The organism is Allosphingosinicella vermicomposti (assembly GCF_003012815.1).
Classification (GTDB): Bacteria; Pseudomonadota; Alphaproteobacteria; order Sphingomonadales; family Sphingomonadaceae; genus Allosphingosinicella; species Allosphingosinicella vermicomposti.
In genome coordinates this window covers 1014625-1127844 of record NZ_PXYJ01000001.1, presented here as the reverse complement: position 1 = coordinate 1127844, position 113220 = coordinate 1014625, and the positions used below count along the sequence as shown (strand labels likewise).

Sequence of the window (113220 nt, the reverse complement as noted above, 5' to 3'; positions counted from 1 at the left end):
GCGGCGGTTGGCGGCGTGGATAATGAAGCACTTACGCCGCGCCCTTGTGATCGCGACATAGGCAAGGCGCCGTTCTTCCTCCAGGCTGTTGAGCCCGCCCTCGTCGAGCGCACGCTGAGAGGGGAAGACGCCCTCTTCCCAGCCGGGGAGGAATACGGTGCCGAATTCCAGCCCCTTGGCCGCGTGGATGGTCATGATGGTGACCTTGTCCTGATCCCCCGCCGCGTCATTCTCCATGACCAGGCTGACATGTTCGAGGAACGCGCCCAAAGTCTCATATTCTTCCATGGCGCGGGTCAGTTCGGAAAGGTTTTCGAGGCGGCCCGCGCTTTCGGCCGAGCGTTCGGCCTGGAGCATGGCGGTGTAGCCGGACTCATCGAGGATGAGGCGGGCGAGCTCAGCATGAGGCAGTTCGTTTAGACGCGAGCGCCAGCGGGCGAAATCGCCGACGAGGTTGCCAAGTGCGCGGCGAGCCTGCGGCGTCAGCTCGTCCGTGTCGAGCATCTGCGCGGCGGCGGAGAGCAAGGGCGTTCCGGCAGCGCGGGCGAAGCTGTGGATCTTCGCCACGGCCTTGTCGCCGAGGCCGCGCTTGGGCGTATTGACGATGCGTTCGAAGGCGAGGTCGTCGGCAGGCTGCGCAATGATGCGGAGATAGGCGAGGGCGTCGCGAATTTCGGCGCGCTCGTAGAAGCGGAAGCCACCGACGATGCGATAAGGCAGCCCGATCGCTATGAAGCGGTCTTCGAACTCGCGGGTTTGGAACTGGGCGCGGACGAGGATGGCGACATCGTCCAACCGCTCGCCCTTGCGCTGGAGGGTTTCAATCTCCTCGCCGATGCGGCGGGCTTCCTCCGGTCCGTCCCAGACGCCGATCACCTCCACCTTTTCGCCGGCGTCAAACTCAGTCCAAAGGGTCTTGCCGAGACGCGAGCTGTTCTGGGCGATCACGCCGGACGCGGCGCCGAGAATGTGCGGTGTCGATCGGTAATTTTGTTCGAGGCGGATTACCTTGGCACCTGGAAAGTCGCGTTCGAAGCGGAGGATGTTGGCGACTTCCGCGCCGCGCCAGGAGTAGATGGACTGATCGTCGTCGCCGACGCAGCAGATGTTCTTGCGCTCCTGCGCGAGCAGGCGGAGCCAGAGATATTGGGACTGGTTGGTGTCCTGATATTCGTCGACGAGGATATATTTGAAACGTTGCTGGTAGTTTTCAAGAACATCGCGATGCTTCTTGAAAATGGTCAGCATGTGGAGGAGGAGATCGCCAAAGTCGCAGGCGTTCAGCGTCCGCAACCGCGCCTGATATTGGCCGTAGAGTTCCGCGCCGCGTCCGTTGGCATAAGCCTCGCTTTCGCCCGCATCGATTTCCTCCGGCGTCCAGCCCCGGTTCTTCCAGCGGTCGATAAGGCCCGCCAGCTGCCGCGCGGGCCAGCGTTTCTCGTCGAGATCGGCGGCTGCGATAAGCTGTTTCAGGAGCCGAAGCTGGTCGTCGGTGTCGAGGATGGTGAAGCTCGATTGCAGACCGACAAGCTCGGCATGGCGGCGCAGCATCTTGGCGGCGACGGAGTGGAAGGTGCCGAGCCAGGGCATGCCCTCCACTGCATCGCCGACGATACGGCCGACGCGCTCCCGCATTTCCCGCGCCGCCTTGTTGGTGAAGGTGACGGCGAGGATTTCCGAAGGCCAGGCGCGCCGCGTGGCAATGAGGTGGGCGAGGCGCGCGGTGAGCGCCGCCGTCTTCCCCGTGCCCGCGCCGGCGAGGACCAGCACCGGGCCTTCCGTTGTCAGCACGGCGTCGCGCTGCGGTTCGTTAAGGCCTTGGATATAGCCGGGTTCACGGGTCGTCTGAAGATCGGTCACGGGTGAACAGTTAGGGAACGGGACAAGGGAACTCAACTGCTAACTCCCTCTCCCATTTGGCGAGAGGGCGGGGCCCGCCGCGAAGCGGTGGGAGGGTGAGGGCGAGCCTTCCGGCATCGATCACCCTCACCCTCACCCCAACCCTCTCCCAATGGGAGAGGGAGCTAGGCGCGGCGGAGCAGATGGATATGCGCCTTTCCGAAGCGACGCTCGGTTTCCAGCGTGAAGGCTTCGGGAACGGCGAGGCCTTCGCCTCCCGTCTCGACACTGACCCAGCCGCCGGGTGCAACCCAAGCGGGATCGGCGATGCGGGCGAGAGCCATGTCGGCCAGACCCTTGCCATAAGGGGGGTCAAGGAAGACGAGGTCGCGCGGCTGCGATGGCGGCGCGATATGCTCGACGCCCTGCTGTCGCACATCGGCGCGTTCGCGGGCGCCGAAGCGATCGATATTGGAACGCAGCGTTTCGAGGGCGCTTCGATCATTTTCGACGAACAGGCAATGACGGGCGCCGCGCGAGATGGCTTCGAGGCCTAGGGCGCCTGTACCCGCGAAAAGATCAGCGACAGCGAGGCCTTCGAAGCTGCCGATGCGGCTTGCGAGCATCGAGAAGAGCCCTTCGCGAGCGCGGTCGCTGGTCGGGCGCGTGCCGCGCCCTTCCAGGTCGGCCAGCGGACGGCCACGCCAATCGCCTGAAATGATTCTCATTTTCGGCCGCGACCCCCGCGTGGCGGCGCGCCGGGCCGGTTAGGACGGTCGGGATGCGCTGGGCGCGCACTGCCCGGCTTCGCCGGAGGGCCTTCGGACGAGCGCGGACGGCTGCCGGGCCTGCCAGGATCGGCTTTGGGCGCACGGCGCTCGCCAGCGGGGCTTCGTGCCGGGCGAAGGACGGACGGGCCCGTCGGACGGGGCGGCCTTGACCGCGCCGCGCGTTCGCCGGTGGCGGGCGCACTCGTCTTGCCCTCGCTCATGCTTTTCTTGAACGCAACGAGGTCATGTTGGCGGATTTCGTCGACCATGCCCACGGGCAGGTCGTCGAGATGGAAGGGGCCATAAGAAGTGCGGATCAAACGCGAGACCTGAAGGCCGAGATATTCGAGGACGCGCCGCACTTCGCGGTTCTTGCCTTCGGTCAGCTTCATCTCGACCCAGCCGTTGCGGCCGGTGCGGCGTTCGAGGTTCGCGTCGATCGCGCCATAGCGAATACCCTCGATTTCCACACCGTGAATCAGTTCTTCCAGTTGCTCCTGGCTGACGTCGCCAAACACGCGGGCGCGATAGGTGCGCTCGACGCCGGTGGAAGGCAGTTCGAGCTGCCGCTTCAGCTCGCCGTCCGTGGTGAGCAGAAGCAGACCTTCGGTATTCATGTCGAGGCGGCCGACCGGCATCAGGCGCGGCAGGCCCTTCGGCAGCCGATCATAGATGGTCGCACGCCCCTTCGGATCGCGGGCCGCCGTCAAAACACCGGTCGGCTTGTGGAAGCGGAACAGACGGGCGGGGGCGGGGGCTTGCACCGGCTGGCCGTCCACCGTGACGCCGTGAAGCGAGGTGAGAAGGGTGGCGGGCTTCTCAACCGCGACGCCATTGATGGCGATGCGCCGCTCCTCGATCATCCGCTCGATGTCGCGGCGGGAGGCGACCCCTGCGCGCGCGAGCAATTTGGCGATGCGTTGCGGCTCCTTGGGGGAACGCGAATTGGACAAGGCAGCCTCCGTAGGGCGAAATCTATTTGCGCCCAGACGATTGCCGCCATGGACACCGGTGCCCCTTCGCTCGTTACGCGAACAGATCGACCGCTATTCTAAGTTGGTGCCCATATAATGCTGTTCGGAAAACGCGAAAGAACAATATGTCGGATCCTGGTGGTGGAGGACGAACCTTTGGTCGCCTTCGACAACGAATACCGGCTTGCCGATGCAGGTTATGAGGTGGTCGCAACGGTCGACAATCTCGTGGACGCGGAGCGTGTGATTGAGGCCGAGGCGCTTGACTTGGTCTTGAGCGATATCCGCCTGTCCGGCGAGGGTGATGGGACGGATGTAGCCCGTGCGGCCGCGGCGAAGAGCGTGCCCGTGCTGTTCGTAACGGGCAATTGCCCGGTTGAGGCACAAAGCCTCGCCGTCGGCTGCCTCGTTAAACCCTATACCGATAAGGAATTGAAGGCCGCGCTAGAGGCGCTCGACCGGAAGCTTGCTGGCGAGCCGGTGAAGAAGGTGCCTGCAGGCCTGAGTTTGTACGACGCCTCCTGATTGCATAACGGAATAGGGCTAGCCGGAACGCTTAACCACGTTACAACCACCGGCATGAATGAAGCCGTCGCTGAAGCGCCTTTGGGTTGGCGCAGCCGCTTGCCGGAAGGCATCCGTCCCTATGTCGAAAAGGCGCCGATCGCGGCATTCTTCGTAGGCGTGTCATCCGGTTTTCCCTTCGCGATGATCGGTGCGACGCTGACAACGCGGCTGGCGCAGGAAGGAATCACCAAATCAACGGTGACCGCCTTCACGCTCGCCTTCCTGGTCTACAATTTCAAATTCCTCTGGGCGTGGATCATCGACGGGGTACGCATCCCTGTATTGCACCGGCTCGGCCAGCGCGTGTCATGGCTGCTGGTTGCGGGCGTCATGGTGATGGCGGCGGTCACAAATCTCGCCTTTCAGGATCCTTCCGCGAACATCTTCCAGACGGCGGTGGCGGCGATCTTGGTCGGCTTTGCAGGTGCCACCTTCGACATTGTGATCGACGCTTACCGGATCGAACTGCTTGAGCCGCGCCAACTTGGCGTGGGCTCCGGCATGTCGCAATATGGCTGGCGGATCGGCTCGGTTTCGGCGGGCGCGCTGGCTTTGGTGCTCGCGGCACGCGTAGGGTGGGAAGCTGCCTATCTCGCCTGCGCGGCCTTCGCTCTACCCGCCATGCTCACCGGCCTGATCGTGGGTGAGCCGAAGCGGCACCGGGAGCCCGCCCCAAAGGGGGAGGGGCGAACACTGGCGGCGATCGTCGGCCCGTTCGCGGAATTCTTCCAGCGGAAGGGTGCGCTCATCGTCCTGCTCTTCATCTTGCTGCACAAGATCGGCGACACGCTGGGGCAGCTCGTGCTGCGCCTGCTGCTCAACGACATGGGCTATACGAATGACGAGATCGCGGCCTGGGACGTGGGCGTCGGCTTCTGGGCCTATCTCATCGGTATTTTCGTCGGTGGCTGGCTCTACGCGCAGATCGGGATGAAAAGATCGGTGCTGATCGCCCTCGTGCTGATGGGCGTCTCCAACGCCTCCTATGCGATCCTCGCCGGAGCGGGGCATTCGAATATGGGTCTCGCCTTCACGCAGGGCTTTGAGAATTTCGCCAGCGGCATCGGCGGAGTTGTCGTCGTCGCTTATTTCTCGGCGCTGACCGACCTGCGTTTCACCGCCTCGCAATATGCGCTGATCTCAGCCGCGGCCAGCATCGTCGGGCGCGTGCTGACCGGAACGACGGCGGGCGCGATGGTTGAGGGGATCGGCTACGTCAATTTCTACTGGCTGACGACCGTGGCAGCCGTGCCCGGCATCTTGCTCTTCTGGTGGATGATGCGCAGCGGCCTTGTCGATGCCTCTGTCGGCACGGCGGGCAAAGTTGGCGAAGGTGATGCGCGCAATGGTGAGCAAAAAGATCGATAAGCCCTTACCCAACCGCCGCTAGTCCTGAGCCTGTCGAAGGGCGGTTCCAGCTCGCCCCGGGCTTCGACAAGCTCAGCCCTAGCGGGTATTTAGGCCGGCACCTCATCATTCGCCTTGAGGACTGTGCCGGCGAGATACAACGAACCCATGATTAGGACCGGAGCAGTACCACCTTCCAAGCCGATGCGGGCAAGGGCACTTGCGACGTCGTTTGCAGGGCTGGCCCCAAAGCCCGCTTCGATGGCCGCCGCCGCCAGCGCTTCGGGCGCATGATATTCGTGGCCGGGGACGGGCACCGTATGGAAAGTCACACCCTGTCCCTCGAATGCCTCCAGCACGCCTGTCGCATCCTTGTTCGCAAGGAGGCCGAGGACAATGCGGAGCGGTTGGCCTTGGAAATGATCGGCGATGACGCGAGCGGCCGCGGGGTTGTGGCCGCCGTCGAGCCAGAGTTCCGTTCCCGCGGGCAGCAGCTCGTGTAGGGGGCCGGGGCTTAAACGCTGAAGGCGCGCTGGCCACTGCGCGCCCGACATGGCGGCTTCCAGAGCCTCGGGCGGGATGGCGAGGCGATCCTGATGCCGGACCATGGCGATGGCGAGCGCTGCGTTCATCGCCTGATGCGTCCCGGCAAGGTGCGGGAGCGGGAGATCGAGGGCGCCCCATTCATCGCGGTATGCGAGGCGCTCGCCGCGTACCTCGGCGTCCCAGGCGCCGCCGCGCTGTAGCCACGCCGCGCCTGCTTTCGCGGCGACCTCACGGATTGGTTCGGCGACATGGGGTGAATAAAGCTGGGTGACCAACGGAACGCCCACTTTGGCGATGCCCGCCTTTTCCGCTGCCACCTGCTCGATGCGATCGCCGAGGAATGCTTGATGGTCCAGGCCGAGCTGGGTGATGCCGCAGGCAGTGGGGGCGGGGAGGACGTTGGTGGCGTCGAGGCGGCCGCCCAATCCCACTTCCACGATGCAGGCGTCGGCAGGCGTGCGGGAGAAGGCAAGGAAGGCGGCGGCGGTCGTCACTTCGAAGAAGCTGGGCGCGATACCCTCCGCGACCGACAGAACCTCGTCGAGCAAATCGGCGAGGTCCGCATCCTCGATTAGCGTTCCGGCAAGGCGGATGCGTTCGTTGAAGCGGACGAGGTGGGGGCTGGTGAAGACATGGACCTTGAGGCCCGCCGCCTCCATCGCCGCGCGGAGGAAGGCGCAGGTCGATCCTTTACCGTTGGTGCCCGCGACATGGAAGACGGGAGGCAGGCTCCGCTCCGGATTGCCGAGGCGGGAGAGGAGGGCGGAGATGCGCTCTAGGCCCAGCACGTCCGCGCCCGGGGACAGGAGGGTGAGGCGGTTGAGCTGGGCCTGGACGCGCGGATCGTCGGAGGTGGCGAAATCTGGCATTATTCGTCACCCTGAACTTGTTTCAGGATCCATTTCAATCTTCCGCGCCCTGGTCGAAAATGGATGCTGAAACAAGTTCAGCATGACGAAACGATCACGCCGCCGCTTTCTGCGGCGTCAGATACGCCACCAGCTTCGCCAGCCGTTCGCGCAGATCCTTACGGTGCACCACCATGTCGACCATACCGTGGTCGAGCAGATATTCGGCGCGTTGGAAGCCTTCGGGAAGCTTTTCGCGGATCGTGGATTCGATCACGCGCTGGCCCGCAAAGCCGATAAGGGCGCCGGGCTCCGAAATCTGGACGTCGCCGAGCATCGCGTAGGAAGCGGTAACGCCGCCCGTCGTCGGATCGGTGAGGACGACGATATAGGGCAGACCCGCTTCCTTCAGTTCCGCGATAGCGACGGTGGTCTTGGGCATCTGCATGAGGGACAGGATGCCCTCCTGCATGCGCGCGCCGCCCGCTGCGGTGAAGATGATATAGGGGCAGCGCGCTTCGATCGCCGCGCGGGCACCCGTGACGAAGGCGGCGCCGACGCCCATGCCCATCGATCCGCCCATGAAGGCGAAATCCTGGACGCCGATCACGGCCCTCTCGCCCTCGATCGTCCCGCTGGCGTTGATGAGCGCGTCCTGCTCGCCCGTGCTTTGGCGGGCGGCCTTGATGCGGTCCGTATATTTCTTGCTGTCGCGGAATTTCAGCGGGTCTTCGCGCACCTGCGGCTGCGGCAGGGTCGAATAGCCCGGATCGAAAATCTGCTCGAAGCGCGCACGCGGGCCGATGCGGCCGTGATGGTCGCATTTCGGACAGACGGAGAGATTCTCCTGATATTCCTTGGTGAACACCATCGTCCCGCATTCGCGGCATTTGTGCCAGAGATTGTCCGGCGTCTCGCGCTTGGGGAGGAACGGGATGGATTGGCGGACGCGGTTGAGCCAGCTCATGCGGGTTCTCCTTCTGGCGCGCCGGATAGGGGGGACAGGGGCGGTTTGTCCAGCACTTGAACGAAAGAGGGCCGGATCGACCGGCCCTCTCGCATCAGAAATTACTCGCGATTGCGCTGGGGAGGCGGGACGGTGATCTTCACGACTTCGCCGGAACGGCCCGGAAAGTTGGTGAACATCGCTTCGACGAGGTTCGGCACCAAGGTCTGAAGCTCGTCGGTCCGCGAACGCGCCCGGGCCGTGCCTTCGAACAGTGGCTCATTATTGGCCGTCCGTTTGATGTCCATGTCGAGGAAGCTCTCATAGACTGTGTAGCTATAGACTTCCCGGTCGAACGGATCGCCCCAGAACGGGTCGTGCCAGCCATAATAAAAGGGGCTGCGATAGCGATGGCCGAAGTAACCGAAGCGCGAATAATAAGGGCGGCCCCAGTCATATCCATAATCGAAGCCTGTCCCGACGCCCGGACGGGTGGCGATCTTCTCACGGCCCCGGTCGACGCCATAATCCAGCTCGACTACGAAAGTCGCGGCCTGCGGGGAGGCGGCTTCCGTATAGCCCTGATCGAGCAGGTTGCGACGGACGAGGCCCGCATATTGCGAGAATTCCAGGCTGCCATTCTTGTCGGGATCTGCCGCCTGTACCACGAAACTTTCACCCTGCGGCGCGGGCATCGCCTGAAAGCGTGAAACCTGAGCGGGAAAGCCGGTCGCGCAACCGCCGAGCGTCAGAAACGCTGCGGATGCGGCGACCAGAAGTAGTTTCTTATTGAAGGACATAGGGCGCCTCTTGAACTCTAACTGGCTGTTGCGGCACGACTTTTGCACCGATTTGGCTTAACTGATGCTGAAGATAGTGCCTTGTCGCACACATTGCACGTTTGATCGGCGTGAAGGAAATGTTGTGCTCCGGCGAAGGCCGGAGCCCAGTCGTTCCGCCGGCGCTGCTGGGCTCCGGCCTTCGCCGGAGCACAATGAGGTTCAGCGCGGCAGCCCTACCGCCTTATATGCAGCCTCAAGGGTCGGGGCGGACAGCAGCCGAGCCTTCTCGGCGCCCTTCACCAGAATCCGGTCGATTTCCGCCGGATCTGCGCGCAGCGTTTCGAACCGGTCGCGGATTGGTCGGAGCGTCTCGACCGCAAGGTCGGCAAGGCAGGGCTTGAACGCGCCGAAGCCCTGGCCCGCAAATTCGCCCAGCACGTCCTCTGGCGCGCGATCGGCAAGGACGGCGAAAATGGTGACGAGGTTCTTCGCTTCCGCGCGGCCTTCAAGCCCCTCCATCGTCTCGGGCAAGGGCTCCGGATCGGTCTTCGCCTTCTTGAACTTTTGCGCGATCGTGTCGCTGTCGTCGGTGAGGTTGATCCGGCTCATGTCGGACGGGTCGGATTTGGACATCTTCGCGCTGCCGTCACGCAGCGACATGATCCGCGCGCCCGCCTTGCCGATCAGCGGCTCGGGCACCGTGAAGACTTCGACACCGTAATCGGTATTGAACTTGGTTGCGATGTCGCGGGTGAGTTCCAGATGCTGCTTCTGGTCTTCGCCAACCGGGACGTGCGTCGCCTGATACAGCAGGATGTCGGCGGCCTGGAGGACGGGATAGGCATAAAGGCCGACGCTCGCATTTTCGCGATTCTTGCCGGACTTTTCCTTGAACTGCGTCATGCGATTGAGCCAGCCCATGCGTGCCGTGCAGTTGAGAAGCCACGCCATTTCGGCATGGGCGGGGACGCGCGCCTGATTGAACAGCACCGTCTTGCCGGGATCGATGCCGCAGGCGATGAGCGTCGCCGCCGCCTCGCGGATCGTGCGGGCGAGCGTCGCTGGATCGTTATAGACGGTGATGGCGTGCAGATCGGCGAGGAAAATCAGGCATTCCTGCTCGTGTTGAAGCTCCGTCCAGCGTTTGATCGCACCCAGATAGTTGCCGAGATGGGGCTCGCCCGTGGGCTGGATGCCGGACAGGATACGCATTTAGCTGACTTTCTTGCGCTTCAGAAGGGTAAGGATGTCGTCGCGGTTCATCGCGCCGATAGTCCAGGCGACGGCAAAATAGACGATGCCGCCCACGCCGACGAGCGCCATGACACCGAACAGGCGCTCGATGACCGATCCGTCGAAGAAACCGGCGAGCAAGGTGCGCGCGCCCCAGAGTGCCGCGCCCATGGCGAGGCCCGCCGCGAACTGTCGCGCGATCCGGCCCCAGAGCCAGCCCTCGATCCGGAAATGCCCCCGGCGGCGCAGGATGACGTAGAGGAGGACGCAGTTGATCCACGAGCAGAGCGCGATGGCTGCGGCGAGGCCGTAGATTCCGAAGGGCGGAATCAAGGCGAAGTTGAGCGCGATATTGGCGGCAAGGACCACCACGGCCGTCTTGACCGGTGTCTTGGTGTCGTTGCGTGCATAGAAGCCCGGGGTGATGACCTTCACCAGCACATAAGCGGGAAGTCCCATGACGATGATCGCCAGCACGTTACCGGTGATCGCGGCGTCTTCAGCCGTGAAGCGTCCGCCCTGGAACATCGCCGCGACCAGCGGGCCCGCCACGACGGCGAGGGCGAGGGCCGCGGGGATGCAGAGGAGCATGGAAAGCTCCACCGCTTGCCCCTGCACGCGCGCGGCCTCGTCCGGCTCTCCCTTCGCGATGAAGCGGCTGATCTGCGGCAGGATCGCCGTGCCGAGCGCGGTGCCGATCACGGAAAGGGGCAGCTGATTGAGGCGATCCGAATAATTCAAATAGGACATCGATCCTTCGGGAAGCCGCGTCGCGAAGAATGTGTCGATCAATTGGCTGATCTGATAGACGCCCGCGCCCAGCGTCGCCGGGATCACCACGACAAAGAACTGCTTCACGCTCGGCGTGATTTCGGGCTTGCGGAGGCGCAGTGATACGCCCGCCTTACGCGCGCTGTTCCAGACCAGAACGAGCTGCATGACGCCCCCGATCGTGACGCCGATGGCGAGCGCCAGCGCCGTCTTCTCGCCGCCGACGGGCACAAGGATGAGCGCGGCCAGCATCGCGATATTGAGAAGCGCGGGCGCGAACGCCGCCGCAGCGAACTTCGTCAACGAATTCAAGACGCCCGAAAAGAGCGAGACGAGGCTGATCAGCAGTAGGTAAGGGAAGGTGATCCGGGTCAGAAAAACGGTCAGGTCGAATTTCCCGGGTTCGTCGGCATAGCCCGACGCGATCGCCCAGACGAAGGCCGGCATGATGAGTTCGAAGATGACGGTGAAAACGAAGAGGGTGGGCAGGAAAACCGCCAACACCTCTTCGGAGAATTTCTTCGCTTCCTCAAGGCCGCCCGGGCCATGGTAGCGCTGGCTGAACAGGGGCACGAAGCCCGCCGAGAAGGCGCCCTCCCCGAACAGGCGGCGGAAGGTGTTGGGGAGGCGGAATGCGACCAGGAAGGCGTCGGCCGCGCCGCTAGCCCCCATGATACGGGACATCAGCATCTCGCGCGCGAAGCCGAACACGCGGCTGACCATGGTGAGGCCGCCAATCGTACCGATCGCCTTATGGAGGTTCATGCCCGTCCGCCTCTCAAACTACGTCATTCCCGCGAAAGCGGGTATCCAGCCACTATCGGCACCATCCACCTGTCTGGAGTCCCGCCCGCGCGAGAATGGCGGTAAGGGTTAAGCCTGCCCCGTAATCTCCGGAGCCTGACCCGCTCCGCCCGCAGCCTGGGCCTGCGCCGCCTGCTGCATGTAGAGGGCACCGAAATCGATCGGATCGAGCATCAGCGGCGGGAAAGCGCCATTCTGCACCGATTCAGCGACGATCTGACGCGCGAAGGGGAAGAGAAGGCGCGGCGCTTCGGCGAGCAGGAAGGGCTGGAGCTGCTCTTCCGGAATGTTGCGCAGGCCAAAGAGACCGGCATAGAGCAGGTCGACCGCAAAGGCGGTGCCATTGTCGTGCTTTGCAACGACGTCGATCTTGAGGCCGACTTCATAAACGTCGTCGCCGAGCTTCTGTGAGCCGATGTTGAATTGCACGTCGATCTGCGGCTGGCCCTGCCACTGATAAACGGCCGGTGCGTTCGGATTTTCGAAGGACAGATCCTTCACATATTGGGAAAGGATCGCGATGGCGGGCGAGGTGTCGCTGCCATTCACTGCCTGCTCGTTCGCATCGGTCGCGCCTAGTTCTTCGGACATGCTGAGTACCTTGAAAATGTGTCTGATGACGGTCGGCAAAACTATGCCGCCGGTCCGATGGCGCGGGTAGCAGGAGCGCGGGGGAGGCGCAACATGCGTGGGGGATTTGAAACCGGGCCGCTTCCCGCCTATGTTGAGCACTGAATTAAGGACGGAGTGTGCTTTCGTGACTGTCGAGATCGTGTTGCTGGCGATGGTCGCCCTTTTCGCGGGGCTGCGCCTTTATGCCGTCCTCGGCCGCCGCACGGGGCATGAGCAGCAACCCGTCCTTCGCCCGATGCCGACGACCGATGCCGGAAAGCCGCTGACGGATGTATCGTCCGAGCCCGCTCTGGCTGCCGGGCATGTTTACGAAAAGAGCGCCGAAGCGGGCGTTCGCGCCCTGATCGCCGCCGACCCGTCCTTCGACACCGGTCGCTTTCTTGAAGGCGCGCAGGCCGCCTATCGCATGATCCTCGACGCCTTCTGGAAAGGTGATCGGGTCGAGCTTGGCGAATTGGTTGCCGGGGAAGCGAAAGACGTTTTTGCGGGCGCAATTGCCGATCGCGAGGCCGAAGGCGTCACGCTCGACAACCGTCTGATCGCGATCGAGAAGGCCATGATCGAATCCGTCGAGCTGGAAGGCCGCACCGCTTTCGTCGCAGTTCGTTTCGACGCGGATATCGCGGCCGTCACGCGCGACCGGGACGGCAATGTCATCGCCGGCTCGCTGAGCGATGCCGTCGAAACTCACGACATCTGGACGTTCCAGCGCGACCTTTCGAGTCGCGACCCAAATTGGATGCTCGTCGAAACCGACGCAGCCTGATCGTCGCCATTACGAGGAACATGGCGACGCGGCGGCTTGTCTCTAGACTCGATGCTTGATGGACTGCTTCGCTCGTAAGGACGGGTGTTCCCTTCACCTCTTGCCGCGCTATGAAGCGAGGATGATGCGTTTTTGTTCAAGGCTGGCGCTTGCCGCCTCTATTGCGGTTATTGCCGCCTGCGTTCCGGCACCGAAGCCGAAGGTGCCGCCTGCGCCTCCGCCTCCCGAAAATGCAGTCGCGGTCGGCGTCACGGCCGGCCCGGCGATCACTATACAGCCGAGTGACGCACAACGCCTCTACAATGCCTTCATCGCCAGCTGCCCGGCGATGCTGAAACGGGCCGACACGAGCGGGCTGACACGCCCGGAAGATTGGCAGGCACTTTGCCAGCCGCTTGATTTCGAAAGTCCTGAAGGCGTTGTCGAATTTTTCCACTCCGGGTTCCAGCTCGTCCAAGTCGGCGACGGCAGCGCCTTTGCAACCGGCTATTACGAACCCCAGATTTCCGGATCGCGTGTGAAGGCGGCCGGGTTTGAGGTTCCGGTCTACGCCAAGCCTGCAGATCTCCTCGCCGCCAACCCTGCGACCGGGGAAAAAGGACGGGGACGGGTGGATAAAGGGGGCAATTATGTTCTCTATCACGACCGCGCTGCGATCGAGGATGGAGCGTTGGCCGGCAAGGGCTTGGAGATCGCCTGGGCGGCCGACCCGATCGATCTTTTCTTCCTTCAAATCCAGGGTTCCGGCCAATTGCTGCTGCCGGACGGCGGGGTCATGCGGATCGGCTATGCCGATCAGAATGGCCGCGAATATGTCGCGATCGGCAAGCTTCTGAAGGAACGCGGGCTGATCACCGGGGCAGTATCGATGCAGGCGATCACCGATTGGCTTCGCGCCAACCCGGAGCAGGGCAGGGCCCTGATGCGGGAGAATAAGAGCTATGTCTTCTTCCGCGAACTGACCGGCCCGGGGCCGCTAGGCGCGATGGGCGTCGCGGTGACCCCGAAACGCAGTGTTGCCGCCGACCCTCGTTTCATACCCTTGGGCGCCCCGGTGCTCCTCGATCTCGATTACGATCAGGCGGATGGCTTTTGGGTAGCGCAGGATACGGGCGGCGCGATCAAGGGGGCAAACCGCTTCGACACCTTCTGGGGCGCGGGGCAGGGCGCAGCCGCGATATCGGGCGGCCTGCAAGCACGGGGCAGGGCCTATGTGATGTTGCCGAACGCTGCGGTGGCGCGCCTGCTGGCCGGACGCAATGCCGCGCAAACTCAGCGCTGAAGAACGGCTTTTGTGGGATAAGGTGGTCGCGAGCGTGCGGCCGCTCCATGAGGCGTATGCGAAGCCTTTGGATGCCGTGGTAGCGCCGGCCGTTCCAGCCAAACCGGTTGCAGCCAAGGGACGGCGTCCGTCCCCCCGGCTACCCGCCGCTTCGCCGTCCCCGCCGCCGTCCGCAGGTCCGGGAACGACGCTGGATGCCAGCTGGGACAAGAAGCTTGCCCGCGGGCTCGTCTCGCCGGATATGATCGTCGACCTTCATGGTCATAATCTCGCGACAGCTTATGCCGTGCTCGACAGCCGGCTGGACGATGCCATCCATAAGGGTGACCGGTTGATCCTCCTTGTCACCGGAAAGCCGCCCAAGGGCGAGCGTTGGCCCGTCGCGCGCGGCGCCATTCGCGCGGCAGTGGGCGATTGGCTGCACGCGTCCCGCCACGCGTCGGCAATCGCGGCGGTGCGCGGTGCCCATCAGCGGCACGGCGGAACGGGGGCGCTCTACATCATCTTGCGTCGGCGCAAATAAGTGTCCGGAATCTGAACAGAATCCCGATTCAGCAAAAGATTATTAACCCGTTAGCCTTATCCGTTGCCGAAACGGTCCGCTTTGTCCTAGAGGAGCGCTGGGGATTGGGGCTTAACGTGGCAAATTATTGGGACAAAGTCGGCTGGCTTAGCAGTCGCGTGATTTCGTGGTGCGCGGGTATTTCGTCGTTCATTTTGACGTTGTGCGGTTTTGTCGTGCTGCGCAATTTGGACGAACAAATCGCGGCATCCATCGGTATTGGCCTTTTTGCCTTGCTGGTCGTCTGGGTGGCTGCGGAAAAGCCAAATAGCGGTCACGCACGTGCCGTGTCGGCGCTGATCGATCGGTTGCTTGCCGTTGAAAGCGGCGACCTTTCTTCTCCTGCGCCACCAATTTTGCGCTCTGAAATGCCGCGCCTTGCCATGGCGGTGGACGGCCTGTTCGAACAGGTGCGCTCGAATATCGACCAGGTGCAGCGTATCGCGATGTTCGATCCGGTGACACAATTGCCTAACCGGCTTCACTTCAAGCGTGAGGCTGACCGCATCCTGAAGCTTCAGGCGGGCGAGCCGGCGGCATTGCTTTTCATCGATCTCGATCGCTTCAAGGAAGTTAACGACACGCTTGGTCACGCCCATGGCGACGAGGTGTTGATCCGCGTGGCGGAGCGTCTTCGCGAAGTGGTTGGTGAGCTGGCAGCCAGCGAAAACCACTGGCAACCGCTTCTCGCGCGATTGGCGGGCGATGAATTCACCATGCTGCTCCCGGCGAAAAGCCAGGCACAGGCCGATGAAGCGGCCCGCAAGGTGCGCGATCGCCTGTCCGAACGCTTCGAACATATGGGGCAGAAAATCACGATGGGGGCGTCTGTTGGGATCGCCCTCCACCCCGTACACGGCATCGAGCTCACCGATCTCATGAAGGCCGCCGATATGGCGATGTATCATGCCAAGGCCTTGGGCGGCGGTGAGGTGTTTACATTCAATGCCGACTTGGCCGCCGCGTTCGAGCAGAAATCGCGGACCGAGCGCGCGCTGCGGGAGGCCGTGGCACAGGGCCAGTTCAACCTGGTCTACCAACCGCAGATATGCGCGCGGACCGGCGGCGTTGTGGCAGTCGAGGCGCTGCTACGCTGGAACCATCCGACCGACGGTGTGCGGATGCCCGATAGCTTCATTCCAGTCGCCGAAGATACCAAGCTGATCGTCGCGGTCGGCGAATGGGTTGTCGAAGCGGCCATGGATACCGTCAAGGCGTGGCAGGCCGACGGCCTTGACCATCGGCTTACGATCAATGTCAGTCCGTCGCAGATCGAACGCTCGGATTTCTTCGAACATTTCCGTGAATGCCTGGATCGCTCCGGCGTGCCGCCGCATATGCTGGAACTTGAACTCACGGAAACCATGGTCCTGCAATGTGACGACCTGATCGTCGCGGAATTGAACGCGTTGCGGGCGCTCGGTGTCGCGATCACGCTCGACGACTTTGGCGCGGGCTATTCCAACTTGTCGCGCATGAAGGACGTGCCGCTCGACCGCGTGAAGCTCGACCGGAGCCTTATCCACGACGTCGATACGTCCGAAAATGCGCGGACGATCGTCAGCGCCATCATTCACCTCTGCCATGGCCTTGGCTGCGAAGTTGTCGCCGAAGGTGTGGAGAGGCGTGAGCAGCTCGCCGTCCTTCGTATGATCGGCTGCGACACGATCCAGGGCTATGCCTTCGCCTATCCGATGCCGGAGGCTGAAATGCGGGCGTGGGTTGGGCAGCCTCGGCACGAACGCCTCGCGCTGATCGCCTGATCCGTGCATTTAATTCCGTCGTGAATCTGTCGAAGGACGGTTCCAGCTCACCCCGGGTTCGACGGGCTCAGCCTTAGCGATCGGCTAGCTGAGCGCCGCCAATATGATCCGCTCGTAAATTGCGGTGAGCACGGTCAAATCTTCGACGGCAACAGCTTCGTCCAGCTTATGCATCGTAGCGTTGGGGAGGCCGAATTCCACCACCGGGCAGAGCTTCGAGAGGAAACGCGCATCGGACGTGCCGCCGCCGGTTGACAGGGCGGCTTCGACACCCGTTTCAACACGGATCGCGTCCGCGACGATGCTCGACAAAAGCCCCGGCGTCGTCAGGAAAGCCTCGCCCGAAATTTTAGCCTCGACCTTTGCGCCCGGAGCAACGCTTTCGGCTACCGTTCGCACTCGTTCGACGAGATCGGCGCCCATATGCAAATCGTTGAACCGGATATTGAGCCGCGCCTGGGCAGTACCGGGAATGACGTTGCAGGCCGTTGAGCCGCCGGACACTTCGGTGATTTCGAGGTTTGATGGCTGGAACCAATCACTGCCCTCGTCGAGCGGCATGGCGCCCAATGCCTGGATGAGCGCGCCAAGCCTGGTGATCGGATTGTCGGCAAGGTGAGGGTAGGCGACATGCCCCTGCGTGCCCGGCAGATCGATCCAGATATTGACCGATCCCCGCCGCCCGATCTTCACCGTGTCGCCGAGGCGATGTTCGGATGTCGGCTCGCCGACCAGGATCATGTCCGGTCGGATATTCCGCGCCGCCATCCAGTCCATCAGCGCGACCGTGCCGTAGACGGCGGGCCCTTCCTCGTCGCCGGTGATGATGAGGCTCAATGTGCCTTGGTGCCCTGCGGTCCGCTCGCAAGCGGCGATGAAAGCGGCAATGGCGCCTTTCATGTCCACCGCGCCGCGCCCATAGAGGAGATCGCCCCTGACCTCGGCCTCGAACGGGTTGGAGGACCAGCCCGTGCCTGCCGGGACGACGTCGACATGCCCGGCAAAGGCGAAATGCGGGCCGCCCGATCCGCGCGTTGCGAACAGATTTTCGACCGGGCCGTCCGGCGCCTCGCCAACCGTGAAACGGTGAACGTCGAACCCGATGGCGCGCAACTCCGCTTCCAGCACGTCCAGCACGCCGGCTTCCAACGGCGTAACGCTCGGGCAGGCGATGAGGCGGCGGGTGAGGTCGATAGGATCGATTGCGGCGGTCATTGCGCTCGCGTAGCAAGCAAGGCGCGCCCTGCCCAGCGGAGACTGACATGCCGAAGATCGATCTCGACGCCATCGAAGCGACCAACCGCACGACCTATCCGATGCCGTTCGCGGCGGAGATGGGCGGGCGCTGGTTCCGGCGGCTCGGCCCACCTTCGGGCTTGACTGATTTCGGGGCGAGCCATGTGAGGTTGGAGCCGGGCGCGATTTCCAGCCAGCGCCATTGGCATGACGAGATTGACGAATTCCTCGTCATGACGTCGGGCGAGGCGGTGCTGGTGGAGGAGGGGGCTGAAACCGTGCTTCGCCCCGGCGATTGCGCGGCGTTCCCCAAAGGCGTCGCCAACGGCCATCATCTCGTCAACCGCGCGGGCGAGGATTGCACTTTCGTCGTGATGGGAACACCGGACCGTGGGCACTGCCACTATCCGGATGTGGATCTGGAATGGGACTCAGAGGCTAAGACTTACCGGCATAAGGATGGAGCGCCTTACTGACTGATCCCCATCGCCGCCCCGGCTGAGCATGTCGAGCCGCAGGCCAACCCCATTACAACTGGGACCGTCCTTCGACAGGCTCAGGACTAGCGGTGTTGGGTATCATTACGCCGATTGTTCGTAATGCTCGATCACCCAAGGCTCGTCCTGAGCCGCTGAAATCCATTCCTGCATCCAGGGGTGGCTGAGGATCGCCTCCATATAATTAGCGGCGAAGGGCGGCACTTGGATTGAATAGGTGACGAAACGGGTGACCACCGGCGCGAACATGATGTCGACCGCGCCGAATTCGCCGAACAGATAAGGGCCGCCGCTGCCCCAGCGCGCACGGGCCTGCGCCCAAAGCTGGAGGATACGTGAGACCTCCTGCCGAACGGGTTCGGACAGCGTCCTGGCCGGGAATTGCTTGCGCACATTCATCCCGCATTCGTTGCGCAGATGCTGATAGCTTGAATGCATTTCGGCCGTCATCGACCGCGCCATGCCCCGCGCTGCATCGTCATCAGGCCAGTAACGCGCCTTGTCGGTTTTGTCCGCGAGCCATTCGATAATGGCGAGCGAATCCCAAATCACTGCCGTATCGTCCCACAGGATCGGCACCTTGCCGCCCGATGGTGCGAATTCGTTGCCCTTGGTGCGTTTGTCCCATTCGTCGTCGAACATGGGGACGGTAATTTCCTCGAACGGTAGACCGGACTGCTTCACCGCCAGCCAGCCGCGCAGGGACCAGGAGGAATAGGCCTTGTTGCCGATGATGAGCTTGAGCAACTGATCCTCCTTAACGTCTCACCACCACCACAGCTCTCCCACTGCTGCGGGGGCTGAGGCTGTCGAAGCCCATGTATATCGTTCGGCCTTAACCGTCCTTTGACAGGCTCAGGACGAGCGGGAATGGGGTCAACTTACTGCTTCAACCACTGCCTTGCGTAACTGGTCGATCCCCAGCCCGGTTTCGCTGGATGTGGGAATAATTTCCGGATGGGCCGCAGGGCGCTTGCGCGCTTCCTCCTCGGTCGCGGCGGTGACTGCGGCGAGTTCGGACGCCTTGATCTTGTCCGCCTTGGTGAGGACGAGGTGATAACTCACCGCAGCCTCATCCAGCATCTTCATGATTTCGCGGTCGATTTCCTTAATGCCATGGCGCGCGTCGATCAGCACCATTGCGCGCTTCAGCACTGCGCGGCCGCGCAGATAATCGTTGACCAGGTATCGCCACTTGCGGACGATATCCTTGGGCGCCTTGGCAAAGCCATAACCCGGCATGTCGACGAGGCGCAGGCGCAGCGGCTCACCGACGTCGAAGAAATTCAGCTCCTGCGTCCGCCCCGGCGTGTTCGACGTGCGGGCAAGGCCGTTGCGGTTGGTAAGCTTGTTGATGAGTGATGATTTGCCGACGTTCGAACGGCCCGCAAAAGCCACTTCGAGCACATCGGCGTCCGGCAGGAATTGAAGGCCCGGCGCGGATTTCAGAAACGTGATCGGCCCGGAAAACAGCTTTCGGGCGATCTCGTCGAGATTGGAGTCTTCCGCTTCACTCATCACCCACCTCCGTCACCCCGACGAAAGCCGGGGTGTTATGACGTGAAAGCGCCTTCGTCGTCCCGAGACCCCGGCTTTCGCCGGGGTGACGTGAGGAGAGGAGACGGAGGAGGCGGATGGACATCACGCGTCCACCGCCGCCTTCATGCCGGGATGGCGGCTGTAGAGCCACTTTTGCTGCAGGATGGTGAGGACGTTATTCGTCACCCAGTAAAGCTGCAGGCCAGCCGCGAAGGGCGCCATGATGAAGATGAAGGCCCACGGCATGATCGAGAAGACCTGCTTCTGCACCGGATCGGTGGGGGCCGGATTCAATTTGAACTGCAGCCAGCTCGTGAAGCCCACCAGGATCGGCAGGATGCCGATGGCGATGATCGACGGAGGCGTGAAGGGTAGCAGGCCGAACAGGTTGACCGGGGTCAGTGGATCGGGTGCCGACAAATCCTTGATCCACAGCACGAAGGGCTGGTGACGCATTTCGACCGACAGCAGCAGCACTTTGTAGAGAGCGTAGAAGATCGGGATCTGGATCACGATCGGAAGGCAGCCCGCCATCGGGTTCACCTTCTCGGCTTGATACAGCTTCAGGATTTCCTGCTGCATCTTCGCCTTGTCATCCTTGTAGCGTTCCTGAAGCGCCTTCATTTTGGGCTGGACGACGCGCATCGCGGCCATGGACGCGAACTGCTTCTGCGCGATCGGGAACATGATGAGGCGGACGAGGAGGGTGAGGCCCATGATCGCGAAGCCGAAATTGCCGATCATTTCGAAGAGCCAGTGGAGCACGGAATAGATCGGCCGCTCGAACCAATAGAACCAGCCCCAGTCGATCGCCTTGTCGAACTGGCGAATGCCGAGATCCTTCTCGTAGCGGTCGAGCAAAGCGACTTCCTTGGCGCCCGCGAACAGGCGGCTTTGGTAGGAGACAGCCTTACCCGGGGCAACGATACCCGGCGCGGTTGTGAGATCCGCCTGATAACTATTGTTGGTCCCCGCGCGGAATGCCGCCTCGACCCCGGCATCCTGCGCGGGAACGAGGGCGGTCAGCCAATATTTGTCGGTGAAGCCGAGCCAGCCGCCATTCGACGTGAAGCGCTGATCGCCATCTTCACGCAAGGTGCTGAAATCGACATCGTAATTGGCCTTGCCGCCGAACACGCCGATTGGGCCGGTGTGGATCGTCCAGCTGTCCGGATCCTTCGATTCGCCGACGCGGCTGATCAGGCTGTAGGGCTTGACGGCGACTGCACCGCCGCCGCGATTGGCGACATTCTGCTGGACGTCGAACATATAGCCGTCATCCACCGACAGGCGGATCTGGAAGACCTGACCCTGCGGATTGGACCAGCTGAGCGTGAGAGGCGTTCCGGGCGCGAGACGATCGCTACTCGCCGTCCAGACGGTCTCCGGGCCGGGGAGGGCGACGCCTTCGCCGGTCCAGCCGAAACTTGCGAAATTGGCATCCGGCGCGCCGGCGGGCGACAGGATACGGATCGGCGCCGAATCGGTCACCAAATGCTCGCCATGCGTGACGAGGACGAGATCGTCGATCCGCGCGCCCTTCAAGTTGATCGAGCCCTGCAGGCGCGGCGTTTCGACGCGAACACGCGGGGTTTCGCGAAGGACAAGATCGCGGTTGCGGATCGCGGCAGCAGTACCCGCTGACGGCGCCGTTTGGGTTGCAGGCACCTGCTTTCCATCAACGACCTTCGTCGAAGGCTCGTTCGCCGTCGGGAAATATTGCTCGGCGACGAAGCTCCAGCCGAACAGGATCAGGGCCGACAGGATGACGGCGAAAATCAGGTTGCGTTGCTCGTTCACTTAAGCGTCCTTCGTCGGTACCGGATCGTAGCCCGAGCCCCCCCAGGGATGGCAGCGGGATATGCGTTTGACGGCCAGCCAACCGCCTTTCAGCGCTCCATAGCGCTCAAAAGCGGTAATTGCATAGGCCGAGCAGCTCGGCGAATAGCGGCAGGTGGGCGGAAGAATGAGGGAAGGGCCCCTCTGCCAGCCCTTGGCGAGGAGGATGAGGAGGCGGGCTATCATGCTCTCTTCGCACCAATCTCTGTATCAACCCTAACCCCCGCTAGGGCTGAGCCTGTCGAGCCGCAGGCGGCCGCAGGCCTACCCCGTTCCAGCTGGTTCCGTCCTTCGACAGGCTCAGGATTAGCGGTTTTGATTTTTTTTAGAGCTTTGAGAAGTTCGGATCGAAGCGCGGAGAAATCACGCTCGATTCCCCCCGCGCGCCCGATCAGCACATGGTCCGCGCCCGCGAATCCCTGTTCCGGCAGTACATCCCGCGCAAGCGCGCGAAAGCGCCGCTTCATCCGGTTGCGGATAACGGCGTTGCCGATCTTCTTCGTGACGGTAATGCCAAGGCGCATGGCGGAGCCGCCATCTTCCCTCGGCCGGACGAGCAAGACGAAGCCGGGCATCGGGGCGCGAAGGCCCCGATTGGCGGCAAGGAAATCGGAACGACGCGAAAGCGTCGTCAGCTTAGGTTGGCTCAGGCCGACAGCGTCTTGCGGCCGCGCGCGCGGCGAGCGGCCAGAACCTTGCGGCCGCCGACAGTCGCCTTGCGGGCGCGGAAGCCGTGACGCCGCTTGCGGACCAGATTGCTCGGCTGGAAGGTGCGCTTCATCGCTCATCCTCAAATAAATCTAATGAAAAGGGCCGCGCAGGGCGGCCTCGTTGGGGGTCCGATAGGGAAAGGCTCGGTTCAAGTCAATCGTCTAGAGTAGGGGCAGAGTGAGGATTCTTGCGAAGCGCCTCCCGACGCCGTGCGCTTGAGCGGCGCAGCCCCCAATCCGTCCAGCGGCCCTTGTTCGGATGCGCGCGTTTAAACTGCACATATCTACGCTTGGCCCATTCGCTATATTTAAGCGTCAGCGCGAGCCCGGCGGCGAAGACGATGATACCGCCCGGGCCCGGTAATATCCCGACTACCGGCGCCGCGATCATCAGGATGATGCCAAGGATGAACAGGCCGGTGCGTATCGCAGGAACCTGTCCCAAAGCCCGCCATCTTTCGCGCAATGTCATGACGGCGATTTGGGAAGGCTCTGGCGGGCTTGCAAGTCACCACCCGAATGTCCGGGGGCGTGAAGTACAAAAATAGAACTCGACACCTTTGGCGCCTCCATCCAAAATGGCGCCAAAATGGGGGAGGGTTGATGGTCGCGCATGTCGCCACGGTGGCGTTTTTGGGGCTTGAGGCGCGGGCTGTCGAGGTGCAGGTGCAGGTTGCGGCCGGGCTTCCCGCATTCGTGGTCGTCGGCCTTCCCGATAAAGCGGTGGCTGAAAGCCGGGAACGCGTACGCGCAACCCTTGCCGCGATCGGCCTTGCCCTGCCGCCCAAGCGCATCACGGTGAACCTGTCGCCCGCCGACCTTCCGAAGGAAGGATCGCATTACGATCTTCCCATCGCGCTCGGGCTTCTCGCCGCAATGGGCGCGGTCGATGCGGAAACGATCGCGGGCTATGCCGTCGTGGGCGAGCTCGGTCTGGATGGACGGCTGACGCCATCGCCGGGCGTCCTCCTTGCGGCCATCCACGCCTCGTCGCGCGGTCTTGGTCTTATTTGTCCGGCACAGCAGGGACCGGAGGCAGCATGGGCTGGCGATATCGAAGTCATCGCGCCGCCAGATCTCCTGTCCCTCATCAATCACTTCAAGGGCAATGCCATCCTCTCTCCGCCGCAAGCGGGCGAGATGGAGCCGATGGGCAAGGGGCCCGACCTTGCTCAGGTGAAGGGCCAGGAAACCGCCAAGCGCGCGCTGGAAATCGCGGCGGCAGGCGGCCATAATCTCCTGATGAGCGGCCCGCCGGGGGCAGGCAAATCGCTCATGGCGGCCTGCCTGCCGGGCATCCTGCCCGAACTGACGCCGTCGGAGGCGCTGGAAGTGTCGATGGTGGCGAGCGTCGCCGGATCGCTGCTTGACGGGCGACTGATGCGCGAGCGGCCCTTCCGCGCCCCGCATCATTCAGCCTCGATGGCGGCCTTGGTTGGCGGCGGGTTGAAGGTGAAGCCCGGAGAGGTCAGCCTCGCGCACCTTGGGGTACTATTTCTCGACGAATTGCCCGAATTTCAACGTGCAGTGCTCGATTCCCTTCGTCAGCCATTGGAAACCGGAACGGTCAGCGTTGCACGGGCCAATGCCCACGTTACCTTCCCGGCACGGGTTCAGCTCGTCGCCGCCATGAACCCATGCCGGTGCGGCCATCTTGGCGATCCCGCCTTGGCATGTTCCCGCGCGCCCAAATGCGCGCTCGACTATCAGGCGAAGGTGTCCGGCCCGCTTCTCGACCGCATCGACCTGCATGTCGAAGTTCAGGCGGTAACCGCCGCCGATCTCGTCCTCCCACCCCCTGCCGAGGGATCGACCGAAGTCGCTGCCCGCGTCCGCGCAGCCCGCAATATCCAGACGGTGCGCTTCGAAGGGCAAGGCATCCGCACCAATGCCGAGGCCGATGGGGAATTGCTCGACGCTATCGCCACCCCTGATGACGCCGGTCGCAAACTTTTGGCACAGGCCGCCGAAGCGATGCGGCTCAGCGCACGCGGTTACCACAGGGTGCTGCGCGTCGCGCGGACCATCGCCGATCTTGCGAGTAGCGAGACCGTCAGCCGCATCCACGTCGCCGAAGCATTGAGCTACCGGCGGCAGGCGCCGCGAAACTGACTATTTCTCCCGCGGCGAATCGAGGTCGTTGCCAGCGCTGACTATGTGCCCCGACCGGCGCGCCTGCACTGCTTCGAGCAAGGTCCGCGCGGCATTGCGCACCTCCTCCTGATCGCCTTGTCTTTGTCCAGCGCCTCATGGCGCGTCGCATAGGGCTCCCAATAGCCGATATAGCGATCGCGTTCGGCCGGAACGCCTGCGGGAACAAGGTGCATGAAGCGCAGCCAGTCGACCAAGCTTCTGCGCACATTTTCAGCACCTTCGACATCGCCATACACGACGACCGAGAACAGCCGACCCTTTCGATGGCGCGGATAAGGCCAACCCGCCAATTCGAGCACCTTCGCCTTTTTCGCGTCCTTGCCGTGGGTCGAACTGGGGTCGGGATTGCCAGTGGCTCAGCTGGATCCTCATATTCATGTTGAGCCCGCGCGATCGCCGCTTCCGCTGCGATCCAATCCAGGCGAGATCGTAATCGGGATCGGCACGGCCAGCACCGACTTTTCCGCATGCGGCGCCTTGCGGTGATTGGAATAGCCCTGCCAAACGGCTTCGGTCACCGCATCGAGTGCCGTTTGAATGCCGTCAAAAGCTGGGTCGACATATTGTGATTGGAAGCGGGCTTTGACCTCCGTTTCATCCAATTAGACCCCGGGCATCCCCTTGCGCGGTTCCGGTGCGGCCCTGTCCATCCACGCATCTCCGATCGTTTCCGGAAGGTAACGGAACAGCGCACGTCGTTCCCCGCTTGCGGCGGCGCAACTTCGCGGCTAGGCACGGCGCTGCGTTGCCCCTGTGGCGGAATTGGTAGACGCGCTCGACTCAAAATCGAGTTCCGCAAGGAGTGCCCGTTCGACTCGGGCCAGGGGCACCACTTTCCCTATTGCAGGATATATCCGAAATAGATGGTGGCGGTGCTGCCCGGCGCCATCGTGCCTTTCAGGCTGAAACGGATATTGGTGACGGCGGGGTCCACACCATTCGCATCCGGCACCGGTGAATAGGTCCATGTCGCGCCACTGTCGTTCGAGAAGGATACGTCGTCGCCCGTATCGGACGGCCCGCCATAGTTGAGGGAAAGTGCGGACGGCGTCGTGCCGTCGAGCAAACGGATCGGCGTATCTCCCCCCGGCAGCGCACCGAGGAACAAACTCAAGCCAGGCGGCGTCGCGTCGTATACGATCACACTATCCGGGTTCACTGTGCCGCCAAAATTCGCGAGCGTGATCCGATAGGCAAAGAGCGCACCTGGAATCGCCGTCGGATTGCTCTCCCCATGGAGCGGGTCGCGCTCCACTTGTCCCGCCTTCACAATCGTCATCGGCGGGAAGATTCGCAAGACCGCAACGGCCGGATCGAGATTGGATACACCGTTCGGCAGCCCATAGCTCGCCGTCAGCGCGCCGGCTTCAATCTCATTTTTCTTTTCTCCCGCAGCGGGCGAGGCAACGGCGGCGGAATAGGTGCAACTCCCGCCCGCAGGGATGGACGCATCGGACACGGACAGGCTGTTCCCCCCAGGCGCAGCGCCTAAATTCCCGGTCGCACAACTATTGGTCGCGGCGGGTGAGGGAGCGTTGGTCAGCCCCGCCGGATAGCTGTCGGTGAAAGCGGCGCTGGTGAGCGGGAGCGTGGGGTTGTTGTTTCGAACCTCAACGCGGAGGCGCACGGGAACGCCCGGCGTCGTTTCGGCGCGATCGAAGCTTTTGAGGATCGTCGGCGTACATTCACCACCGCTCGAGGTGCCGGGGATTTCGGCGCCGTCGATCGTGATCGCTCGTCCTGCACTGCCGCTCGTCGCGCCATAAGATGCGCCGAATCTTGGCGGCGTATTTTGTGTGGTTCCGGGGTTTCCGCCAGAAATAGAGGCGATGATTGGAATGGATGCCGCAATGAACCCGCCACCGCCGCCGCCGCCCGGACCATGGGCCGTTCCGCCGCCCGTATTGCTGCCCCCTTCACCGCCCCTTGCAGATACGGAAAGCGTGGCGCCGTCTATCTGGCGGACAGCTGAGATGACCACCGTTCCGCCCGCTCCGCCGCCGCCGCTCGCGTCGTTTAGCGCCGAACTGTCCGCTCGCGCGCCATCGGCATCGATCGTGCCGCTGCCCGCAATCTCGCCTGCCCGGATGAGGATGAGGCCGCCGCCTGCCGCGCCGCTGGACGACAGCCCGCCGGGAAGATCGCCCGTCGAATCATTATTGGAGCCTGCGCCGCCACCACCACCCATGACGATTCTGTCCGCTCCTGCTTCGGCCACGCGCGCGCCCGGATGGCCGCCGGATTGGGAAGGATTATCCTGATCGTTATTGCACCCGCTTTCGACCACGCTGCACCAGGCGTGCCCGCCCTGGCCGCCTTCGCCGCCATTCCCGCCACCGCCGCCGCCGCTATTTTCAAAGTTGAAATAGGGAAAGCCGTCCGTGCCGCCGCCGCCCGCATTGCCCGGCGCGCCCCGGCCCGATCCGCCGCCGGGATAGCCTTCCGCGCGATTTTCGACGACGTCATTTCCTTGACGCAGGAACCAAGGCGCTCCGGCTATACCTTCGCCTTTCTGGCCGTGCATGCCGGCCCAGAACGTTCTGGCGAAATCTGTTTTTGATCCGTCTCCGCCGCCGCCAAGGTTGCGGCCGGCTCCGCCACGAAAGCCAAGACCTGCAACACTAATTCTTCCGCCGGAGAATGTAAGCCTTCTGGCCACATCGATCGCAACGATGCCGCCCGCACCGCCATCCCAAGGAGCGGCGGTCACGGTGCCCGAAACCTGCGCCGTGTCATATTGCGGTACGCGAACGACCTGAAAGCTTTGGCGATAGCTCGCGTCGCTATATGGGGCGTTGACATAGCTGTTGAGAAGCCCGCCGCCCGTCGCTCCCACGATCGTCACGGTGCCGCCGAACAAGCCCACGTCACTCGCGGCCCGCACGAATTCGTAGCGGCCAGCCTGATTGATCGCCGTGTATCCGTTGCCATAGCCGCCCGATGTGCCACTGCCATAGCGGTCGTCATTGGCCGACGAGAATTCGGCGTCCTGCATCTGGATGACCAGAAGGAGATCGCCCTCGCGAATATCCTGTGGCGCACCGCGCGCATAACTGAGCGGGATGCTCGTCGCGCCTGCGGAAACAGATGCTTCTCCCGCAAAATAGGTATTGACGACGCCGCTGAGGGACACACTGCCGTCACGAGCAGGAATGGCGCACCAATTCGCCGCCACCGGTTGAGCTCCGAGCGCAAAGGCTATGCAGGCTGCCAGGAAGCGCCGGATCATCGGCTACTTTTATCCCCCCAAAAGACTTTGGCGTTCATCATAACGCGACGGCGGGAAATAAATAGGGGGAAGGCGGCGATCACCGGGAAAGGCCGAGACCTTGCAAAGTCGCCTGGTCAAACTTCAGGCGAATGGTCACATAGGGGCCAGCCCGGGTGTAGCGATCGTCGCTGAAATCGCGGTCATAAAAGCCGACCAGATTGTATCCCAGAGACAGCCAGCCGTTTTCGAACGGGCTAATGCCGATATTGGGACCGGCGGAATAGCTGTATGCTCGGCCGCCAATGCCGCCGCGAACGCTGCCCGACAGGCCAAGATCGATCTTGTCGCTGATATCGTAACGTGCATCGAGGCCGATCACATTGCTCCAGCCGCCGATATCATCCGCGCCGAAGCGATCGGAGACATAGCGCGAACTCCAATAGAGCGAGAATTCGCTGCGGCTCAGCCAATCGTCTGCCAGACCGTTCGGTGACCAGTTTAACGACAAGTGATTGATGATCCGCCGCGAACGCGCATCGCCGATGATGCTGAGCGGGGTGCCAAGCGGACCCGGGATGCCTGCTAGTGCGCCCGTCACTTCATCGAAACGCAGCTCAAGCTTGTCGAGGAAGGCGATTTCGCTGTCTGCCGGGCGGTGCGCCCAGGACAATTGCAGGTTGGCTGTCGTGGTTTCGGTGCCGCCTTCCGCCTTTGCCTTGAACATGGAAAGGGCGCCACCCACCGCGCGGCCTTCACCGATCTGGCGAAGCGCAGCGGCGGTGAAGCCGTAGCGATTGTCATTTTCGCCATCACGATATTCGGCGCGGCCGGTGACGCTCCACACATCGGCGCGATAGGTCGCGCCGCCGGTGATGGCCATGAAGTCTTCGGTCAACGCGCCGCCGCCGATGAACCCGCCGCTCGTTACTGGATGTTCGGGGTTGAGCACATCGGCCGGGTCGATACCGCGCAGCGTCTTGTTGCCGTCGATCGAAAAATCGATCGACCAATGTTCGTCAAGCACGAAGGATTGCGACAGGCCATAAGCCGCGAAGCTGCGGGGGCCATATTCGGCGATGTCCTGAAGGTTTCCAGTGATTGCGATGCGGCCACCCGCCCAGGGCTTCACGTCGAAACCGGCGCGGAGAGTGCGGGCGTCGATCTTGTCGCCATCGGCGATTTCGTAGGCACCGATCAGCTGGATGTCGTTCGACAGCGCGTAACGGGCGCCGAAGCGGTGCTGGGCCGGGAAGTCAATGCTCTCATTCTTGCCGCCGATCGGCAGTTCGGTCTGCGCATCCAATTCCAGCTTATTGTCGAACAGCCGCTTGGTAGCGCCGAACTGGAGAAGCTGCGACTGATTGGTGCGTCCATCACGCGTGCGATCGTCTGCGAAGACCAAGCCGGCCCGGGCTGAAAGATCGCCCGCGCGATATTCGAGGAGCGTGCGGCCAGCGATGCGGCGCGCATCGCTGGCCAGATAATCTTCATGCCAGCCGCTTGCGGTCAATGACAGGGCATCAGTGATCCGCGCCCGGGCGTCGATGCCGATCTTGCGCGTGCCATTTTCAGAAGCGTTGAGTTGTCCGAGCCCGAAGCCGCCTTCCTGCTCCCGGGCATAAGCCAAGACATCGATGCGCGAGCCATGATGCTCGGCCTCTACGAGCCAGGCGGTGGCGGAGCCGCCATCGCCGGTGGCCCCATCCTTTGCCTTGCTGTCCGAAACGGCGATCTCGGCACGGATTTCGGTGGCGGCATTGGGGCGATAGCGAATGTCGGCGCCGCCGAGCATGGATTCGCTCTGTCCATCCTCGTCGCGGATCGCAGTGGCGGACACTTGCAGCTTCTGGTCGGCAGTGCGGACCGAGACGCGGCCGCCCGCATTGATTTCGCGTCCGCCGATGCCGTCGACTTCATAATCGGCGACGATGAATTGCGGATCAAGGTTTGGCGAGCGGCTGAGGATCGGCTCCTTGAAGCGAAGGATGCCCGCCTGATAGTCGATATCGTAGTCGATGTGGCGGGTCAGGAGCTTGGTCGAAACGATCCGGTCTGAACGTTCACGGTCGCGCACCTCGATCGACACACGCTCGCTATTTGCGAGAATGTCGCGGGCGCCAAGCGCGTAAGGCCCGGTGAGGCCGTTGCCCTGGATTTCGTCGCGGCGGTGGCGGGTCGGCGTATCGGCGGCAAAGGCGGTCGCGGACATTTGCTCGGAGCGATATTCCGCCTTCACGCCATTCAATGAGCGGACGTAGCGGGCGAGCTCGGGCTCATCGATGCCGGTTTCATAGTCGCCGAACAAAGCGTAGAATTGTGGACGCTCGAGCTTCAAATAGAGTCTCCGGACGGAGGCGGCGTCGTAACGGCGCTCGGAGCGGTCGGCATAGACGGTATAATAAGCCGTTGGATCGATGATACCGCCGAGGCGCCCTTCATCTTCCTTCTTGTCCGTGTCGTAGGCCAGCGTCATCAGCCATTTGCCGCTGATCTTGCCCTTGGCATAGAGGGCGAGGCGGCCGTCGGTCAGGACATCATTGTCCTTGCCGTCGCCCAGATCTTCCATGCGATCCTTCAATTTGTTGAAGCCGACGGTACCGGCGGCGAGGCCGACGACGGTCCAGGGGCGCTCGCCCGGCGAGAGCCAGGCTTCAACGCGCTGCTCGCGCTCGGTGTCGCCGTCGCGGAAGTTGAAGCGAAGGCTGAGGCTTCCCGAAGCGGTGGTGGGTTCGAGCTCGATATAGGCGATGCCTTCATCGCCGATCACGCGCCACACGGGTTGCCCACGCTCGAGACCGGCGAGCTGCCGGGCCTGCTGAGCGTCCGCCTCGATCGCCGGATAATAAGGCGCGGGCACTTCGAAGTCGCCGACAAGGCCATGGTGGACCGGGCGGCCCTGACGGTCGGTGAGGCGAAGCGCGATGACCGGACGTGTGACGCCGTCGGCGACCAGCACCGATTTGTCGCGCAGGAGCTGTGCGCTCATCGGGCTTGCTGCGAAATGGACGTCGCGCTTCAGCGTTTCAACCAGGGTGCCGTTGGCATCGCGGACTTCGGCGGTAAGCTTTGTCGCGATGGCCTTGGTCTGGATCGGAATGCCGCGCCACAGGCTGACCGCAACCGTGCCGTCCCCGCTCTTCTGCGTGCCGTCAAAGGCGACCTTATCGACCGGCTTGCCGTCATTGAACAAGGTTACTGTCTGGCCAGTTGCATGCTTGATTGCCACCCGGACGACGGGCGCGCGGGGATTGTGATCGGCTTCCGGAAAGATCCATTCGATGCCCGGAGTGCGCCCCGTCAGCCAATCGCGCTCCGCGCCTGCTGCGGCGGCGTCGGTCATCGCGGCCGGGCGGGCAGGGGCGGCCTCGGCAGCTTCGGCACGGGGGGTGTTGGATTTGGCCGCATGGAAATCGACGCGCTTCAGCGATCCGCCCTGACCTTCGACGAAGCGGGAAAAAGCGCGGCCTGCCGAACGGCTGTTTTGCGCGCAGTCAACGGCGGCGTGGGAGGAGGGGAGGGTGAGATCGTCCATCTGGACGACGTGGAGGCCCGGCGTCACGCCTTCGAAATGATAGCGACCATCCTCGTCGGTGACCGAGTAGCTTCCGTCTTCCAGCATGACACGCACGCCTGGAATACCGGCGGCCTTTTCCGGATCGATCGAGCAATCGCCATCAATCACACGGCCGATGATCGTCATCTTGTCGGCAATCGTGTCGCGGGTGATGCGCACGGTTGCGTCGGCGGCGTTGCTGGTGTTGCCGAGCGCGTCGACAGCGCTGGCGCGATTGACGCTGTCACCGGCTTTGGCATCCGGGCGCACTTCGAGGGCGTAGGTGATCGTGGCCGAAGCGTTGGCCGCGACCGGCGGAACCTTGAGGATCAGGGTTCGGCCGCTTGCGGCCACATCGGCGCCAATTTCCTCTCCGTTCAGCCGGATGGTATCGCTCCGCAGTCGCATCTCAGGAGGAATGAGATCGGTTACGGTGATTTCGGCGGTCGACCGGGTTGGGTCCGGATTGCGAACCACGAGCCGGTACTGGACCAGATCGCCCGCCCCCGCCACGCCACTCGACGCGATCTTGGTGAGCTGCATCTGCCCGCCCGGCCGATCGAGGGGAATATCCACGCGAACGGGTGCGGGATCGTCTAGGAGGATGTCGCCGCCATAGGAGCCGGCGACAATCTCGAACGGATGACCGTCCGGGCGCAGCAGGCTAGCCATATCGGCAGCGGTGCGCGCCGACGGACCGGAATATGGCGCGGGCGGTTCGAAGACGAGGCGATAGGTGCCCGGCCGCATCAGGGGGAAACGATATTCGCCCTCGGGAAATTCGTAGATTTGGCCGCCCTCATCGACGACGCGCTGACCGGACACGACAACTGATGGATAGCGGGATACACCATCGTCGCCGAACACGTCGGCCACCTGACCCGTGACGGCATCGAAGATGGTGATGGTAACGCCATCGATCGGCGCGCCGTCCGCGCTGTCGAAAACGATGCCATAAGGGTCGATCAGCACGTTTAACTGAGCGTCGGCAAAGGGCGCCTGGCCAGCGGACGTCGCGGCGGTTGCCGGAGCGACGGAGCCCGGATGCAAAGACATGCGGCAATCGCCGTGAACCGCCGCGGGTGGGGTCGCGCGGGTGGCGATTGCGCCCATGAAGAAGCCGGTATTCGCCCCGGTTTCGATCAGGGTGACCTCTTCGCGGTCGCCATCCATCTCGAAGGTGATCGTCACTGTGTCGGCGGCGGAAAAGTTGCGGTTGGCGTCAGGACGTTCGACGCCTAGGAGAAGCGGTTCGCCGGGCCGGATTTGTTTCGTTTCAACGACCGGCGCGGCATCGCCCGGGATGTCGGACCACAGGCCTTCGAAACGGAACGGGACGTCGCCGCCCGATCCCTTGCAGCTTGCGCCTTCAAGAGAAACCGGGCTGCTGCCCGCACCGTCGCCGCGAGCAAGGCGATAGGTCTTGAGGTTGTTCTGCGGCTCTTCGATGCGGACGGTAAGATCAACGCGGTTCGACCATTGGCGCACGAGCGTATCGCCAACATCCCATTCCAGCGACGCGATGTTGGTGACGATACGCGAATATCCACCATTCGCATCCGCATAAGCGGGCGCGAACGCCGCGAGAAGCGCAAGGAGGGTAATCCAGATGAACCCTGAGAGGTGGAATGGCCGCCGCATGAGGCGCTGGTCGGGGCGGGAGCGGCGAACCGCTCCCGCCCCAACAGGCTCAGTTCACCGTGACACGGAAGAGGAGGTTGCGTGCCTCGCCCGCCGCTACGTTGGCGATCGTTCCACTGACCGTTCCATTCGCGAACGTGCCGCTGCCAGCGCCTTCGTTGCACGTCGAGCCAGTCATCGTGCCGTTGGTCTTGATGCCATAAGAGGTTTGATAGGCGGTCTGAGCGGGCAGAATATCGCTGATGGCAATATCGGTGGCGGTCGCGGCGCCTGCGCCGTTGGCGACAACGATGCAATATTCGACGATCGCGCCCGGGATCATCTTTGGATTGGTCGTATTGTTGACCGGATCGCTGATCACACGGCTCGCCTTGGTCACGGTCAGCGTGGCGGCGCTGACGGTGTAATCGTCGCCCGCGAAATGGGCGCCGTCGCGCGCGGTGTTGCCATTGGCGTTGGTGTCGGCGAACACGGTGTCGACGCCGTTCGTATTCGCACCCGTGGTTTGCGTGATGGCGGCACCCTGCGTGTTCGCGGCGCCGGCCTCACGGGCCGTGGCGGTCAGGCGCACACCGGCAACGTCGCCATTCACGCGGGTATTCGGAACGTCCGCCACGACGAATATGCGCCGGCTGGCGTCGGCAGCGATTTCGTCGAGGTAAGTGATAACCTGATCCGTACCGCTGTCGAACGTACCGTTATTGTTCGTATCGGCGAAAATGCGAACGTTGGTCACATCGAAATTATCTGTGCCGCCATGCGCAGCCGTGCCGCCCGCAAGCTGCGAGGCGGCGAGTGCGAAATCGAGCGGCGCGTTCGAATTGTTGGTGACGGTAAAGGTCGTGACAGCATTGGTCACGCCGGGTGCCACGCTCGTCGTCGTCGTGCCTTCTTCGGTAACCGTGAGATTGACTTTGCGGTCGACGGTGAACGTGTTCGTCGCGGTCACCGCATTTTGCTGCACGGTGTCCACTTTGTAGTTGAGGGTCACCGTGTTGGTAACCTGCGCGCCCGCGCTCGTGCCTTCGGCATAAGCAGGCGTAGCAGCGATCGCGAGGCCGCCGATGAAGCTGGCCGCGGTCAGAAGCTTCGTCTTGAAAATCATAATCTTCCCGTTCTCTGTTATCGTTGAGCGGCGCCATTCCCCACCCGCAGGCGCCAGAGCGGGACTTCAGATATTCAATCGGTACGCGGTCATTTGACCGTACCACGGAAGGTCAGTTTGCCCTGCGCCCCAGCCGGAATGGCCTGCGCGAACGTCCAGCGGACATGGGTTACATCGCTTGCCTGCGCCGCCCGCTCGACGCCGTCCGTCCCGGCGACTTTCAGGCTGGCGAGAGGGCCCCAAGTCTTTCCCCCGTCAACGGACACGACAGAACCGTCGCTTTCGCCGCCCGCATAGGAGACGGCGGCCGGCATTGGATTGGTGACGACGAAATCGTCCGCAGGCTTCGAACCGGTATTCTTGTAGTTCAATTCAAAGACGAGCTTTTCGCCCGGCGTCACGACCTTCGGTTCCTGAAGCGCTGTCTGTTCCTTGCCGTCCGGTCCTGTCACGATGCGTTCGACAAAGACCTGGCTTTCCAGCTGCACATTGTTCGCGAAGGCGCTGGCCGGCAGGAGCGCGGCCAAAAGAGCTAATGCATATTTCATGTCGGAAATCCTCAATCGATCGTCACGCGGAACGCCACCGTGCGGGTCGTTCCAGCACTGACGTTGCCGAGCGAAACGGCGATGGCGCCGGCCGAGAAGCGGCCCGCATCGGCATCGGCCGCATCGGTAAGTGCTACGCCGTCGAGCGTGATGCTGTTGGTCTGATAGGTCGTGCCGTCCGGAATGACGTCGCCGACGCGCAAGTTGGTCAGGCTGCCCGAGCCGCTGACCGTCGCAGCAATGCTGTAGGTGATGATCGATCCGGGCACCTGGGTCGCGCCGCCGAACGGATCGATCACACTCGCCGACTTGACGAGAGCCGCGGTCGCCTGGCTGATCACGAAGCGGCCGTCGTCGGTTGCCGTCGCGGTGGTCGCCCCGACAACGGCATTGCCGCCGCCCTGGCCTTGGCCTGCAAAGGTCGTGCCCGGCGTTCCGGATCCGGTGAGGGTGGTCGCCGTCAGGTCGACAATGCCGCGCTGTCCATCGGTTGCGCTGCCCGGAATGGTCGCGAGAACGAAGACGCGAATGGTCGCGTCGGGCGCCAGCACCGGATCGTTCGAACCCGGCACATAGACCGTGTCCACACCCGCGTCATAAACGCCGTTGTCATTCGTATCGAGCACGATCGAGGTGATCGTCGGGTTGAAATCGTCGCCGCCGACATTACCGTCCGCCGCCAGGCTGAACGCCTCGCTACCATTGCCCGAATTGGTGACCGTGTAGCGAAGCACGCGGTTCGTGACGGCAGGCGTTGCCGAAACATCGCCGGAATCCGCCGATGCGACCGTGACGTTCAGCAGTTCATCGACGCGCAGGGAAACGGTGTTTGATTCAATCGTCGTTTCACCCTGCGGCGTATCGTAAGACGCCGTTGCCTTGTTATCGATCAGCGTGCCGGCGACTGTGCCCTGGGCAAAGACAGGCGACGCGGCAAACAGGCTGGCAATGATGGTGCCCGCGGCCAGGATATGCTTCAAGGCTGGGCGCGACGAAATTGCCGCCCGGTCGTTTGTCATGTGCATCAGATTGGCCCCCCACGAGCCGTTGTTGATGTTGTAGGTCCGCTCTGTAGGAAAAACATGGTTAAGATCAAACGAAATCGCCCCCGAAAACTAATTTATGTGGTTAATGTCCAACAAAGAGACACTGAGCACTAACCAATGTTTTTGAATGGGATAACGAAAGATATAGGTTGGCCATGACCGAAAGATATGTCCCGGAGCGGGACGATTGCGAATCGCGAACCACCGGGCCTCAAGAGGCGCCGGAAACGGCACATGCGCGGGACCGCTTGTTGGCCGCGCTAACGCTGATCGCGGGCATCGGCCTTGCCATTGCTTTTCCCTTTGCGCTGCGAGCGGGAGCGGAATTTTTCCTGCCGGTCACCGCGGCGCTGGTCATCGCGATTGCGCTTGTGCCGATCCTCGAGTGGCTGGAGCGGCATCGCCTGCCGTCAGCGCTGGCGGCCTTCACCTGCATCCTGCTGCTGATCGCTGTTGCCAATATCGTGGTTGCGGCCATCGTTCTTCCGGCGACCGAGTGGGTGCGATTGCTGCCCGAAAGGATCGGCCGTATCCAGCAGACGCTGGCCCCATTGCTCGAAGTCTATCAGAGCCTGGAGCGGTTCATCGACGATGTCGTGAAGGAATTCGGCCGCGAAGCGCCTGCCGCGCCCCCGACGGTGACCGTGGAAACGCCGAACTCGCTGCTCGATCTGATCGCCACATCGGCGCCGTTCGCGATTATTCAGATGTTCTTTGCGATCCTTGTCATCTTCTTCTTCCTGCGCGGATGGACGCGCATGCGGAAGCGGACGATTACCACGCGGACGAGTTTTGACGGCGCGATGACCACGGCCCGCGCCATCCAGCAGGTCGTGGATTCTACCTCCACCTACTTGGGCACCATCACCGTGGTGAATATCGCCATGGGCCTGGTCGTCGCACTCGTTCTTTATCTGCTCGACATGCCGACGCCGCTGATGTGGGGCGGTATCATCGCGGTGCTGAACTACATTCCCTATCTTGGCCCGATCGCATCGGCCGCGCTGCTTGCCCTGGGCGGCCTGATGACCTTTGCCGATCCTTGGTATGCGCTGCTTCCAGCGCTGAGCTTTGCCGTCATCCATCTGATCGAGGCGAACGTTATCACGCCTTCGGTGGTGGGGCGGCGGCTGACGATCAATCCGCTGCTCATCCTGATCGCCTTAAGCTTCTGGGCGTGGGTGTGGGGGACGACCGGCGCGTTGCTGGCCGTGCCTTTGCTCATCATCATGAAGACGGTGCTGGATGCGGCGGGGAAGCCCGATATTGCCGGTTTCCTCTTCGAGGAAGGGACGCTGACGGGGCACCACGCGGAAGATAATCCACAGCAAAGTTGAAAAAGGGCGCTTTTGGGTTGTTGACAGTCCGGAGTGCGCCGCTTAGTGCGCCCTCCACCACACCACGCGGGTGTAGCTCAGTTGGTTAGAGCGCCGGCCTGTCACGCCGGAGGTCGCGGGTTCGAGCCCCGTCACTCGCGCCATTTTCCTTGGATTTTAGATCGGGAAATGGCGCGCATCGCGTTTGGATGTTTTCTACACTCCTTCCACCGTTAGTCCTGAGCGTGTCGAAGGACGTTCGCGCGCGCTGGAGCGGGCTTCGACAGGCTCAGCCCTAGCGGGAAATAGGGCTACTCTTTCGGCAGCCGCCAGCGCCCTGTTTCCGACCAAAGCAAAAGCGGCTTCAGGGGCAGGATCCAGATAATTCCCGCAACCAGATAATAAATGATGTGAACGACATCCGGCATGCCGTCGAGCAAATCGGCGACGCTCGCGACGATCACCGCCCACACTGCGATCAGGGCCAGGATCATGAAGATGCCCGCGGGTTTGCGCCAGGAAGGGTTCATTGCGTCATGATCCATTGTGTGGGGGTTGCGATAGCGTCCAGCGGAATGTCCCACGGGTCAGCCGGAATCAATGCATCGCTGAGCTGAATATCCCAGCATATTCCGATCGTGCGGACTGGCCCGCTTTGCCGCAAATGGGAGAGGGCGCGGTCATAATGGCCCTTGCCGTGGCCGATGCGCGTGCCCCTGCGGTCGATGAGGACGAGCGGGACGAAGACGAGGTTCGGCAGCGCGACCGGGGCGTCCGCGCTCGGCTGGAGCACGCCCCAAGGCCCGACCTCCGTCGCGGGATTTTCGCGGAAGATCATGCGGGCATCCCGGTCTTCGAACCAGGGAAGGGCAGTGATGCGGCCATGATCCCGTAGCGCTTCAAGCAAGGGTAGTGGGCTGATTTCGTCCCGCATTGGATGGTAGCCCGCAATGACCTCGGCACTATTGAATTCATTCTCAATCCCCATCCCCGCTAGCCCTGAGCTTGTCGAAGGGCGTTCCAGCCTGCTTGACCGGGCTTCGACAGGTTCAGCCCTGACGGTGCGTGTGGTGAGGAAATCGGTAAGATGCTCGGCCAATTGCGCTTCCAGCCGGTTGCGCATCTCGGCCCCGAGCGAGCGTGCATAATCGCGGCGCCGTTTCAGGGCCTCTTCGCGCATCTGCGCCTTGGAAGGGGGGTGTGACGGGACCGCCATGGCCGTTTGCTGGAATATCCTCTGACGCCTCAACGTCAGGTGGGGGCCATATACGTCGGGCCAGGGCCCGGGCAGGGACAGCCCCCGAGGATGTCTTTATCGCCTCAGGGATGTTCTCAAAAGCTCGTACCGGGCAGTACCCGTCGATCTCAATCTAGGCGCTCGCGCGCTCTTCCTCAAGCCTTGCCGCAAGGCTTTCCATCCGTTCGGCAAGTTGCTCGAGCGCATTGGCGATGGCTGGGTCGGGTTCGACGCGGCCAGGTGGCGGCGGGGCGGGCGGCATTTTGCCTGCGCGAAGCTCCTTGATTTCGTCGGCAAGAAGCAGCGCGGCGAACAGCAATTGCCGTGCCTCGGGCAGGGTGCCGAGTGCGGCGGCGGCTTCCTGAGCCTTCTGGTCGACAAGCGCGCCAACCATGCGGAAATGTTCTTCCTGACCGTCGCGGCAGGCGATGTGATATTTGCGGGAGGCGATCTGGATTTCGACGCTTGCCATGGTTTTCAGGCCTCCTGTCCGGCAAGCAGCCGGTCGATCTGGCTCACCGCCTGCTCGACGCGTCCCCGCAAGGTCTGGTGTGCGGTGCGGAGACGGGCGAGCTCCTCATTATCGAATTCGGACGCGGGCAGCCGCGTCGAGGCCGTTTCGATCCGGCTCAATGCGTTTTCGATCCTCGCGAGTGCGACGGAAGTCCGTTCATCCTGCATGGTAGCCGAGATAGCATGAGATGGCGCGGCTGCAAGGGCTGCTCCCGCGAAAGCGGGGCCAAGGTTGACGCCCGCGCCCCCGCCCTTAAAGGAGCCGGAAACGCGCGTAACGAGTCTCCCATTGCTCAGCCGGGCCAAGCCCAAGGAAGCCGAATGTCCGCCGAACCGAAATTGCTGGCCAATGCCATCCGCGCACTTTCCATGGACGCGGTGGAGGCCGCCAATTCGGGCCATCCCGGTATGCCGATGGGTATGGCGGACGTCGCGACGGTGCTGTTCACCGAATATCTGAAATATGATCCGGCCGATCCCAAGTGGCACGACCGTGACCGCTTCGTGCTGTCGGCGGGCCATGGATCGATGCTGATCTACGCGCTTCTCCATCTCACCGGCTACGAACGGCCGACGATGGAGGATATCCGCAACTTCCGGAAGCTCGGCAGCCCCTGCGCCGGGCATCCGGAAAACTTCCTGCTCGATGGCGTCGAGGCGACGACCGGCCCGCTTGGCCAGGGTTTCGCAATGGCGGTCGGTATGGCGGTGGCCGAACGGCATTTGAACGCGGTATTCGGCGACGATCTCGTCGACCACCATACCTGGGTAATCGCCGGCGACGGCTGCCTGATGGAAGGCATCAATCACGAAGCCGTGGGCCTTGCCGGACATCTGAAGCTCGGCCGCCTCAACGTCCTGTGGGACGACAATCGCATCACCATCGACGGCGCGACCGATCTTTCGACTTCCGAAGACATTCTCGCCCGCTATGCCGCGAGCGGCTGGCACACGGTTGCCTGCGAAGGTCATGACTATGACAGCATCCGCAAGGCGCTTGCCGAAGCCAAGGCCGATCCGCGCCCCTCGCTCGTCGCCTGCCGGACGATTATCGGCTATGGCGCACCGAACAAGCAGGGCACGTCCGCGACGCACGGCGCGGCGCTGGGCAAGGACGAAGTCGCTGCCGCCCGCCTGCAGCTCGTCTGGGACAGCGAGCCGTTCGATCTTCCCCAGCCGATCATCGATGCCTGGCGTGAAGCAGGCCGCCGCAGCCAGAAGGTGCATGAGGATTGGCGCGTCCGCCTCGCCGCCCATCCGGAGCGCGTCGAGTTCGTGCGCCGCATGGAAGGGCGCCTGCCCGAAGGCTTATCACTCCGCGATCATGTCGCGGGTCTGATCGCCAATCCGCAGAAGGTGGCGAGCCGCAAGGCTTCGGAACTGGCGCTGGGCGCGATCAACGATCTGCTGCCGGAAACGATCGGTGGATCGGCAGACCTGACCGGTTCCAACAATACCAAAACAAAGGCGCAGAAGCCTTTGACGGCGGACGATTATTCCGGCCGCTACATCTATTACGGTATCCGCGAATTCGGCATGGCCGCCGCGATGAACGGCATGGCGCTGCATGGCGGCGTCATCCCTTATGGGGGCACCTTCCTCGTCTTCGCGGACTATTGCCGCCCGGCCATCCGCCTGTCGGCGTTGCAGGAAGTGCGTGCAGTCTATGTGATGACGCATGACAGCATCGGCCTTGGCGAGGACGGCCCTACCCACCAGCCGGTGGAGCATGTCATGAGCCTGCGCATGATCCCGAACCTCGATGTCTTCCGGCCCGCCGATGCGGTCGAAACCGCCGAATGCTGGGAGCTTGCCTTGAAGCGCAAGAACGGTCCTTCGCTCCTCGCACTCAGCCGTCAAAACCTCCCGCAATTGCGCGATAATGCAGGAGAAAACCTCTCGGCGAAGGGCGCGTACCGCCTCCGCGCCGCAAAGGCCGCCCGCAAGGTCATTCTTATGGCAACGGGCTCCGAAGTCGAAACCGCCGTGGCAGTTGCCGACGCACTTGAAGGCCAAGGTATCGGCGCCGATGTCGTGTCCATGCCTTGCTGGACACTGTTCGATGCGCAGGACGCCGCTTACCGCGCCGACATTCTGCCTGACGCGCAGCCGGAGGAGATCCTTCGCGTGTCGATCGAGGCTGGAACGACGCTCGGGTGGGAACGCTATACGATGGTGAGCGGCCTCCGCATCGGCCTCGACCGCTTCGGCGCGTCGGCCCCGGCGGAGGACCTGTTCGAGCGCTTCGGCTTCACTGCCGAGGCCATCGTGCCGCAGATTTTGGAAAAACTAAACAACCGCTAGGGCTGAGCCTGTCGAAGCCCGGAACCAGCTGGAACCGTCCTTCGACAAGCTCAGGACTAGCGAGGCAAAAAACGGAGAGTGGGAATGACCAGAGTTGCAATCAACGGTTTTGGGCGGATTGGCCGTCTTGTGGCGCGGGCAATCCTGGAGCGTCCCGATTGCGGCCTCGAACTGGTCGCGATCAACGATCTCGCCGACGCCAAGTCGAACGCGATGCTGTTCAAGCGCGACAGCGTCCATGGTCCCTATCCGGGCGACGTGAAGGCCGACGGCAACGACATCGTCATTGATGGCAAGCGCATCAAGGTGACCGCCGAACGCGATCCGGCGAACCTGCCGCATGCCGAAAACAATATCGACATCGCGCTCGAATGCACCGGCTTCTTCACCGACCGTGCGGGCGGCGAGAAGCATCTGCAAGCCGGTGCCAAGCGCGTGCTCATTTCGGCCCCGGCCAAGGGCGCGGACCTGACCGTCGTTTATGGCGTCAATCACGACAAGCTGACTGCGGAGCACAGGATCGTTTCCAACGCGTCCTGCACGACCAATTGCCTTGCGCCGGTCGCCAAGGTGCTGAACGACGTGATCGGTATCGAGCGCGGCCTGATGACGACGATCCACGCTTACACGAACGATCAGAAAATCCTCGACCAGATCCACCCCGATATGCGCCGCGCCCGCGCCGCCGGCATGTCGATCATCCCGACCACGACGGGCGCCGCCCGCGCCGTAGGCGAGGTGCTTCCCGAATTGAAGGGTAAGCTCGATGGTTCGGCCGTCCGCGTTCCTACGCCGAACGTCAGCCTCGTCGACCTCACCTTCACGCCGAAGCGCGACACCACGCTTGAGGAAGTGAACGGGGCGCTGAAGGCGGCTTCGGAAAGTGGCCCGCTGAAAGGCGTTCTCGCTTATACCGACGAGCCGCTGGTTTCGATCGACCTCAACCACAATCCGGCGTCGTCGACAGTCGACAGCCTCGAAACCGCCGTGCTGGAAGGCAAACTCGTCCGCGTCGTTTCCTGGTACGACAATGAATGGGGCTTCTCGAACCGCATGGTCGACACGGCCGGCGCGATCGCGAAGCTGATCTGATCCTGTCCAGCGCCTCTCATTTCGTTCGTCCCGAGCGAAGTCGAGGGGCGCTGGCACGGCCTTATGACGCACGCCCCTCGACTTCGCTCGGGACGAACGGGAATTGATGATGGCAGCTTTTAAAACCCTCGACGATCTGGGCGACGTCCGCGGCAAGCGCGCGCTTGTTCGCGTCGATCTCAATGTGCCGATGGCAGACGGTTCGGTCACCGACGACACCCGAATTCGTGCCACGCTCCCGACCGTCACCGAATTGGCGGACCGCGGCGCCATCGTACTCATGCTTGCGCATTTCGGGCGTCCGAAGGGCGTGCAGCGGCCTGACATGTCGCTTTCGCTCGTGACGCGGGCTTATGGGCAGGTGCTTGGCAGGCCGGTGCGGTTCGTGGAGGATTGCCAGGGGCAGGGTGCCAAGGACGCCATCGCCACGATGAATCCGGGCGACATCGCAATCCTCGAAAATACGCGCTTTCATGCAGGTGAGGAGAAGAACGACCCAGCGCTCGCCGCTGCGATGGCGGAGCTTGGCGACTTCTATGTGAACGACGCCTTCTCCGCAGCCCATCGCGCGCATGCGTCGACGGAGGGGCTGGCGCATCTGCTTTCCGCTTATGCGGGCCGCGCGATGGAAAAGGAATTGAGGGCGCTGGAAGCCGCCCTTGGCAACCCCGAACGCCCGGTCGCGGCAGTTGTCGGCGGCGCCAAGGTCTCGACCAAATTGGACGTGCTACAGAACCTTGTCACCAAGGTCGATCACCTGATTATCGGCGGCGGCATGGCCAATACCTTCCTCGCCGCGCGCGGGGTCGATGTCGGCAAGTCGCTGTGCGAACATGATCTGAAGGAGACCGCGCTCCGCATCCTCGACACCGCCGATCATGCGGGCTGCACCGTGCACCTGCCGTATGACGTGGTTGTCGCCAAGGAATTCGCGCCCAATCCGGCCTCGCTCCGCACCGTCAACGTCCACGAAGTCGCGGCGGACGAGATGATCCTGGACATCGGCCCGGCTGCCGTCGAGGCCTTGGCCGATGCGCTCAAGACCTGCCGCACTTTGGTGTGGAACGGCCCCTTGGGCGCCTTCGAAATCCCGCCCTTCGACGAAGCCACCGTGGCGCTCGCCAGGACGGCAGCGGCGCTGACAGTCAGCGGTTCGCTTGTTTCCGTCGCGGGCGGCGGCGATACTGTGGCGGCCCTCAACCATGCAGGCGTGGCGGACGATTTCACCTTCGTTTCGACGGCGGGCGGCGCCTTCCTCGAATGGATGGAAGGCAAGGAGCTGCCGGGCGTCAAAGCCTTGGAACAACAATGATCACCATCCAGGCGATCGATCACGTCGTATTGCGCGTGACCGATCTCGACACCATGGTGCGGTTCTACATCGACATTCTGGGCGCGCGCTGGGAAAAGAAGCAAGAGGCACTCGGCCTCTATCAATTGCGCGTCGGCACGGCCCTCATCGACCTCGTACCTGTCGATGGAAAAATCGGAGCGATGGGAGGCGCGGCACCGGGCCGGGAGGGCCGCAATGTCGATCACATCTGCTTTCGCGTCCTCCCTTGGGACGGCGCGGCCATTGTCGAGGAACTGAGGACGCACGGCATCGAAAGCGAAATCGTCTCCCGCTACGGCGCGGAAGGGGACGGCCCATCCATCTATCTGGCCGATCCGGAAGGAAACGGCCTTGAGCTCAAGGGACCGCCATGGGCGCCGGTTCCAGAATCCAAAGGCGCGCAAGACGCCGCATAATCGAGAGGATAGCCATGCAGGATCAGGACATGATGACGAAGATCGCCAGCGGCAAAGGCTTCATCGCCGCTTTGGACCAGAGCGGCGGATCGACGCCCAAGGCGCTGAAGGGTTATGGAATTGAGGAAGACGCGTGGTCGAATGACGATGAAATGTTCGGCCTCATCCATCAGATGCGCAGCCGGATCATCAGCTCGCCCGCCTTCACCGGCGACAAGGTGATTGGCGCGATCCTCTTTGAAAAGACCATGGATGGGCAGGTGAACGGTAAGGCGACGCCTCAGGCGCTGATCGACAAGGGCGTCGTGCCGTTCATCAAGATCGACAAGGGTCTCGAAGACGAGGCGAACGGCGTTCAATTGATGAAGCCGATGCCGGGTCTCGACACGCTCCTTGCGCGGGCCAAGAGCCTTGGCGTGTTCGGCACCAAGGAACGCTCCGTCATCAATCTCGCCAATCGCGAGGGCATTGCCGCTGTGGTGGCGCAGCAGTTCGATGTCGCGCGCCAGGTGCTCGCGGCGGGCCTCGTTCCGATCATCGAGCCGGAAGTGAATATCAAGAGCGCGGAGCGGGCGGAAGCGGACGCGATCCTGCTTGAAGAAATCACCAAGGCCCTCGATGCCCTTCCGGGCGATGACAAGGTGATGCTGAAGCTCTCCATTCCCGCCGAGCCGAACCTCTTCAAGCCGCTCGTCGATCATCCCCGCGTCCTGCGCGTCGTGGCGCTTTCCGGCGGCTTTTCCCGCAGCGAAGCCTGCGCCGAGCTTGCCAAGAATGAAGGCATGATCGCCAGCTTCTCCCGCGCTTTGCTGTCGGACCTGCGCCACCAGATGAGCGATGCGGATTTCGACGCGGCGCTGGGCGAGGCCATTGATGAAATCAATCAGGCTTCGACCGTAAAGGCCGCCTAAACACGTCATTCCGGCGAAAGCCGGAATCTCGTGACGAAAGAGGTGTCTTTCTGTCCTGAGACCCCGGCTTTCGCCGGGGTGACGGGCGGAGAGGGAGGGGAATGTGGAGGAGCGGCATGCCACTCGTCTTCTCTTATTATCGGAGCCAGGCACCCATGCTCTGGGTGTTCCTGGTGCTGGCGAGCATCGAATTGTTCGCCGTGCATCTGCTCGTTTCGCTTTGGAGCGCGAAGGCCGCCTGGATCCTTTCGGGGTTAAGCCTTCTGACAATCGCCTGGATCCTGCATTTGATCCGGTCGCTCCGGCTTCGCCCGGTCGAGGCTGGACCTGACGCTGTCCTTCTTCGGCTCGGCAATCTGTCCGAAGTCCGGCTGATGCCGTCCAACGTGGCAGATATTCGCACGAACTGGCCGGGCACGGCCTTGAAAGAGGAGGGCGTCCTCAACCTTTCGCTGCTTGCTTATCCCAATGTGCTGATCTCCCTTGTCGAACCGACACGGAGCAAAAGAGGCCGGTTGATAAGTGCGATTGCGCACCGCCTCGACGACCCGGCAGGATTCGTGGAGGCCGTGAACCGCTTTCGTCCGGCTCCGGCTGCCGCTAAGGCGGGATGATGGACGAAGACGATCTTACCCTCGATCCCGGTTTTGCCCAGCGCTTCGAGGCGCGGGGGCGGCCGGACTGCCAACTCTATCTGATTTCGCCGCTCGACGTGGGCGGGGATTTCCCGGATCGGCTGCGCGCGGCTTTGGAGGGTGGGCCTGTCGCGGCATTCCAGTTCCGCGTAAAAGGGGCCGATCAGCATGAGGCGGCCAAGCTCGCCGAGCCGCTGCAGCGCATCTGCGCGAAGCATGAGGTGGCTTTCATCGTCAACGACGATATGGGGCTCGCCAAGCGGCTTGGCGCGGACGGTGTGCATTTGGGGCAGGGCGACGGCGATCCGCGCGAGGCGCGGGCGCTGCTCGGACCCAATGCGCAGATCGGTGTAACCTGCCACGACAGCCGCCACCTCGCCATGGAAGCGGGGGAAGCGGGAGCGGACTATGTCGCCTTCGGGGCATTCTTTCCGACGATTACGAAGGACACGCAGCACCGGCCGGAACCGTCAATCCTGGGCTGGTGGAGCACTTTGTTCGAAATACCCTGCGTCGCGATCGGGGGCATCACGCCGGACAATGGGCGCGTACTCGTCGAAGCTGGTGCGGATTTCCTCGCGGTGTGCGGAGCGGTGTGGAATCATCCGCAAGGGCCGGGTGCGGCGGTGGCGGCGTTTCGGGACGTGCTGAAACGCTAGCGCCATCGGCACCCGGACCGCCTCTACACCCCGAAGTGGTCATGCTGAACTTGTTTCAGCATCCATCCTGTGGGCAACACGCCTCTTCGTCGATGGACCCTGAAACAAGTTCAGGGTGACGATTTTGATTTTTAAGTTAGCGCACCACCTGCCGGACCATCGCCTTCAGTGTCTGCGCGTCGTGGATGGCGTGGGCGTCGATGTCGTTGTTGAAATAGGCCCAGACGTCGCGGCCCTGGCGGGCCTGATCGGCCATCCAGTCGGTCCAGTCGGACAGGGCTTCGTCGGAATAGCGGCCCCAATATTTGCCGGTGCCGCCGTGGAAGCGGACATAGGCGATTTTGCCGGAGGCCCAGCGCGGCGTAGTGGAGGCGGGCATGTCATGGATGCAGAAGGACGCGCCGTGACGGTCGAGGAGCGCCAGCGTCTCGTCCGTGATCCAGCTTTTCTCGCGAAATTCGAAGACGTGGATGAGGTCTTTTGGAAGCGCGCTTAAGAACTCCTCCAATCGTTCGAGGTTGATCTTGAAGCGTGGCGGCAGCTGGAAAAGGATCGGGCCGAGCCTTGGCTGCAAATGGCGGATGGGCGGCAGCATCCAGTCCAGCATTTCCGCGCCGTCCGTCAGCTTCTTGGCCTGGGTGAGGAAGCGGTTGGCTTTCACGGCATAACAAAAGCCTTCAGGGGCCTGATCCCGCCACTTTTCAAACGTCTCGGACGAGGGGAGGCGGTAGAAGCTGTTATTGATTTCCACCGTATCGAAATGCTGCGCGTAAAAGGCGAACCAGTTCTTCGCCGCCATCTTCTCGGGGTAGAACAGGCCGCGCCAATGTTTGTAGTTCCAGCCGGAACAGCCGATGCGGATCTTGCCTCGCGCCATGAACGGCGAACGGAGGGCAGGGAAAGAAGTTGCGATATGCGCGTTGTTTCGCCCGAACAACGACAGGAGCCCTGCCTTGGGCAAGATCGCCCTTATCGGATCGAATATCCTGACCGCCGCTTTGGTGGGGGCGGGGACCAGCCTGTTCTGGATCGGCGCCTATGGCAACGGCACGCGACAGGTCGAAGCGGCGGACGTTCCGGCCGCGCGGCCGCTTTCCAGCTCCGCAGACGTGACTCTTGCTCCGGCCGTCGGGGCGTCCGGCCTCGCCATACCCGTGGCGGGGGTGAAGCCGGAGCAGCTGGCCGATACCTTCACGCAGGCTCGGGCGGGCGGAGAGCGGGTGCACGACGCGATCGATATAATGGCGCCGCGCGGCACGCCGGTGGTCGCGGCGGCGCCGGGAACGGTTGAGAAGCTCTATTTCAGCGAGGGCGGGGGCGGGGTCACGGCCTATGTCCGCTCGCCTGACGCGCGTTGGATCTATTATTACGCCCATCTCGATCGTTATGCGCCGGGCCTTGCCGAGGGGGAGAAAGTGGAGCGGGGGAGCCCGATCGGCTTCGTGGGATCGACGGGCAACGCTTCGCCGGACGGCCCGCATCTTCATTTCGCGGTGAGCCGCACTGCGCCCGGCGAAAGCTGGTATCAGGGCGCACCGGTCAATCCTTACCCCCTGCTTGCCGGGAACCGCACAGCCCGCTAAAGGCGCGTCCGGCTCTTTTCCAAATCTGTGAGACGCACATGAAGATCAGCGGCGTGGACATTCGTCCCGGCAACATCATCGAATATGAAGGCGGCATCTGGCGCGCCGTCAAGATTCAGCACACGCAGCCGGGCAAGGGCGGCGCCTATATGCAGGTTGAACTCAAGAACCTGCGCGACGGCCGCAAGAACAATGTCCGCTTCCGCTCGGCCGAAACCGTGGAACGCGTGCGTCTCGACACGAAGGACTTCCAGTTCCTTTATCCGGAAGGCGACATGCTCGTGTTCATGGACAAGGAAACTTACGAGCAGACCACGCTCCCGCGCGACCTTCTCGGCGACGCCGCGGCCTTCCTTCAGGACGGCATGGACGTGATGATGGAGCTTTACGACGAAGAAGCGATCAGCGTGCAACTGCCCGACACGATCGAAGCGACGATCGTCGAGGCGGACGCGGTGGTGAAGGGGCAGACGGCTTCGTCTTCCTACAAGCCCGCTATCCTCGACAATGGCGTCCGCGTCATGGTGCCGCCGCATATCGGCAGCGGAACCCGGATCGTCGTCGACGTTTACGAACAGACCTACGTCCGCCGCGCGGACTAAGTCCCAAGATGTGAATCGTTCGTCCCGAGCGAAGTCGAGGGGCGCCTGCGCAGTCGCATCTCGACTTCGCTCGATACGAACGGAGAATGTAAGTGGTTTCTCATTCCGGCCTTATCACCGTCATGCAGCGCGCCGCGCGGAAGGCGGCGCCACGCCTGCGCCGCGATTTCGGCGAGGTGGAGCTGCTTCAGGTCAGCCGCAAGGGGCCGGCAGACTTCGTGTCCATGGCCGACAAGCACGCCGAACAGACGGTCGTCGAGGAATTGCGCCATGCCCGCCCGGACTGGGGCCTGGTCCTAGAAGAAGGCGGCGTGATCGAGGGCGATCCTTCGAAGCCGCGCTGGATCGTGGATCCGCTCGACGGCACGTCGAACTTCCTTCACGGCATCCCGCATTTCGCCATCTCCATCGCGGTGGAAGAACCGCGCGTCGGCGTGACGCAGGGGCTCGTCTATCAGCCGCTCACCGATGAAAGCTTCTGGGCGGAAAAGGGCAGGGGCGCCTGGCTTCAGGACCGCCGCCTGCGCGTTTCCGCACGCCGCGATCTGGCCGATGCGCTGATCGCGACCGGCATTCCCTTCTTCGGCCATGGCGATCTCGGCCGCTGGTCTGCCATCCTTCAGGCTGTGGCGCCGGAAGTGGCGGGCATCCGCCGCTTCGGTTCGGCCGCCCTCGACCTCGCCTGGGTTGCCGCCGGGCGCTTTGACGGCTTCTGGGAAGAGGGGCTGAAGCCCTGGGACACCGCCGCAGGCATCCTGATGGTGCGCGAAGCGGGCGGGTTCGTCTCCGACTATAAGGGCGCGGACCGCGCGCAGGAGACGGGGCAGGTGTTGGCAGCCAACGACCAGCTCCATTCCAAACTGCATAAATTGGTGGCGCAGGCTTTGCGTTAATTAACTGCGTCATTCCGGCGAAAGCCGGAATCTCACTGCCTTTTGCTCTAAAGTGAAAAGAGATTCCGGCTTTCGCCGGAATGACGGTGGGAGCGGGTCGGCGCACCTCGTTCTTGCGATTCATTCTCACTGCTTCTCGCCTTGCCTCTCGACGGAGGCAGTCCTAGAAGCCGCCTCAACTGAAGCTCCCGGAGACTCTCGATGGCGCCTCAAGCCGCCGAATATCTGCCGATCCTATTGTTCCTGGGCGTCGCGTTGGCCTTGTCAGCGGCGTTCGTCGCTCTGCCGATGATCGCGTCCCGTTTCACGGGGTCGCATAAGCCTTATGCGGACAAGCTCGCCGAATATGAGTGCGGCTTCCCGGCCTTCGAGGATTCGCGTTCGCAATTCGACGTGCGCTTCTACCTCGTCGCCATTCTCTTCATCATCTTCGACCTTGAAGCGGCCTTCCTCTTTCCGTGGGCGGTGTCGCTCGGCGCGATCGGCATTGCCGGTTGGACCGCGATGATGATTTTCCTCGCCGAACTGACGCTCGGCTATGTTTATGCCTGGAAGAAAGGGGCGCTCGAATGGGAGTGATCCTGGACGCGAGCGGCAATCCGATGACGGGTGGCGACGCCATCCGCCAGCCCGATGCCGGCTTCTTCAACGACATCCAGAATGAGGTGTCGGACAAGGGTTTCCTCGTCACCTCGACGGAGGAACTATTCCAGTGGGCCCGCACCGGTTCGCTCTGGTGGATGACCTTCGGCCTCGCTTGCTGCGCGGTCGAGATGATCCATGTGAATATGCCGCGCTACGACCTGGAGCGCTTTGGCGCCGCGCCGCGCGCCTCTCCGCGCCAGAGCGACGTGATGATCGTAGCGGGCACGCTCTGCAACAAGATGGCCCCCGCGCTCCGCCGCGTCTACGATCAGATGTCGGAGCCGCGCTACGTGATCTCGATGGGCAGCTGCGCCAATGGCGGCGGCTATTATCATTATAGCTACAGCGTCGTGCGCGGCTGCGACCGGATCGTGCCCGTGGACATTTACGTCCCCGGCTGTCCGCCGACCGCCGAGGCGCTGCTTTACGGCATCATGCAGTTGCAGCGGAAAATCCGCCGCGCTGGTACGATTGAGCGTTAAGTCATGAACAATAGCGCACCCAGGATCGCTGCTCGCGAAGGCATCATCGACGAGGTAAAGGCCGCGATCGGCGCCGCCTTCATCGAAGCGAAGGACGAGGTGGATGAAGTGTCCATCACCGTCCAGCGCGAGAGCATCGTCGACGTGATCCGCACGCTTCGCGACCAGTTCGACTATCAGCAACTGATGGAAATCGCCGGCGTCGACTATCCGGAGCGCGAAGAGCGGTTCGAGGTCGTCTATCACCTGCTTTCGGTGACGAAGAACCACCGCATCCGCGTCCGCGTCATGACGGACGATGAGAAGCCGGTGCCGTCGGTGACGGGCCTCTTCCCGGTCGCGGGCTGGCTGGAGCGCGAAGTGTTCGACATGTACGGCGTGCTGTTCAGCGGCAACACGGACTTGCGCCGTATCCTCACCGATTATGGCTTCAAGGGGCATCCGCAGCGCAAGGACTTCCCGCTGACCGGCTATATCGAGTTGCGCTATTCCGAAGAGCAGAAACGCGTGGTTTACGAACCCGTGAAGCTCGCCCAGGATTTCCGCAGCTTCGACTTCCTCTCTCCTTGGGAGGGCGCGGAATATATCCCGCCGGGCGATGAAAAGGTGCAGGGCGAGGCCCCGGGCGCGCCGACACCAGCCAAGGCGGGCGAGGTGAAGAAATGATGGCACGCCTTTCCATTCTCCGTTCGTCCCGAGCGAAGTCGAGGGGCGTTGGCACGATCGCGGTGCGCGCCTCGACTGCGCTCGGCACGAACGACAGTGGTGCGATGTAATGGATACCGATCAGAACCAGCTTGCCCGCGAAGAAGATGTCGCCCGCACCGGCGCGACGGAATCGCAGATCGCGAACTACACGATCAATTTCGGCCCGCAGCACCCGGCGGCGCACGGCGTCCTTCGCCTTGTGCTGGAGCTGGACGGCGAAATTGTCGAGCGCGTGGACCCGCATGTCGGCCTGCTCCACCGTGGCACCGAAAAGCTATGCGAATATAAGACTTATCTGCAGGCGTTGCCCTATTTCGACCGCCTCGATTACGTCTCGCCGCTCTGCCAGGAACATAGCTATGTGCTGGCCGTCGAGAAATTGCTCGACCTCGAAGTGCCGCTCCGCGCCCAATATCTCCGCGTCTTCTTCGCGGAACTGACGCGCATTTCGAACCACCTCCTCAACATCGGTTCGCACGTCATGGACGTCGGCGCGATGACGCCGAACCTCTGGCTGTTCGAGCTGCGCGAAGACCTGATGAACTTTTACGAGCGGGCGTCGGGCGCGCGCATGCACGCGGCCTGGTTCCGTCCCGGCGGCGTCCATCAGGACGTGCCCTTAAAGCTCCTCACCGACATTGCCGACTGGCTCGACAAGCGTCTGCCGGTTTTGTTCGAGGATGCGATGAGCCTCGTCGTCGACAACCGCATCTTCAAGCAGCGCAACGTCGATATCGCCGTGGTGTCGAAGGAAGATGCGCTCGCCTGGGGCTTCTCCGGCCCGATGATCCGCGCGTCCGGCATTCCGTGGGATATCCGCAAGGCGCAGCCTTATGACGTGTATGACCGCGTCGAATTCGACGTGCCGGTCGGCACCAAGGGCGATTGCTACGACCGCATGATGGTGCGCGTCGAGGAAGTGCGTCAGTCCGCGCGGATCATGAAGCAATGCCTTCAGGATATGCCGGAAGGCCCGATCGCTTCGCTCGACCGCAAGGTGGTGCCGCCCAAGCGCGCCGAGATGAAGCAGTCGATGGAAGCGCTCATCCACCACTTCAAGCTTTATACCGAGGGTTTCCACGTGCCCGCGGGCGAAGTCTATGTCGCGACCGAAAGCCCCAAGGGCGAATTCGGCGTCTATCTCGTCTCCGACGGCAGCAACAAACCGTACCGCGTCAAGATCCGCCCGACCGCTTTCAGCCACCTTCAGGCCATGGATTTCATGACCAAGGGCCACATGCTCGCCGACGCCACCGCGATCCTCGGCGCCATGGACATCGTTTTCGGGGAGTGCGACCGGTGACGAGCTTTAATTCGATTGCCTTCTGGGTTGCTATTTATGCTGTCAGTGCGCTGGTGATCGTAGCTATGGCGCTATTTCGCAGCGTGGATTTGAACACGATTGCCGTTCTTGTCGGCTCGGGTGTCGTGGTCGCAGCCGCCGCTCGTAAATTGAAGGTTGCCAAGAATGGCTGATATTCTTCCAAACAGCCTTCCCGATATCGAGGAACTGCGCGCCCGTTGGGGCGGCTTTGCCTGGTCTTCGGAGAATGAGGCGCAGGCCAAGATCATCGTCGGCCGCTATCCGCTGGGTCGTCAGCATTCGGCGCTTCTGCCGTTGCTCGACCTCGCCCAGCGCCAAGTGGGCGCGGAGACCAACACACAGGGCTGGCTGCCCGTCCCGGTGATCGAATATGTCGCGAAATATCTCGATATGCCCTATATCCGGGCTTACGAGGTCGCGACCTTCTACACCATGTACAACCTTCAGCCGGTCGGCCGTCATCACGTGCAGGTTTGCGGCACCACGCCCTGCATGCTTCGCGGATCGGATGATGTGCTCGCCGCTTGCTATGCCAAGGGGCTGAAGAAGGGGCAGACGACGCCGGACGGCCTCTTTACGCTGACCGAAGTTGAGTGCCTCGGCGCCTGCGCCAATGCGCCGATGGTGCAGATCAACGACGACAATTACGAAGACCTGACCTTCGAGAGCATGACCGCGATCCTCGAAGCCATGGCGAAGGGCGAAATGCCGAAAGCCGGCCCGCAGATCGATCGCCAGACGAGCTGCCCGGAAGGCGGCCCAACCAGCCTCAAGGAAATGGCGACCGAAAACCACGATTATCGGGGTGAGTGGAAATGATCTCGTCACCCGCACCGTTCGCCCTGAGCCTGTCGAAGGGCTGCCCTTCTTTTAAGGGGGAAAAGGCAGGGCTTCGACAAGCTCAGCCCGAACGGGTTTTGAACTTTGGGGAGGCGGCCCGTGCTCGCTGACAAGGATCGCATCTTCACCAACGTCTACGGGTTCCAGCCATGGAACCTGAAGGCGGCGCAGAAGCGCGGTGATTGGGACAATACCAAGGCCCTGATGGCGCTTGGGCAGGACCAGATCATCGAGGAAATCAAGAATAGCGGCCTTCGCGGCCGCGGCGGCGCGGGCTTCCCGACCGGCATGAAGTGGAGCTTCATGCCCAAGGAATCGAAGGACGGCCGTCCGAACTTCCTCGTCATCAACGCCGACGAATCCGAGCCCGGTTCCTGCAAGGACCGCGAGATCATCCGCCACGATCCGCACAAGCTGATCGAAGGCGCTTTGATCGCCGGTTTCGCGATGCGCGCGCGGGCCGCCTACATCTACATTCGCGGCGAATTCATCCGCGAGGCCGAGACGCTCTTCGCCGCCGTGCAGGAAGCTTATGATGCGGGCCTGCTCGGGAAGAATGCCGCGGGCTCGGGCTATGATTTCGACGTTTTCGTCCATCGCGGGGCGGGGGCCTATATTTGCGGCGAGGAAACGGCGCTTCTCGAAAGCCTGGAGGGCAAGAAGGGCCAGCCGCGCCTCAAGCCGCCTTTCCCGGCGGGCGCGGGCCTCTATGGTTGTCCGACGACCGTCAACAATGTGGAATCGATCGCCGTCACGCCGACCATCCTTCGGCGCGGCGCGGCCTGGTTCAAGGGCTTCGGCCGCGAGAACAACCACGGCACCAAGCTCTTCCAGATCAGCGGCCATGTGAACAAGCCGTGCGTGGTCGAAGAAGCCATGTCGATCCCGTTCCGCGAACTCATTGAAAAGCACGCCGGGGGCATCCGCGGCGGCTGGGACAATCTCCTCGCCGTCATTCCGGGCGGCTCCTCGGTTCCCTTGGTCCCGGCCAAGGAGATCATGGACGCGCCGATGGACTTCGACGGCCTGCGCGCGCTTGGCTCCGGCCTCGGCACCGCCGCCGTCATCGTCATGGACAAGTCCACCGACATCGTCCGCGCGATCAGCCGCATCTCCTATTTCTACAAGCATGAAAGCTGCGGCCAGTGCACGCCGTGTCGCGAAGGCACCGGCTGGATGTGGCGTGTCATGGAGCGCCTGCGCACCGGCGACGCCGATATCGGCGAAATCGACACGTTGCTCGATGTGACGAAGCAGATTGAAGGCCACACCATCTGCGCCCTTGGCGACGCAGCCGCCTGGCCCATCCAGGGCCTCGTCCGCCATTTCCGCCCCGAAATCGAGCGGCGCATCATCGAAAAGCAGGGCGGCGCCCTCGAGGCCGCGGAGTAAGTCATGCCCAAGGTCAAAGTAGACGGTATCGAGGTCGAGGTTCCCGTTGGCGCCACTGTGATGCAGGCGTGCGAGGCGGCGGGGAAGGAGATTCCGCGTTTCTGCTATCACGAACGGCTGACCATCGCGGGCAATTGCCGCATGTGTCTGGTCGAGGTGAAGCCGGGGCCGCCCAAGCCGCAGGCCTCGTGTGCGCTGCCCGCTTCCGACGGCCAGGAAATCACCACCATGTCTCCGGCGGTCAAGAAGGCGCGGGAAGGGGTGATGGAGTTCCTGCTCATCAACCACCCGCTCGACTGCCCGATCTGCGACCAGGGCGGCGAGTGCGACCTGCAGGACCAGGCAGTCGCTTATGGCCGGGGCCACAGCCGCTTCGCCGAGAATAAGCGGGCGGTGACCGAGAAATATATGGGTCCGGTCGTCAAGACGATCATGACCCGCTGCATCCAGTGCACGCGCTGCGTGCGCTTCGCCGAGGAAGTGGCGGGCGTCGAGGAAATCGGCGCCATCTATCGCGGCGAGAATATGCAGATCACGTCCTACCTCGAAGGCGCGGTGACGTCCGAGCTTTCGGGCAATGTCGTCGATCTCTGCCCCGTGGGCGCGCTCGTTTCGAAGCCTTATTCGTTCGAGGCGCGGCCGTGGGAGCTTTCCAAGGTGCCGGGCATCGACGTCAGCGACGGCGTCGGCACCAATATCCGCATCGACAGCCGCCTGCGCGAAGTGATGCGCGTCGTTCCCCGCATCTCGGAAGAGGTGAATGAGGAATGGGCGCACGACAAGACGCGCCACATGGTCGATGGCCTTACCCGGAACCGGCTCGACCGGCCGTGGGTGCGCAAGGGCGGCAAGCTCCAGGCCGCGACCTGGGAAGAGGCGTTCGATGCCATCGCCAAAGTCGCCAAGAAGGCGGGTGACAGCGTCGCGGCCGTCGCGGGCGATCTCGTGGACGTCGAGACCATGTATGCGGCGAAGAAGCTGCTCGCATCGCTCGGCTCGAACCTCATCGAAGGCCGCCAGACTGGCCTTGCCTATGACGCGACCAACATCGCGGCGGTCAATTTCAACACGACCATCGCTGGCATCGAGACGGCCGATGCGATCCTGCTCGTCGGCACCAATCCGCGCTGGGAAGCAAGCCTCGTCAATACCCGCATCCGCAAGGCGGTGAAGAAGGGTGCGAAGGTCTTTGCGATCGGGCCGGAAGTCGATCTCACCTATCCGGTGGAATGGCTGGGCAATGACATGTCGCTGCTCGCCAAGCTGCCAAAGGCGGCGGCGGACGCGATGACGAAGGCCGAGCGTCCGGCGATGATCGTCGGCGGTTCGGCGCTGAAGGTGCCGGGCGGCCAGGCCGCGAGCCTCGCGCTGGTCGACAGCCTCAACCTCATCCGGGGCGACTGGAACGGCTATAACGTCCTCCACACCGTCGCTGCGCGCACGGCCGGGCTGATGCTCGGCTATGCGCTTGCCGGGGGCATGGCGGCGCTGGCGGAGAAGGCGCCGAAATTGCTCTTCCTGCTCGGCGCGGACGAGGCGGACCTTTCGCCCTTCGACAAGAGCTTCAAGGTCTATGTCGGCCATCATGGCGACAAGGGCGCGCATGGTGCCGACGTGATCCTGCCGGGCGCGGCCTATACCGAGAAGCACGGCATCTACGTGAACCTCGAAGGCCGAGTGCAATATAGCGAACGGGCGATCTTCCCGCCGGGTGATGCCCGCGAGGATTGGTCGATCTTCCGCGCGCTTTCGGCGGTGCTCGGTAAGCCGCTGCCGTTCGACAGCTTCGGCGAGCTTCGCACGGCTTTGTTCGCGGAATATCCGGCCTTTGCAGAAGCAGGCCTTGTCCGCTTCGATTGGGCGCCGCCCGCGCTCAAGGCTGAAGCGATCGCGCAGGGCACGGAAGTCGCCTATCCGATCAAGGATTTCTACCTCACCAACCCGATCGCACGATCCTCGCCCACGCTGCGGCGCTGCTCGGCTGAAATCCTGCACGGGGAAGACTTTGCGGAGGCCGCGGAATGATGGCGCTTTCCACAAACGCCGTTCGTGTCGAGCGTAGTCGAGACACGTTTGTGACTGCGCCACGCTTCTCGACTTCGCTCAAAGCGAACGGAGAGGGGGCACAAGCATGACCGAATGGTTCCAGGGTCAGCTTGGCTACGGCTTCGGCTGGTTCGTCTCGACCCTCATCCTCATCCTGATGATCGCGCTGCCGCTGATGCTGGCGGTCGCTATGATCATCTATGCCGATCGCAAGATCTGGGCGGCGATGGCGCTGCGGCGCGGGCCGAACGTGGTCGGCCCCTTTGGCCTGCTGCAGAGCTTCGCGGATGGCCTGAAGGTGTTCCTCAAGGAAACCATCATCCCGTCCTCGGCCAATCGCGGGCTGTTCCTCTTGGCGCCAATCATCACCTTTACGATCGCGCTCATCGCCTGGGCGGTGATCCCGTTCGGGCCGGACATGGTGCTCGCCGACATCAACGTAGGCTTGCTCTATATCCTCGCGGCTTCCTCGCTCGGCGTTTACGGCGTAATTATCGCGGGCTGGGCGTCCAACTCCAAATATCCCTTCTACTCGGCGCTCCGCGCGGCCGCGCAGATGGTGAGCTATGAAGTCTCGATCGGCTTCGTCCTCATCACGGTGATCCTATGGGCAGGCACGTTCAACCTGCAGGGCATTATCGCCATGCAGAAGAGCCACGTGTTCTTCTTGAACGGCTTCGGCTTCAATCCCCTGCTGTTCCCGATGGCGGTGATCTTTCTCATCTCCGCCATGGCCGAAACCGCACGCGCGCCGTTCGACCTCACGGAGGCGGAATCCGAGCTCGTTGCCGGTTACCAGACCGAATATAGCTCGATGAGCTTCGCGCTCTTCTGGCTCGGCGAATATGGCAACGTGCTGCTGATGTGCGCATTGAACGCTACGCTCTTCTGGGGCGGGTGGTTGCCGCCTATCGACTGGGCGCCGCTCTATGTGGTGCCCGGCATCATCTGGCTGTTTGCCAAGATATTCATCTTCTTCTTCATCTTTTCCTGGGTGAAGGCGACCGTGCCGCGCTTCCGCTACGACCAGCTGATGCGGCTGGGCTGGAAGATCTTCCTGCCCTTCGCCCTTCTCTGGGTGGCGATCGTGTCCGGTTACCTTATGATCACCCGTTACGGAGCGCTCGCATGATCGCGCACTGGATCAAATCCTTCACCCTCTGGGAGTTCGTGAAGGCGCATTGGCTAACCTTGAAATATTTCTTCAAGCCCAAGGCGACGATCAACTATCCTTATGAGAAGAACCCGCTGTCGCCCCGTTTCCGCGGTGAACATGCGCTGCGCCGCTATCCCAATGGCGAGGAACGCTGCATCGCGTGCAAATTGTGCGAAGCGGTGTGCCCGGCGCTCGCCATCACCATCGAGGCCGAACCGCGCGAGGACGGCAGCCGCCGCACCACGCGCTACGACATCGACATGACGAAGTGCATCTATTGCGGCCTCTGTCAGGAAGCCTGCCCGGTCGATGCCATCGTTGAAGGACCGAATTTCGAATTTTCGACCGAAACGCGCGAGGAGCTTATCTACGACAAGGCGAAGCTCCTTGAAAACGGCGACAAATGGGAGCGGGTCTTGGCCGCGAACATTGCCGCCGATGCGCCTTACCGTTAAGCCGCCAGCCGAATCTGAAGGGGCACGATAGAAACGTGATACAGACGTTCACATTCTACCTGTTTGCGACGATCGTGATCGCCAGCGGTGCGCTGACGATCCTGTCGCGCAACCCGGTGCACAGCGTGCTGTGGCTGATCCTCGCCTTCTTCAACGCGGCGGGCTTGATGCTGATCCTCGGCGCCGAGTTCATCGCTATGCTGCTCGTCATCGTTTATGTCGGCGCGGTCGCGGTGCTGTTCCTCTTCGTCGTCATGATGCTCGACGTCGATTTCGCGGAGATGCGGGCGGGCTTCGCGCGCTATGCGGGCTTCGGCGCCCTGATGGCGGTCGTCCTACTCGCCGAGATGATCTTCGCGGTGGCCGCCTGGAATGCGGGCGGCGTCTCGGTCGCTTCCAAGGCGGCGCCGGTCGATCCTTCTGTCCCGAATATCGAGGCACTTGGGACGGTCCTCTTCACGCGCTATCTCTACATCTTCGAGGCGGCTGGCCTCGTTCTTCTCGTCGCGATGATCGGCGCGATCGTTCTGACGCATCGCACCCGCAGCGGCCTTCGTCCGCAAAACCCGTCTGAGCAGAACCGCCGCCGTCCGGAAGAGGCGACCCGCAACATGAACCCCGGTATCGGGCAGGGGGTGGAGCTATGATCGGCATTTCCTCTGCACAACCGTTCGCTTCGAGCGAAGTCGAGAAGCGGCCCACCCGGCAGATGCGTGTCTCGACTACGCTCGACACGAACGGGATTGGTACACTCTATAGCGGAGGACGGGCATGATCGGCCTTGGCCACTATCTCGTTGTTAGCGCGATCTTGTTCGTGCTCGGCGTGCTCGGTATCTTCCTCAACCGGAAGAACATCATCGTCATCCTGATGGCGATCGAGCTGATCCTGCTCGCCGTGAACATCAACCTCGTCGCCTTCTCCGCTTATCTCGGCGATATGGTGGGGCAGGTGTTCGCGATGTTCGTGCTGACCGTCGCCGCTGGCGAAGCCGCCATCGGCCTCGCCATCCTCGTCATTTACTTCCGTGGCCGCGGCACCATCGCGGTCGACGACGTCAACCAGATGAAGGGCTGACATGAATATCCAGCTCATCGTCTTCCTGCCGCTTCTGGCAGCCGCCATCGCAGGGCTCGGCAACCGGGCCATCGGCAACACGGCCGCCAAGGCCATCACGACCGGCGCCCTGTTCGTGTCCTGCGCGCTTTCCTGGCCCGTCTTTCTCGGCTTCCTGTCGGGCGGCCTTCAGGAACAGGTCGTCACGGTCCTGCCGTGGCTCCGCTCGGGCGATCTTGTCGTCGATTGGTCGCTCCGCGTCGATACGCTGACGGCGGTGATGCTCATCGTCGTGACCACCGTATCCAGCCTCGTCCACCTCTATAGCTGGGGCTATATGGCGGAGGACGACAGCCAGCCGCGCTTCTTCGCCTATCTGTCGCTCTTCACCTTCGCGATGTTGATGCTGGTGACGGCCGACAACCTCATCCAGATGTTTTTCGGCTGGGAAGGGGTGGGCCTCGCTTCCTACCTCCTCATCGGTTTCTGGTATCAGAAGCCGTCTGCCAATGCGGCCGCGATCAAGGCGTTCGTGGTGAACCGCGTCGGCGATTTCGGCTTCTCGCTCGGCATCTTCGGCACCTTCCTGATCTTTGGCACCGTTTCCATTCCGGAAATCCTCGCAGCAGCTCCCGGCATGACCGGTTCGACGATCGGCTTCCTCGGGACGCGTTTCGACACGATGACCGTCCTCTGCCTGCTGCTCTTCGTCGGCGCGATGGGCAAGTCGGCGCAGCTCGGCCTCCACACCTGGCTTCCGGACGCTATGGAAGGCCCGACGCCGGTCTCCGCGCTCATCCACGCCGCGACGATGGTCACGGCGGGCGTGTTCATGGTCTGCCGCCTGTCGCCAATGTTCGAGACGAGCGACACGGCGCTCACCGTCGTCACCTTCGTCGGCGCCGCCACGGCCCTGTTCGCGGCGACCGTCGGCACGGTGCAGAACGACATCAAGCGCGTCATCGCTTATTCGACCTGCTCGCAATTGGGCTACATGTTCTTCGCGGCTGGCGTCGGCGCTTATGGCGCGGCGATGTTCCACCTCTTCACGCACGCTTTCTTCAAGGCTCTGCTGTTCCTTGGCGCGGGCTCGGTCATCCACGCCATGCACCATGAACAGGACATGCGCTTCTATGGCGGCCTCCGGAAATCCATCCCGCTCACTTATTGGGCGATGATGGCGGGGACGCTCGCCATTACCGGCGTGGGCGTGATCGGCGTGTTCGGTTTTGCGGGCTTCTATTCGAAGGACGCGATCATCGAGGGCGCGTTCGCGGCCGGAACGACAGCGGGCGGCATCGCTTTCTTCGTCGGCGTGTTCGCGGCTTTGCTCACCAGCTTCTACAGCTGGCGCCTTGTCTTCCTCACCTTCTTCGGCAAGCCGCGCTGGGCGGCGTCCGAGCACATCCAGCATGCGCTTCACGGCGATCATCACGATCATCCCTCGGACGAAGATGCGGGCCATGATCCGCACGGGCATGAAGCGCCCGCGCACGCCATCAAGGAAGGCACGGGCGGCCATCACCCGCACGAAAGCCCGTGGCCGATGCTGGTGCCGCTCATTGTCCTGACCATCGGTGCGATCTTTGCCGGTTTCGTCTTCCACGGCCCGTTCCTGGAGCCGGGTGAGGGCACCGCTTTCTGGGCCGGATCGATCGCGTTCGACGAGCATCTGATGCACGCCATTCACGAAGTGCCGCTCTGGGTGAAATTGTCGCCCGCGGCCGTGATGATCCTTGGCTTCCTGATCGCGTTTGCGGCCTATATCCGCGACACGTCGATCCCGGACCGGTTCGTCGGCCAGTTCGGCGTTCTCTACAAGTTCCTGCTGAACAAGTGGTATTTCGACGAACTCTACAATCTGCTGTTCGTCCGCCCGGCCTTCTGGTTCGGCCGCCTGTTCTGGAAGAAGGGCGATGAGGCAACGATCGACCGCTTCGGTCCGAACGGCGTCGCGGCGGTGGCAGTGGCGGGCAATCGTCTCTTCACGCGGCTCCAGTCCGGCTATCTTTATTCCTACGCCTTCGTCATGCTGATCGGCCTTGCCGCGGCCACCACCTGGGTGATGGCGCGATGAGGGCCGCGATGAACGAATTTGGGGGCAACAAGCTGTGAACGAATTCGGCTTTCCCATTCTGACTTTGATGCTGGCGGTCCCTACGCTGGCCGCCGCCGCCTGTCTCTTCTTGAGCGCAAATGGCGCCCGCTGGCTCGCGCTCATCGCGACGCTTGTCGAACTGGCGCTCGGCATCCTGCTATGGGTCAATTACGATATTGGCGGCGCGCAGTGGCAGTTCGTTGAAAATCTGGGCGGCTTCGGGCCGTTCGCCTGGGCGCTTGGGATCGATGGCATCGCCTTGATGCTGATCGTCCTGTCGGTCTTCCTGATGCCGATCTGCATCCTCGCGTCCTGGGAAGCGATCGACAAGCGCGTGCCCGAATATATGGCGGCCTTCCTGTTCATGGAAACGCTGATGCTCGGCGTGTTCATGGCGCAGGATCTGTTCCTGTTCTACGTATTCTTCGAAGCTGGCCTTATTCCGATGTACCTGATCATCGGCATCTGGGGCGGCGCGAACCGGATTTACGCCTCCTATAAATTCTTCCTCTACACGCTCTTGGGATCGGTGCTGATGCTGATCGCGATGCTGTGGATGGTGTTCACGGCTGGTACGACGTCGATCCCGGCGTTGATGGCTTACGACTTCCCGGTTTCCGCGCAGACCTGGCTATGGCTCGCCTTCTTCGCCTCCTTCGCGGTGAAGCTGCCCATGTGGCCGGTCCACACCTGGCTGCCCGATGCGCACGTTCAGGCGCCGACCGCGGGCTCGGTGATCCTGGCGGGCGTGCTCCTGAAGCTCGGTGGCTATGGCTTCGTCCGTTTCTCGCTGCCGATGTTCCCGGAAGCCTCGGCGGAATATTTCTGGCTCGTCATGGGCCTGTCGATGGTCGCCATCGTCTACACGTCGCTCGTGGCATTGGTGCAGCAGGATATGAAGAAGCTCATCGCTTATTCGTCCGTCGCGCACATGGCGTTCGTCACCTTCGGCCTCTTCGCCTTCAACCGGCAGGGGATTGAGGGCGGCCTTGTCGTCATGCTCAGCCACGGCATCGTGTCGGGCGCGCTCTTCCTGTGCGTCGGCGTCATCTACGACCGCCTGCACACCCGTGAAATCTCGGCTTATGGCGGCCTGTCGAACAATATGCCGGCTTATGCTTTGCTGTTCCTGCTCTTCACCATGGCCTCGGTCGGCCTGCCCGGCACGTCGGGCTTCGTCGGCGAATTCCTCGCGATGATGGGCGTCTATCAGGCCAATAGCTGGGTCGGCTTCGTCGCGGTGACGGGCATCATCCTTGGTGCCGCTTACATGCTCTACCTCTATCGCCGCGTCGCTTATGGCAGCGCGCCGAATGAAGAGGTGGCGCGTCTCCCCGATTTGACCAAGCGGGAAATCACGATGCTCGCACCGCTTGCCGCCGTCGTGCTGTGGATGGGCGTTTATCCCGAAAGCTTCATGGCGCCGATGCGCGACGACGTGACCCGCCTTCTTGAGCGGATCGAGCGCGCAACACCGATGAGCGATGCACAGGTTACGGAAGGAAAAGGCGTGATGCCGCAAGCGCATGCCGCGCCCGCCCATGGTGAAGGGGGAGCGCACTAATGGGTTATTCGCTTGTCCTGACGCTGCCGGAAATCATCCTTTCGGCGAGCGCCATCGCCCTTTTGATGGTCGCGGCCTTTGCGGGCGACAAGGCTGCACGCCTGTCGACCTGGCTCGCCGTCCTCGCCTTCATCGGCGCGGCCCTTGTCGTGCCGGGCGTGACGGGCCCTGGCGGCATCGCCTTTAACGGCCTGTTCGTCGCCGACAGCTTCGCCGCCTTCGCCAAGATCCTCATCTATGTCGCGGCCGCCATCGCCATGCTTTCGGCGATGAGCTGGTTTGCGCGCGACGGCGTCTATCGCACCGAATATCCGGTGCTGATCCTGCTGTCCTCGGTCGGCATGGGCATGATGGCCTCGGCGGGCGATCTCATCACCCTCTATGTCGGCCTGGAGCTTCAGAGCCTTGCCGCCTACGTCCTCGCTTCCTTCCAGCGCAAGGACAGCCGCTCGGCCGAAGCAGGCCTCAAATATTTCGTGCTGGGCGCGCTGGCGAGCGGCATCCTGCTCTACGGCGTTTCGCTTCTCTACGGCTTTAGCGGCTCCACGAGCTTTGAAGGCATTGCGGCGGCGATCGCGACGGACGGCATCTCGACCGGCGAATTGTTCGGCATCGTCTTCGTCCTCGCAGGATTGGCCTTCAAGGTCAGTGCCGTACCGTTCCACATGTGGACGCCGGACGTCTACGAAGGCGCGCCGACGCCGGTCACCGCATTCTTCGCCTCCGCGCCGAAGGTCGCCGCCATGGCGCTCCTCACCCGCGTGACGATCGAGGCGTTGGGCGCGGCCACGTTCGAATGGCGCCAGATCGTCATCTTCATGGCATTGGCCTCGACCATCCTTGGCGGCGTCGCGGCAATCGGGCAACAGAATATCAAGCGCTTGCTTGCCTATAGCTCGATCAACAATGTCGGCTTCGCGCTCATCGGGCTCGCCGCCGGAACGCCCGAAGGCGTCGCCTCGGTGCTGTTCTACATGACGGTTTATGTCGTGATGACGCTCGGTACCTTCTTCGTCGTGCTTCGGATGCGTGACGAGGCAGGCCAGCCGGTAGAAACCATCGTGTCGCTCTCCGGCCTGTCGCGCACGCGTCCGGCCCTCGCGGCGGCCATGGCGATGTTCATGTTCTCGATCGCGGGCATTCCGCCGCTCATGGGCTTCTGGCCGAAATTCTACGTCTTCGAAGCTGCGGTGGCGGCGAACCTCACCTGGCTCGCGGCAGTCGGCATCGCGACCTCGGTGATCGGCGCCTTCTATTATCTGCGCATCATCAAGGTCATGTATTTCGACGATCCGGCCCCGGCCTTCGAGGCACGGCGCGATCTCGTGAGCAGTGCGGTGATCCTGGCCGCGGCCCTGTTCGTGTCGCCTTTGGGCTGGTTCGCGCTTGAGCCACTCGGCACGGCTTCGCTGAACGCCGCTGGAGCCCTCTTCTGATCCGCTCCGTCCCGGAGACGCGCAGCACCAACGACGATGTCGCCGCGCTCGCCCGGGATGGCGCGCCGGAGGGCACCTGGCTGCGCGCCGACCGGCAGACCGGGGGCAGGGGACGCCAGGGCCGCGAATGGCAATCGCCGCCGGGCAATCTCTACGCCAGCACCCTGGTGCGCGTGCAGCCCGGCGACCCGCCTGCACATACGCTGGCGTTGACCGCCGCTGTCGCGCTTCACGAAATTATCGGCCTCTATGCGCCAGACGCGCCTCTGCTCATCAAGTGGCCGAACGACATATTGGCGAGCGGCGCGAAGCTTTCCGGTATCCTCCTCGAACGATCGGGCGATGCCGTGGTGATCGGCTTCGGCGTCAACCTCGCTCATCATCCGGAGACGCTGGAGCGGCCGACCACCAGCGTCGCGGCCCTCGCGGGTGTCGCGCCAGATCCCGCCACCTTCCTCGACGCGCTGGCCGATGCGTTTGCGCGCTGGCTCGGGCGCTGGCGCAATGAAGGCCTGCGGGTCATCCGTGACCGCTGGCTTGCTGCGTCCCACCCAATCGGCACCGCCCTAACCGCCGCTGCTGCGGGCGAGAAGGTGGAAGGGCTGTTCGATGGGTTGGACGAAACAGGCGCGCTGCGCCTGCGGATCGCGGATGGCTCCACGCGCATTGTTAATGCCGGTGACGTATTTCTGATTTAGGGCATGGCCATGCTTATCCGCCCTCTCACGCCTGAAGACCGCGACCTCGTCTGCCATCATCGCGAATCCATGTTCCGCGATTCCGGGCGGAGCGAGAATGTGATCGCGTCGATGGGCGAGCCCTTCTGCCTTTGGCTCGAACCGCGGCTTGCCGATGGCCGCTATTTTGGCTGGGCCGCGGACTATGAAGGGCGTTCCGTCGCCGGCCTTGGCATGATGGAGATCGATTGGCCGCCGCACCCCGCTCACCCGCTAATGGACCGGCGCGGCTATATCCTCAACGTCTATGTCGAGCCCGACTTTCGCGGGCAGGGTATCGCCAAGAAGCTAATGGCCGAAGCAACCCGCGAGGCGCAGCGGCGCGGCCTCCAGTTCATGATCCTCCACGCCACCGCACAGGGGCGACCGCTCTACGAGGCGCTCGGCTGGGAGGATACGGCGGAAATGGCGTTGGTCGTGCCGAAGGGGGGAGATGGAGAATGAAGTTACCGGAAGTCGCGTTCACATGTGTTGACTGGACGCGTGAGCCAGCCTCGGATAAGCCGGGGGAAAATGGAACGGTCGTCTCACGGACCGTGATGGTCGGCGACACGCGGATCAGAATGGTCGAATATTCACCCGGCTATCTCGCCGACCATTGGTGCGACCGGGGCCATGTTCTGTTCGTTCTCGAAGGCGAACTCGTATCCGAGCTGAAGGACGGACGCACATTTCACCTCAAGGCTGGAATGAGTTATCACGTATCCGATTTTGGCGATGCAGCTCACCGATCCTCGACTGAAGTTGGGGCCAAGCTGTTCATCGTGGACTGATCGGAACGCCTCATGCTCCTCGCCCTCGACGCCGGAAACACCAACATCGTCTTTGCCCTGATGAAGGGCCGCGAGATTCGCGCGCGCTGGCGGATCGCGACCGATCCCAGACGGACGGCGGACGAATATGCGGTGTGGCTGCGGCAGCTGCTCGACCTTTCAGGCTATGGCCTGGATGATGTGGAAGCCGTGATCATCGCGACGGTCGTCCCGCGCGCGCTCCATAATCTGGAAGTGCTGGCCGAAAAATATTTCAACGTGACGCCGCTCGTCGCGGGCCGCGCGCCGGTGGAATTCGGCATCGCGGTCGACTTGCCCCAGCCCGAAGCGGTTGGCGCCGATCGGCTCGTCAACGCCATTGCCGCGCATGAGGCTCATCCCGGCGACCTCATCGTCATTGATTTCGGCACGGCGACCACGTTTGACGTGATCGATTATAGCGGCACTTACAAAGGCGGCGTGATCGCGCCGGGTATCAACCTGTCGCTCGACGCCCTCGTCGCCGCGGCGGCGAAGCTCCCGCGAATCGCGATCGAGGCGCCGGAAGGCGCGCAGGTGATCGGCCGCTCTACCGAGGAAGCGATGCACAGCGGCATTTATTGGGGCTATGTCTCGATGATCGAGGGGCTCGTCGCGCGGATCAAGGCGGAGATCGGGCGCCAGGCCAAGGTCGTCGCGACCGGCGGCCTCGCCACCTTGTTCGACAAGCATAGCGAGGTCTTCGACGCGATCGAACCGGATCTCACCATCACCGGGCTCGGCATCCTCTATGAGCGGTCTTTGACTTAGGCCGCCATTCCGGCGAAAGCCGGAATCTCCTTCTGCCCGCACGGAACTTCCACGGGACTCCGGCTTTCGCCGGAGTGACGAAAAGATTGGAATATTTGAAGAATGAAGCCCGGTAACGAACTCCTTTTTCTCGCGCTCGGTGGCTCGGGCGAGATCGGCATGAACGTCAATCTCTATGGCTGCCAGGGAAAGTGGATCATGGTCGATCTCGGCCTCACCTTCGCTGATCCGCTCTATCCGGGCGTGGAACTGGTGTTGCCGGACCTGAAGTTCATTGAGGATCGCAAGGACGATCTGCTCGGTATCGTGCTGACTCACGGGCATGAGGACCATATCGGCGCCATTCCCTATCTCGCCGCCGATCTTGGCGTGCCGCTCTACGCCACGCCCTTCACCGCCGGTTTGATCGCCGGAAAATTGGAAGAGGAGGGGCTCCTCGAAGAGGTAAAGCTTAACGTTATCGAGATGCAGGGGGATTTCCAGGTTGGCCCCTTCGGCTTCCGTTACATCCCGCTCGCGCACTCCATTCCGGAGGGCAACGCACTCCTCATCGACACGCCATATGGCAAGATCTTCCATACCGGCGACTGGAAGCTGGATGACGCGCCGCAGCTTGGCGATCCCAGCACCGAAGCCGAACTCCGCGCGATTGGCGACGAAGGCGTGCTCGCGCTTGTCTGCGATTCAACCAATGTCTTCAATCCCGAGCCTTCGGGGTCGGAGGCGACGGTCCGCGAAGGGCTCGACGCGACGATCCAGGGTGCCAAGGGCCGCGTGCTCGTCACCACCTTCGCGTCCAACGCCGCGCGTCTGAAGACCCTCGGCCATGTCGCGCAAGATACCGGTCGCAAGGTCTGTGTCGCGGGCCGCTCGCTCGACCGGATCCTGCGCGTGTCGAAGAGCGTCGGCTATCTCACCGATTTCCCGGAAACCGTGGACTTTGAAACGGCGATGGGCCTGCCCAAGCATGAAGTCATGATCATCGCCACCGGCGGGCAGGGGGAAAGCCGCGCCGCACTCGCCCGCATCGCCTTCGATCAGCACAAGATCAAGCTGGACGAAGGCGACCTTGTCGTCTTCTCGTCCAAGCAGATACCCGGCAACGAGATCGCGATCGGCCGCATCCAGAACGAGCTGGCCCATCGCGGCATCCACATGATCACCGACCGTCAGGCGGATGTGCACGTCTCTGGCCATCCCGGCCGCCCGGAGCTTGCCGCCATGTATCAGTGGATCCGGCCCGAAATCATCGTGCCTGTCCATGGCGAAATCCGCCACATGGCCGAGCATGAACGCTTCGCCCTCCAATGCGGCGTGCCGCGCGGCATCATGCAGAAGAATGGCGACCTCGTCCGCCTCGCACCCAACGGCCCGAAGAAATTGGGTGAGGAGAGGGTGGGGCGCTTGATCCTTGACGGCGACGTCATCCTCGCGGCCGACGGATCGACGATGAACGAGCGGCGCAAGATTGCTGCATTCGGCACTATTTCCGTCGCCGTCGCGATGGATTCGAACGATCGGATTGTCGGCGACGTGCAGATCAGCTTTAACGGCGTACCGGTGGAGGAAGATCGCGAAGCCTTCCTCGGAGAAGCCTGCGAGGCGGCGGAAGAAGCCGCGCGCAAGGGCGGGCCGGAAGACAAGCTTCGCGAAGCCATCCGCCTCGCGGTGCGGCGCTGCGCCACCGATTGGACGGGCAAGAAGCCGGTGGTGAACGTCCTCATCGTGCGGGTTTGACGGCAACCACGGGGCCAGATCCGAGTTACGACCCACCCCGCTAGCCCTGAGCCTGTCGAAGGGCGTGAGCAACGTGCGATTCCCACGGGCTTCGACAAGCTCAGCCCTAGCGGGGCAAGACGATAGCACGGGCGAACCATAATCGAGCCGGTTTGTAAGTGTCTCACGATAGTTTAAGGGACGCCCATGCAGATCGGCTCAATCTTCGCTATTTACGCCCTCTTCTGGGTGATGAGCTTTTTCGTTGTCATCCCATTCGGTGTGCGGACGGACGAGGAAATGGGCGTCGATCGTATCCCGGGTCATGCGGACAGCGCGCCGCATCGCTTCAGTTTCGGGCGGGCGGCATTACGCGCCACTATCCTTTCGGCAGCGCTCTTCACGCTCTTCTACCTCAACTACATCTTCGGCTGGATCGGGGTCGAACAGCTCGATTGGGCCCGCTAAGGATCAAGCTCGCAACCGCTCGATCGCTTGGGCCAATGCGACGTAAAGCTTGCCCATGTCGGATGAGAGCATGGTGACGCTCAGCGCCTGACCGTCGCGATCGGAGAGGAGGCGGCGGAGCATCGCTTCGAAATCGTGGACGTAGCGGTTCACCTGTTCGCGGAATTCCGGATCATTTTCATAATGCCGTCCGATCTCGCGGGCCTCGCCGGATGACAGGAGCTTCACCGCGCGGCGCGTGAACGCGCCGCGGTCACCCTTCAAATAGGCCGCCCAGGCAGTGTCGCTCACCTCATTCGACAGCAATTTGCTGACGTCGATTGCCGCGGAATTGAGCGCGTCGATCAACAATGCCACGCGATGACTGAACGTGTCGCTATCGCTCCGTTCCTGCTCCTCGCGCGCTTCCGTAATCCGTGCCTCGATCGCCGCGGTGGTCTCGCCGATCGTAACGATCTGGCGGGTAAGGCGTTCGGACGCGATGCGAGCCGCTTCGGCGGATCTCTTCGCAGCGTCGTTGAGCTCGGCCATTTGCGCGGCGAGGTGCGGCGCGACCGATGCTCGCACGGCTTCGACTCCCGCCTGCCCCAAGGCGGCAGCGCTTTCCGGGATAACGGTGGCGATCGCCTCGCGCGCCGAAGCAGCGGCCTGGTTCGCCGTCTCGCGCACACGAATAAGCGCGTCGACCAGTTCCGGTCCGGTTTCGGCGATCAGTCGCCGCGCATTGCCGTCTAGGTCGCCGACATTGCCCGTAATTCTTTCCAGCCTGTCGAGGAGGTCGTGAAGCAAATTCTGCTGGCGAACGAGCGCCTCTTCCATCGCTGCCATCCGCTCACCCGCAACATTGCTTGTCGCCACGATCGTTTCGACCTGCGGCTGCAGCGTGCCGGCAGCTTCCCGCGCGCGGCTGGTCTGCGCTTCGATTCGGGTCAGGAATTCGGGCAATGCTTCGCCCATCGTGTGGCCAAGCCCGTTGACGGCTGCTGCAAGGATTTGCGTGCGATGCACAAGGCCGTCCGCGCGCTGCACGCTGCTGCCCATCTCTTCATGCAGCGCTTGGACGGTTGCACGCATCTCGGTCAACGCCTCCTGATAGCGGGCGGCATCGTCCAATCCGCCGCTGGCCAAGGCCGCATGACGCTCTTCCAGCAGTTCAAGTTCGCGGCCAATACGCGCTGCAATCGCTTGGCTATTGTCGTCATGTCCGGACAATTGAGCCGCCAGCGAATCGAGTTGGGCGGCCAATGTCTCGATACGGCGAGAAAGGCTGCGCGCCGCGTCGGACCCCGCCTTATCGAGAGCCACGGCGCTTTTTTCGATCATCGTCAGCGTTGCTTGGCCTTGTGCATCAAGACCGGATCGCGTCGCATCCAAGGCTTCGGACGCGCGGGCGAGACTGTCATCGACAGTCATGCCAAGTCCGCCCGCCGCTTGGTCCAGCCGATCCGCCGCCGCGCCTATCGATCCCTCGATCCGGGCGAGGTGAGCTGCAAGACGCTGCGCCGCGCCGCCCACCACATCCTCTGCTTCACGACCGCGCGTGACAAGCGAAGAAACCTGAGCATCGAGTGCGCCAGCCTGCTCATGTGCGGAAACGCCCGCCTCGTGCAGAGCGGAGGCGAGGGTTCGAGCCTGGTCTTCGGCACGCGGCAAATCCTGGAGAAGGATACCGATATCGACGCGGGCAGCGTTGGCAGCGGCCTCCAGCGCTTCGGCCTTGCGGTCGAGCGTCTCGGTTTCCTTCGCGATATAGTGCGTAACACGGCCCAGGCGGTCGGCCGCCTCATCTCCAAGCGTCATCAGCTTCGCCGATTCGGCGGTCATGCGCGCATAATTGTCCTCAAGCCGGGTCGTAACGACGGCGAGCAAGCCGTCGAGAGCGGCGCTTTCGGCGCGCATCTTCGTCACCGCTTGCGTAAAGCGCTCCGCCTCGCGCCGGGGAGTGCGGCCGAAGATCAGCCACATCAGGGCAATGAGGACCAGGGGCCCCGCGATCGTACCGATCCAACCGACGATTGCAGGCAGGTCCGCCGCGGGCGCCGTGGAAAGGATCGACCAGATAGCTGCGCTGGTCCAGGCAATGGCAAGGAGGATGAGCAGGCCGCCCAGAATCGGTCGTCCAGGCGCGGGCTGTTCCATATCTGCTATCGGCATGTCCCACATCCCGCCGCTTGAGACGGCGTCCTCGTTAACCGCGTCCCACTGGCCGATCTCTGTCGTGTCTTCGCTTGTCAGCGAATGCGCCCCGGCGCGCTCTGCCCCTATTGTCATGGAGGTTCGTTATCACAACATGCCGGGCGGAATATAGGTTGAAGTCGCCTTAACCATGTCACCACGAGCGCCCGATGCACCGCTGCATCAGCCGAACCGCTTTGCATCCGGTTCGCCCTCACCCTACAAACCCTTTCATGCGGGGTGATCTTAGATGTCTTTGGCAGCGCTGATTTGCGCCTATCATGAGTGCGAACCGGACGGGCAGGGGCTGAGAGCCACGCTGCAGCTCGCCGGACGTACTTTAATCGAGCGGCAGGCGCGGCTTGCGGCTGCCGCCGGTGCGCATCCAATCGTTATTGTTGTCGACCGGCAGACGCCCCCTCTAAGCGCGGCCTTGGAAAGGCTCCGGGCCGACGGGATCGCGATTACCGTGGCCCGCAATGCCGGGGAGGCGGCCTTCGCCATTCCATCCGATGCGGCACTGCTGTTGATGGCGGATGGCCTGGTGGCTGACGAAAGTCATGTGACGCGTGTCCTCGATGCGGGTGGGCCTGTCCTTCTGACGTTGCCGGACTTTGGAGCCGATGACCGATTCGAGCGGATCGATGGACAATCGCGTTGGGCTGGCCTCGCGTTGCTCGACGGGGCGCTGCTGCGGCAGACGGCAGCGGTTCTGCACGACTGGGATCTCCAATCGACATTTCTTCGACGTGCGGTGCAGAGCGGCGCGCGGCAATTCTCCGTGGCGGGCGCTTCTGCCGATGATCGTCTCACAATCGCCCACAGGTCGGAAGATCTCGCTCACGCCGAGGCGCGGATCGTGGAGGGCGCGGCATTTGAAGGGCGCGATTGGGTTTCCCGTTTCGTACTCTCACCGGTCGAATATGCCGCGACGCGACTTCTAATGCCGACGCCCGCTGTTCCCGAGTGGCTTTATGGTGCGGCAGCCGGGCTCAGCGTCATTGCATTCGGTTTCTTCCTGCAAGGCTGGCTGCTGCCGGGTGTCTTGCTGATGCTCGCCGTCACGCCGCTCGACGGCATTGCCGAGCGGCTGGCGCGGCTTCGCATGGTTGATCCGGCAAACCTCCGGCGCTGGCGGCGTGTGTTGCCGTGGAGTGCGGGCGCGGCGCTCGCCGGACTGGGTATCGCGTTGCGCGAGCCGAGCGGTTGGGGCTGCATCGTCCTCGCCTTTACCATCATCGCGTTTCTCGCCGCTTTGCATGGCGAGGCAAAGGGGCGGATCGTCGAAGGGCGCCTGTTCCTCGCGGAGCGCAAGGGGCTGACTTGGCTGCTCCTACCTTTTGCGGTCACCGGATTGTGGATCACCGGCCTGTCCGCAATGGCCATCTATGCGGCCGGATCCTTCTTCTGGGCGCAGCGTCATGTGCACCGCCCAGTGCCAAGTCGGGATGAGGATTAAAAATCAGATCACTCCACTAGTCCTGAGCTTGTCGAAGGACGGAACCACCTGGAACCGTCCTTCGACAGGATCAGGACTAGCGGAAAACTAGTCGTTAGCGCTGGCCGACCGGGACATAATCCCGCTGCGTCGCGCCAGTGTAGAGCTGGCGCGGGCGACCGATCTTCTGGTCGGGATCGGAGATCATCTCGTTCCACTGCGCGACCCAGCCCGTGGTGCGGGCCAGCGCGAAGAGGACAGTAAACATCGAGGTCGGGAAACCGATCGCGGAGAGGATCACGCCCGAATAGAAGTCGACGTTCGGATAGAGCTTCTTCTCAACGAAATATTCGTCCTTCAGCGCAATCTGCTCAAGCTCGCGGGCGACGTCAAAGATCGGATCGTCGACGCCGAGCTTTTCGAGCACTTCGTTCGCGGTCTTCTGCATGACCTTCGCGCGCGGATCGTAATTCTTGTAGACGCGGTGGCCGAAGCCCATCAGGCGGAACGGATCGTTCTTGTCCTTCGCGCGGGCGATATATTCGGGAATGCGGTCGACGGTGCCGATCTCGCGCAGCATGTTCAGGGCCGCTTCGTTGGCGCCGCCATGGGCCGGGCCCCAGAGGCAGGCTATGCCGGCCGCGATGCAGGCGAACGGATTGGCGCCCGACGAGCCGGCGAGACGCACGGTCGAGGTCGAGGCGTTCTGTTCGTGATCGGCATGGAGGATGAAGATGCGGTCCATCGCCCGCTCGATCACCGGATCCACCACATACTCCTCGGCGGGAACGCCGAAAGTCATGCGCAAGAAATTACCCGTGTAGGACAGCGAGTTGTCCGGGTAGAGGAAGGGCTGACCGATCGAATATTTGTAGGCCATCGCCGCGATGGTCGGCATCTTCGCGATCAGGCGGTGGGAGGCCACCATGCGCTGGTGCGGATCGGTGATGTCCGTGCTGTCATGATAGAAAGCCGAAAGGGCGCCCACCACGCCGCACATGATCGCCATCGGGTGCGCGTCGCGGCGGAAACCGCGATAGAAGGTCGCCAGCTGCTCATGCAGCATGGTGTGGCGGCTGATCGTGTAGGTGAACGTGTCGAACTCGCTCTTCGACGGCAGCTCACCGTGGAGGAGAAGATAGGCCGCTTCCATGAAGCTCGACTGTTCGGCGAGCTGTTCGATCGGATAGCCGCGGTGAAGCAGGATGCCCTGGTCGCCGTCGATATAGGTGATCTTGGATTCGCAGCTCGCCGTCGAGGTGAAGCCGGGATCGAAGGTGAAGGCGCCGGTCTGGCCGTAAAGCTTGCGGATATCGATGACGTCTGGCCCCACGGTGCCGGGTTTCACGTCATAATCAAAGCTGTCGCCGTTGAGGGAGAGACTGGCTTTATCGGCCATATTGGGCTCCTTATCTCGTCATCCGGTCTGCGATACGGGCGAGGCTTTCGTCGCGCCCCAGCAGAACGAGTACATCGAAAATACCCGGAGACGTCGCCCGCCCGGTCAATGCGGCCCGAAGCGGCTGCGCGACCTGACCGAGCTTGACCCCGGCGTCTTCAGATACCTGTCGAACCGCTCCTTCGGCGCCTTCCGCATTCCATATGGGAAGCGCGGAAAGGGCCGCGTGGACGCGAGCCAGCAGGCTTGATGCCTCGCCGTCTAGCAAGCTCGCGGCCTTTTCGTCCATGTCCAACGGACGGGATTTGAAAAGAAATGTACTGCCTTCGGACAGTTCGTTCATATTCTTCGCGCGCGGCTTCAGCTCCGGCATGGCGCGGGTGAGAAGCGCGATCTCGTCGATCGACAGATTGCGGCCAATGAGGGCGCCGATGCGCGGCGCGGCGATGCCAGCAAGGCGGCCGTCATCGGCTTCGCGGATATAGTGGCCGTTCAGATTTTCCAGCTTCTTCAGATCGAAGCGCGACGGCGAACGGCCCACATGATCGAGGTCGAACCAGCGCACGGCATCCTCGCGGCTGATGATTTCATCGTCGCCATGGCCCCAGCCGAGACGAAGGAGGTAGTTGTTAAGCGCTTCGGGAAGCACGCCAAGCTCATCGCGATAGCTGTCCACGCCCGTCGCGCCGTGCCGCTTCGACATCTTGGCGCCGTCCTGTCCGTGGATCAGCGGAACGTGGGCATAGGTCGGCTCCGGCCAGCCCATGGCGCGGATGATGCCGAGCTGGCGGAAGGCGTTGTTGAGGTGATCGTCTCCCCGGATGACGTGGGTGACGCCCATGTCGTGATCGTCGACAACGACGGCGAGCATATAGGTCGGCGTCCCGTCCGAGCGGAGCAGGATGAAATCGTCGATCTCGCTATTCTGGACGACGACACGGCCCTGCACCTTGTCCTCGATCACAGTCTCGCCATCCTTCGGCGCCTTGAGGCGGATCGAGAAGGGCATGCCGTCCTGCTCTGGCCCGGCCTCGCGGTCGCGCCAGCGTCCGTCATAGCGCAACGGCAATTTCTTCTCGCGCTGTTCGGCACGCATCGCGTCCAGCTCCTGCGGAGTAGCATAGCAGCGATAGGCATGGCCCTTCGCGAGCAATTCATGCGCGATTTCGGCATGGCGGGCGGCGAACTGCGATTGGTAATATTCGTGCCCGTCCCAATCGAGGCCGAGCCACTTCATGCCGTCCAGGATCGCCTCGATCGCCGCGTCGGTGGAGCGGACCTGGTCGGTATCCTCAATGCGTAGCAGGAACTTGCCGCCGTGATGTCGGGCGAACAGCCAGTTAAAGAGCGCCGTACGCGCGCCCCCGATGTGGAGGAAGCCGGTGGGGGACGGCGCGAAGCGCGTAACGACCTGAGGATTCTGAACGGTTGCGCCCACGCGCTATTTCTCCAAGGTAGGGGCCATGACGGCCACGGATCACGGCGCCCCTAGCATAGCGGATGAGCCGCGACAAAGGCCCCGTTGGTGGTCATCCGTTGAGGCGTGGCTGGAAATCCGGCTCGATGCGGAGCGGGACCAATTGCCGCTGTTCGTGCCTGTTGGGCTCGGCGCCGGAATCGCGGCCTGGTTCTGGCTCGACGGACAGAGTGCCTGGATCGCCTTCCTGTTCGCCGCTTTCGGGCTGGCGCTCGGCTTCGGTGCGCTGACGGGGAGAAGATGGAGCCGGGCGCTGGCCGTCTTCGCCTTGCTGGCAGGCCTCGGTTGCGGGCTGATCTGGCTCCGCTCGGAACAGGTGGCTGCGCCCCGGCTCAAACGGCCGGTGGTGGCAACCTTTCAAGCGACGATCCTGGCGGTGCAGCCGATTCCTGCGCGGGACACCACGCGACTTGTCCTCCAACCTCACGGCGGCGACGTTCCGCCAAAGGTGAGAGTGAATGTGAAGGGTGCGTTGCCGCAAGCGAAAGCGGGGCAGGTAATCGAGATGCGCGCACGGTTGATGCCGCCCGCGCCGATGGCTGTGCCGGGCGCTTACGATTTTGCGCGGGTCGCGTGGTTCCAGGGTGTCGGCGCGACCGGCAGCGCCCTGGGCCCTGTGGGGATCGTCGCTCAACCGCAGGAAAGCGGATTTGCTCTTCGGCTTTCCGAATGGCGGCGAAGCCTGACGGGACATATCCAGTCGCGCCTCGACGGGGAAGCCGGAGGAATTGCCGCCGCGCTGGTGACGGGGGATCGCGGCGCGATCGCCGACGAGGATGACGAAGCGATGCGGCAGAGCGGCCTTGCGCATCTTCTGTCGATCAGTGGCCTTCACGTCACCGCCGTGGTCGGCGCCGCGATGCTTTTGACGCTGCGCCTCTTGGCCCTAAGCCCCGCGCTTGCGCTGCGCTGGCCACTCGTCCTCGTCGCTGCAGGCGCAGGCGCAGTGGCGGGCGTCGCTTATACATTGCTCGCTGGCGCGGAGGTGCCGACTATCCGATCCTGCGTGGCGGCTCTGTTGGTGCTTGGCGGCCTTGCCTTGGGGCGGGAGGCGATCACGCTGCGGCTGGTCGCGGCGGGGGCGCTGATCGTCCTCCTCTTCTGGCCGGAGGCTTTGGCGGGCCCGAGTTTCCAGCTGAGCTTCGCTGCCGTCACCGCCATTATCGCCCTCCACGAGCATCCGCGCTTGAAGGCGCTGTTCATGAAGCAGGAAGGGGAAGGGTGGGGCGGTCGCATAGGGCGGGGCCTCCTTTCGCTCCTCGTCACCGGTCTTGCCGTCGAAGTGGCGTTGGCGCCCATCGCCTTGTTTCACTTCCACAAAGCGGGCGTTTACGGCGCCCTCGCGAATATTGTCGCCATTCCGCTCACTACATTCGTGATCATGCCCGCCGAAGCTTTGGCTTTGCTCTTCGACGCGCTCGGCCTTGGTGCGCCGTTCTGGTGGATCGTGCAGCAGGCGCTCCACTTGCTCCTTTTCGTCGCACGGACGACTGCCGCCGCGCCCGGAGCGGTGGCCATGCTGCCGTCCATGCCCCCCGCCGCCTTCGGGCTGATCGTGGCGGGCGGGATCTGGCTGGCGCTGTGGCGGACGGGGTGGCGATTCTGGGGGCTGGTTCCCTTTGGTGCGGGGCTGGGCTGGGCGCTTGTGATGCCACCTCCCGACCTCATCGTAACCGGGGATGGCCGCCACCTTGCGGTCAGGGCGGATCAGGGAATGGCGATCCTCCGGCCCCGCGCGGGCGATTATGTGCGCGATATGCTCTCCGAATCGGCGGGGATTGAGGCCGATCTTCCTGCCATCGAGAATATGAAAGGCGCGGCGTGCAGCCCGGACCTTTGCGTCGCGACGATCGAAAAGGACGGGCGCCAGTGGCGCCTACTCGCGACGCGCAGCACCCATTATGTCGATTTCGCGCCGCTCCGCCGGGCCTGCGCCGATGCCGATATCGTGGTGAGCGACAGGATGTTGCCGCGAACCTGCGTGGCGCGCTGGCTGAAGGCGGATCGGGCCTTGCTGCGGGAAACGGGTGGCTTGGCGATAAACTTTGGCGACCGGGCCCGCATCCGCACCGTGGCGGATAGTGTGAAGGGCCACCCCTGGGCTTATTAGCGACTCCGCTCGCTACCTATCTACCCACCACCGCTAGGGCTGAGCTTGTCGAAGCCCGTGTGAATCGCACCCTGCACACGCCCTTCGACAGGCCCAGGGCTAGCGGGGAGGTTAGGCGAGGAAGGAGAGGGCGTTCTCCATCGCGTCCGGCGCATTGAGCGGAGTTTGGAAGCGCGGCCAATCGACCGGGGGCTGGTTGGCGAACCAGGTATATTGGCGCTTGGCATATTGGCGGGTGGCGGTGCGTCCAGCCGCGATGGCGTCTTCCGGGCTCAGCCGGCCTTCGACCAAGGCGCCGATTTCGGGAACGCCGATCGCGCGCATGACCGGTAGGGCTAGATCGAGATTGCGGGCGAGGAGGGTGCGGACTTCAGTCTGGCCCTCCGGCCCTGCCATAGCGTCGAAACGCATGTCGCAACGCGCATAAAGCCAGTCGCGAGGCGGCAGGAGCAGGAGAGGGGAAAGAGCGACTTCAGCCCCAATCCCGCCTTCCTTTTGCTGCTGCCAGTGGGAAAGCAGCCTGCCAGTCGAGCGGACAACCTCCAGCGACCTTGCGATGCGGGTGGTGTCGGCGGGCTTGAGGCGGGCGGCGGCCTCGGGATCTTCCGTCGAAAGCGCGGCATAGGCTGCGGCCACCGGCAATGCGCGCACTGCGGCGCGGATATCGGGGTCGATATCCGGAACTGGGGCAATGCCGTCGAGCAGCGTGCGCAGATAAAGCCCGGTGCCGCCCGCGAGGATCGGCAATTGCCCTTCCGCGCGGGCCGTGGCGATCGCGCCCTTGGCATCCTTCGCCCAATCCGCCGCCGAACAGGCGTCAGCCCCGTCGCGATAGCCGTAAAGCCGGTGCGGCGCGCGCGCCTCATCCCCCGGCGATGGCCGCGCGGAAACGATGCGGAGGTCGCGATAGACTTGCGCGCTGTCGGCATTGATCACGACGCCGCCGGTCCGCTCGGCGAGCGCGAGGGCGAGCGCGGACTTGCCGCTGGCCGTTGGGCCCGCGATAAGCGCCAGCCTTGGAAGGGAAGATTTCATGTTCATTGCGACGTTGATAGCGGCTGACAGGCTTTCGAGCGGAGACGTTTCGGCCGCCGAAGATGCCCTCTCCGCCGCCAATGTCCAGACCATGGGCCGCCAATGGCTGGAAGAAGATGTGGCCTGCGACCTATTGATCGCCAACAATCCGGCCGGATCACGGGCGGTGTTGGAGGGCTTGATCCCCGGCGTCGACGTTGTCGTTCAGGGCGAGGCGGACCGGCGCAAGGCGTTGCTCGTCGCCGACATGGATTCGACGATGATCACGATCGAATGCATCGACGAGCTTGCCGATTATGCGGGCCTCAAGGTTCAAGTCGCGGAAGTAACCGAGCTAGCAATGCGGGGAGACCTCGATTTCGAACAGGCGCTCGACGCGCGTGTGGCTCTCCTTAAGGGGCTTGAGGAACAGGCGATCGATCGTTGCCATGCCGAGCGCCTGTCGATCATGCCGGGCGCCAAGGCGCTGGTGCGCACCATGCGGGCTAATGGCGCTCAATGTCTTCTCGTGTCGGGCGGGTTTACGCGCTTTGCCGACAAGGTCGCGGCCGAGATCGGTTTCGACCGCGCCATCGCCAATCGATTGGAGATCGAGGGCGGTCAGCTGCTCGGAACTGTCGCGCGTCCCATCGTGGGCGCGCAGGCAAAGCTCGACGCGCTGCTTGAAACTGCGGCCGCTCTATCTCTGCCCCCGGAAAAGGTGCTCGCGGTGGGTGACGGCGCAAATGACATTCCGATGCTCGAGGCTGCGGGCCTCGGCGTTGCCTATCGCGCCAAGCCAAGAACGCAGGCCGCGGCGGACGCCCGGCTCGACCATGCCGATCTCAGCGCGCTTCTCTACGCCCAGGGTTATATGCGGCGGGAGTGGGTGGCTTAGTAAGCCGGATCGCTCATGTCCGCCGTGATGGCGGCGAGGGCGAAGGCCATGGCGGCATCGCCTGGTTCGAACACGATGCTGATGCCTTTCGATGTCAAGGCTTCCACGCGGCCTTCTATCCGCCCCGCTTCCGGATGGGCGAGGGTGATCGTGTCGCCAAGATCGAGCTGTGCCGAACATTCCAAGGTCGCCCCGCGCCCCGAAATGTCGGTGAGTGCCGCCATATGTGTACCGCGCGACAGAATCAGGCAGGGGCGGCGGCGACGCCACGGTGACGCCATTGCGCCATGATTCTCTCTTTTCAGCTGGACCAGCATGGGGTCTGTCTCTGCCTCAACCTGTCAATCGATACGGGCAGGTAACGGGAAAGGTTCGAAGAATTGGTTAAAGCGCCGGTAGGGCCGCCGCGTTAACTTAAATTTAGGATGAAAAGGCGCAGTTTCCCGTTTGCCGAAGGGGAAACCGGAGAATTATTATGCGCGTGTTGGCATTGTCGTCACAGAAAGGGGGATCGGGAAAGACCACCTTGTCGGGACATCTGGCCGTCCAGGCGCAGCTTGCCGGGGCTGGTCCCGTCTGCCTGATCGACATCGATCCGCAGGGATCGCTCGCCGATTGGTGGAACGAGCGTGAGGCCGATATGCCCGCTTTCGCCCAGACCACGGTCGCGCGCCTTGCCGCCGACCTCGAGGTGCTTCGCCAGCAGGGCTTCCGCCTTGCCGTCATCGACACGCCGCCCGCCATCACCATGGCCATCCAGAGCGTCATTCAGGTCGCCGAGCTGATCGTCATCCCGACCCGCCCGAGTCCGCACGACCTTCGTGCCGTCGGCGCCACGGTGGATTTGTGCGAACGCGCCGGAAAGCCGCTCATCTTCGTCGTCAACGGCGCTACTCCGAAGGCCCGTATCACGTCCGAAGCCGCCGTTGCCCTGTCGCAGCATGGCACGGTGGCGCCGGTCACCGTCCATCACCGCACGGATTTCGCCGCATCGATGATCGATGGGCGTACCGTGATGGAGATCGACCCCAAGGGCAAATCGGCGAACGAGATCGTGACCCTCTGGTCCTATATCTCCGATCGCCTCGAAAAGAATTTCCGCCGGACCGTCTTTTCGGCGCCGGGCATTGTCGCGCCGCAGGCCGCGATGCCGCGCGCCGGTGGCTTCGGCCGCCGCGTGGCCGGTTAGTTCGAGGAGCGTAAATGATGAGCGACGTCAAACCCTTTGCCTCTCTCTCCTCAGGGCTCCTCGCGCGCAAGGGCACGGCCAAGCCCGCCATGCGCCCACAGGGCTTCGGCCATTTCGGCGCCATGGAAGACCTTGGCTGGAACGACATGGGGCAGCAGAGCCGCCCCGCACCGCAATTGACGCCGGAACCGATGCCGGAGCGCCAGCCAAGCTCGATCGCAGCGCTGACGCCGGGCCCAGTTTCGGATATCGCGCCGGAGCCGATTGCGGAGGCGGCGCCCCCCGTCGTCGAACAGCAGCGCGATCTCGCCACCCATTTCGAGGCTCCGGCACCTGAAGCTCCAGCGCCCGAAGCCAAGGCCATTCCGGCACCCAAAAAGCGCCAGGCGCTCGACTTCGCGACGACCGCAGCACCCGTTCTCCCGCGCAGCCGCGTCGTGCCGGGTACGAAGGCAAAGGCGGCGTTTACGCTGCGCCTCGATCCCGAACGTCACCTGCGCCTCCGTTTGGCGTGCGCGGTGAGCGGCCGGTCGGCCCAGATGCTGGTGACCGACGCCCTCGACGCCTATCTCGAAAGCATATCCGGGCTGGACGATGTCGCCAGTTCCGCGAAGAAGCATTGATACGGGGAAGACAATGAACGTCACCGTGCGCATCGCCGTTTCCGCTCTCGCCATCGCGCTGACGACCGTGGGCTGTCAGACGTCGGGCGATCAGATGGGTATCGCCGCGCTGACCCGGGGCCCGGCCAAGGAGCAGAGCGAGGCGAGCCGCCTTTATGAAAAGGCGCAGCAGGCCGCCCAGAAAGGCGACATTGCCAAGGCGCTGACCCTGATGGAGGAAGCGGTTGCTTTGTCGCCCAACGACGCGGCCTACCGCATGGCGTTGGCCGAGGCGTATCTGCGTAGCGGACGTTATGTTGCCGCCGAGCGCACCTTCTCCGACACGGTGATCCTCAATCCCGACAACATGCATGCGGGCCTGTATCTGGCGCTGACCCGCGCCGCTTTGGGCAAGGATCTCGCTGCCCTTTCGGCGCTCGAAAAGATGGAAGGGCGCGCGAAGGCGAGCGATCTTGGCCTTGCTTACGCTTTGGTCGGCGATGCGCCGCGTGGCGTGACGATCCTCGAAGAAGAAGCCCGTTCATTCGATGCGGATTCCCGCGTGCGTCAAAACCTTGCCCTTGCTTATGCCTTGGCCGGTGACTGGCGGAAGGCGCAGACCGTCGCCATGCAGGATTTGTCGCCGTCGGAAGCCACTGCCCGCATCCAGAAATGGGCGGCGATGGCGCGGCCCGGCACGGATGGCCGCGTAATCGCTTTCCTTGGCTTCGATCCGGTCGATGATTCGGGTCAGCCGACACGGCTCGCATTGGCCGCTCCGGTCCAAGATGACACGGCTTATGCGGAAATGAGGCCGGTCGACGCACCCCAGATGTCGGCGGAAGCCGAGCCCGTTGCGATGGCCATGCCCGCACTGGCTCCGGCCGCGATCGAAGCCGCTCCAACCGCGCCGCAGCCTGTTTTCATTCCAGCGTCCGCAGCAATGCCCGCCGCACCTCTGTCGCCAGCCATCGCGCCCCGGCCGCTGCCCGCTCTGTCATCGGGCAATTATGTCGTTCAGATCGGCGCGTTCAGCTCGCGCGCGCAGGCGGAAAAGGCGTGGAAGTCGGCCGAACGCCGCTACGGCTTCACCGCCGACCGGCAGATGATCACAACGGTTATCGCTCCGGAAGGCAAAGGTGCCTTCCATCGCCTTGCCGTTCAGGGCTTCGCCACAGCTGGCGAGGCCAATCGCGCCTGCCGTGCCGTGAAGGCGAAGGGCGGCGACTGCTTCGTCCGCGCACTTGGCGGAGACTCGCAAAAAATCGCCATGCGCTGAGCTTTCGGTTCCCTCGGGATGGACGGTCGGGGGCCAAACCGGCCGTCCAACATTCCGGCTTCCTGCTAAAGCCGGGCGTTAAGTGCGTGTCAGCAGTCCCAATATCGCCATCCGCACCGCGACTCCCGCCTCCACCTGCTTGAGGATCAACGAGCGCTCCGGATCGTCGGCGACATCGCTGGCAATCTCCACGCCTCGATTCATAGGCCCCGGATGCATGACCACCGCTTGCGGCGCCTTGGCAAGGCGATCGCGGGTCAGGCCATAAGCGGCGTGATAATCGCCAAGGCTGTCCGACATCGCCGCATCCATCCGCTCGCGCTGGATCCGTAGCATCATGACCACGTCCACGCCTTCGATGCCTTCATCGAAATTGGTGAAGCCCTCGCTTCCCTGCGGGATCAGGGAGGGCGGACCAACCAAGCGCACATGCGCGCCGAGCTTCGTCAGCGATTTTAAATTGGATCGCGCGACGCGGCTGTGGCGAATGTCGCCGCAGATCGCGACGGTCAGCCCCTCGATCCGGCCGAAATGGCGGCGGATGGTCAGGGCGTCGAGCAGAGCCTGGCTTGGATGTTCGCCGCGCCCGTCTCCCGCATTGACGACCGGACAGTCCATCACGGCCGCGACCTCCTCCGCCGCGCCGTCCGACGCGTGGCGCATGACGAAAATGTCCGGCCGCATCGCATTGATCGTCAGCGCGGTGTCGATCAAAGTTTCGCCCTTCTGCACGCTCGATTGCGCGACGTGCATATTGACGACTTCCGCGCCCAATTTCTTCCCGGCCATTTCGAATGAAAGGAGAGTGCGCGTACTGTTTTCGAAGAATGCGTTGACTTGGGTCAGCCCCGCCATCCGATCAAGGCGACGGCGCGGCCCCCTATTGAATTCAAGCCAATTGTCGGCCTCATCAAGGATCAGGCGGATATCATCGGCGCTCAATTGCTCGATGCCGAGAAGGTGGCGATGGGGGAAGGCGCTGTTCATGTCGGGCTTTATACCTTTCCCGTTCGTGCTGAGTAGGGGCTGAGCGAAGTCGAAGACCCGTATCGAAGCGCTTCTGCGAGCCTTCGATACGCCGCTTCGACAAGCTCAGCGGCTACTCAGCACGAACGGACTGTTAGAAAGCTGACGAAAACCCCGCAAGCGCGTCGATCGCGCCTTGCAGGATATAGGCCGCAGCCATCTTGTCGACCAGCTCGGCGCGCCGCGCGCGGCTGGCGTCGGCGTCGATAAGCGTCCGCGTAACCGCCTGCGTCGACCAGCGTTCGTCCCAGAGCAGGATCGGCTTTTCAAGGACAGCGAGATTGCGGGCGAAGGCGCGGGTCGATTGGGTGCGGGGGCTATCCGTGCCGTCGAGATTGAGCGGCAGACCAAGTACGAAGCCCGTTACCGATTGTTCGGCGGCGAAGGTGCGGATGCGGGCAAGGTCCACAGTGAACTTCACGCGCTTCAGAAGTTCGGCCGGGGTCGCGATCGTCCAGCCCGCATCGCAAAGCGCGATTCCGATCGTCTGCGTGCCGACGTCGAGACCCATCAGGCGCCCGCCTCCGGGCAGCGCTTCGCGAAATTCCGGGATCGATGCGGTAATCATTGTGCGGTGAAGGCTGCCAGCCGTCGCGCCACGTCGGCCCGCGCATTGGCCCAGAACAGCGCATAATCGAAGACATGATAATTATTGCCGGGAAGAACGTAGGGGCCAAGTTCCGGCGCATCTTCGCCGATCAGCAGGAAACCGCGCGCGTCGCACCGGGCGGGCACCGCGGCCTTCACGATCCCGGCCGCACTCAAATCGCCATTGGGCTCAAGCGTGCCGAGATTGGCCTCCGCTTTTGCCGTGCCGCCCGCCGCTCCGGTCAGGGGGTTGGTGCAAACCATCGGTGTTCCGGCGCGGCTCCGGCCATTGCTGCCGTTCGAGGCGTCGTAAATATCGGTGACCATGTCGGTCCCCGCCGGCTCGGCAAAGCTCTGCCAGGAAATAAGGCATCGGGTTTGGTCAGGCGTTGCGCAGGCCGGGAAGCCGAAGCGGGGCAGGTCGACCGAGATCGAAACCGGCCAGCCCACCGCATAGATGGCCGCAACGCGCGCGGCCTCGGGTGATCCCTTCACCCGCTCGGCGAGGAGGCGGGTCAAGTGCAGGCTGCCCTGACTGTGCCCGGCGAGGATGATCGGTTTGTCCGCAGGCGCTTGGCGGACAAACTCCTCATAAGCGGAAAGAACGTCGCGATAGGCGAAATCAAGCGCCTTTGCGGCATCGGCGCGATTGGTGAGGAAGGCGCCGAACGTCGCCTGACGATATTTGGGCGCCCAGATCGCGCCGACGCCGTTGAAGATGCTCGCCTGGCTGCGCACGAACAGGCGCGCGCGCTGCTGCGAATCCGCGTCATCCATCGGCGAATTCCAGCGCGATCGGTCGAGATAGGAGGTTGGATGGATGAAAAAGACCGACGCATTGCCCGCCGCTGGCTGATCCGCGAAACCGTCCGGAAGCCAAAGAGCGGGATTGTCCGCAACATCCGGCCGCGCGATCCACATGGAGGCGGGACGATAGTCCACGCCGGGTTGCGGAACTGCCTCGAACGGCGCGCTCGGCACCAGCGCGGCACGCATCAACGGCCGTTCGAGCAGCCGATAGCCAAGCGCTCCGGCAAGCAGCAGGATGATGAAGATCGCAATGATCCACAGGAAACGGCGCGCCAGCATCTTTGTTTAATCGACCCTCGCTCGAAAACTCGCGCCGTTCCAACAGCAAGACGGCCAGTGTTGCAAGGTCAAACCATTTGGCGTCTAAGTTGGCCATCCTGGGAGGGTTGAAGATGGCTGAACATGTTGGCGAACACGAAGCCTGGCCTGCACGCGCGGCGATATTGGCGGCAGCGGGGGCCTTGTTCGGCCTCGCAATCTCGCAATTGTTCGACGATTTTCGACCCGAAGCCATGGCCAACCTCTGGCGCGGCGGGGCTGCGGTCTTCCTCCTGACCGGTGGCATCGTTGCCTCCTTCACGCTGGAGCGGACCCGCTGGGCCTGGAGCCTCGCCTTCGCGGCGGCTGCCGGCCTGGTGCTTGCCTTCGTCTATCACTGGAATGGCGGCCCCAATGGCTGGAGTGGAAGCGAGGGCTGGCGCTTCGTTTCCGCAGCGCTCACCGTCGTAATCGCGGCGCCGCTGTTCCAGACGATCCGGGACGAAGGCCAGGCGCGGCTCCCTTATCCTTCTGTCCATATCCATGCCTGGACAAACATCGTCCTGTGGGTGCTCGCCTGCGGTTTCACCTTGCTCGTCTGGCTGATGATGTGGCTGGTCGCGGCGCTTTTCGACCTGATCGGCATCGGATTCATCAACGATCTGATGAGGAATGACTGGTTTGGGTGGATGCTGGCGGGCGCGGCGTTCGGCTGCGTCATGGGTCTCCTGCGAGACCGCGATCAGGTGCTGTTCCTCGTTCAGCGCGTCGCGATGACGATCCTCTCGGTGCTGGCGCCGATCCTTGCGGCAGCGCTTCTGCTTTTCCTACTCTCACTCCTTTTCAAGGGATTAGCGCCACTTTGGGATACGCAATCGGCAACTTCTATCCTGCTGACCTGCGTGTTGGGTGCGATCCTGCTCGCCAACGCCGTGATCGGCAATGTGCCGGAGGAGGAATCGAAGGCCCGGGTCATGCGGTGGAGTGCCACGGCGCTTGCAGGCGCGATCCTGCCGCTCACTCTCATCGCTGCCGTATCGACGGGCAAGCGCATCGCGCAATATGGCTTCACGCCCTCGCGGCTCTGGGCGCTGACTTTCGTGATCGTCGCAACGATTTGCGCGGTGGCTTATGCCGTCTCGCTCCTGCGGGGACGAAAGGACTGGCCGGGACTGATCCGGCCGGCCAATGTGCGCCTGGCGGTGATCGTCTGCGCTGTCGCGTTTCTGCTCGCGACGCCGCTCGTCAGCTTTGGCGCGATTTCGACGCGGGATCAGGTGGCGCGGCTCGCATCCGGCAAGGTGAGCATCGAGCAATTCGACTGGCGCGCGCTGCGCTTCGATTTCGGGCCGAGCGGCATGAGGGCGCTGCGCCGCCTCGCGCAGGAGGGCGCGACGCCCGAGATACGCAAGCGCGCCGCAGAGGTCATTGCGGAAAAGGATCGCTGGGAGATGGCTGTGCCCGTCCTACCCGAAGTGACCAAGGAACAGAACGCTGCGTTGGCGCGATGGCAAGTCCTGCCTCGGCCCGTCGCCTTACCGCCCGAGCTTCGGGAAGCGATGCGTTTGATATCCTACTGCAACGAAAACGATCGCTGCCGCATCTACTATGAGGAAGGCGAGGAAACTGCCGTCGCGGTACGGCAGAGTATATGCGCTCCGCCTCCCGATCAGGCTGGCACGGTGTCGGAGGATGTCTGTGCGCCCGAAGTGCGTCCGTTCTACAAAAGCGGCGATGCCTGGAGGGTGGACGAGCCGCTCCCCGCAACCGTCGGCAATCCGGTGCAGCGGACCGAACAAATCAAACGCGCGATGGACGAGGGACGGGTCACGATCCGCGACGTCACGCGACGCCAGGTCTTCGTTGGCGAAGTGTCGGTCGGCAAAGCGTTCGAATAAGGCTGCTTGAAGCGGACGGGGGCGGATGCTAGCGCCGCTCCCATGTCCGTAGATACCGCAACCGTGCGCCATATCGCCAAGCTCGCGCGCATCGCCGTCACCGACCATGAGGTCGAGGCGCTGGTGCCGGAGCTCAACAACATTCTCGGCTGGATCGAGCAGCTGGGCGAAGTCGATGTCACCGGCGTCGAGCCGATGACGGCCGTCATCCCCAACCAGCTCCGCATGCGGCCCGATGAAATCACCGACGGCAATGTCCGCGACGCGGTGCTGAAGAACGCGCCTGTCGCCGAACATGGCTTCTTCGCGGTTCCCAAGGTGATCGAATAATGGCGAACTTGAACGACCTCGGCATCGCGGCGATCCGCGACGGCTTCCGCAAAGGCGATTTCTCCGCCCGCGAGGTGGCCGACAGCTTCATCTCCGCCGTGGAGAAGGCGCGGGCGCTGAACGCCTTTACGGTGGAAACGCCCGACCATGCGATCGCCGCCGCCGAACAGGCCGATCGCGACCGCAGCCAGGGCGACTTCAAGCCGCTTTCAGGCGTGCCGCTCGGTATCAAGGATCTGTTCGCGACGAAGGGCGTGCAGACTGCTTCGGCCAGCAAGATCTTGGAAGGTTTCAAGCCCGAATATGATAGCACCGTCAGCGGCAAATTGTTCGCGGCGGGCGCAGGCATGCTCGGCAAATTGAACATGGACGAATTCGCCATGGGCTCGTCGAATGAGACGAGCGCGTTCGGCAACGTCCTGTCCCCCTGGCGCCGGAACGACGGCGGCAATGCGGCGCTGACGCCCGGTGGTTCGTCCGGTGGCTCGGCTTCGGCCGTGTCGGCGCGGCTCTGCCCTGGCGCGACCGGGACGGATACGGGCGGCTCGATCCGCCAGCCCGCCGCCTTCACCGGCATTACCGGCGTGAAGCCGACTTACGGCCGCTGCTCGCGTTGGGGCATCGTCGCCTTCGCCTCCTCGCTCGATCAGGCGGGGCCGATGGCGCGCGATGTGCGCGACTGCGCGATCATGCTGGAAGTGATGAGCGGCTACGATCCCAAAGATTCGACTTCGCTGAAGCTCGACGTGCCGCAGTGGGAAGCGGGTCTTTCGTCGGACATTCGCGGCAAGCGGATCGGCATCCCCAGGGAATATCGCATAGACGGCGTTCCGGCCGAGATCGATGCGGTGTGGGAGCAGGGCATCCAGTGGATGAAGGATGCGGGCGCTGAGATCGTCGAAATCTCGCTGCCGCACACCAAATATGCGCTGCCGACTTATTACATCATCGCCCCGGCCGAGGCGTCTTCGAACCTCGCCCGCTATGACGGCGTTCGCTACGGCAATCGCGTGGCACCGGAAAATGGCAGCCTGGATGACATGTACAAGGCGACCCGCGCCGCCGGGTTCGGCGCCGAAGTCCGCCGCCGCATCATGATCGGCACTTATGTGCTGTCGGCGGGCTTCTACGACGCCTATTTCAACCAGGCGCAGAAGGTGAGGGCACTCATCGCCCGCGATTTCCAGGACGCGTTCAAGCAGGTCGACCTGATCCTGACGCCGACCGCGCCGTCCGCGGCCTTCGGCCTCGGCGAAACCACCGATCCGCTTGGCATGTATCTCAATGACGTGTTCGCGGTTCCGGCGAGCCTCGCTGGCCTTCCCGCCATGTCGGTGCCCGCGGGTCTCGACGCGCAAGGCCTGCCGCTCGGCCTCCAGATCATCGGCAAGCCGCTGGACGAGCAGGGTGTGATGAACGCCGGCTTGGCATTGGAAGAACGCGCGGGCTTCACTGCACGGCCGGAGGCATGGTGGTGAGTTGGGTCGGCGAAATCCTTTTTCAGCTAGTGGGGGAGGGGATCGTCGAAGGTGTTAGAAAGCTAAAGTTCGGCCGACGTTCGAGCGAGACTGTCAGTAGAGAACGACAGAAAATATTAGAACGTCGCGCTAAAGAGCGAAAAAATAGACGGAAAACTCGATGAACGCTCCTTATCGTATCCAGGGCGCAACCGGTGAATGGGAGGTCGTGATCGGCCTTGAAGTGCACGCGCAGGTGACGTCGAAGGCGAAGCTTTTTTCGGGCGCGGCGACCGAATTCGGCGCGGAGCCCAATACGCAGGTCAGCCTCGTCGACGCTGCGATGCCGGGCATGCTTCCGGTGCTGAACGAGGAATGCATCCGGCAGGCCGTCCGCACCGGCATGGCGATCGATGCGAAGATCAACGCCTGGTCGCGTTTTGACCGGAAGAATTATTTCTACGCCGATCTGCCGCAGGGCTATCAGATTTCGCAGCTCTACCACCCGCTGGTGGGCGAGGGCGAGATCGAGGTCGAGCTGGAGGGGGGCGCCACCAAGAAAATCGGCGTCGAGCGTATCCATGTCGAACAGGATGCGGGCAAGCTGATGCACGATCAGCATCCGTCTTTCTCCTATGTCGACCTCAACCGTTCAGGCGTGGCGCTGATGGAAATCGTGTCGAAACCCGACATGCGATCTCCCGAAGAAGCAGGGGCTTATGTCCGGAAGCTGCGCTCCATCCTCCGCTATGTCGGCTCGTGCGACGGCAATATGGAACAGGGATCGATGCGCGCGGACGTGAATGTGTCCGTGCGTCGCCCGGGCGAGCCGTTTGGCACGCGCACGGAGACGAAGAACGTCAATTCCGTGCGCTTCATCATGGCTGTCATCGAATATGAGGCGAGCCGTCAGGTCGATGTCCTCGAAAGCGGCGACAGCGTCGTCCAGGAAACCCGCCTGTTCGATCCGGACAAGGGCGAGACGCGCACGCTCCGCTCCAAGGAAGATGCGCACGATTACCGCTATTTCCCGGATCCCGATTTGCTGCCGCTGGAGCTTTCGGACGATTTCCTTCGCGAATGCCGCGAAAGCTTGCCCGAACTGCCGGACGCCAAGCGCAAGCGCTACGAGCAGGAACTGGGGATCAGCGCTTACAACGCCGCAGTCCTCACCGCCGAGGTCGAAACCGCGCGCTGGTTTGAGGAGCTGCTCGCCGCGACTGGCAAGACCGGGCCGGAAGTGGGCAAGGCCGCGTCCAACTGGGTCATTTCCGATCTGTTCGGCGCGCTGAACAGGCTCGGCAAGGACATCACCGAAAGTCCGGTCACGCCCGCACAAGGCGCGGAGCTGATCGGCCTTGTCGCCGATGGCACGCTGTCGGGCACGCTCGCCAAGCAGGTGTTCGAGATCATGCTCGAAACCGGCGACAATCCGGGAAAGATCGTCGAGGAGCGCGGCCTCAAGCAGACCTCGGATACCGGCGAGATCGAAAAGGTGATCGCCGAAGTCATGGCCGCGAACGCGGACAAGGTCGCCGAATATCGCGGTGGCAAGGACAAACTGTTCGGCTTCTTCGTCGGCCAGACGATGAAGGCAATGGGCGGCAAGGCCAATCCCGGCGTGGTGAATGACCTTCTGAAGAAGGCTTTGGGTTAAGTCCGTGAATGTGCTCCTGCGAAAGCAGGAGCCCAGTTGAAGCGTTCGGTGCGTCTGGGTTCCTGCTTTCGCAGGAACACTTTTGGTGCAGCGACAACTCCGCCTTGCCCTTGCTAGCCACCCTGCTATAGACCCGCGCGACCGGCGGTCCTTATGCGGGCGTGGCGGAACTGGTAGACGCGCTGGATTTAGGTTCCAGTATCGAAAGATGTGGGGGTTCGAGTCCCTTCGCCCGCACCAGCTTCGCCACCGGGCGAGGGCCGGCACCGAAATTCCTATAACGAAGGTTCGAAATGCAGACTGTCGAGACGTTGAACGAGGGCCTGAAGCGGGCTTACAAGATCACCATCACCGCCAAGGATATCGACGCCCGCGTCGATGGCGAGCTGAAGAAGATCGCGCCGCAGATCCGCATGCCCGGCTTCCGCCCCGGCAAGGTGCCCGCGAACCTCGTCCGCAAGATGCATGGCGAACAGCTGCAGCAGGAGGCGCTGAACGCGGCCGTGCAGGATGGCGTGCAGAAGCTGCTCGGCGAAAAGAAGCTCCGTCCGGCCATGCAGCCGACCGTCGAGCTCGAAGAGGGCTATGAGGCGGGCAAGGACGCCAGCGTTAAGGTCGAACTCGAAACGCTCCCTGAGATCCCTGCGCCGAAGATCGATGGCCTGAAGCTTGAGCGTCTTACCGTCGAACCGGGTGACGAAGCGGTTGAGGAATCGCTACAGCGCATCGTTTCGGGCCAGAAGAGCTTTGAAAAGGCTCCGGCCAAATATGCCGCGAAGACCGGCGACCTCGTGATCATGGATTTCGAGGGCAAAGTTGACGGCGTCGCATTTGAAGGCGGCAAGGGCGAAGGTATGTCGGTCGAGCTCGGCTCGGGCCGCCTGATCCCAGGCTTCGAAGACCAGCTCGTCGGCGTGAAGGCCAATGAGCAGAAGACGCTCAATGTCACCTTCCCGGCCGATTACGGTGCCGAAAATCTCGCTGGCAAGGCCGCGACCTTCGATGTCACTGTCACCGAAGTGCAGACGCCCAAGGAAATGACGGCGGACGACGCGTTCGCTCAGTCCATGGGCCTCGAAGGGATCGATCAGCTGCGCGGCCTCGTGAAAGGCCAGCTCGAGCAGGAGTTGAACGGGCTCACCCGTACGCACATGAAGCGCAAGCTGCTCGATCAGCTCGCCGACAGCCACAGTTTCGAAGTGCCGCCGTCGATGGTCGAAGCCGAATTCGGCCAGATCTGGCAGCAGCTCGAGCATGAAGCGGGCCACGAAGCCGATCCGGAAGCCGCCCGCAAGGAAATGGAAGCGGAAAAGGACGATTATCGCGCCATCGCGGAGCGCCGCGTCCGTCTGGGCCTGCTCCTTTCCGAAATCGGTCAGGCGAACGGTGTCGACGTCAATAATCAGGAAATGAACCAGCTGATCATGCAGGCCGCGCAGCAATATCGCCCGGCCGATCGTGAGAAGTTCGTCCAATATGTCCGCCAGAACCCGATGGCCGCCGCGCAGCTCCGCGCGCCGCTCTTCGAGGACAAGGTTGTCGATTTCCTCTTCTCCAAGGCCGAAATCAGCGACCGCATCGTAAGCCGTGCAGAGCTGGAGCATGAGATCGAGGCCGAAGTCGGCCACGTCCATGGCCCGGATTGCGGCCACGGTCACAGCCACGACGAAATGCCGAAGGCGAAGAAGGCCGCTCCGAAGAAGGCCAATGAAGCCGCAGCTGAGGAAAAGCCCGCGAAGATGCCAGCTGCGAAGAAGACCGCTGCCGAGACGGCGGACACGGCTGAGAAGCCCGCAAAGGCTCCGGCCAAGAAGGCCGCTCCGAAGAAGTAAGCTTTCGTTCGCACTGAGCTTGTCGAAGTGCTGTCTTTCTTCTTACAAGAAGGGCAGGCCTTCGACAGGCTCAGGCCGAACGGAGTGGGGGAGTGATGGCAGGCTTACGCATCGCGGTTCTGCTTCCGTGCTATAATGAGGAAGCGGCGATCCGGCAGACCGTGGCCGGATTTCGTGCCGCGCTCCCGGCCGCAACCATCTATGTTTACGACAATAACAGCGCCGACCGCACCATGCAGGTCGCGGCAGAGGCAGGTGCGATAGTCCGCTGCGAGAAGATGCAAGGCAAGGGCAATGTCGTCCGTCGTATGTTCGCGGATGTGGATGCCGACATCTATGTGATGGCCGATGGCGACGCGACCTATGACGCCGCCGCCGCTCCGGAAATGCTTCGCCGCCTCGTTGAAGAACAGCTCGACATGGTGGTCGGAGCCCGCCAATCCGAGGTTGAGGAAGCCTATCGCCGGGGCCACAAGCTCGGCAACAAGCTCTTCACCGGCCTCCTCGCCAGCCTGTTCGGCCGCACTTTCACCGACATTTTCTCAGGGTATCGCGTCTTTTCGCGCCGCTTCGTGAAGAGCTTCCCGGCCCTTTCACGCGGTTTCGAAACGGAAACCGAGATCAGCGTCCACGCGCTGGAACTCGCCATGCCGGTGGGCGAAGTGATGACCGCTTATGGAGCTCGCCCGGAAGGGTCAGCATCGAAACTGTCCACCTATCGCGACGGCTGGCGCATCCTGAAAACGATCGTCCATTTGTTCCGGATCGAGCGGCCGGTGCTCTTCTACGGCGGGATTGGCGCCTTCCTGGCCGCACTTGGGGTCGTGCTCGCCATTCCGCTGATCGTCACTTATGCCGAAACCGGCCTCGTGCCGCGTTTCCCGACGGCGATCCTGGTCACGGGCCTGATGATCCTCGCCTCATTGTCGGCCTTTACCGGGCTGATCCTCGACACCGTCGTGCGCGGGCGCCGAGAGGTGAGGCGGCTTGCTTATCTGAGCCTTCCGGCGCCGGGGCAAATTTAACGTCATTCCGGCGAAAGCGGGAATCTTGGGCAGGCGACAGGAAATTCCGGCTTTCGCCGGAATGACGCGTTGAGACGAGATCGGGGCTTGAACCCGGCGTGTTAAGCGCCGATGTTCACCTTATCGAGACCAAAACAGGACTTTCAGGAACCTTATGAACGACGCCATTCGCGACGCCCTCGTCCCCATCGTTATTGAGCAATCGAACCGGGGGGAGCGCAGCTTCGACATCTATTCCCGACTGCTGCGCGAGCGGATCGTTTTCGTAACCGGGCCGGTCGAGGATCATATGGCGACGCTCATCACGGCGCAGCTTCTGTTCCTCGAATCAGAGAACCCCAAGAAGGACATCTTCATGTACATCAACTCGCCGGGCGGGGTTGTTACGGCGGGCATGGCGATCCACGATACGATGCAGTATATCCGCCCGCGCGTCGGCACGGTCTGCATTGGTCAGGCGGCCTCGATGGGCGCGTTCCTTCTTGCGGCGGGTGAACCGGGCATGCGCGTGGCGCTCACCAACGCGCGGATCATGATTCACCAGCCTTCGGGCGGCGCGCAGGGCCAGGCGACGGACATCGAAATCCAGGCCAAGGAAATCCTGCGCATCCGGCACCGGATGAATGAATTGATGGCCAAATATACCGGCCAGCCGATCGAAACGATCGAGAATGCGGTCGAGCGCGACAAATTCCTCGGCGCGGCTGAGGCCAAGGAGTTCGGCCTCGTCGACGAAGTCTTCGAAAAGCGTCCGGAAGTGGGCGATGGTGATGCGACCGGCGCGGCTGAGGTGACGCCCGCTTGATTTAAGCGGAACGCTATTCAGCCGTCAGCCATTGAGATGACGGAAGAACAAGGTAAAATGGTCGTGACCCCAACGGGGCCGCGGCCCCAGTAAGGACATTTATGACGAAGTTAAGCGGCGGCGATTCGAAGAGCACTCTCTACTGCTCCTTCTGCGGGAAATCGCAGCATGAGGTACGGAAGCTCATCGCCGGCCCGACCGTGTTCATCTGCGATGAATGCGTCGAACTGTGCAATGACATCATCCGCGAGGAGACGAAGTCGGCGCTGGTCAAAACCCGCGACGGCGTTCCGACGCCGCTCGAAATCTGCAAGGTGTTGGACGATTATGTGATCGGACAGAGCCACGCCAAGCGCGTGCTCTCCGTCGCCGTCCACAATCATTACAAGCGCCTCAATCACGGCGCGAAGGGCGCGGACGTCGAGCTTGCCAAGTCGAACATCCTGCTCGTCGGCCCGACGGGCTCGGGCAAGACCCTGCTCGCCCAGACGCTGGCCCGCATCCTCGATGTGCCGTTCACCATGGCCGACGCGACGACGCTGACCGAAGCAGGTTATGTCGGCGAAGATGTCGAAAACATCATCCTGAAGCTGCTCCAGGCATCTGACTATAATGTCGAGCGGGCGCAGCGCGGCATCGTCTATATCGACGAAATCGACAAGATCAGCCGCAAGTCGGACAATCCCTCCATCACCCGCGACGTGTCGGGGGAGGGTGTGCAGCAGGCGCTGCTGAAGCTGATGGAAGGCACCACGGCTTCGGTTCCCCCGCAGGGCGGCCGCAAGCATCCGCAACAGGAATTCCTGCAGGTGGACACGACCAACATCCTGTTCATCTGCGGCGGCGCCTTTGCGGGCCTCGAAAAAATCATCGGCGACCGCTTGCAGGGCAAGTCGATCGGTTTCGGCGCCTATGTCGCCGCGCCCGAAGAACGCCGCACCGGCGAGGTGCTGCGGCAGGGCGAGCCGGAAGATCTGCTGAAGTTCGGCCTCATCCCCGAATTCGTCGGCCGCCTGCCGGTCATCGCGACGCTTGAGGATCTCGACACCGAGGCGCTCGTGAAGATCCTGAAGGAGCCGAAGAACGCGCTGGTGAAGCAATATGGCAAGCTCTTCGAGATGGAGGACGTGAAACTCTCTTTCACCGACGAAGCTCTGGTCTCGGTCTCCAAGAAGGCCATCGAGCGCAAGACCGGCGCTCGCGGCCTCCGCTCGATCCTCGAAAATATCCTTCTCGACACCATGTTCGACCTGCCTTCGATGGAAGGCGTTGACGAGGTGATGATCGACAAGGATGTGGTCGAAGGTCGCAAGGAGCCCGTCCGCGTTTATGCCGAAAAGAAGGACGAAAACGCGGCCTGACGCCGGTTCACTTCGGATCGATGAGGGGCTGGCGGGCGACCGCCGGCCCCTTTCATTTTGCCAATATGCTTGATGCCAGAGGGCAGGGGGCCAATATAGGGGACGAGCGCGCGGGGATAATCGCTCCGCGCCCGTGGAGTAGAAATGACCGAATCCTATCCTGTCCTGCCCCTTCGCGACATCGTCGTGTTTCCGCAGATGATCGTGCCGCTATTTGTCGGCCGCGACAAATCGGTGGCGGCGCTGGAAAGCGCGATGGCGGCGGACAAGTCCATTTTCCTCGTCTCGCAGCTGGATCCGTCCGAGGACGATCCTGATCGCGATGCGCTTTACGATCTCGGCGTCGTTGCGACGGTGCTTCAGCTTTTGAAGCTCCCCGACGGCACGGTTCGCGTGCTCGTCGAGGGGCAGAAACGTGCTACGTTGAAGTCACTCGACATGACCGGCGCTCATCTGACCGCCGAAGTAGAAGAGGTGTCGATTACTGACCCAGAGGGCGCGGAGGCGGAAGCCTTGATGCGTTCGGTTGTCGATCAGTTTGAAAATTACTCGAAGCTCAACAAGAAGCTTCCGGCCGAGACCGCCGTTCAATTGGCTGAAATTGAGGGTGCGTCGAAACTTGCCGACGCTGTCGCCGCTAACATCGCGATCAAGGTTGCCGACAAGCAGGCGCTGCTCGCCGAGCTGGATCCGTTAAAGCGGCTCGAAATGGCCTTCGCCTTCATGGAGGGCGAGCTTGGCGTCCTTCAGGTAGAGAAAAAAATCCGCAGCCGCGTGAAGCGGCAGATGGAGAAGACGCAGCGCGAATATTATCTCAACGAACAGCTGAAGGCGATCCAGCGCGAGCTTGGCAACGAAGGCGAGGAAGGCGAGGCGGACGAGCTTACCGAACTTGGTAACAAGATCGCCAAGCTGAAGCTTTCCAAGGAAGCGCGCGCCAAGGCCACGCAGGAGCTCAAGAAGCTCAAGGCCATGGCGCCGATGTCGGCCGAAGCTACCGTGTCGCGCAACTATCTCGATGTGCTCCTTGGGCTCCCTTGGGGCAAAAAGTCGAAGGTTAGAAAGGACATCGCCGAGGCGCAGGCTGTGCTTGATGCCGATCATTATGGGCTTGAGAAGGTCAAGGATCGGATCATCGAATATCTGGCCGTCCAGGCTCGTATGAATAAGCTCAAGGGCCCGATCCTGTGCCTTGTCGGCCCTCCGGGCGTGGGCAAGACCTCGCTCGGCCGCTCGATTGCAAAGGCGACGGGGCGCGAGTTCGTGCGCCAATCTCTAGGCGGCGTGCGCGACGAGGCGGAAATTCGTGGCCACCGCCGCACCTATATCGGCTCGCTTCCGGGAAAGATCGTATCGAACCTGAAGAAAGCAGGAACGTCGAACCCACTCTTCCTGCTCGATGAGATCGACAAGCTCGGCCAGGACTTCCGGGGCGATCCGGCCTCGGCCCTGCTCGAGGTGCTGGACCCGGAACAGAATGCCAAGTTTCAGGATCATTATCTGGAGATCGACTACGATCTTTCGGACATCATGTTCGTCACGACGGCCAACTCCCTCAACCTGCCCCAGCCTCTGCTCGACCGCATGGAGATCATCCGGTTGGAAGGTTATACAGAAGATGAGAAGGTCGAGATCGCCAAGGGCCACTTGATCCCGAAGCAGATCGAATCGCATGGATTGAAAGAAGGCGAGCTGACCTTTGAAGATGCCGGCCTCCGCGCCCTCATCCAGGGTTACACGCGAGAAGCGGGCGTTCGTACGCTCGAGCGGGAGATCGCCAAGGTTGCCCGCAAGGCGCTGCGCAGGATTCTCGAAGGTAAGGTTGAGAGCGTCACGCTTACGCCCGAGAATATCGCGGAATTCGCGGGCGTTCGGAAATTCCGTCACGGCGTTGGCGAAGAAGAGGATCAGATCGGTGCCGTGACCGGCTTGGCTTGGACTGAGGTGGGCGGCGAATTGCTGACCATTGAAGCCGTCACTGTGCCCGGTAAGGGCCAGATCAGGACGACCGGTAAATTAGGTGAGGTAATGCAAGAATCGGTGCAGGCCGCCTTCTCATTCGTAAAGGCGCGCTCCCCGTCTTATGGCGTGAAACCCAGCCTGTTCGCCCGCAAGGATATCCATATCCACTTGCCCGAAGGCGCAGTTCCGAAGGATGGCCCTTCGGCTGGCATTGGTATGGTTACCGCGATCATTTCGACGTTGACCGGCATTCCGGTGCGCCGCGATGTCGCCATGACGGGCGAGGTAACGCTTCGTGGGCGGGTGTTGCCGATCGGCGGCCTCAAGGAAAAACTTCTCGCAGCCCTACGCGGCGGCATCACCACCGTCATCATTCCTCAGGAGAATGAAAAGGATCTTACGGAAATTCCGGCGACCATCCTTGATGGTCTGACCATCGTTCCCGTCACCCATGTCGATGAGGTGCTTGGCCTGGCTCTCGCGACTCCAGTCGCACCGATTGAATGGACGGAGGCGGATGAGCTTGCGGCGGTCCCACCTGCAGAGCTGGCCGCGGCGCCGGACGAGGCAGGCGTCTCAATCCGGCACTGATTTTCAAGAGGAAAGCGCGGACATCCGTTGGAAAATCGCGCTTTCCTTTTGACAGGGCCGTTGTTTCCGATCTTAGATGCGCGCCGGCATGAGCCGCGATTCCACCAATCAAGGGTTCGGGACAGATGAACAAGCAGGAGCTTATCGGCGCCGTCGCGGAGACCACGGGTCTCAGCCGTAGCGACGCCAGCAAAGCCGTTGAAAGCGTTTTCGAAACGATCAGCGGTGCGCTGAAGAAGGGCGACGAAGTCCGCCTCGTTGGTTTCGGTACCTTTGCGTGTAGCCAGCGCAAGGCCTCGACGGGCCGTAATCCGCGCACTGGCGAGCCGATGCAGATCAAGGCATCCAAGCAGCCGAAGTTCAAGGCGGGCAAGGGCCTGAAGGATTCGGTCAACTGAATATCCGGCGGCCGGCGGTGTTCAGCCCCGGCCGTCTTTTTCCAGCCATCGGCTGGACAGCTAATGGACGCGGCTCTAATGGCGTCCCGGTGAGTGCCTTCGGGGCCTCTCATTTCGTCCGAATGGGCGATCAGCGTGGGCGCGTAGCTCAGTGGTAGAGCACACCCTTCACACGGGTGGGGTCGCAAGTTCAATCCTTGCCGCGCCCACCACGCTATCTCTTCTTTCGCAAGCAGTGCTCTGACTTGGTTATCGATAGGAGCTGTGCGTCTACCGCCTCCAGCGGCTGGATCGCTGCACCTTAGACCTGCGCTAAGGCTCACCAAAGAAGACGACACAGACGTCACGGTCGACGAAAGCCATTTGCTTCCTTGACGGGAGGGCAGGGGCGCACGTAAAGCGCCGGCAACAGGCTTTGTGGCGACCGTAGCTCAGTTGGTTAGAGCATCGGTTTGTGGTACCGAGGGTCGCGGGTTCAAGTCCCGTCGGTCGCCCCATTTGTTCCGATAAATCAGCAAATTAGGACAGGATCATGCAGTCGCCTTGGGATTACCCCGATTTCGACGACCATGAGGTCGTGCACTTCGTTACCGATCGGGCCACAGGTCTGAAGGCGATCATCGCGATCCATTCCACCCATCTCGGCCCGGGCGCGGGCGGGGTTCGATTCTGGAATTATGCGGATAGCGCCTCCGCCCTTGCCGACGCACTGCGTCTTTCGCGCGGCATGAGCTACAAGAACGCCATGGCGGGTTTGTCGCTCGGCGGTGGCAAGGCTGTGATCCTTGCTGACGGGGCGCGCACAAAGACGCCGGACATGCTGGCCGCTTATGGCCGCGCCGTGGATCGTTTGGGCGGCTCTTATGTGACTGCGGAAGATGTCGGCATGAACGTTGCCGATCTCGTCGCCGTGTCGAAGCAGACCAAATATGTCTCCGGTCTCCCAGTCGCAGCTGGTGCGGTGGGCGGCGATCCGGGGCCGCACACCAGCTATGGCGTCTATCTGGGCGTCAAAGCGGCGGTGAAGCGCAAGCTCGGCAAGGATAGCCTCTCTGGCCTCCACATCGCGATCCAGGGCGCCGGCAGCGTTGCTGGCGGTCTTGCTCGTCACGCTGCCAAGGACGGCGCGCGGATCAGTATCGCGGATATCGATGCAGTGCGCGCGGCCAGGCTGGCGGACGAAGTCGGGGGCACCGTGGTCGATCCGGCCGGCATCCTCACCATGGAGGCCGATGTGCTCAGCCCCTGCGCGCTGGGTGCGATTCTTACTGAAGAAAGTATCGCGGCTCTTCGCGTTCCCGTTATCGCGGGCGGCGCGAACAACCAGCTCGCAACGCCTGTCGATGGCGACCGAGTCCATGCGCGTGGCATTCTCTACGCGCCGGATTATGTCATCAATGCTGGCGGCATCATCAATGTCGCGTCCGAATATCTGGGCGATGCCGACATGGCGGGCGTCAAGGCGAAGATCGAGCAGATACCTGGCCGCCTCAACACCATTTGGGACGAAAGCAATTCCACAGGCCGCAATCCGGCGGCCGTCGCCGACACGATGGCGCAAAGGCTGATCGGTCGACCCTGATCTCATAGCACAAAGTTAGAGCGTCGCGGGGGCCTTCCGGCCCGCGCGCCGCAATTTCTGCTCTCGGGAGATGGTGTAGAGCCCGCTCGCGATGATGATCGCTGCGCCGGCCCAAGTGGTGGGGGACGGGCGCTTGTCCCAGAATAGCCAGCCAAGCAGCACTGCCCACAGTAATTGCGTATAGTCGAACGGCACGATCGCTGGAACCGGCGCGTGGCGGAGGGAGGCGGTGAGAAACAGCTGCCCCGCCCCACCCGACAGGCCGACAGCGATGAGGATCGCCCACGTCCCGGCGTCATGCGATTGAACGTGGAAGGGCATGAAGAAGAGGCCAACGATCAGCATTGATCCCAAAGTAAACCACAAGACCGTCGTCTGCGGGCTTTCAGTGCGGCCGATCTGGCGGATTGTGATGTTGACGCAAGCGACGCCGAACGCGGCGGTCACGGCAATAGTGAGGCCGATGAGGGGCAGGTCGGCTCCTCCAGGCCGCATGACGATGACCACGCCGATAAAGCCGATAGCTACCGCGGTCCAACGGTGACGCCCGACCTGCTCTTGCAAAATGAGGACGGAGAGGATGACGGAGAAAAGCGGCGCTGCGAAGGAAATCACCGTCGCCTCCGCGAGCGGCAGATAGTCGAGCGCAGAGAAAGCAAACACCATGGAGGTGAGGCCGATCATCATTCGCGTCAGATGCGCTTTGGGTCGCTCCGTCCGCCACGCGCGATAATTTCCGGATAGGGTGATCCAGCCGAGCAGGGGCGGGAGGCCGAAGGCAAAACGATAGAAAATCAACTCCGGCGTGCTGACTCCCGCTTCGTAACCGAGTTTGATCGTCGCGGCCATGATCGCGAAACTGGTCGCAGCCCCAATGCGTAGTCCGATGCCCAGCAACTGGCTTTGGTGCGGACGCTCTGGTTGGTCTTGACTGTATTGCATGAGTAAGGACGGCATGCGCCCAACCGATGCATGGAGCAAGGCCTCGCTATAGAAGTAGAGGTTCTTACCGCTTTCCCCTTTGCGTCCCTTTCGCTAAGAGGGCGCCCGAGATGCATTTCCTCGCCAATCCCGCCCGTTTTCTGAAGATCGCGCGCCCACTGACCCCTTGGCTGGGGTGGAGCGGTGCATTGCTGGTCGCGGTTGGCGTTGGCGTCGGCTTGTTTGTTGCGCCGCCTGATTATCTGCAGGGCGAGAGTGTTCGCATCATTTACATTCACGTGCCCGCAGCCTGGCTCGGCATGGCGGGCTGGACGGGCATTGCACTAGCGAGCCTGATGCAGCTTGTCTGGAGGCATCCGCTGGCTGGTGTTGCGGCCCGCGCAATCGCAGTGCCCGGCGGAGTCTTTGCGGCTTTGTGTCTGGCAACAGGCTCGCTGTGGGGACGCCCGACATGGGGTACATATTGGGAATGGGATGGGCGGCTGACGTCCATGCTTATCCTGCTCTTCCTCTACGTCGCCTACGGCGCGCTCGCCAATGCGGACCGGGAGCGTGGCGGGGAAGGGCGCGCGACAGCGATCTTCGGCCTGATCGGCGCGATCAACATTCCAGTCATTCGCTATTCGGTAGATTGGTGGCGGACGCTTCATCAGGGAAAGAGCATCGGCGTTGCCGGGTCGAGCATCGATAGCGCCATGTTGTGGCCTCTCCTAATTTCCGCGCTCGGCTTCTCGCTGCTCTTTGGAGCGATCGTGCTAATGCGAATGCGCGCGGATTTGGCCCGTACGAAGATCGAAGCAAGGCTGCGGAGGATGGCAGCATGAATCATTGGCTCTTCATCATCGCCGCTTATGCGCTTGTGACCATCGGCGTCGGCAGCCTCACTTTGTTGTCCTATCGCGCGATGCGTAAGGCGGAACGTGACGCTCAGGGCTTCAATCAACTATGATTTTCAGCCCGCGGCCAAAGGCCAAGCATCAACGGCTTGTCCTGCTGCTCGTCGCTATCGCGGCGATGGTGGGTGCGGTGTTGCTCGCTATGTCGGCGATGAAGGACCAAGCTTCCTATTTCTATGCCCCTGGCGACGTCGTGAGGCGCGGCCTGCCACTCGACCGTGCTGTGCGCATCGGCGGGATGGTGCGCGAAGGGTCGCTGGAACGCCTGCGCGATGGCACGACCATCCGTTTCGTGGTCGGCGATGAGACGGAGGCCACCATCCCCGTCACCTTTACCGGCATCGTGCCCGATCTTTTCCGCGAAGGCAGCGGTATGGTGGCGGAGGGGCGGTTCCGCCCGGATGGATCGTTCGTGGCGAGCGAAATTCTTGCCAAGCATGACGAAAATTACATGCCGCCAAAGCTCGGGCCGCAGGGCGATCGGCACGAAAGCGGGACGCTGGAATGATCGCGGAGGCCGGGCTCGCCGCCCTTTGGATCGCGGCCGCTCTTTCCCTTCTTCAACTGAGCTTCGCTGCTACATCGTTGCGCGGCGCTCCGCTTGGCGACGCTGTCCGTCCTGTTGCTGTTGCACAGGGTATTGCTGCTGCACTGTCCTTCGGTTGCCTGACTCTGCTGTTCCTGCAGACCGATCTGTCGGTGCTGCTCGTCGCGCAAAACAGTCATTCGGCTAAGCCCTGGCTGTACAAATTTGCCGGCACATGGGGCAATCACGAAGGGTCGATGCTGCTTTGGGTAACGGTGCTTGCCATTGCGGGCGGCGCCGTTGCCATGTTCGAGCGGCGCTTGGCAGGCTCGACGCTTACCGCGACTCTCGCGGCGCAGGCGGCGATCAGCCTTGGTTTTTACGCGTTCCTTCTTTTTGCCTCCAATCCGTTCGAGCGGCTCGATCCCGCACCCTCACAGGGAATGGGGCTCAATCCCCTGCTTCAGGATCCCGGTCTCGCCTTCCATCCACCGACCCTCTACCTTGGCTATGTCGGCATCTCCGTGGCTTTTTCCTTTGCCGTTGGCGCGCTGATCACGCGCGACGTTGGCCCGGCCTTCGCTCGCGCAATGCGGCCTTGGGTGCTCGGTGCTTGGACTTTGCTTACCATCGGTATAACGGCAGGCAGCTATTGGGCTTATTATGAACTCGGCTGGGGCGGCTGGTGGTTCTGGGATCCGGTTGAAAACGCGTCACTCATGCCGTGGCTCGCCGCAACCGCACTGCTCCACTCCGTGACCGTGCTCGCAACTCGCGATGGCTTGCGCGCCTGGACATTGATGCTGGCGGTCGTGGCCTTTTCGATGTCGATGATCGGCACCTTTCTCGTCCGATCGGGCATTCTGACGAGCGTCCATAGCTTCGCGGTCGATCCGGGGCGTGGCGCCTTCATTCTCGCCCTTCTCGGCCTCTATATCGGCGGCGCACTTCTGCTCTTCGCTCTGCGCGTCAGCACCGTGCGGGAGGGCACGACCTTCGATCCGGTGAGCAGGGAAGGGGCGCTCGTCGCCAACAATCTCCTTCTCTCGGCCATCCTCGGAATCGTTTTTGTTGGCACGCTCTACCCACTTGGCGTGGAAGCCGTAACCGGCGAGAAGCTTTCTGTCGGTCCGCCATATTTCAACACTGCGACCGGTCCGCTTGCTCTCCTTCTCGTCCTTATTATGGGAGCAGGCGCGCTTATCCGTTGGCGCCGTGACCGTGTGGCGGCGGTGACAAAGCGGATGGCGGTGCCGCTTGGTCTGTCCGCGCTCACATTCATTGCGCTGCTGATCTTCGCGCCCGGCATCGGTATATTGCCGCGCCTTGGCCTGACGCTCTCAACCGGCATAGGCGCGGCGAGCTTAGCGCCGCTCTGGGGCCGCAACCTCCGCCGCACGCCACTCGCCATCTGGGGCATGGTGGTTGCGCATTTCGGCGTCGCTGTATGCCTTGGTGGTATGGGGTCGGACAGCGCCTTTACTGTGGAGCGTCTCGCCGCGGTACGCTTGGGCGAGCCGGTGGATGTCGGCCCCTTCACACTTCGGCTCCGTTCGGTTGAGCCAATCGCCGGCCCGAATTGGACCGCGCTGGAAGGGCAAGTCGAAGTCCGCGAGGGTAGCAGTCGGTTTGTCCTTCGCCCGCAGGCCCGCACTTTCACGGCACCACCCACCGACACCAGCGAAGCAGCGATAGCAACACGGGCAGGGGGGCAGCTTTACGCCGTGCTGGGCCGCCAGAATGAAGATGGCCGCTGGCAATTGCGCCTGTGGTGGAAGCCGCTTGTCACGCTCATTTGGTTGGGCGGAGCGCTGGTCGCGCTGGGCGGGCTGCTGGCGTTGATCGGGCGGCTTCGCCGCGAGAACCGCAGGCGGGATTATCAGTCATGAGGCGTCTCATCCTCTGGCTGCCGCTCGCCATCTTTGTCGGCTTCATATTGGTCGTCGCATTCGGCCTCCAACGTCCGCCTCAAGCAACTCTTCAATCTCGCCTGATCGGCAAGCCCGTGCCGGATTTCGCGCTTCCCGCCGCCGTCACCGGGCGCGAAGGATTGGCGAGCGCAGACTTGAAGGGCCGGGGTCCGCGTCTCGTCAATATCTTTGCAAGCTGGTGCGTACCCTGCATCGCCGAGGCGCCCTATCTCATGCAGATGAAGGCGCGGGGAATACCGATCGACGCCATTGCGGTGCGCGATAAACCGGAGGATATCGCGCGCTTCCTTGGCCAGCACGGGGATCCATTCCAGCGCATCGGCGCCGATCGCGATAGCCGGGTCCAACTTGCTTTGGGTTCAGCAGGTGTGCCGGAGACCTTCATCGTCGATGACCAAGGCATCATCCGCTACCACCATATTGGGGGCATTGGGCCCGCGCAGGTGGAAGAACTGGTGCACGCTTATGAGGCGGCGAAATGAGGAGCGCTCCAATCGTCGCCGTTCTGCTGCTCCGCGCGACACCACTCGTGGCCCAGTCCGATCTGCCACCCGCGCCTTATGCTGACACTCAAATCGCGGACCCGGCCAAGGAAGCTGAGGCTAAGGCTCTGATGGAGACCCTGCGCTGCCTCGTTTGCCAAGGCCAGTCCATCGCCGACAGCGACGCTGACATGGCGGGCGATATGCGCGCCTTGGTCCGCAGCCGCATCGCCGCCGGGGAAAGCGCTGACGAGGTTCGAGCTTGGCTGGTCGAGCGCTACGGGGAATGGGTAAGCTACGAACCCCCGGTTTCGCCGCTGACATGGCCGCTCTGGGCCGCCCCTCTGGCGCTCGTCATACTCGGCCTGTTTCTTGCGCGCGGACGGTTCAAACGGAGGCGCCGATGATCGGCTGGCTCATCTTTCTCGCGCTCGCATTCATCTGCCTCATTGGGATGCGCTGGGTCGGCCATTTGCGTGGGGCAGTGTTGCAGTTCCTGGCTGCGGCATTGCTGGTCGCGGCCGCTGGCTATGCCTGGCAGGGACGCCCCGGCCTTCCCTCATCACCCGCCGCGCCGCCCGCCGAGCGCGCTGTCACCTACACGCCGTTTTCAATGGCGCGGAAGGACATGTTCGGCCAGTTCGATGCCTCTGCGGCCTGGCTTAATCTGGCTGACGGCTATCGCGGCCGGGGCGATACAAAGGGGGCAGTGGACATCATCCGCAGCGGCCTTCGCAAGGATCCGGATAATGCGGTGCTGTGGCTGGGGCTTGCCGACAATCTCGTCGTGCATGGCGATGGCGTTGTCACACCCGCCGCCCGATCGGCATTCGAGAAGGCTGCAGAGTTGGCGCCGCAACATCCTGGACCGCGGCTCTTCTTTGGCATGGCGCTGGCGCGGAGTGGGGATTTCGATGAGGCCGAGCGCGTGTGGCGCGAACTGCTCGCCGCATCGCCGACCGATGCGCCGTGGCGGAGGATTGTGGAAGAGCAATTGAGGCTGGTGGAAGAGGCGCGAGCACTGAAGGCGCGCAACTCCGCTCATTAGTCTGTTACCCCGGCGAAAGCCGGGGGTAACAGGGAAGCCAGGCACCTCTCTCGTCACGAAGCCCCGGCTTTCGCCGGGGCCACGCAGTGCGAATTAGGCTGCCTCGTAAGGCAAGTTCAGCGCTTCAGCGACGGCCTGGTGACGAATCTTGCCGTCCGAGACGTTCAAGCCGTTGGCGAGATGCGGATCGGCCTTCATCGCCGCGTCCGCGCCCTGATTGGCGAGGCGCAAGACAAAGGGCAGGGTGGCGTTGTTAAGCGCAAAGGCCGAAGTGCGCGCCACGGCACCCGGCATGTTCGCGACGCAATAATGGATGACGCCGTCAATCTCGAACACCGGATCCTCGTGCGTCGTGGCACGCGAGGTTTCGAAGCAGCCGCCCTGATCGATCGCGATGTCGACGATCACAGATCCGCGCTTCATCGTTTTCAGCATGTCGCGCGTGACGAGCTTCGGCGCTGCCGCGCCAGGCACCAGCACCGCGCCAATCACCAGCTCGGCATTGGCGACGGCATTGGCGATGGCCGCCTTCGACGCATAGGCCGTCTTGATCTGGCTGCCGAAATAGGTGTCGAGCTCCGCCAGACGATCGTTCGAAATGTCGTAGATGGTTACGTCCGCGCGCAGGCCGACGGCCATCTGGGCCGCGTTAAGGCCGGAGACGCCGCCGCCAAGGATCGCGACCTTGGCGGGAGCAACACCCGGAACGCCGCCAAGAAGGACGCCGCGACCACCTTGTTCCTTTTCAAGATAGTGGGCGCCAACCTGCACCGACATGCGGCCGGCCACTTCCGACATCGGCTTCAGGAGCGGAAGGGAGTGGTTGTTCGACGTCACCGTTTCATAAGCGATGCAGGTGGCGCCGGACTTCATCAGCCCTTCGGCCTGCGGCTTGTCGGCGGCAAGGTGGAGGTAGGTGAAGAGCAGGTGGCGCGACTCCAGCATCGCGATTTCGCTTTGCTGAGGCTCCTTCACCTTCACGATCATATCCGATTGCGCGAAGACTTCCGCAGCCGTGCCGACGATGCGTGCGCCGACATCGGTATAGGCCTTGTCGTCGAAATCGATGCCCATGCCGGCTTTCGTCTCGACGATCACTTCGTGGCCCGCCGCCGTCAATTCGGCGACCGACGCGGGCGTAAGTCCCACGCGATATTCGTTATTCTTGATTTCCTTTGGTACGCCGACGCGCATCATCCGCTCCATGGTTTTTACTCTGGCGCGCCCTATAGCGGCACCGTGGCGATTTGCGGAATCATTTTGTCGACGTTGCGAACCCATGCGCGAAGTGCTAATCGCCGCGCGCTTTGGGGCTATGTGCCCCTTTTTTGAGGGATTTCAGGGCGAAAGCCCGGTTGAAATGACCGACTCCTCCGCACCCCAATCGCAAGCGGATTTATCCGCCCATGCCTCCCACCACCAGGAAGGCAGCCTCGCCAAGCTCGCGCTCGGCGCGATGGGAATCGTGTTTGGCGATATCGGTACCAGTCCGATCTACGCGTTCCGCGAAACCTTTGCGGGCCACCACCAATTGGCGCCCGACGAACTGCATATCGTCGGCGTACTGAGTCTCATCTTTTGGTCGATGATGATCGTCGTCTCGATCAAATATGTCGGCATCATCATGCGCGCGGACAATAAGGGGGAAGGGGGCAGCCTCGCGCTGCTCGCCCTTATCAACCGCAAGGCCGAAGGGAAGAAATGGACGGCGGGCATCGTGATGCTCGGCGTCTTCGCGACCGCACTCTTCTACGGCGATAGCATGATTACGCCCGCTATCTCTGTCCTGTCGGCGGTCGAGGGCCTCACCACCGTCGAGTCGAGTTTCGCGCCCTTCGTCATTCCCATCGCGATTGGCCTCCTCATCGGGCTGTTCGCGATCCAAGCCCATGGCACGGCCAAGGTCGGGGCGCTTTTCGGCCCGATCATGATGACTTATTTCGCGACCCTCGCCCTGCTTGGCCTTATCCACATCGCGGCGATGCCGGGCATCATCCTCGAAACGCTCAATCCGTGGAACGCCGTGCAATTCTTCATGGCTGATGGCTGGCTTGCCTTCCTTGCCTTGGGTTCCGTCGTCCTCGCGGTGACGGGCGCGGAAGCGCTCTATGCGGACATGGGGCATTTCGGGCGCAAGCCGATCGGCCTCTCGTGGCTCTGCTTCGTCATGCCCGCGCTTATGCTCAATTATATGGGGCAGGGCGCCATGATCCTCTCGCTCGATCCCGCCGCCGCGCAGGAAGCGGTGAAGAACCCGTTCTTCCTGCTAGCGCCCGATGCGCTTCGCCTGCCGCTCGTTCTCCTCGCGACTTTGGCCACCATCATCGCCAGTCAGGCGGTGATTACCGGCGCTTTCTCCGTGACGCAGCAGGCGATCCAGCTTGGCTTTATTCCGCGCCTGCGCATCCTCCACACCAGCGCGTCCACAGCGGGACAAATCTACATCCCGGTGATCAACTGGGGCCTGATGATCATGGTCATCCTGCTCGTTCTTTTCTTCCAGAGCTCCAGCAACCTCGCCGCAGCTTACGGCATCGCGGTTACCGGCGCGATGTTGATTGACGCCTGTCTACTGACAGTCGTCCTCTTCTCGCTGTGGCAGTGGAGGAAGTGGGTCGCGATCCCGCTCCTCGCAATCTTCTTCTTCGTCGATCTCGCCTATTTCAGTGCCAATATGACGAAGGTTCCGGACGGCGGCTGGGTGCCTTTGCTCATCGGCCTCGTCATTTTCACGCTTCTCACCACCTGGGCGCATGGCCGCAAGCTGATGCTGGAGAGGATGCGCGAAGCATCGATCCCCGCGTCCATCTTCATCAAATCAGCGGCGAGTAGCGCGACCCGCGTACCGGGCACCGCCGTCTTCATGACCACGTCTTCCGAAGGCGTGCCGCACTCATTGCTACACAATTTGAAGCATAATAAGGTGCTGCACGAACGCGTCTTGCTCCTAACCGTGAAGATCGAGGACGTGCCCTATGTGCCCGAGGAAAAAAGGTTTGAGCTGACCGATCTTGGCAGCGGCTTCTATCGTCTCCTCGTCCGCTACGGCTTCATGCAGGATTCGGACGTGCCAGCGGCGCTGCAGCGGGTCGAAAAGTGCGGAGCGGCCTTCAACATGATGGACACGAGCTTCTTCCTCGCGCGCCAGACCCTCCTTCCGTCCACATCGCGGCCTGCAATGCCCGCCTGGCGCGAAAAGCTTTTCAGCTGGATGCTTCGCAACGCCGAAAGCGCGATGGAATTCTTCAAGCTGCCGCCCAACCGCGTGGTTGAACTCGGCAGTCAGGTGGAAATCTGAACGCTCCTGCGCCGATCATCGTCACTGCCCTGTTTGGGGATGGCGACAATGGCTGGCTACAGCATCTGCGCCAGACGCACTTTCCGCCCGAGCGCAATCAGGTGCCCGCACATCTAACGCTCTTCCATCATTTGCCGCCGGGCGTGGAAGGGGAGCTTGGCACGCGGCTTGCCGCTTATACGGCAACACCACCTCCGAAGGCGTGGATTGCAGGCATCATAAACCTGGGCGGAGGCACTGCCTTCCGCGTGGAGAGCGAAGAGTTGGAGGATATCCGAGCCGAACTCGCCTGCGCCTTCCATGGCCTCCTAACGCCACAAGATCAGGCGTCTTGGCGTCCCCACATTACCATTCAGAACAAGGTCGAACCCAAAGTCGCCAAGGCTGTTCAGGATCAGCTCCGCGCCACTTTCGAGCCGCGCCCGCTTAAGATTACCGGCCTCCAAAGCTGGCGCTATCTCGGTGGGCCTTGGGAGCCGATCCGCAAGCACGGCTTCCGGGGGTAAACACTGGTCATACCGGCGAAAACCGGTATCTTTTCGCGGAAGAGTGCCCTCTCGTCATGAGGCTCCGGCTTTCGCCGGAGTGACGCCGGTGCAGGCTTAATCCAGCTGACCAACCCCATCGCAGCTATAGTCGAATGCCGTCAGCCCTGCCTCGAGATGAGACCCTAGTAACGGCATATCGAGCAACTCGTCGATCGCCGTCTCAGGATCATTGTCGCTAGCCTCGGCAAAGGCTTCGTCCCATTCCGTCGCGTCATAGGTGCCACGGCCCACCCAAGCGAGGGCTAAGGCTTCAGCAAGCTGATCGTCAGCCAAATCGTCGAGTGCCGCGCGAAGCTCATCCTCCACATCGTTTAACTCGTCTTCCAAAACCGAAAGCGCCTCGCCGCCTTCATCGTCGAAATCGTCGACATTGTCGGGATCCTCGTCGGGATCGGCGGCGGGCACCTGCGCTTCGGCCTCGCGGGCGCGAATGATGATCCGGCATAAACTGTCGAGGGGGGTGAGCAATTCCATGAAACTCTCCGTATCTTTCCGCTCGAAACGACAGGATAAGCGGCGGGTTCCGGCATGGTTGCGTTCACCTGTTGACCGCCATGCCGCCCCTGCCTATAGCGCGGCCTCGTCGGGTGCGAACACCGCCCGTCATGCCCATGGGGCGGAGTAGCTCAGTTGGTTAGAGCAGCGGAATCATAATCCGCGTGTCGGGGGTTCAAGTCCCTCCTCCGCTACCACGGTCCCAAATTCGTTGCCCGATTAGCGCGGCTCTTGTCGTAAGCCCAGGTAGAATGGATCGAACTCGGCGATCGCCGTGAGCCGTTCCCAATCCCTGATATCGACGACCTTTTTGTTAAACGTCACCACGTCCTGTTCCCGTAGCTCCCTCAAGCTTCGATTGACGTGCACTGCCGTGAGCCCCAGTAATTCCCCAAAGTCTTCCTGGGTCAGTGGCAGTTCATAAGTCAGGCCTTCGGCCAAGGCGACGGTTTCAAGCCTTACTTTGATTTCGCAAATAAGATGCGCAATTCGTGCCTTTGCGCTCCTCAAGCCTAGCGATACGATCCATTCTCTGTGGATCGACGCATCGATCATTGTGGATAGCCAGAGCAGTCGGCCGAGGTGGTGCCACTCGCCGATCAGCGCCTTAAGCCGGTCATGCGGAAAGAGGACAAGGCGGCAATTGGTGAGTGCGCCGATATTGTGATCGAGCCGCTTCATCAGCAGGCTGTGCAAGTCGATGAAGTCCCCCGCCACGGATAGTTCCAGCGACTGTCGGGAGCCATCCTGTAAATCCTTGTAGCGATGAACGATGCCCTCAATAAGAAGATTGCTGAACTGCTGCTCTTCCTTCGCTTTGACAATCGTCCGGTAGCGGTCGAAGCAGACCACGTCCGATGCGGCACTGCGCAAAGCCTGTTCTTCGGCGGCGCTCACTGTGTCAAACCGGCGAAGTCTCATGAGCAATTTGTCGATCATCGGTCGTTGATTCACTCCCAATTTCAGCTAGCCGGGGAATGATTAAGGGCCGAAACAAGTTCCGCTTTCGGTAGCTAGGCGCCGACTAACAATTCTTTCGCCGGATCGTGGCCGAGAAAGGCCTCCGGGCTCGCGCTGCGGCCATATGCGCCGGCGAGGAAGATGGCGACGAGGTCACCGACATCGGCGTGCGGCAGCAGGACGTCGTCGGCGAGGCGATCGAGCGGAGTGCAGAGGCAGCCGACGATATTCGCTTCCTCTTCGCCCGGTTCGTTCATGCGGGCGGCGATGGCGATGGGATAGTTGCGGCGGATGACCTGGCCGAAATTGCCCGATGCGGCGAGTTGGTGGTGCATACCGCCATCGACGATCAGGAAGGTCTTGCCGTGGCTTTCCTTGCGGTCGACGATCCGGGTGAGGTAAACACCCGCCTCTCCCACAAGCCAGCGACCAAGTTCGATGGCAAATTGGCTTTCCTCAAGAACCTGAGAGCGGCTATTGAGATTGTCTAATAGGATATCAGCAACCGCCTCTACGTCCAGCGGCGTATCGCCAGCCATATAGGGGATGCCGAAACCGCCGCCGAGATTGACCAAGGGTGGTGGCGCGCCCGCGTCTTCGGCCAAGTTGCCTGCAAGGATGAGAGCGGCGCGTTGGGCCTCAATCAGCGCCTCGGCCTGAAGGGCCTGCGATCCGGCGAAGATATGGAATCCGCGCCAGTCCGCTCCCGCCGAGAGCAATTGCCGGACAAGGGCGGGCACACGCGCGGCATCGATACCGAACGGCTTTGCGCCTCCGCCCATGCGCATTCCGGAGCCCTTGATCTCGAAATCCGGATTGACCCGCACGGCGAGGCGCGGCGTGCGTCCGAGGCGATCGGCGATGGCGAGCGCGCGGGCCGCCTCTCCTTCGGATTCGAGATTGAGAGTGACGCCTGCCGTAATAGCCCCCTCAAGTTCGACATCGCGCTTACCGGGGCCGGCGAAGGAGATGTCGTGCGGATCGGTGCGGGCATCGAGCGCGAGATGCATCTCGCCCGCGGAGGCGACATCAAGGCCATCGACCTTGTTCGCAATCCAGTTGAGGAGTTGCGAATAAGGATTTGCTTTGATGGCATAATGAAGCTTTATTTCGTCACCAAAAGCCGCCCGGAATCGGGCGATGCGGCTGGCGATCATCCCTGCGTCATAGACGAAAAGCGGCGTGTCCCCGGCCCGCGCCACCAACTCGTCCGCCCTCGCTCCGCCGACCCGAAGCATCCCGGCTTGATCGGCGAATTCGGGTGGGATCGGGCCCATCGGCTTGCTCATGCCATAAGCTCCATCTTGATCCGCTCGCGATCGAGCTTGCCATTGGGGCCGACCGGTAAGCTGTCGCGAATGATAAGCGTCGAGGGCTGCATGAAATTGGGAAGCTCGCGTTGCAGGTGAGTGCGGAGGTCTACTTCCACCATATCCGCTCCGGCAGCCGGGCGCACCACAAGCGCGATTGCCTCTCCCAGACGATCGTCCGGATAGCCAAAGGCGACCGCTTCGCCGACGAGGCCGCTGGCGATGGCGGCTTCCTCCACCTCCGTCGGGCTGACGCGGTTGCCGGACGTCTTGATCATCGCATCGTTGCGGCCGTTGAAATAGAAAAGCCCCGCGCCGTCTACGCGGGCCTGATCGCCGGACCAGACGGCGGTGCCGCCATAATGCGACGCGGCGGGCGCGGGACGGAAGCGTTCGGCGGTCCGGGCCTCGTCCCGCCAATAGCCCTTGGCGACGAGCGGCCCGGCGTGGACGAGTTCGCCTGTTTGGCCGGGCCGACCGTCCGGCCCGATCGCCATGACTTCGGCGAAGGGAATGGCGGTGCCGATCGAATCCGGATGGGCATCGACGAGGGCGGGGTCGAGAAAGGTCGAGCGGAAGGCCTCGGTTAGGCCATACATCAGATAGATTTCGGCGGCCGGGAAGAGTTCGCGCATGCGGCGGGTGACGGAGGGCGACAATTTGCCGCCGCTATTGGTGAGGCGGCGGAGCGACAGTGCCGACGTGCCGGGCCATGCGGTTTCGATCAGCTGCACCCAGAGTGGGGGGACGCCTGCGAGGGTAGTGATGCCGTGCTTTTCCACCGCGCGGACGACATCGCGGGCGGTGAGATAATCGAGCGGGACGACGCTGCCGCCCGCCGCCCAGGTCGAGAGGAGCTGGTTCTGGCCATAATCAAAGGCGAAGGGCAGGACGGCGAGGACGCGATCGTCCGGGGTGAGCTTCAGATAATG

The 113220-nt window shown here is 62.7% G+C and carries 107 protein-coding genes, 6 tRNA genes and 2 pseudogenes (2 of these 115 cut by a window edge); 72 read left to right on the top strand and 43 right to left on the bottom strand.

Annotated elements, in window-relative coordinates; genetic code table 11:
* The 3 genes and pseudogenes from C7I56_RS05550 to C7I56_RS05540 all read right to left on the bottom strand — a co-directional run.
* Window positions 1–1860, bottom strand: the 5' portion of a protein-coding gene (locus C7I56_RS05550) for an ATP-dependent helicase (RefSeq protein ID WP_106639472.1). 414 nt of this gene lie to the left of the window's left edge; only the first 1860 of its 2274 coding nucleotides appear in the window; the start codon lies at window positions 1858–1860; its stop codon lies off the left edge, out of view.
* Window positions 1861–2024: 164 nt separating this feature from the next.
* Window positions 2025–2567 carry a 16S rRNA (guanine(966)-N(2))-methyltransferase RsmD gene (rsmD, locus tag C7I56_RS05545; protein WP_106639471.1) on the bottom strand — a complete coding sequence of 181 codons (543 nt, stop codon included), beginning with the start codon at window positions 2565–2567 and terminating at the stop codon, window positions 2025–2027.
* Window positions 2568–2815: 248 nt separating this feature from the next.
* Window positions 2816–3649: pseudogene (locus C7I56_RS05540) on the bottom strand (pseudouridine synthase); the annotation flags it as partial.
* 30 nt (window positions 3650–3679) lie between these two features.
* Here C7I56_RS05540 and C7I56_RS05535 point away from each other — a divergent pair.
* Together C7I56_RS05535 and C7I56_RS05530 are read left to right on the top strand one after the other, a co-directional pair.
* Window positions 3680–4108 (top strand): response regulator, encoded by a 429-nt coding sequence (locus tag C7I56_RS05535; protein WP_106639470.1) that lies wholly within the window; start codon window positions 3680–3682, stop codon window positions 4106–4108.
* Between the two features lie 54 nt (window positions 4109–4162).
* On the top strand, window positions 4163–5518 hold the full coding sequence (locus C7I56_RS05530; protein WP_106639469.1) for an AmpG family muropeptide MFS transporter: 1356 nt from the start codon (window positions 4163–4165) through the stop codon (window positions 5516–5518).
* Between the two features lie 89 nt (window positions 5519–5607).
* On the opposite strand, the gene C7I56_RS05525 is transcribed toward C7I56_RS05530, so the two are convergent.
* From C7I56_RS05525 to secB, 6 genes are all read right to left on the bottom strand, one after another.
* A complete protein-coding gene (locus C7I56_RS05525) occupies window positions 5608–6912 on the bottom strand; it encodes a bifunctional folylpolyglutamate synthase/dihydrofolate synthase (RefSeq protein WP_106639468.1) in 1305 nt (434 codons plus the stop codon).
* A 94-nt stretch (window positions 6913–7006) separates the two neighbouring features.
* The gene (gene accD / locus C7I56_RS05520) at window positions 7007–7858 is read right to left on the bottom strand and encodes an acetyl-CoA carboxylase, carboxyltransferase subunit beta (protein WP_106639467.1); all 852 of its coding nucleotides are present in this window, start codon (window positions 7856–7858) and stop codon (window positions 7007–7009) included.
* 101 nt (window positions 7859–7959) lie between these two features.
* The gene (locus tag C7I56_RS05515; protein ID WP_106639466.1) at window positions 7960–8637 is read right to left on the bottom strand and encodes a DUF4136 domain-containing protein; all 678 of its coding nucleotides are present in this window, start codon (window positions 8635–8637) and stop codon (window positions 7960–7962) included.
* A gap of 201 nt (window positions 8638–8838) precedes the next feature.
* A complete protein-coding gene (gene trpS, locus C7I56_RS05510; protein WP_106639465.1) occupies window positions 8839–9831 on the bottom strand; it encodes a tryptophan--tRNA ligase in 993 nt (330 codons plus the stop codon).
* Window positions 9832–11388, bottom strand: a complete 1557-nt coding sequence (gene murJ, locus C7I56_RS05505) for a murein biosynthesis integral membrane protein MurJ (protein WP_106639464.1) — start codon at window positions 11386–11388, stop codon at window positions 9832–9834.
* Window positions 11389–11496: 108 nt separating this feature from the next.
* On the bottom strand, window positions 11497–12018 hold the full coding sequence (gene secB, locus C7I56_RS05500; protein WP_106639463.1) for a protein-export chaperone SecB: 522 nt from the start codon (window positions 12016–12018) through the stop codon (window positions 11497–11499).
* 166 nt (window positions 12019–12184) lie between these two features.
* On the opposite strand from secB, the gene C7I56_RS05495 reads away from it, so the two are divergent.
* From C7I56_RS05495 to C7I56_RS05480, 4 genes are all read left to right on the top strand, one after another.
* Window positions 12185–12826 carry a Tim44/TimA family putative adaptor protein gene (locus C7I56_RS05495; protein ID WP_425352372.1) on the top strand — a complete coding sequence of 214 codons (642 nt, stop codon included), beginning with the start codon at window positions 12185–12187 and terminating at the stop codon, window positions 12824–12826.
* A gap of 121 nt (window positions 12827–12947) precedes the next feature.
* Complete coding sequence (mltA, locus tag C7I56_RS05490; protein WP_342587695.1) at window positions 12948–14108, top strand: murein transglycosylase A; 1161 nt, start codon at window positions 12948–12950, stop codon at window positions 14106–14108.
* Window positions 14086–14631, top strand: a complete 546-nt coding sequence (locus tag C7I56_RS05485; RefSeq protein ID WP_106639461.1) for a Smr/MutS family protein — start codon at window positions 14086–14088, stop codon at window positions 14629–14631. Before mltA ends, C7I56_RS05485 begins: the two co-directional genes overlap by 23 nt.
* A 227-nt stretch (window positions 14632–14858) precedes the next feature.
* Window positions 14859–16433, top strand: coding sequence for a putative bifunctional diguanylate cyclase/phosphodiesterase (locus tag C7I56_RS05480; protein ID WP_245409590.1), 1575 nt, complete (start codon window positions 14859–14861; stop codon window positions 16431–16433).
* 84 nt (window positions 16434–16517) lie between these two features.
* Here C7I56_RS05480 and dapE read toward each other — a convergent pair whose 3' ends face one another.
* Complete coding sequence (gene dapE, locus C7I56_RS05475) at window positions 16518–17648, bottom strand: succinyl-diaminopimelate desuccinylase (RefSeq protein ID WP_106639459.1); 1131 nt, start codon at window positions 17646–17648, stop codon at window positions 16518–16520.
* 47 nt (window positions 17649–17695) lie between these two features.
* Between dapE and C7I56_RS05470 the strand changes: the two genes are divergently transcribed.
* Window positions 17696–18145 (top strand): cupin domain-containing protein, encoded by a 450-nt coding sequence (locus tag C7I56_RS05470; protein WP_106639458.1) that lies wholly within the window; start codon window positions 17696–17698, stop codon window positions 18143–18145.
* Between the two features lie 105 nt (window positions 18146–18250).
* Here C7I56_RS05470 and C7I56_RS05465 read toward each other — a convergent pair whose 3' ends face one another.
* From C7I56_RS05465 to C7I56_RS05435, 7 genes are all read right to left on the bottom strand, one after another.
* On the bottom strand, window positions 18251–18913 hold the full coding sequence (locus tag C7I56_RS05465; protein ID WP_106639457.1) for a glutathione S-transferase family protein: 663 nt from the start codon (window positions 18911–18913) through the stop codon (window positions 18251–18253).
* A gap of 129 nt (window positions 18914–19042) precedes the next feature.
* A complete protein-coding gene (gene yihA, locus C7I56_RS05460) occupies window positions 19043–19684 on the bottom strand; it encodes a ribosome biogenesis GTP-binding protein YihA/YsxC (protein WP_106639456.1) in 642 nt (213 codons plus the stop codon).
* Window positions 19685–19807: 123 nt separating this feature from the next.
* Entirely contained in the window at window positions 19808–21505 is a 1698-nt protein-coding gene (yidC, locus tag C7I56_RS05455) for a membrane protein insertase YidC (protein WP_106639455.1), read from the bottom strand.
* Window positions 21506–21730 carry a membrane protein insertion efficiency factor YidD gene (yidD, locus tag C7I56_RS05450; RefSeq protein ID WP_106639454.1) on the bottom strand — a complete coding sequence of 75 codons (225 nt, stop codon included), beginning with the start codon at window positions 21728–21730 and terminating at the stop codon, window positions 21506–21508.
* Complete coding sequence (rnpA, locus tag C7I56_RS05445) at window positions 21727–22179, bottom strand: ribonuclease P protein component (RefSeq protein ID WP_106639663.1); 453 nt, start codon at window positions 22177–22179, stop codon at window positions 21727–21729. Before rnpA ends, yidD begins: the two co-directional genes overlap by 4 nt.
* An 11-nt stretch (window positions 22180–22190) precedes the next feature.
* The gene (gene rpmH / locus C7I56_RS05440; RefSeq protein ID WP_106639453.1) at window positions 22191–22325 is read right to left on the bottom strand and encodes a 50S ribosomal protein L34; all 135 of its coding nucleotides are present in this window, start codon (window positions 22323–22325) and stop codon (window positions 22191–22193) included.
* An 83-nt stretch (window positions 22326–22408) separates the two neighbouring features.
* Window positions 22409–22726 (bottom strand): hypothetical protein, encoded by a 318-nt coding sequence (locus tag C7I56_RS05435; protein ID WP_106639452.1) that lies wholly within the window; start codon window positions 22724–22726, stop codon window positions 22409–22411.
* A 131-nt stretch (window positions 22727–22857) separates the two neighbouring features.
* Between C7I56_RS05435 and C7I56_RS05430 the strand changes: the two genes are divergently transcribed.
* Window positions 22858–24366, top strand: a complete 1509-nt coding sequence (locus C7I56_RS05430) for a YifB family Mg chelatase-like AAA ATPase (RefSeq protein WP_106639451.1) — start codon at window positions 22858–22860, stop codon at window positions 24364–24366.
* Window positions 24367–24407: 41 nt separating this feature from the next.
* Here the strand turns inward: C7I56_RS05430 and C7I56_RS12465 are convergent, their stop codons facing one another.
* Together C7I56_RS12465 and C7I56_RS12460 are read right to left on the bottom strand one after the other, a co-directional pair.
* Window positions 24408–24614 carry a hypothetical protein gene (locus tag C7I56_RS12465; protein WP_199792323.1) on the bottom strand — a complete coding sequence of 69 codons (207 nt, stop codon included), beginning with the start codon at window positions 24612–24614 and terminating at the stop codon, window positions 24408–24410.
* Between the two features lie 168 nt (window positions 24615–24782).
* Entirely contained in the window at window positions 24783–25010 is a 228-nt protein-coding gene (locus C7I56_RS12460; RefSeq protein WP_199792322.1) for a hypothetical protein, read from the bottom strand.
* 145 nt (window positions 25011–25155) lie between these two features.
* Here C7I56_RS12460 and C7I56_RS05420 point away from each other — a divergent pair.
* Window positions 25156–25240 (top strand) — tRNA-Leu (locus C7I56_RS05420).
* A gap of 6 nt (window positions 25241–25246) precedes the next feature.
* Here the strand turns inward: C7I56_RS05420 and C7I56_RS12710 are convergent.
* From C7I56_RS12710 to C7I56_RS05390, 5 genes are all read right to left on the bottom strand, one after another.
* On the bottom strand, window positions 25247–27637 hold the full coding sequence (locus C7I56_RS12710; protein WP_158703004.1) for a DUF7933 domain-containing protein: 2391 nt from the start codon (window positions 27635–27637) through the stop codon (window positions 25247–25249).
* Window positions 27638–27716: 79 nt separating this feature from the next.
* A complete protein-coding gene (locus C7I56_RS05405) occupies window positions 27717–32813 on the bottom strand; it encodes a DUF11 domain-containing protein (RefSeq protein ID WP_106639449.1) in 5097 nt (1698 codons plus the stop codon).
* Window positions 32814–32862: 49 nt separating this feature from the next.
* Entirely contained in the window at window positions 32863–33918 is a 1056-nt protein-coding gene (locus C7I56_RS05400) for a hypothetical protein (RefSeq protein ID WP_106639448.1), read from the bottom strand.
* An 89-nt stretch (window positions 33919–34007) separates the two neighbouring features.
* Entirely contained in the window at window positions 34008–34466 is a 459-nt protein-coding gene (locus C7I56_RS05395; RefSeq protein WP_106639447.1) for a DUF11 domain-containing protein, read from the bottom strand.
* Window positions 34467–34477: 11 nt separating this feature from the next.
* The gene (locus C7I56_RS05390) at window positions 34478–35485 is read right to left on the bottom strand and encodes a hypothetical protein (protein WP_106639662.1); all 1008 of its coding nucleotides are present in this window, start codon (window positions 35483–35485) and stop codon (window positions 34478–34480) included.
* 182 nt (window positions 35486–35667) lie between these two features.
* Here C7I56_RS05390 and C7I56_RS05385 point away from each other — a divergent pair, with 182 nt between their 5' ends.
* Together C7I56_RS05385 and C7I56_RS05380 are read left to right on the top strand one after the other, a co-directional pair.
* Window positions 35668–36849, top strand: a complete 1182-nt coding sequence (locus C7I56_RS05385) for an AI-2E family transporter (RefSeq protein WP_106639446.1) — start codon at window positions 35668–35670, stop codon at window positions 36847–36849.
* A gap of 66 nt (window positions 36850–36915) precedes the next feature.
* Window positions 36916–36992: transfer RNA gene (locus C7I56_RS05380), tRNA-Asp, on the top strand.
* A gap of 147 nt (window positions 36993–37139) precedes the next feature.
* On the opposite strand, the gene C7I56_RS05375 is transcribed toward C7I56_RS05380, so the two are convergent.
* The 4 genes from C7I56_RS05375 to C7I56_RS05360 form a co-directional block, all read right to left on the bottom strand.
* Complete coding sequence (locus tag C7I56_RS05375; protein WP_106639661.1) at window positions 37140–37358, bottom strand: DUF2842 domain-containing protein; 219 nt, start codon at window positions 37356–37358, stop codon at window positions 37140–37142.
* Window positions 37355–38008 (bottom strand): 5-formyltetrahydrofolate cyclo-ligase, encoded by a 654-nt coding sequence (locus C7I56_RS05370; RefSeq protein WP_158703003.1) that lies wholly within the window; start codon window positions 38006–38008, stop codon window positions 37355–37357. The genes C7I56_RS05375 and C7I56_RS05370 overlap by 4 nt, the downstream gene beginning before the upstream one ends.
* A gap of 190 nt (window positions 38009–38198) precedes the next feature.
* Window positions 38199–38537 carry a cell division protein ZapA gene (gene zapA, locus C7I56_RS05365; RefSeq protein ID WP_106639444.1) on the bottom strand — a complete coding sequence of 113 codons (339 nt, stop codon included), beginning with the start codon at window positions 38535–38537 and terminating at the stop codon, window positions 38199–38201.
* A gap of 5 nt (window positions 38538–38542) precedes the next feature.
* Window positions 38543–38746 carry a hypothetical protein gene (locus C7I56_RS05360; protein WP_106639443.1) on the bottom strand — a complete coding sequence of 68 codons (204 nt, stop codon included), beginning with the start codon at window positions 38744–38746 and terminating at the stop codon, window positions 38543–38545.
* 153 nt (window positions 38747–38899) lie between these two features.
* Here C7I56_RS05360 and tkt point away from each other — a divergent pair, with 153 nt between their 5' ends.
* From tkt to thiE, 7 genes are all read left to right on the top strand, one after another.
* The gene (gene tkt / locus C7I56_RS05355; RefSeq protein ID WP_106639442.1) at window positions 38900–40882 is read left to right on the top strand and encodes a transketolase; all 1983 of its coding nucleotides are present in this window, start codon (window positions 38900–38902) and stop codon (window positions 40880–40882) included.
* Window positions 40883–40966: 84 nt separating this feature from the next.
* On the top strand, window positions 40967–41974 hold the full coding sequence (gene gap, locus C7I56_RS05350) for a type I glyceraldehyde-3-phosphate dehydrogenase (RefSeq protein ID WP_106639441.1): 1008 nt from the start codon (window positions 40967–40969) through the stop codon (window positions 41972–41974).
* 106 nt (window positions 41975–42080) lie between these two features.
* Window positions 42081–43286: a phosphoglycerate kinase gene (locus C7I56_RS05345; protein ID WP_106639440.1), complete on the top strand. Its 1206-nt coding sequence runs from the start codon at window positions 42081–42083 to the stop codon at window positions 43284–43286.
* Complete coding sequence (locus C7I56_RS05340) at window positions 43283–43723, top strand: VOC family protein (protein WP_106639439.1); 441 nt, start codon at window positions 43283–43285, stop codon at window positions 43721–43723. Before C7I56_RS05345 ends, C7I56_RS05340 begins: the two co-directional genes overlap by 4 nt.
* 14 nt (window positions 43724–43737) lie before the next feature.
* Window positions 43738–44634, top strand: coding sequence for a fructose bisphosphate aldolase (locus C7I56_RS05335; protein ID WP_106639438.1), 897 nt, complete (start codon window positions 43738–43740; stop codon window positions 44632–44634).
* 116 nt (window positions 44635–44750) lie between these two features.
* On the top strand, window positions 44751–45248 hold the full coding sequence (locus C7I56_RS05330) for a hypothetical protein (RefSeq protein WP_158703002.1): 498 nt from the start codon (window positions 44751–44753) through the stop codon (window positions 45246–45248).
* Window positions 45248–45928 carry a thiamine phosphate synthase gene (gene thiE / locus C7I56_RS05325; RefSeq protein WP_425352376.1) on the top strand — a complete coding sequence of 227 codons (681 nt, stop codon included), beginning with the start codon at window positions 45248–45250 and terminating at the stop codon, window positions 45926–45928. Before C7I56_RS05330 ends, thiE begins: the two co-directional genes overlap by 1 nt.
* Before the next feature lie 136 nt (window positions 45929–46064).
* Here thiE and C7I56_RS05320 read toward each other — a convergent pair whose 3' ends face one another.
* A complete protein-coding gene (locus tag C7I56_RS05320) occupies window positions 46065–46805 on the bottom strand; it encodes a DUF72 domain-containing protein (RefSeq protein WP_245409589.1) in 741 nt (246 codons plus the stop codon).
* 142 nt (window positions 46806–46947) lie between these two features.
* On the opposite strand from C7I56_RS05320, the gene C7I56_RS05315 reads away from it, so the two are divergent.
* The 24 genes and pseudogenes from C7I56_RS05315 (at window position 46948) to C7I56_RS05205 (ending at window position 68691) form a co-directional block, all read left to right on the top strand.
* The gene (locus tag C7I56_RS05315) at window positions 46948–47511 is read left to right on the top strand and encodes a M23 family metallopeptidase (protein WP_245409603.1); all 564 of its coding nucleotides are present in this window, start codon (window positions 46948–46950) and stop codon (window positions 47509–47511) included.
* 38 nt (window positions 47512–47549) lie between these two features.
* Window positions 47550–48113: an elongation factor P gene (efp, locus tag C7I56_RS05310; protein WP_106639434.1), complete on the top strand. Its 564-nt coding sequence runs from the start codon at window positions 47550–47552 to the stop codon at window positions 48111–48113.
* Between the two features lie 92 nt (window positions 48114–48205).
* Window positions 48206–49006 carry an inositol monophosphatase family protein gene (locus C7I56_RS05305; RefSeq protein ID WP_106639433.1) on the top strand — a complete coding sequence of 267 codons (801 nt, stop codon included), beginning with the start codon at window positions 48206–48208 and terminating at the stop codon, window positions 49004–49006.
* A 201-nt stretch (window positions 49007–49207) separates the two neighbouring features.
* Complete coding sequence (gene ndhC / locus C7I56_RS05300) at window positions 49208–49585, top strand: NADH-quinone oxidoreductase subunit A (protein ID WP_106639432.1); 378 nt, start codon at window positions 49208–49210, stop codon at window positions 49583–49585.
* Window positions 49576–50133, top strand: coding sequence for a NuoB/complex I 20 kDa subunit family protein (locus C7I56_RS05295; RefSeq protein WP_106639431.1), 558 nt, complete (start codon window positions 49576–49578; stop codon window positions 50131–50133). The genes ndhC and C7I56_RS05295 overlap by 10 nt, the downstream gene beginning before the upstream one ends.
* 3 nt (window positions 50134–50136) lie before the next feature.
* Window positions 50137–50781, top strand: a pseudogene (locus C7I56_RS05290) (NADH-quinone oxidoreductase subunit C); the annotation flags it as partial.
* A 127-nt stretch (window positions 50782–50908) separates the two neighbouring features.
* Window positions 50909–52144, top strand: coding sequence for an NADH-quinone oxidoreductase subunit D (locus C7I56_RS05285; RefSeq protein WP_106639429.1), 1236 nt, complete (start codon window positions 50909–50911; stop codon window positions 52142–52144).
* The gene (locus C7I56_RS12270) at window positions 52141–52317 is read left to right on the top strand and encodes a hypothetical protein (protein WP_158703001.1); all 177 of its coding nucleotides are present in this window, start codon (window positions 52141–52143) and stop codon (window positions 52315–52317) included. The genes C7I56_RS05285 and C7I56_RS12270 overlap by 4 nt, the downstream gene beginning before the upstream one ends.
* A complete protein-coding gene (locus C7I56_RS05280) occupies window positions 52310–52984 on the top strand; it encodes a complex I 24 kDa subunit family protein (RefSeq protein ID WP_106639428.1) in 675 nt (224 codons plus the stop codon). The genes C7I56_RS12270 and C7I56_RS05280 overlap by 8 nt, the downstream gene beginning before the upstream one ends.
* Window positions 52985–53104: 120 nt before the next feature.
* Entirely contained in the window at window positions 53105–54397 is a 1293-nt protein-coding gene (gene nuoF, locus C7I56_RS05275; protein WP_106639427.1) for an NADH-quinone oxidoreductase subunit NuoF, read from the top strand.
* A gap of 3 nt (window positions 54398–54400) precedes the next feature.
* Complete coding sequence (nuoG, locus tag C7I56_RS05270; protein ID WP_106639426.1) at window positions 54401–56422, top strand: NADH-quinone oxidoreductase subunit NuoG; 2022 nt, start codon at window positions 54401–54403, stop codon at window positions 56420–56422.
* A 106-nt stretch (window positions 56423–56528) separates the two neighbouring features.
* The gene (nuoH, locus tag C7I56_RS05265) at window positions 56529–57575 is read left to right on the top strand and encodes an NADH-quinone oxidoreductase subunit NuoH (protein WP_106639425.1); all 1047 of its coding nucleotides are present in this window, start codon (window positions 56529–56531) and stop codon (window positions 57573–57575) included.
* Window positions 57572–58054, top strand: a complete 483-nt coding sequence (gene nuoI, locus C7I56_RS05260) for an NADH-quinone oxidoreductase subunit NuoI (RefSeq protein ID WP_106639424.1) — start codon at window positions 57572–57574, stop codon at window positions 58052–58054. Before nuoH ends, nuoI begins: the two co-directional genes overlap by 4 nt.
* Before the next feature lie 35 nt (window positions 58055–58089).
* Window positions 58090–58701 (top strand): NADH-quinone oxidoreductase subunit J, encoded by a 612-nt coding sequence (locus C7I56_RS05255; protein WP_106639423.1) that lies wholly within the window; start codon window positions 58090–58092, stop codon window positions 58699–58701.
* 124 nt (window positions 58702–58825) lie between these two features.
* Window positions 58826–59131 (top strand): NADH-quinone oxidoreductase subunit NuoK, encoded by a 306-nt coding sequence (nuoK, locus tag C7I56_RS05250; protein ID WP_106639422.1) that lies wholly within the window; start codon window positions 58826–58828, stop codon window positions 59129–59131.
* 1 nt (window position 59132) lies between these two features.
* On the top strand, window positions 59133–61187 hold the full coding sequence (gene nuoL, locus C7I56_RS05245; protein ID WP_106639421.1) for an NADH-quinone oxidoreductase subunit L: 2055 nt from the start codon (window positions 59133–59135) through the stop codon (window positions 61185–61187).
* A 34-nt stretch (window positions 61188–61221) separates the two neighbouring features.
* The gene (locus C7I56_RS05240) at window positions 61222–62772 is read left to right on the top strand and encodes an NADH-quinone oxidoreductase subunit M (protein ID WP_106639420.1); all 1551 of its coding nucleotides are present in this window, start codon (window positions 61222–61224) and stop codon (window positions 62770–62772) included.
* A complete protein-coding gene (gene nuoN, locus C7I56_RS05235) occupies window positions 62772–64208 on the top strand; it encodes an NADH-quinone oxidoreductase subunit NuoN (protein ID WP_106639419.1) in 1437 nt (478 codons plus the stop codon). The genes C7I56_RS05240 and nuoN overlap by 1 nt, the downstream gene beginning before the upstream one ends.
* On the top strand, window positions 64205–64906 hold the full coding sequence (locus C7I56_RS05230; protein ID WP_106639418.1) for a biotin--[acetyl-CoA-carboxylase] ligase: 702 nt from the start codon (window positions 64205–64207) through the stop codon (window positions 64904–64906). The genes nuoN and C7I56_RS05230 overlap by 4 nt, the downstream gene beginning before the upstream one ends.
* Window positions 64907–64915: 9 nt before the next feature.
* Window positions 64916–65389, top strand: coding sequence for a GNAT family N-acetyltransferase (locus C7I56_RS05225; RefSeq protein WP_106639659.1), 474 nt, complete (start codon window positions 64916–64918; stop codon window positions 65387–65389).
* On the top strand, window positions 65386–65718 hold the full coding sequence (locus C7I56_RS05220) for a DHCW motif cupin fold protein (protein ID WP_106639417.1): 333 nt from the start codon (window positions 65386–65388) through the stop codon (window positions 65716–65718). Before C7I56_RS05225 ends, C7I56_RS05220 begins: the two co-directional genes overlap by 4 nt.
* 12 nt (window positions 65719–65730) lie before the next feature.
* Complete coding sequence (locus tag C7I56_RS05215) at window positions 65731–66507, top strand: type III pantothenate kinase (protein ID WP_106639416.1); 777 nt, start codon at window positions 65731–65733, stop codon at window positions 66505–66507.
* 102 nt (window positions 66508–66609) lie between these two features.
* Window positions 66610–68244, top strand: a complete 1635-nt coding sequence (locus C7I56_RS05210; RefSeq protein ID WP_106639415.1) for a ribonuclease J — start codon at window positions 66610–66612, stop codon at window positions 68242–68244.
* A gap of 186 nt (window positions 68245–68430) precedes the next feature.
* Entirely contained in the window at window positions 68431–68691 is a 261-nt protein-coding gene (locus C7I56_RS05205; RefSeq protein WP_106639414.1) for a DUF1467 family protein, read from the top strand.
* 3 nt (window positions 68692–68694) lie between these two features.
* Here C7I56_RS05205 and C7I56_RS05200 read toward each other — a convergent pair whose 3' ends face one another.
* Entirely contained in the window at window positions 68695–70962 is a 2268-nt protein-coding gene (locus tag C7I56_RS05200; RefSeq protein ID WP_106639413.1) for a coiled-coil domain-containing protein, read from the bottom strand.
* A gap of 154 nt (window positions 70963–71116) precedes the next feature.
* Between C7I56_RS05200 and C7I56_RS05195 the strand changes: the two genes are divergently transcribed.
* On the top strand, window positions 71117–72325 hold the full coding sequence (locus C7I56_RS05195; protein WP_106639412.1) for a hypothetical protein: 1209 nt from the start codon (window positions 71117–71119) through the stop codon (window positions 72323–72325).
* Between the two features lie 94 nt (window positions 72326–72419).
* Here the strand turns inward: C7I56_RS05195 and C7I56_RS05190 are convergent, their stop codons facing one another.
* Both C7I56_RS05190 and gltX read right to left on the bottom strand, forming a co-directional pair.
* A complete protein-coding gene (locus tag C7I56_RS05190) occupies window positions 72420–73703 on the bottom strand; it encodes a citrate synthase (protein WP_106639411.1) in 1284 nt (427 codons plus the stop codon).
* Window positions 73704–73713: 10 nt separating this feature from the next.
* Window positions 73714–75141 carry a glutamate--tRNA ligase gene (gene gltX, locus C7I56_RS05185; RefSeq protein ID WP_106639410.1) on the bottom strand — a complete coding sequence of 476 codons (1428 nt, stop codon included), beginning with the start codon at window positions 75139–75141 and terminating at the stop codon, window positions 73714–73716.
* A 25-nt stretch (window positions 75142–75166) separates the two neighbouring features.
* Here gltX and C7I56_RS05180 point away from each other — a divergent pair, with 25 nt between their 5' ends.
* The gene (locus C7I56_RS05180) at window positions 75167–77290 is read left to right on the top strand and encodes a ComEC/Rec2 family competence protein (RefSeq protein WP_106639409.1); all 2124 of its coding nucleotides are present in this window, start codon (window positions 75167–75169) and stop codon (window positions 77288–77290) included.
* A gap of 111 nt (window positions 77291–77401) precedes the next feature.
* Here C7I56_RS05180 and miaA read toward each other — a convergent pair whose 3' ends face one another.
* Window positions 77402–78331, bottom strand: a complete 930-nt coding sequence (miaA, locus tag C7I56_RS05175; RefSeq protein ID WP_106639658.1) for a tRNA (adenosine(37)-N6)-dimethylallyltransferase MiaA — start codon at window positions 78329–78331, stop codon at window positions 77402–77404.
* Between miaA and serB the strand changes: the two genes are divergently transcribed.
* Window positions 78324–79202, top strand: a complete 879-nt coding sequence (serB, locus tag C7I56_RS05170; protein WP_106639408.1) for a phosphoserine phosphatase SerB — start codon at window positions 78324–78326, stop codon at window positions 79200–79202. The two genes, miaA and serB, sit on opposite strands and share 8 nt — an antisense overlap.
* Here the strand turns inward: serB and C7I56_RS05165 are convergent.
* The gene (locus tag C7I56_RS05165; RefSeq protein WP_207789940.1) at window positions 79199–79519 is read right to left on the bottom strand and encodes a hypothetical protein; all 321 of its coding nucleotides are present in this window, start codon (window positions 79517–79519) and stop codon (window positions 79199–79201) included. The genes serB and C7I56_RS05165 overlap by 4 nt on opposite strands.
* A gap of 158 nt (window positions 79520–79677) precedes the next feature.
* On the opposite strand from C7I56_RS05165, the gene C7I56_RS05160 reads away from it, so the two are divergent.
* Genes C7I56_RS05160 through C7I56_RS05150 form a run of 3 tightly spaced genes read left to right on the top strand, consistent with a single transcriptional unit; the run spans window position 79678 to window position 82272 of the window.
* The gene (locus tag C7I56_RS05160; RefSeq protein WP_106639406.1) at window positions 79678–80391 is read left to right on the top strand and encodes a ParA family protein; all 714 of its coding nucleotides are present in this window, start codon (window positions 79678–79680) and stop codon (window positions 80389–80391) included.
* A 14-nt stretch (window positions 80392–80405) separates the two neighbouring features.
* Window positions 80406–81014, top strand: a complete 609-nt coding sequence (locus C7I56_RS05155) for a hypothetical protein (protein ID WP_342587694.1) — start codon at window positions 80406–80408, stop codon at window positions 81012–81014.
* 13 nt (window positions 81015–81027) lie between these two features.
* On the top strand, window positions 81028–82272 hold the full coding sequence (locus C7I56_RS05150) for an SPOR domain-containing protein (RefSeq protein WP_158702999.1): 1245 nt from the start codon (window positions 81028–81030) through the stop codon (window positions 82270–82272).
* Window positions 82273–82350: 78 nt separating this feature from the next.
* Here C7I56_RS05150 and C7I56_RS05145 read toward each other — a convergent pair whose 3' ends face one another.
* From C7I56_RS05145 to C7I56_RS05135, 3 genes are all read right to left on the bottom strand, one after another.
* A complete protein-coding gene (locus C7I56_RS05145; RefSeq protein ID WP_106639404.1) occupies window positions 82351–83259 on the bottom strand; it encodes an aspartate carbamoyltransferase catalytic subunit in 909 nt (302 codons plus the stop codon).
* A 133-nt stretch (window positions 83260–83392) separates the two neighbouring features.
* A complete protein-coding gene (ruvX, locus tag C7I56_RS05140) occupies window positions 83393–83866 on the bottom strand; it encodes a Holliday junction resolvase RuvX (RefSeq protein WP_106639403.1) in 474 nt (157 codons plus the stop codon).
* Window positions 83863–84972 carry a DUF3089 domain-containing protein gene (locus C7I56_RS05135; RefSeq protein WP_106639656.1) on the bottom strand — a complete coding sequence of 370 codons (1110 nt, stop codon included), beginning with the start codon at window positions 84970–84972 and terminating at the stop codon, window positions 83863–83865. The genes ruvX and C7I56_RS05135 overlap by 4 nt, the downstream gene beginning before the upstream one ends.
* A gap of 116 nt (window positions 84973–85088) precedes the next feature.
* Here C7I56_RS05135 and C7I56_RS05130 point away from each other — a divergent pair, with 116 nt between their 5' ends.
* The 14 genes from C7I56_RS05130 (at window position 85089) to C7I56_RS05065 (ending at window position 99852) form a co-directional block, all read left to right on the top strand.
* Entirely contained in the window at window positions 85089–86852 is a 1764-nt protein-coding gene (locus tag C7I56_RS05130) for a DUF4153 domain-containing protein (protein WP_106639402.1), read from the top strand.
* A gap of 42 nt (window positions 86853–86894) precedes the next feature.
* On the top strand, window positions 86895–87182 hold the full coding sequence (gene gatC, locus C7I56_RS05125; RefSeq protein WP_106639401.1) for an Asp-tRNA(Asn)/Glu-tRNA(Gln) amidotransferase subunit GatC: 288 nt from the start codon (window positions 86895–86897) through the stop codon (window positions 87180–87182).
* Window positions 87182–88660, top strand: a complete 1479-nt coding sequence (gene gatA, locus C7I56_RS05120; RefSeq protein ID WP_106639400.1) for an Asp-tRNA(Asn)/Glu-tRNA(Gln) amidotransferase subunit GatA — start codon at window positions 87182–87184, stop codon at window positions 88658–88660. The genes gatC and gatA overlap by 1 nt, the downstream gene beginning before the upstream one ends.
* 160 nt (window positions 88661–88820) lie before the next feature.
* The gene (gene gatB / locus C7I56_RS05115; RefSeq protein ID WP_106639399.1) at window positions 88821–90296 is read left to right on the top strand and encodes an Asp-tRNA(Asn)/Glu-tRNA(Gln) amidotransferase subunit GatB; all 1476 of its coding nucleotides are present in this window, start codon (window positions 88821–88823) and stop codon (window positions 90294–90296) included.
* A 155-nt stretch (window positions 90297–90451) separates the two neighbouring features.
* Window positions 90452–90536, top strand: a tRNA-Leu gene (locus tag C7I56_RS05110).
* 53 nt (window positions 90537–90589) lie between these two features.
* Window positions 90590–92128 (top strand): trigger factor, encoded by a 1539-nt coding sequence (tig, locus tag C7I56_RS05105; protein WP_106639398.1) that lies wholly within the window; start codon window positions 90590–90592, stop codon window positions 92126–92128.
* 95 nt (window positions 92129–92223) lie between these two features.
* Window positions 92224–93153: a glycosyltransferase family 2 protein gene (locus C7I56_RS05100; protein ID WP_106639397.1), complete on the top strand. Its 930-nt coding sequence runs from the start codon at window positions 92224–92226 to the stop codon at window positions 93151–93153.
* Between the two features lie 154 nt (window positions 93154–93307).
* Window positions 93308–93958: an ATP-dependent Clp endopeptidase proteolytic subunit ClpP gene (gene clpP / locus C7I56_RS05095; protein ID WP_106639396.1), complete on the top strand. Its 651-nt coding sequence runs from the start codon at window positions 93308–93310 to the stop codon at window positions 93956–93958.
* 101 nt (window positions 93959–94059) lie between these two features.
* Window positions 94060–95319, top strand: a complete 1260-nt coding sequence (gene clpX, locus C7I56_RS05090) for an ATP-dependent Clp protease ATP-binding subunit ClpX (RefSeq protein ID WP_106639395.1) — start codon at window positions 94060–94062, stop codon at window positions 95317–95319.
* A gap of 144 nt (window positions 95320–95463) precedes the next feature.
* On the top strand, window positions 95464–97872 hold the full coding sequence (lon, locus tag C7I56_RS05085; protein ID WP_106639394.1) for an endopeptidase La: 2409 nt from the start codon (window positions 95464–95466) through the stop codon (window positions 97870–97872).
* 107 nt (window positions 97873–97979) lie between these two features.
* Window positions 97980–98270 (top strand): HU family DNA-binding protein, encoded by a 291-nt coding sequence (locus C7I56_RS05080; protein WP_280951951.1) that lies wholly within the window; start codon window positions 97980–97982, stop codon window positions 98268–98270.
* 137 nt (window positions 98271–98407) lie between these two features.
* Window positions 98408–98482: transfer RNA gene (locus C7I56_RS05075), tRNA-Val, on the top strand.
* A 208-nt stretch (window positions 98483–98690) separates the two neighbouring features.
* Window positions 98691–98767, top strand: a tRNA-His gene (locus tag C7I56_RS05070).
* Window positions 98768–98802: 35 nt separating this feature from the next.
* Complete coding sequence (locus tag C7I56_RS05065; RefSeq protein WP_106639392.1) at window positions 98803–99852, top strand: Leu/Phe/Val dehydrogenase; 1050 nt, start codon at window positions 98803–98805, stop codon at window positions 99850–99852.
* A gap of 15 nt (window positions 99853–99867) precedes the next feature.
* Here the strand turns inward: C7I56_RS05065 and C7I56_RS05060 are convergent, their stop codons facing one another.
* A complete protein-coding gene (locus tag C7I56_RS05060) occupies window positions 99868–100794 on the bottom strand; it encodes a DMT family transporter (RefSeq protein WP_280951950.1) in 927 nt (308 codons plus the stop codon).
* A 110-nt stretch (window positions 100795–100904) separates the two neighbouring features.
* Between C7I56_RS05060 and ccmC the strand changes: the two genes are divergently transcribed.
* Genes ccmC through C7I56_RS05030 form a run of 7 tightly spaced genes read left to right on the top strand, consistent with a single transcriptional unit; the run spans window position 100905 to window position 105677 of the window.
* Entirely contained in the window at window positions 100905–101618 is a 714-nt protein-coding gene (gene ccmC, locus C7I56_RS05055) for a heme ABC transporter permease CcmC (RefSeq protein ID WP_106639390.1), read from the top strand.
* On the top strand, window positions 101615–101743 hold the full coding sequence (locus C7I56_RS12705; protein ID WP_280951946.1) for a hypothetical protein: 129 nt from the start codon (window positions 101615–101617) through the stop codon (window positions 101741–101743). The genes ccmC and C7I56_RS12705 overlap by 4 nt, the downstream gene beginning before the upstream one ends.
* Window positions 101740–102198 (top strand): cytochrome c maturation protein CcmE, encoded by a 459-nt coding sequence (ccmE, locus tag C7I56_RS05050; RefSeq protein WP_106639389.1) that lies wholly within the window; start codon window positions 101740–101742, stop codon window positions 102196–102198. The genes C7I56_RS12705 and ccmE overlap by 4 nt, the downstream gene beginning before the upstream one ends.
* Window positions 102195–104105, top strand: coding sequence for a heme lyase CcmF/NrfE family subunit (locus tag C7I56_RS05045; RefSeq protein ID WP_106639388.1), 1911 nt, complete (start codon window positions 102195–102197; stop codon window positions 104103–104105). The genes ccmE and C7I56_RS05045 overlap by 4 nt, the downstream gene beginning before the upstream one ends.
* Complete coding sequence (locus C7I56_RS05040) at window positions 104102–104629, top strand: DsbE family thiol:disulfide interchange protein (protein WP_106639387.1); 528 nt, start codon at window positions 104102–104104, stop codon at window positions 104627–104629. Before C7I56_RS05045 ends, C7I56_RS05040 begins: the two co-directional genes overlap by 4 nt.
* Complete coding sequence (locus C7I56_RS05035) at window positions 104626–105036, top strand: cytochrome c-type biogenesis protein (RefSeq protein ID WP_106639386.1); 411 nt, start codon at window positions 104626–104628, stop codon at window positions 105034–105036. Before C7I56_RS05040 ends, C7I56_RS05035 begins: the two co-directional genes overlap by 4 nt.
* The gene (locus tag C7I56_RS05030; RefSeq protein ID WP_158702997.1) at window positions 105033–105677 is read left to right on the top strand and encodes a tetratricopeptide repeat protein; all 645 of its coding nucleotides are present in this window, start codon (window positions 105033–105035) and stop codon (window positions 105675–105677) included. Before C7I56_RS05035 ends, C7I56_RS05030 begins: the two co-directional genes overlap by 4 nt.
* Window positions 105678–105770: 93 nt before the next feature.
* On the opposite strand, the gene ald is transcribed toward C7I56_RS05030, so the two are convergent.
* Entirely contained in the window at window positions 105771–106871 is a 1101-nt protein-coding gene (ald, locus tag C7I56_RS05025; protein WP_106639655.1) for an alanine dehydrogenase, read from the bottom strand.
* 166 nt (window positions 106872–107037) lie between these two features.
* Between ald and C7I56_RS05020 the strand changes: the two genes are divergently transcribed.
* Together C7I56_RS05020 and C7I56_RS05015 are read left to right on the top strand one after the other, a co-directional pair.
* Entirely contained in the window at window positions 107038–108975 is a 1938-nt protein-coding gene (locus C7I56_RS05020; protein WP_106639654.1) for a potassium transporter Kup, read from the top strand.
* Complete coding sequence (locus C7I56_RS05015; protein WP_106639384.1) at window positions 108972–109481, top strand: 2'-5' RNA ligase family protein; 510 nt, start codon at window positions 108972–108974, stop codon at window positions 109479–109481. The genes C7I56_RS05020 and C7I56_RS05015 overlap by 4 nt, the downstream gene beginning before the upstream one ends.
* A 96-nt stretch (window positions 109482–109577) precedes the next feature.
* Here the strand turns inward: C7I56_RS05015 and C7I56_RS05010 are convergent, their stop codons facing one another.
* Window positions 109578–109997: a DUF3775 domain-containing protein gene (locus C7I56_RS05010; RefSeq protein ID WP_106639383.1), complete on the bottom strand. Its 420-nt coding sequence runs from the start codon at window positions 109995–109997 to the stop codon at window positions 109578–109580.
* Window positions 109998–110138: 141 nt separating this feature from the next.
* Between C7I56_RS05010 and C7I56_RS05005 the strand changes: the two genes are divergently transcribed.
* Window positions 110139–110215: transfer RNA gene (locus C7I56_RS05005), tRNA-Met, on the top strand.
* 22 nt (window positions 110216–110237) lie between these two features.
* Here C7I56_RS05005 and C7I56_RS05000 read toward each other — a convergent pair.
* The 3 genes from C7I56_RS05000 to C7I56_RS04990 form a co-directional block, all read right to left on the bottom strand.
* Window positions 110238–110957: a Crp/Fnr family transcriptional regulator gene (locus tag C7I56_RS05000; protein WP_106639382.1), complete on the bottom strand. Its 720-nt coding sequence runs from the start codon at window positions 110955–110957 to the stop codon at window positions 110238–110240.
* 74 nt (window positions 110958–111031) lie between these two features.
* The gene (locus C7I56_RS04995) at window positions 111032–112267 is read right to left on the bottom strand and encodes a pyridoxal-dependent decarboxylase, exosortase A system-associated (RefSeq protein WP_106639381.1); all 1236 of its coding nucleotides are present in this window, start codon (window positions 112265–112267) and stop codon (window positions 111032–111034) included.
* Window positions 112264–113220 carry the 3' portion of an acyl-CoA ligase (AMP-forming), exosortase A system-associated gene (locus tag C7I56_RS04990; RefSeq protein WP_106639380.1) on the bottom strand. The gene runs 555 nt beyond the window's last position, so 957 of the gene's 1512 nt are visible here — the last part of the coding sequence; its start codon lies off the right edge, out of view — the gene reads right to left on this strand; its stop codon occupies window positions 112264–112266. The genes C7I56_RS04995 and C7I56_RS04990 overlap by 4 nt, the downstream gene beginning before the upstream one ends.

Coding starts and splice junctions, on each gene's coding strand:
- clpP (WP_106639396.1), top strand. CDS start 93,308: ATGAACGACGCCATTCGCGACGCCCTCGTCCCCATCGTTATTGAGCAA.
- C7I56_RS05205 (WP_106639414.1), top strand. CDS start 68,431: ATGCAGATCGGCTCAATCTTCGCTATTTACGCCCTCTTCTGGGTGATG.
- gatC (WP_106639401.1), top strand. CDS start 86,895: ATGTCCGTAGATACCGCAACCGTGCGCCATATCGCCAAGCTCGCGCGC.
- C7I56_RS05190 (WP_106639411.1), bottom strand. CDS start 73,703: ATGGCCGATAAAGCCAGTCTCTCCCTCAACGGCGACAGCTTTGATTAT.
- C7I56_RS05180 (WP_106639409.1), top strand. CDS start 75,167: ATGACGGCCACGGATCACGGCGCCCCTAGCATAGCGGATGAGCCGCGA.
- zapA (WP_106639444.1), bottom strand. CDS start 38,537: ATGGCAAGCGTCGAAATCCAGATCGCCTCCCGCAAATATCACATCGCC.
- C7I56_RS05360 (WP_106639443.1), bottom strand. CDS start 38,746: ATGCAGGATGAACGGACTTCCGTCGCACTCGCGAGGATCGAAAACGCA.
- C7I56_RS05035 (WP_106639386.1), top strand. CDS start 104,626: ATGAGGAGCGCTCCAATCGTCGCCGTTCTGCTGCTCCGCGCGACACCA.
- lon (WP_106639394.1), top strand. CDS start 95,464: ATGACCGAATCCTATCCTGTCCTGCCCCTTCGCGACATCGTCGTGTTT.
- C7I56_RS05010 (WP_106639383.1), bottom strand. CDS start 109,997: ATGGAATTGCTCACCCCCCTCGACAGTTTATGCCGGATCATCATTCGC.
- C7I56_RS05280 (WP_106639428.1), top strand. CDS start 52,310: ATGGCTGATATTCTTCCAAACAGCCTTCCCGATATCGAGGAACTGCGC.
- nuoI (WP_106639424.1), top strand. CDS start 57,572: ATGATCGCGCACTGGATCAAATCCTTCACCCTCTGGGAGTTCGTGAAG.
- serB (WP_106639408.1), top strand. CDS start 78,324: ATGTTCATTGCGACGTTGATAGCGGCTGACAGGCTTTCGAGCGGAGAC.
- C7I56_RS05145 (WP_106639404.1), bottom strand. CDS start 83,259: ATGAACAGCGCCTTCCCCCATCGCCACCTTCTCGGCATCGAGCAATTG.
- C7I56_RS05375 (WP_106639661.1), bottom strand. CDS start 37,358: ATGAACCCTTCCTGGCGCAAACCCGCGGGCATCTTCATGATCCTGGCC.
- C7I56_RS05200 (WP_106639413.1), bottom strand. CDS start 70,962: ATGACAATAGGGGCAGAGCGCGCCGGGGCGCATTCGCTGACAAGCGAA.
- C7I56_RS05385 (WP_106639446.1), top strand. CDS start 35,668: ATGACCGAAAGATATGTCCCGGAGCGGGACGATTGCGAATCGCGAACC.
- rpmH (WP_106639453.1), bottom strand. CDS start 22,325: ATGAAGCGCACCTTCCAGCCGAGCAATCTGGTCCGCAAGCGGCGTCAC.
- C7I56_RS05150 (WP_158702999.1), top strand. CDS start 81,028: ATGAACGTCACCGTGCGCATCGCCGTTTCCGCTCTCGCCATCGCGCTG.
- C7I56_RS05370 (WP_158703003.1), bottom strand. CDS start 38,008: ATGCGCGAAGAGGCCCTGAAACGGCGCCGCGATTATGCACGCTCGCTC.
- C7I56_RS05395 (WP_106639447.1), bottom strand. CDS start 34,466: ATGAAATATGCATTAGCTCTTTTGGCCGCGCTCCTGCCGGCCAGCGCC.
- C7I56_RS04995 (WP_106639381.1), bottom strand. CDS start 112,267: ATGAGCAAGCCGATGGGCCCGATCCCACCCGAATTCGCCGATCAAGCC.
- C7I56_RS05345 (WP_106639440.1), top strand. CDS start 42,081: ATGATGGCAGCTTTTAAAACCCTCGACGATCTGGGCGACGTCCGCGGC.
- C7I56_RS05430 (WP_106639451.1), top strand. CDS start 22,858: ATGGTCGCGCATGTCGCCACGGTGGCGTTTTTGGGGCTTGAGGCGCGG.
- secB (WP_106639463.1), bottom strand. CDS start 12,018: ATGTCCGAAGAACTAGGCGCGACCGATGCGAACGAGCAGGCAGTGAAT.
- C7I56_RS05045 (WP_106639388.1), top strand. CDS start 102,195: ATGATCGCGGAGGCCGGGCTCGCCGCCCTTTGGATCGCGGCCGCTCTT.
- C7I56_RS05400 (WP_106639448.1), bottom strand. CDS start 33,918: ATGATTTTCAAGACGAAGCTTCTGACCGCGGCCAGCTTCATCGGCGGC.
- gatA (WP_106639400.1), top strand. CDS start 87,182: ATGGCGAACTTGAACGACCTCGGCATCGCGGCGATCCGCGACGGCTTC.
- murJ (WP_106639464.1), bottom strand. CDS start 11,388: ATGAACCTCCATAAGGCGATCGGTACGATTGGCGGCCTCACCATGGTC.
- nuoK (WP_106639422.1), top strand. CDS start 58,826: ATGATCGGCCTTGGCCACTATCTCGTTGTTAGCGCGATCTTGTTCGTG.
- C7I56_RS05485 (WP_106639461.1), top strand. CDS start 14,086: ATGCCGCGCAAACTCAGCGCTGAAGAACGGCTTTTGTGGGATAAGGTG.
- C7I56_RS05060 (WP_280951950.1), bottom strand. CDS start 100,794: ATGCAATACAGTCAAGACCAACCAGAGCGTCCGCACCAAAGCCAGTTG.
- C7I56_RS05030 (WP_158702997.1), top strand. CDS start 105,033: ATGATCGGCTGGCTCATCTTTCTCGCGCTCGCATTCATCTGCCTCATT.
- C7I56_RS05470 (WP_106639458.1), top strand. CDS start 17,696: ATGCCGAAGATCGATCTCGACGCCATCGAAGCGACCAACCGCACGACC.
- C7I56_RS05195 (WP_106639412.1), top strand. CDS start 71,117: ATGTCTTTGGCAGCGCTGATTTGCGCCTATCATGAGTGCGAACCGGAC.
- C7I56_RS05405 (WP_106639449.1), bottom strand. CDS start 32,813: ATGCGGCGGCCATTCCACCTCTCAGGGTTCATCTGGATTACCCTCCTT.
- C7I56_RS05320 (WP_245409589.1), bottom strand. CDS start 46,805: ATGGCGCGAGGCAAGATCCGCATCGGCTGTTCCGGCTGGAACTACAAA.
- gap (WP_106639441.1), top strand. CDS start 40,967: ATGACCAGAGTTGCAATCAACGGTTTTGGGCGGATTGGCCGTCTTGTG.
- C7I56_RS05335 (WP_106639438.1), top strand. CDS start 43,738: ATGCAGGATCAGGACATGATGACGAAGATCGCCAGCGGCAAAGGCTTC.
- ndhC (WP_106639432.1), top strand. CDS start 49,208: ATGGCGCCTCAAGCCGCCGAATATCTGCCGATCCTATTGTTCCTGGGC.
- yidD (WP_106639454.1), bottom strand. CDS start 21,730: ATGATAGCCCGCCTCCTCATCCTCCTCGCCAAGGGCTGGCAGAGGGGC.
- C7I56_RS05390 (WP_106639662.1), bottom strand. CDS start 35,485: ATGACAAACGACCGGGCGGCAATTTCGTCGCGCCCAGCCTTGAAGCAT.
- C7I56_RS05285 (WP_106639429.1), top strand. CDS start 50,909: ATGGATACCGATCAGAACCAGCTTGCCCGCGAAGAAGATGTCGCCCGC.
- ccmC (WP_106639390.1), top strand. CDS start 100,905: ATGCATTTCCTCGCCAATCCCGCCCGTTTTCTGAAGATCGCGCGCCCA.
- dapE (WP_106639459.1), bottom strand. CDS start 17,648: ATGACCGCCGCAATCGATCCTATCGACCTCACCCGCCGCCTCATCGCC.
- thiE (WP_425352376.1), top strand. CDS start 45,248: ATGGACGAAGACGATCTTACCCTCGATCCCGGTTTTGCCCAGCGCTTC.
- tkt (WP_106639442.1), top strand. CDS start 38,900: ATGTCCGCCGAACCGAAATTGCTGGCCAATGCCATCCGCGCACTTTCC.
- miaA (WP_106639658.1), bottom strand. CDS start 78,331: ATGAACATGAAATCTTCCCTTCCAAGGCTGGCGCTTATCGCGGGCCCA.
- C7I56_RS05515 (WP_106639466.1), bottom strand. CDS start 8,637: ATGTCCTTCAATAAGAAACTACTTCTGGTCGCCGCATCCGCAGCGTTT.
- C7I56_RS05100 (WP_106639397.1), top strand. CDS start 92,224: ATGGCAGGCTTACGCATCGCGGTTCTGCTTCCGTGCTATAATGAGGAA.
- nuoN (WP_106639419.1), top strand. CDS start 62,772: ATGGGTTATTCGCTTGTCCTGACGCTGCCGGAAATCATCCTTTCGGCG.
- clpX (WP_106639395.1), top strand. CDS start 94,060: ATGACGAAGTTAAGCGGCGGCGATTCGAAGAGCACTCTCTACTGCTCC.
- C7I56_RS05020 (WP_106639654.1), top strand. CDS start 107,038: ATGACCGACTCCTCCGCACCCCAATCGCAAGCGGATTTATCCGCCCAT.
- efp (WP_106639434.1), top strand. CDS start 47,550: ATGAAGATCAGCGGCGTGGACATTCGTCCCGGCAACATCATCGAATAT.
- ruvX (WP_106639403.1), bottom strand. CDS start 83,866: ATGATTACCGCATCGATCCCGGAATTTCGCGAAGCGCTGCCCGGAGGC.
- C7I56_RS05040 (WP_106639387.1), top strand. CDS start 104,102: ATGAGGCGTCTCATCCTCTGGCTGCCGCTCGCCATCTTTGTCGGCTTC.
- C7I56_RS12710 (WP_158703004.1), bottom strand. CDS start 27,637: ATGATCCGGCGCTTCCTGGCAGCCTGCATAGCCTTTGCGCTCGGAGCT.
- nuoH (WP_106639425.1), top strand. CDS start 56,529: ATGACCGAATGGTTCCAGGGTCAGCTTGGCTACGGCTTCGGCTGGTTC.
- C7I56_RS05065 (WP_106639392.1), top strand. CDS start 98,803: ATGCAGTCGCCTTGGGATTACCCCGATTTCGACGACCATGAGGTCGTG.
- gatB (WP_106639399.1), top strand. CDS start 88,821: ATGAACGCTCCTTATCGTATCCAGGGCGCAACCGGTGAATGGGAGGTC.
- yihA (WP_106639456.1), bottom strand. CDS start 19,684: ATGAGTGAAGCGGAAGACTCCAATCTCGACGAGATCGCCCGAAAGCTG.
- nuoG (WP_106639426.1), top strand. CDS start 54,401: ATGCCCAAGGTCAAAGTAGACGGTATCGAGGTCGAGGTTCCCGTTGGC.
- trpS (WP_106639465.1), bottom strand. CDS start 9,831: ATGCGTATCCTGTCCGGCATCCAGCCCACGGGCGAGCCCCATCTCGGC.
- C7I56_RS05220 (WP_106639417.1), top strand. CDS start 65,386: ATGAAGTTACCGGAAGTCGCGTTCACATGTGTTGACTGGACGCGTGAG.
- C7I56_RS05530 (WP_106639469.1), top strand. CDS start 4,163: ATGAATGAAGCCGTCGCTGAAGCGCCTTTGGGTTGGCGCAGCCGCTTG.
- C7I56_RS05000 (WP_106639382.1), bottom strand. CDS start 110,957: ATGATCGACAAATTGCTCATGAGACTTCGCCGGTTTGACACAGTGAGC.
- C7I56_RS05435 (WP_106639452.1), bottom strand. CDS start 22,726: ATGACATTGCGCGAAAGATGGCGGGCTTTGGGACAGGTTCCTGCGATA.
- C7I56_RS05160 (WP_106639406.1), top strand. CDS start 79,678: ATGCGCGTGTTGGCATTGTCGTCACAGAAAGGGGGATCGGGAAAGACC.
- C7I56_RS05210 (WP_106639415.1), top strand. CDS start 66,610: ATGAAGCCCGGTAACGAACTCCTTTTTCTCGCGCTCGGTGGCTCGGGC.
- C7I56_RS05155 (WP_342587694.1), top strand. CDS start 80,406: ATGATGAGCGACGTCAAACCCTTTGCCTCTCTCTCCTCAGGGCTCCTC.
- rsmD (WP_106639471.1), bottom strand. CDS start 2,567: ATGAGAATCATTTCAGGCGATTGGCGTGGCCGTCCGCTGGCCGACCTG.
- C7I56_RS05165 (WP_207789940.1), bottom strand. CDS start 79,519: ATGCTGGTCCAGCTGAAAAGAGAGAATCATGGCGCAATGGCGTCACCG.
- C7I56_RS05295 (WP_106639431.1), top strand. CDS start 49,576: ATGGGAGTGATCCTGGACGCGAGCGGCAATCCGATGACGGGTGGCGAC.
- C7I56_RS05535 (WP_106639470.1), top strand. CDS start 3,680: ATGCTGTTCGGAAAACGCGAAAGAACAATATGTCGGATCCTGGTGGTG.
- C7I56_RS05225 (WP_106639659.1), top strand. CDS start 64,916: ATGCTTATCCGCCCTCTCACGCCTGAAGACCGCGACCTCGTCTGCCAT.
- mltA (WP_342587695.1), top strand. CDS start 12,948: ATGATGCGTTTTTGTTCAAGGCTGGCGCTTGCCGCCTCTATTGCGGTT.
- nuoL (WP_106639421.1), top strand. CDS start 59,133: ATGAATATCCAGCTCATCGTCTTCCTGCCGCTTCTGGCAGCCGCCATC.
- tig (WP_106639398.1), top strand. CDS start 90,590: ATGCAGACTGTCGAGACGTTGAACGAGGGCCTGAAGCGGGCTTACAAG.
- C7I56_RS05215 (WP_106639416.1), top strand. CDS start 65,731: ATGCTCCTCGCCCTCGACGCCGGAAACACCAACATCGTCTTTGCCCTG.
- C7I56_RS05340 (WP_106639439.1), top strand. CDS start 43,283: ATGATCACCATCCAGGCGATCGATCACGTCGTATTGCGCGTGACCGAT.
- C7I56_RS05130 (WP_106639402.1), top strand. CDS start 85,089: ATGGCTGAACATGTTGGCGAACACGAAGCCTGGCCTGCACGCGCGGCG.
- C7I56_RS05330 (WP_158703002.1), top strand. CDS start 44,751: ATGCCACTCGTCTTCTCTTATTATCGGAGCCAGGCACCCATGCTCTGG.
- ald (WP_106639655.1), bottom strand. CDS start 106,871: ATGCGCGTCGGCGTACCAAAGGAAATCAAGAATAACGAATATCGCGTG.
- C7I56_RS05525 (WP_106639468.1), bottom strand. CDS start 6,912: ATGCCAGATTTCGCCACCTCCGACGATCCGCGCGTCCAGGCCCAGCTC.
- accD (WP_106639467.1), bottom strand. CDS start 7,858: ATGAGCTGGCTCAACCGCGTCCGCCAATCCATCCCGTTCCTCCCCAAG.
- ccmE (WP_106639389.1), top strand. CDS start 101,740: ATGATTTTCAGCCCGCGGCCAAAGGCCAAGCATCAACGGCTTGTCCTG.
- C7I56_RS12705 (WP_280951946.1), top strand. CDS start 101,615: ATGAATCATTGGCTCTTCATCATCGCCGCTTATGCGCTTGTGACCATC.